Below are 110442 nucleotides of genomic sequence, written 5' to 3' on the forward strand. Positions count from 1 at the left end.
CGGCGGCGAAGGCAGGATCGCTGGCGCTGCCGCCGGGGTCGACGCGGCGCGGCTGGCCCCTGCCGTCGGCACTGCGCACCCACAATGTCGGCGTGCGTTTGTAACTGCCCGGATCGGTGGTGGTGACGATATAGGCCACTGTCTTGCCGTCGGGCGAAACCGCCGTGCCGCCAAGGCGGCTGAGCGTCACCAGATCCTGCGGGGAGAACGGCGCCCCCTGCTGGGCGGAAGCGGGTGCGGCATAGACGACAGCAAGCGGAGCGACCGCCAGCAACAGCGAGTTGGTTTTCATGGAAACCGGATTAGCGCCGTAAGCCTACGGCGCAAACCGCAAAATCAGCCGCGCCTGATTACCCGCGCTTACCCGCGATGCGCGCGATTTCAGCCGCGACCATCTTTTCGACCATGGCGGGCAGGTTCCTGTCGAGCCATTCGGCCAGCATCGGCTTGAGCAGTTCGCGCACCAGCCCTTCGAGCGAGGTCTCGCCCGAGCGCACGATCTGTGGCGCAACACCCGGCTGCGCCAGCATCGAAAGCGCCGCCAGCGATTCGCGCATCGAGGCGGCTGCCGCGTCGGCGATCAGGCCGCCTGCAGGCTCGGCCTCGTCCTCCTCGGCAGGGTCGGTCAGTTCGAGCACGTCCGGGCGCGGGGCGGGCTTGGGCTGCAGGCGCGCCTGCGCCTCGGCCTTGTTGTCGCGCGCGATCACTTTCTTGATCGATTCGAGGATTTCCTCGACGGACGGTTCACCGGCCTGACGCATCGCAACTTTTACCCCCAAATGCCCCTGCTGCACCGATTCTCTCAAGGAAGCGGCGTTTGCGGAATTGTCGCATCCTGCGCGGGCGTGTCAACGGTGCGCGTCGACACCGCCGCAGGCTTGGGATCGCGGTCCCAGTCCCAGAAGCGCCCCTTCACGCGGTCATAGTTGATCTGCGGATCATACAGCGCGCCGCCATCGAGGCCGAGGTCATTGGCATCGGCCTTGCCCATTGCCGACAGCAGGTTGAACCCGGCGACATAGGCATTGCGCCGCGCGGCCACGAGTTGCACCTGCGCGCGCAGCAGTTCCTGCTCGGCATCGAGGATGTTGAGGATAGTGCGATTGCCGACGGTGTTCTCGGCACGGACGCCCTCGAGGCTCAGCGCCGCAGCATCGACTGCGGTCTGGTTCATCGCGATGATCTCGTTGGCGGCAAGCCAGGAAGCGTAGGCCGAGCGAACGGTGGCGATGACCTCGCGCTCGACGCCGATTTCCTGCTCGAGCGTGGCAGTTTCACGCGCCTGCGCCTGACGGGTCTGCGCGGCAGGTCCGCCGCCCTGATAGAGCGGAATCGAGACGCTGACACCGGCCTGGGCGGTGGTGTTCGCCTGCTGCAAGGTCTGGCTCGAACCCTGGAAAGTCCCCTTGAAGGCCTGACGGCTGCCGTTCGTGGAGAGCGATACCGTGGGCAGCTTTGCCGCGTCGGCAACCTTCACGTCAAAGGCAGCGGCCTTGCTCCGCTCGCGCGCGGCCATGAGATCGGGATTGTTTTCGAGTGCGAAGTCGACGGCATCATCCGGATTGGCAGGAAGGCCGGGCAGCGGCGGCGGAGGCTGCAGATCGGTTGGCGCCTTGCCGACAACCTGAATATACCGCTCACGGCTGGCGATCAGGTTGGCCTGTGCGGTGCGCAGATCGCCACGGGCGAGAGCGAGGCGCGAGTTGGACTGGGCAACGTCCGTGCGGGTCACGTCGCCGATCTCGAAGCGGTCGCTGGTGGCCTTGAGGTTCACTTCCAGAACCTCGACGTTGCTCTTGTTGAGCCCGACGATCGCGGAATCCCGGATCACGTCCATGTAGGCCGCCACGACTTGCGAGAACACGCCCGACTCGGTGGCGCGGAGGTCTTCCTGCCCGGCTTCGACGCGCGTCTTGGCGGCACGGATCGAATTCTTGACCGATCCGCCGGAATAGACTGGCACCCCGAGGCTCAGGTCGACGCTGTTCGACCAGTCCGTGATCAGGAACGAATTGGGGTTGGCGCGCAGCACTTTCGTGTAGCTGGCCTGCCCCTGCAAGCTTGGCAAGCCGCGGGCGCGGGCCAGTGGCACGCCTTCGTCGGTCGCCCGCTGCGTCGCGCGTGCGGCCTGAAGCGTGGGATTGGTGTTGTAGGCGCTGGTCAACGCCTCGCGCAGGTCATCGGCCAGAGCGGGAGTAACAGCGAGGCTTGCGGCGCTGGCCGCCAGAATGAGGCGTAGCGCCTTGCCGGTGGCCATGGGGCTCAGAAGCTCCACGTCTTCGGTGCGGCAAACTCTGCCAGAACGGCGAAATCGGCCTCGGCAAGCGGGGTGGCGACCACCTTGCCCAAGGCCTTGCGAGCCATGGCGAGGCGGGTGACGCCACGATCCGCGATGCCGGTGACGATCCGGCCATCCTCGGCCAGCAGGTCAGCGAGCGAGTCCGGCAGCACTTCGGCGGCGCCATCGATCAGGATCAGCGAATACGGCCCGCCCTGAGCCGACGCCAGCGATTCGGCGCGGGTCACGCTGTCGGCAAGCTGCGCGGCCAGGGCCGCGAGGTAGCCGTTCGGAGAGATCACGAGGACGTTATCCTCGCGCCCGGTCTGCGCCGCTTCGAGCATCTGGCCGTAAGTCAGCGCCGGGGAGAGCGAGCGACCACCCCCGAGTGGAACCGCCCGGTCGATGTAGGCAACCGCGCGTCGTTCCGCAGGGACGAAGTCCTCGCGCGGCACGGCGTTGAAAGCATTGAGGATTGCCGGCGAATTGACGCCGCTCACGCGAAGCTGGCTATCGATCATCGCACGACGGGCAACCAGCATTTCATCCGCTGCCGGGCGATCTTCAACCACGGTCATTCGAAACCCTCATATTCGCTAGGGGCTTCCACCCGCACCCGGGGAAGCCTGAATGTTGCCAAGTGCCTGTAGATTATCGATCTGCTGTTTCCAAGGGATTTGCTTGTCGCAAATTGCCGCGTAATGCGCCCCACGAAACCAAGGCCTCTGGAGGGAGTCGGCAACATGGCAGAAATGGTCACGATCCGGGAAGCGGACCTTATCGAGAGCGTCGCAGACGCTCTGCAGTACATCAGCTACTTCCACCCGATGGACTACATCCGCGCGCTGGGCGAGGCCTACAAGGCCGAACAGGGCCCGGCGGCCAAGGACGCGATTGCGCAGATCCTCACCAACAGCCGCATGTGCGCCGAGGGCCACCGGCCGATCTGCCAGGATACCGGCATCGTCAACGTCTTCATCGAATGGGGGCAGGACTGCCGCCTCGAATCCGACATGAGCCTGCAGGACGTGGTCGATGAAGGCGTGCGCCGCGCCTACAACAACCCCGACAACAAGCTGCGCGCCTCGGTGCTGGCAGACCCCGCCTTCACCCGCCGCAACACCCGCGACAACACGCCCTGCGTGCTCCACGTCGAGATGGTCAAGGGCAACAAGGTCACGGTCGACGTCGCGGCCAAGGGCGGCGGCTCGGAAAACAAGTCGAAGTTCAAGATGATGAACCCGAGCGAGAACATCGTCGACTGGGTGATCGAGATGCTGCCGCAGATGGGTGCCGGCTGGTGCCCGCCCGGCATGCTCGGCATCGGCATCGGCGGCACGGCAGAACATTGCGTGCTGCTCGCCAAGAAGGCGCTGATGGAGCCGATCGACATGGCCCAGCTCAAGGAGCGCGGCCCGCAGACCGATATCGAGCGCATGCGCATCGAGATCTTCGACAAGGTCAACGCGCTCGGCATCGGCGCGCAGGGGCTGGGCGGTCTTTCGACGATCCTCGATGTCAAGATCATGGACGCGCCGTGCCATGCTGCGGGCAAGCCGGTGGCGATGATTCCCAACTGCGCCGCCACCCGCCACGCCCACTTCACGCTCGACGGTTCGGGTCCGAGCTATCTTGAACGTCCGAAGCTCGACGAATGGCCCCAGGTCCACTGGGCGCCGGATTCGGCGGCCAAGCGCGTCAATCTCGATACCCTGACCCAGGCCGAAGTCGAAGGCTGGAAGGCGGGCGATCGCCTGCTGCTGAACGGCAAGATGCTGACCGGTCGCGATGCCGCGCACAAGCGCATCAAGGACATGCTGGCCAAGGGTGAGGAACTGCCGGTCGATTTCAAGGGCCGCGTGATCTACTATGTCGGCCCGGTCGATCCGGTGCGCGATGAAGTCGTCGGCCCGGCTGGCCCGACCACTGCCACGCGGATGGACAGCTTCTCGGACACCATGCTCGACCTCGGCCTGCTGGCAAGCGTCGGCAAGGCCGAGCGCGGCCCCGCTGCCACCAAGTCGATCGCCAACCACAAGAGTGCCTATCTGATGGCTGTGGGCGGCGCGGCCTATCTTGTCGCGCGCGCGATCAAGGAAGCCAGGGTGGTCGGGTTCGAGGACCTCGGCATGGAAGCGATCTACGAATTCACCGTCGAGGACATGCCGGTCACCGTTGCGGTCGACAGTTCGGGTGAAAACGTTCACCAGGCCGCACCGCTGGTGTGGAAGAAGAAGATCGCGGACGAAGGCCTGTTGCCTGTTTGAGGGTAGGAAAGCCCATCCGGGCTTTCCTTGACGGCACCGGCCCGCTCCCCCGCCCGGCCACCCGTTCACGGTACTCTCGTGGGTGGCCGGGCGGGGGAGCGGCCCGGTGTCGCAAGCCTTTGACGGATGTCAGAGGCGCACCCGATAAATTCCATGAACGCCTTATGCCGCCCGACCGCCGTTATGGCGTGTCGGGCGGTTCGCGTTTAGGGTCGGCGGGATGACGTCGTCGCAAATCGATCCCGGTATCCCCCGCGTTCCGGCCCGGCAGGTGATCCTGTCGGCCGTGGCGTTGTGGCTGTGCTACTTCCTTCTGATCACGGTCCGCGGGCTGGTGGTGGAGCTGGGTGATTTTACCGATCTGCTCTGGCGCCGTGCGCTGGTAACCTTCGCCGGCATTGTCGTCACGGTTGCCTGCTGGCCACTGCTCCGCCGCTTCGATGCGCGCCCCCTTGCCACGCGCGTTGCCGCAGCCCTGGTCATCATGCTGCCCGCAGCACTCGCTCTGGCAGCGGTAAACCAGTGGGCCTTTGCTCCGGTCGAGAAGCGCATGATCGAACGGATCAGCACCACTCCGGGGCAGCAGGAAAACGGTGAGTCGACGACGACGACCCAGACCACCGTGACCACCGGCCAAGGCAAGCCCGGGGTGAAGATCCGCCACGACATGGCCGGCAATGTCCTGGTCGACGTGCTTGACGAAGGGTTCATCCCTCCGGCGCCACCCGAGCCCGACTTGCCGGAACCGCCGCCACAACCGGAGATCCCCCCCGCTCCCAAGGCCGCTCCGTCGATGGAGCCGTTGCTTAGCGCAGAGGACATTGCCGAGCTGCGCAAGGTCGGCGACGAAGCGACGATCCAGGCGCTCAAGAACTTCGGCATCAAGCAGGACGCCGATGGCAGCATGGTCATTTCCCAGCCCGGCCTGTTTGTCCGCCAATATGCCGATGGACGCTCGGAAGTGCGAACCGGGGGCAAGGTCTACACCGTCGACGAGGACGGTGAGGTCGAGGGCATCAGCGACGCAGTAGAACCGCCGGCCTCGGCAGCTTCGGCGGCGCCCCCGGCGCCACCAGTCCCGCCGATGCTGTCCGCCGCGGAAAGGGAGAAAATCCGCGAAACGGCCCGCCGCGAGGCTGACAAGGCTCTCAGGAGGGCGCAAGCGGCACGAAAGCTGGCGCTGGAGAAGGTACAGGCCGTGCGGGCACGTGAGGTCGCCACAGCCCGGACAGCTGCTGAGCAGCGGAAAGCGGAATCAGCCAGGGCAGGGGATGAAAAGGTGGCAAACGCGCCGCAGCCAAGCCCGTCCGAGACTGTTACTGAAGACCTGCGCGGTCCCGATCATGTCACCATCATTCGCCAGACGGTGGAGAATGAAGGGCTCTGGCGTCAGCTGACCGATGTGGCGCTTGGCCGCTACTTCCTGCTGATTGCCTGGGCTGCGCTCTATCTTGCGCTCGGCAATGGCGAACAGCTGCGCGCCGCGGAGTATCGCGAAGGGCAATATGCGCGGGCTGCGAAAGCTGCCGAGCTGCGGTCGCTGCGTTATCAGGTGAACCCGCACTTCCTGTTCAACACGTTGAATTCCTTGTCGGCTTTGGTCATGGTCGGGCGAACCGAACAGGCCGAGCGGATGATCCAGTCAATCTCGCGTTTCTATCGCCACAGCCTTGCGGGCGACCCCACGGCAGACATGCCGCTGGAAGACGAGATCGCCTTGCAGCGCCATTACCTCGACATCGAAGCGGTGCGTTTTCCAGAGCGTTTGCGCTGCGAGTTCGACATTCCGGACGATCTGATGACCGCCTGCGTACCGGGCATGATCCTGCAGCCGCTGGTCGAAAATTCGATCAAGTATGCTGTCTCGACCACCATCCGACCAGTGACCATCCGCATCACTGCCCGCGAGGCCGGGGGCTTTCTCATCCTGACGGTGGCGGATGACGGACCTGGTGAGGGCTTTGCCAATGGTGGTACCGGCATCGGCATCGCCAATGTCAGAAGCCGGCTTGCTGCCCGTTTCGGTGAGGATGGAGCCGGCGTGGAAAGCGGGCCGCTTCCCGCTGGCGGTTATGCAACGGTGCTGACCATGCCGGTCGTCCGGAACGAGTGCTGAGGGGACTTGAGTTGCGCACGCTGATTGTTGACGACGAACCGCTGGCTGTCGAGCGGATGCAGATCCTGTGCGCGCGTATACCGGCGTTGCAGGTGGTGGGGACGGCCAGCGATGGCGCTGCAGCCCTGCGCCTAATCGAAGCGCTCAATCCCGATCTCGTCCTGCTCGACATGACCATGCCCGAGGTCGATGGGCTCGGCGTCGCCCGGGCGCTGGCGGGACTGGCCAACCGGCCGGCCGTCGTTTTCGTAACGGCGCATGACGATTTTGCGGTCGAGGCATTTGATTGCGATGCCGTGGACTACGTGCTCAAACCTGTCGCGCAGGAGCGGCTGGAGCGGGCGGTAGAGCGCGCGCAGACGCGCCGCAGCACGTCAGCCGAAGCGACTCAGGCACCGGAAAAGACGCCGAGCGAGTGGATCGAGGAGTTCTGGGTGCCGCACCGCTCCGAACTGATCCGCGTCGCCGCGTCGGACCTCGAACGGATCGATGCGGAGCGTGACTATGTCCGGCTCCACGCGGGACAGCGCAGTTACATGATGCTTCATACCATTGCGGGGCTCGAAGCGCGCCTCGATCCCGATCGGTTCATCCGCCTGCACCGTTCAACCATCGTTCGGCGCGACCGTATCGCCGGGCTCAAGCACGATGGCCTTGGCGTGTGGTCCGCCGAGCTGGTCGATGGCTCGGTCCAGCGGATTGGACGTACCTATCTCGCGCGGGTCAAGGCCATGGCGGGGCGCTAAGCGGCTAGCTCTTGTAAAGCGCGTCCACCCGCGCGCCGTAGCGCTCCCGGATCTTGTGGCGGCGGATCTTGAGGCTCGGCGTCATCTCGCCATTGTCGATGCTGAAGGCCTCGTCGGCAAAGGTGAACTGGCGGACCTTCTCGATCACCGACAGGTCCTTGTTCACCCGGTCCACCGCCGCGCGGATCGCATTCCTGAACGCTGGCAGGTCCTGCAATTCCTTGAAGTCGAAATGTTCGCCCTGCGCGCGGGACCACTCCAGCGCCCATTCCGGATCGGGCACGACCAGGCCGACGATGTAGGGCCGCTTGTCGCCAGAAACCATCGCCTGCGCGATCTCCGGCTGCAGCGTCAACATGCCCTCGATCTTTTGCGGAGAGACGTTGTCGCCCTTGTCGTTGACAATCATGTCCTTCTTGCGGTCGGTGATGACGATGCGGCCCTTATCGTCGAGATGGCCGATATCACCGGTGTGCAGCCAGCCCGCATTGGGGCCTTCGGGCGGTATCGCGCGCGCGGTCTCGGCATCGTTGTGCCAGTAGCCGTGCATGACAAGCTCGCCCTTGACGAGGATCTCGCCGTCTTCGGCGATCTTCACCTCGACGCCCTTCATCGGCGGGCCGACGGTGTCCATCTTCAGGCCGACCTTTGGCCGATTGCACGAGATCACCGGCCCCGCTTCGGTCTGGCCGTAGCCCTGCAGCATGGTCAGCCCCATGGCATCGAAAAACACGCCGACGTCAGGGTTGAGCGGCGCGCCGCCCGAAACCATCGCCTTCATCCGCCCGCCAAAGCGCGCGCGGATCTTCGGGCGCAGGGTTCGCTCCAGGATCAGGTTCATCGGAGCATCGATGATCCGCCCCTTGCCGGCCGCCTTGCGTCCGCCGATGGAAAGGGCGCGGTCCATCAGGTAGTTCGCCACCTTCCCCTGCTTCTCCACCTGCTTCATGATCCGCGTGCGCAGCACTTCGAACAGGCGCGGCACCACCACCATTATCGTCGGGCGAACTTCCTCGATGTTCGAGGCGAGCTTTTCGAGGCCTTCGGAATAGTAGATCTGGGCACCCATGCCGATCGGCAGGTACTGGCCGCCGGTATGCTCGTAGGCGTGGCTCAGCGGCAGGAACGAGAGAAACACTTCCTCCCCCCAACCGAAATCGTTGGCGAGAATCTCCGCCGCACCCTCGACATTGCACAGGATCGAACCGTGATGCAGGCGCACGCCGCGCGGGGAACCACCGGTGCCGCTGGTGTAGATGATGCAGGCCAGGTCATCGCGGCCCATGGTCCTGAGCCGCTCGTCCACGGCCGCCCGCGCCGCTGTTCCATCGCCGCTGGTCATCGACTGCCACTCGTGGAATGCCAGTTTGCCGGCCTGCATCTGGCGTAGCGGTTCCATCCCGATCACATGCTCGACGCAAGGCGCGGAAAGAGCCGCCGGCAACAGCGGCTGCGAAAGCTTCGCGGTCGAGACAATCACGGCCCGCGCACCGGAATTCTCGAGGATGTGCAGGTGATCACGCTCGGTATTGGTGATGTAGGTCGGCACGGTGACAAGGCCTGCCGCCATGATCGCATGATCGGCGATGCACCATTCCGGGCGGTTCTCCGATACCAGCGCCACCCGATCGCCCGGATTGAGCCCGAGCCCGCGCAGCGCCTCCGCCAGGACACAGACCTGCCGCGTCGCTTCAGTCCAACTCAGCGAGTTCCAATTGCCCTTGCTCTTGGCCCACAGAAACGGACCGTCCCCGCGCTTTGCCGCACGGTCGAGGAACATCGAAACGAGATTGGGAAACCCTGCGAAATCGGAAAGCAGCACGTCTTGACCCTCGCCCCTTATGGCATGGCGGAGCAATCACCGCCTGCCGGTTAACGGGAACCTAGTGGCCTCGTTCCGTCACGGCAACCGCGCACGCCAGTCTGTTCCCCAATGGTCACGAACGCCCGCATCAAGCCGCTCAAGGGGCGACGGCCGCGCCCTCGCTGCGGGGATCAGCTGCGCCCCGCCAACGGTCGCCAACGCGCTCTATGGCATTGGCCTTGAAAGACGGTGGCCGCGCCAGAACTTGCGCATGGCCAAGCTGCTGCAAGGTCGGGATCATCGCTTCAAGGCTCGTGCCCTTCTCGACGAAGACCATGTCGCCGCCCGGCGCAAAGATCACCGGCAGCGCAATCGCGTCGCGGGCCGAGAGGTTCCAGTCGAGCACGCCAATGATCGCCTTGGCCACTTGCGCGGGGATCGTCACGCCACCGGCCGCGCCGATGGTAAGGCGCAATTTGCCGTCCGGCCCATAGATCAGCGTCGGCGACATCGAACTGCGCGGTCGCTTTCCCGCCTCAATGCGATTGGCGGTCGGCTTGCCGTCCTTGTCCGGCACGATGTTGAAATCGGTCAGCTCGTTGTTGAGATAATAGCCGCCCACCATCAGACCCGACCCGAACGGACCTTCGATGGTCGATGTATAGCTTGCGGCATTGCCCCAGCGATCGACCGCCACGAAGTGCGTCGTGCCGTTCTCTTCCTGCGGATCGGCCTTGGCGAAGGCCAACCTGGCTCCCGGCGGGGTGCCCGGCGTCACGAGTCCGAGCGATGTGGTTTCGGAAATCAGGGCCGAGCGCGAGGCGAGATAGGCAGGATCGGTCAGCCCTGAGACCGGGACCGAAACGAAATCGCTGTCGGCCAGATACTGGTCGCGGTCAGCATAGGCGAGGCGCTGCGACTCCGCGATCAGGTGCCATGAAACCGGGTTGGCTGGCCCGAGCGCCTTCATGTCGAAGCGTTCGAGCTGCTTCAGGATGGCGAAAACGGTGGTCGCGCCCGAGGAAGGCGGCCCCATTCCGCAGATGCGCCAGACGCGATACTGGCCGCAGACAGGCGGCCGGGCGATGGCCCTGTATCCAGCGATGTCGGCTGTCGTCATCGGTGATGGATTGCGCGGCGCCGTGCCCACCTTGGACGCAATCAGGGTGGCGTTCTCGCCTGCATAGAAGCTGTCGGCACCGCGTGCTGCAACCGTTTCGAGTGTGGCGGCCAGCGCAGGGTTGCGCACAAGTGTGCCGACCGCGAGCGGCTGCCCGTCCGAGCCATAGTACAAGGCACTTGCCTCCGGATCGAGCGCGCCCGTGCGGCTGGCCGCAGCCAGGATGGTCCGCAGGCGCGGCGTGATCTCAAACCCTTCGCGGGCCAGGCGGATCGCCGGCTGGAACAGTGTTCGCCACGACAGCCTGCCTTTGCCGTTATGCGCCAGCGCGGCGAGTCGCAAGTTCCCCGGCACGCCGACGCTGCGACCACCCGGTATTGCGTCGCGGTAAGCCAGCGGCTTGCCATCGGCATAGAACCACTGAGGAGTCGCCGCCTTCGGAGCCGTTTCGCGGCCATCGATCGTCTCGACCTGCCCTGCAGCATCGCCCAGCACGAGGAAGCCGCCGCCACCGATGCCGGAACTCTGCGGTTCTACCACGGTCAGCGCCAGCATGGTGGCTATGGCAGCGTCGGTTGCGCTGCCACCAAGGCGGAGCATCTGCACGCCAGCTTCGGCAGCGCGCGGATCTGCAGCGGACACGAGGCCCGCGCTGTCCACCGGGATACCGTCTGCCGCAGCCGCCAGCGGCGCCGTTCGAGGTGGAGCAACTGTCGCGCTGGGTGGCGGAACGCAGCCGCTGACGAGCAATGCAGCGAGCGGCGTGGCCAAGCTGGCGGATTTAAGGAGGCGGGGGACTGACATGCCCCCTTGCTATTCGGTGCCGACCGCCTCGGCAATGGACGTCATGCCGGCTTCGCGGACCTTCCGTTCAAGTCCTGCGACCAGGCGCCTGGCAAGACCGGGGCCCTCGAAGACCATTGCGCTGTAGATCTGGATCAGGCTGGCACCAGCCCGGATGCGGGCCCAGGCATCATCAACCGTTGCAATACCGCCCACGCCGATCAGGGGAATCGCGCCGCCACTTGCCTTGCGGAAATCGCGCAGACGCTGCAGCGCAAGTTCGCGCAGCGGTTCGCCCGAGAGGCCGCCAGCTTCCCCGGCATGGGCCGAGCGCAAGGCCGGCCGGGTGATCGTGGTATTCGAAACGATCAATGCGGCGAGCCGCTTTTCAAGAGCGATGCGGCAGATCGCATCGATGTCCGACGGTTCGAGATCGGGCGCAAGCTTCAGGAAGATCGGCACGTTCATGTTGCCGCGCGCCTCGATCACGCCGTCGAGCAGGGCCGAAAGGGCGCCTTCATCCTGCAGCGCCCGAAGGCCCGGCGTGTTGGGCGACGAGATGTTGACGGTGAGATACGATGCCAGCGGGGCCATCAGCCGGGTCATCTGAGCATAGTCGGCAATGCGGTCGGCCGAGTCCTTGTTCGCGCCGATGTTCACGCCAACGATGCCCGGCAGTCCGTGCTTGCCCGTCTCACGGCGTCGGATCAGGCGGTTGGTCACGGCCTGCGCGCCTTCGTTGTTGAAGCCCATTCGATTGATCACGGCCCGATCCTCGATCAGGCGGAACAGCCGCGGCTTGGGATTGCCTTCCTGCGGCAGGGGCGTGACCGTGCCCACTTCGACAAAGCCAAACCCCAGCCCGAGCATGGCGTCGGGCACTTCGGCATTCTTGTCGAACCCCGGGGCCATGCCCAGCGGGTTGGGGAAGGCGATGCCGGCGATGCGCTGGGCGAGATTGGGCGTGGGGGCCAGTCTGCCCGAAGGCGGATTGATCGCGAGTGCGCGGATGGTCAGGCGATGCGCAGGTTCGGCAGGGATCCGGAAAATCAGGGGGCGCAGCAGCGAATATGGCGTCACGGGCAAACGGTTCCGGGTTCTGCGAATGGTGAAGGTCGAATCGGGGGCAATTCCGATGCGCCATGCCGCCGGACCACCCCGGCGAGTCTTTGCGACGTTATCTTCTGTCGGCCAAGCCTGTTCTTCTCGAATCTGACAGCAATTGTAATTGATTGCGCTTGGTATGTTGCGCATTTGCCACCGGAATTGTCGAATCCATACAATTCTCTGCAAGGGCTTCTGCTTAGTAAGGCGCTGCGACCCGAAGGGCTCGGTGCAGTTATGCAACGAGTTCTCGACTTTGAGGCGGCCGATGACCCATTGGGCTCGGCCGCCCTTTTTTGCCGCCCATTTTTTCCGCTCTCTTTTTGGACGAGCGCCCGCTTGTGCAGGGAAGGCACCGCGCCTAGATAACCGGAGTGATTCGGTCCGATTTGCGCGGGCCGCAACCGGGACCCTTGCAGATGCGCCTTTCGAGCATGGCCGATTACGCCGTTGTCACGATGACCGCCGCTGCGCGCCATTGCGGGCAGAGCCGCGTCTGTGCGCAACAACTCGCCGATGAAACCGGCCTGCCGGCGCCGACCGTGCAGAAGCTGGTCAGCAAGCTTTCGGCCGCAGGGCTGCTGAAGTCTGTCCGTGGAGCGCGTGGCGGGCTCAAGCTGGCGCGCCCGGCAGCAGCTATCACTTTGGCCGATATCGTCGAAGCCGTGGAAGGCCCCATTGCGCTCACGCCCTGCAGCGAGCATGGGCGCCATGATTGCACGCTGGAATCCGCGTGCACCGTCCGTCCGCACTGGCCTGCCGTCGATGCCGCATTGCGCGGCGCGCTGGCGGGCATACCGCTCACCCAATTGTCCCGTCCTGCCGCAGCGGTGACGGAGGTTATGGCATGACCGAGAACGTCGAAATCAAGGATCAGGCCGCGCGCGAGGCCGCTGCAAAGGTCGCCGAGTACGAGCATGGCTGGTCGTCCGATATCGAGCAGGAGTACGGGCCCAAGGGCCTGTCCGAGGACACCGTCCGCTACATCTCGGCCAAGAAGGACGAGCCGGAATGGATGCTCGAATGGCGCCTCAAGGCCTATCGCCACTGGCTGACCATGCCCACGCCCGATTGGGCCAAGCTCAACATCCCGCCGATCGACTATCAGGACGCCTATTACTGGGCCGCGCCCAAGGCCAAGCCCAAGCTCGGCAGCCTTGACGAGGTCGATCCCGAAATCCTGCGCGTCTATGAAAAGCTCGGCATTCCACTGGAGGAGCAGAAGGTGCTCGCCGGCGTCGAGGGGGCGCGCAAGATTGCCGTCGACGCCGTGTTCGATTCCGTCAGTGTCGCGACCACCTTCCGCAAGGAGCTGGAAGCGGCAGGCGTGATCTTCCGCTCGATCTCCGAGGCGATCCGCGAATATCCGGACCTCGTGAAGAAGTGGCTCGGCAAGGTCGTGCCGATGCACGACAACTACTTTGCCACGCTCAATTGCGCGGTCTTTTCTGACGGCACCTTCGTCTACATCCCCGAGGGCGTGCGCTGCCCGATGGAGCTCTCGACCTATTTTCGCATCAACGCGGAGAACACGGGCCAGTTCGAGCGCACCCTGATCGTCGCCGACAAGGGCAGTTACGTCTCCTACCTCGAAGGCTGCACCGCCCCGCAGCGCGATGAAAACCAGCTTCACGCCGCCGTCGTGGAACTCGTCGCGCTCGATGACGCCGAGATCAAATACTCGACCGTCCAGAACTGGTATCCCGGTGACGCGGAAGGCAAGGGCGGCATCTACAACTTCGTCACCAAGCGCGCGCTGTGCCAGGGTGCCCGCTCCAAGGTCTCGTGGACGCAGGTCGAAACCGGCTCGGCGATAACTTGGAAGTATCCGTCCTGCGTCCTGAACGGCGAGGATTCCGTGGGCGAGTTCTACTCGGTTGCCGTCACCAACAACTACCAGCAGGCCGATACCGGCACCAAGATGATCCACAACGGCAAGGGGTCGCGCTCGACGATCGTGTCGAAGGGCATCTCTGCGGGCAAGTCGAACAACACCTATCGCGGCCTCGTCCGCGTGGCCCCGCAGGCCGAAGGTGTGCGCAACTTCACGCAGTGCGACAGCCTGCTGCTCGGCGCAGAATGCGGCGCGCACACCGTGCCCTATATCGAAGTGCGCAACCCCAGCGCCACGATCGAACACGAAGCCACCACCAGCAAGATCAGCGACGACCAGCTGTTCTACGCCATGCAGCGCGGCCTCGATCAGGAAAGCGCCGTCGCCCTGATCGTCAACGGCTTCGCCCGCGAGGTGCTGCAGCAACTGCCGATGGAATTCGCAGTCGAAGCGCAGAAGCTGCTGGGTATCAGCCTTGAAGGATCAGTTGGTTGAAGAAGACTCTTACCCTCCGCCCCGTCGGCGAACGTGCCGAAGCGCCCAAGATCCAGAAGAAGGGTCGCGGCTGGGCCATTTCCGGTTCGCGCCTCGATGCGATCCACGACATGGCGCGCCAGTTGCGCCGCGAACCGGACGAGGCTCACCTCGCGCTGGCCGAGGAACTGGCGAAGGAAGATCTCGGAAAGTACAAGTTCAAGCGCTACGCCGTGATCGGTTCGGCCATCGTCGATTTCGCGAGCCAGTCGCTGAAGCTGGTCGTCGCGCTTGACCGTGGCGATGCGCCGGAGCTTGAGCGCCGCCGCGATGCCAGTCTTGCCGAAGTCGGCATCAAGGTCATCCGCTATGATGCTGCCGAAGTACTCGGCGATCCTGAAGGCGCCTGCGCTGCCGTCCTGCGCGAGATGAAGGCCCGGTACGATGAGTTGCGCGCGGCCTCGCGTCCTTCGCGTCCGTCCTATTCGCGCTCCGGCGCCCGCCCGCAGCGCAGCCCCCACACCCGGGCTCGCGACTGAGAGAGATGACCATGCTCGAAATCCAGAACCTCCAGGCCACCGTTGCCGACAAGCCGATCCTCAAGGGTCTGTCGCTCACCATCAACGCGGGTGAGATCCACGCGATCATGGGGCCGAACGGCGCGGGCAAGTCCACGCTCGGCTACACGCTCGGCGGGCGGCCCGGTTATGAAGTGACCGGCGGCACCGCCACATTGGATGGCACCGACCTGTTCGAACTCGAACCGCATGAACGCGCGGCGGCGGGCCTGTTTCTCGGCTTCCAGTACCCGGTCGAGATCCCCGGCGTGTCCTTCGTGCAGTTCCTGCGCGAATCCGCCAATGCCCAGCGCAAGGCACGCGGCGAGGCACCCCTTTCGGGGGGCGAATTCCTCAAGCTGGCCAAGGAGAAGGCGGGCCTGCTGCGCATGGACATGGACATGCTCAAGCGCCCGGTGAACGTCGGCTTTTCGGGCGGTGAGAAGAAGCGTGCCGAGATGGTCCAGATGGGCATTCTCGATCCCAAGATCGCCATCCTCGATGAAACCGATTCCGGGCTCGACATCGACGCCCTGCGCATCTGCGGCGAAGGCATCAACGCGATCATGCGCAAGCCCGAAAAGGCCGTGCTGCTGATCACCCACTACCAGCGCCTGCTCGATTACGTGAAACCCGACTTTGTCCACGTCCTTGCCGGCGGCCGCATCGTCAAGAGCGGCGGGCCTGAACTGGCGCTCGAACTCGAAGAGCACGGCTACGAGGCCGTCGCGGCATGACCGCGCTGCCCACCCGCAGGCAAGAAGCCTTCCGCTACGCCGATCTTGCGGCGCTGGAAGCGCTCTGGCCGCTGCCGGTGCAGGATATCCGCGTCGCTGCGGGCGAGACGGGCGCAAGCGCTGTCGTGCTCGATGGCGCCAACGACGCCGCGCAGGACATCGCGATCACTCTGGAAGATGGCGCGGAATATGACCTGCGCCTGCTCAACGCCGGGTCCGCCTATGGCCGCATTGCGGTCAAGGTCACGCTTGGCAAGGGCGCGAAGTTCCATCTCGGCGCGGCACAGATCGCCGGCGGCGAACAGACCGCCGAGATCGTCACCGAGGTCGTCCATGCCGAGCCTGACGCGGTTTCGAGCCAGGTCGTCCGTTCGGTCCTCGGCGGCAAGGCCACGGGCACGTATCTCGGCCGCGTCGTTGTGGCGCGCGGGGCGATCGGCACCGACGGCGAACAGTCGATCCGGGCGATGCTGCTGGATCGCACTGCCACTGCCAATGCCCGCCCAGAGCTGGAAATCTACGCCGACGACGTCAAGTGCGCCCACGGCTGCGCAGTCGGTGAACTCGATCCGCAGGGGCTGTTCTACCTCGCCCAGCGCGGCCTTCCACCAGCCGAGGCTAAGAAGCTCATGCTTCATGCCTTCATCGCCGAAGCCTTCGTCGGTGCCGCCGATGAAGAGTCGCTTACCGAAGCCGCGCTCAAGGCGCTGGATGCCGTGCTGTGACCGTCGATGCCCTGACCCGCACCGCTGAATGGCCCGGCCTCGTCAATCCTGACGGCAGCCGCTGGCATTATCTCGATACTGCCGCCACCGCGCAGAAGCCGCAAGTTGTGATCGATGCGATGGTGCGCGCCTTGGGCCGCGACTATGCCACCGTTCATCGCGGCGTCTATGCCCGCTCGGCCGACATGACGCTGGCCTTCGAAGCTGCGCGCCGCAAGGTTGCTGCACTCGTCGGCGGCGCCGAGAACGAGCTGGTCTTCACCCGCGGCGCGACCGAGGCGATCAACCTCGTCGCACAGACCTGGGGTGTAGCCAATCTCAAGGCGGGTGACCGCATCCTCATCTCCACGCTCGAGCACCACGCCAACATCGTGCCCTGGCAGATGCTGCGCGAGCGTACCGGAGTCGAGATCGATGTTTGCCCGCTGACCGAGGACGGGCTGATCGATCTCGATGCCGCCGAACGCATGATCACGCCTGCGCACAAGCTGGTCGCTTTCGCGCACGTGTCCAACGTGCTCGGCTCCACGCTTGATGCAAAGCGCGCAGTAGCCCTTGCCCGCAGCGTCGGCGCGAAGATCCTGCTCGATGGTTGCCAGTCGGTCGCGCGCCTCACCGTCGACGTGAAGGCGCTGGACGCGGACTTCTACGTCTTCTCGGCTCACAAGCTTTATGGCCCCACCGGCATCGGCGCGCTCTGGGCCAAGGGCGAGATTCTCGATGCCATGCCGCCGTGGCAGGGCGGCGGCGCAATGATCGACAGGGTCACTTTCGAGAAGACCACCTATGCCCCCGCACCCCAGCGGTTCGAGGCCGGCACGCCCGCCATTGTCGAGGCTATCGGCTTTGGCGCAGCAGTCGATTTCGTTCAGGCGCAAGGCCTCGCCACCATCCACGCCCACGAATGCGCGCTGGTGGCCAAGGCACGCGAGGCGCTCGGGCGCATGAACTCGGTCAAGCTGTTCGGCCCTGCGGAAAGTGCCGGCATCCTCAGCTTCGCGCTCGAAGGCGTGCACCCGCACGATCTCGGCACGATTCTGGACGAGGAAGGCGTCGCCATCCGCGCCGGGCATCACTGTGCCCAGCCGCTGATGGCGCATCTCGGCGTGCCCGCGACGGCGCGCGCGAGCTTCGGCATCTACAGCGATGAAAGCGATATCGCCGCGCTCGTGCGCGGCATCGAAAGGACCAAGAGGATTTTCGGATGAGCGAGAACGATCCCAAGTTCGCGGTCGAGGAAGTGGAAGCCGTCTCGGCACCGAAGCGCGCGTTCGTGGAGGACGCAGTGGAAGAAACGTCCGCCCAAAAGCTCGAGCGCAAGCGCGACTACCTCGAAGGCTTCCTCGCCGCGAAGCCTGAGGCCGTCTCGCCCGCCGAACCGGGCGGAGATATCTACGAAGGCGTGATTGCCGCGCTGAAGGAAATCTTCGACCCCGAAATTCCGGTCAATATCTATGACCTCGGCCTGATCTACGGCGTCGATGTCTCGGACGATTCCGATGTCACCGTCACCATGACGCTGACCACGCCGCATTGCCCGGTGGCCGAATCGATGCCGGGCGAGGTCGAGCTTCGTGTCTCGGCCGTGCCCGGTGTGCGCGATGCCGAGGTCAATCTTGTCTGGGACCCGGCATGGGACCCCGCCAAGATGAGCGACGAAGCCAAGCTTGAACTGGGAATGCTGTAACGCCTCCCCATATAGGTGTCACCATGACGACCGAAACGCAGACCAAGCCCCGCCGTCCCCGCCCCGCTGCGGTGATCCTCACGCCCTCGGCCGAGGCGCGCGTGGCGCATCTCATGGCCACGGCTCCCGAAGGCGCGATCGGCGTGAAGTTGTCGACGCCCCGTCGCGGCTGCTCAGGGTTGGCCTACTCGGTCGACTACGTGACCGAGGCCAACCCGCTTGATGAAAAGATCGAAACGCCGTGCGGTCTGTTCTTCATCGACAGCGCCTCGGTGCTCTACCTGATCGGCAGCACGATGGACTGGCAGGAAGACGATTTCACCGCCGGATTCGTGTTCCAGAACCCCAACGCCAAAGGCAGTTGCGGCTGCGGTGAAAGCTTTACAGTCTAACCTTCGGCAAGGAACGCCAGCAGCGCCTTTTCCAGCGGATCGACCTGCTCGTCAGCGTCGATGCGCGCCTGCAGCCACAGGTTCTCGGCATCGGTCACGGCATGTTCTCGCGCAGCTTCGCCCGCAACATCGCGGCCCGGTTGCCTGCGCCCGAAGCCGACTTCGCGAACGGCCCGCACGAAGCTGCCAGTATCGACCCTTGCCATGCGACCAAAGAACCGGCCCAGATGGGGCGAGCGGTCGTCCATGAAAGCTTCCAGCTCGCCCGCCCGCTCGCGCGTGATGCCCTTGGCGCCGTTCCAGCCCTGCAGGTAATTGCCCACGCCCTGCACGAACAGTCGCTCCCACGCAGAAGCGTTGTCCGCGCCCAACGTGGCATCCTTCAGGCGGAACAGCATTTCCGCCTCGCGCTGGCTTACCCCGGCAGGGCGATCCCCGCCGGAGGCAAAGATCGTGCGACGGATCAGGCTGCATTCGGCTTCGGTGATGCTGCCTGGAGCAAGCGTGCCGCCACAGCGCGTCGGGCCTTCCCCTGTCAGAACTTCGCGTTCGATCTGATCCAGCACGAACAAGCGCAAGTCATCGGGTGCGGACAGTGCCTTCTCCAGCACCCTGACCAGCAGTTCAAGCTCGGTCGGGCTTTCCACTTTGCCATCGTGCGAGACGCGCTCGATCAGCCAGCGCGCATTTTCGTCCGAGACATAGCCCTTGGGCTCGGTTCCGTTGACCACGAATTCGACCAGCGCCTCGACGAAGAAGTCGGACCATTCGCGCGTGGGCTCGGCGATCTTGTCGTTAAGCAGGAAGATCGCTTCGGCTTCTTCGGGATCGATCCTGCCATCGGGCCATGCCGCGCGCCGCAATTCGAGGATTTCCCCTACGGAGATTGCGCTGTCCTTGGCGGCCTGCTCGGCCAAAGCGCGGAAGTGCAGGGTCATGCGTCTTCGGTCCCTCAACCGTTCAATCGCAGGAGGGCATAAGGGAAAGCGCTTAACTTGGGGTTATCAGCCTGGCCACGGCCATCAGTCCGGACATGGCAAGCAGGAAGCCGACGAAGCCGCGCCATGCCGCATCGCTGACCTTGCCGAAGGCAAGAGACCCCAGGTGGTTGCCGACCAGCACCGGCACGAACAGCAGCAAGGCGAAGAGCACATCGCGCCATGAGGCCAGCTTCAGCGCCAGCGCCGCAGCAGTGCTGGCGATCGACGTCAGCAGGAACACCGTCAGCATCGAGGCGCGGGCCACTTCGCGCGGGATGGGACGACGCAGGTAATAGGGGACGACCGGAGGCCCGGGCATGCCGGCAAACCCGGTGAGCAGGCCCGCTGCCGCTCCGGTAAGGCCCGTCTCTACCTTGCCCGGCGCATGACCGGGCCGGGCAGGAAGAAGCACCATCACGAACGCACCGATCGCCACCACGGCAATGAGCACGCGCGCCACTTCCGGCGGCGTTGCGAACAGGGCGAGCAGGCCGGCTGGCGTCAGCAACATGGCAAGACCGCCAATCGCCCCGGCGCTTTTCTCCCCGGCGGCCCACACCTTGCGCGCGCCGACCAGCCCGATCAGCAGCCCAAGCATGTTGGAAACGACCACCGCTTCGCCCGGCGGGATGACCAGTCCGATCAGCGGCACCAGCAGGATCGCCATGCCAAACCCCGCCAGCCCGCGCACGAAGGCAGCGACGAACGCCGCCAGTGCGCAAAGCCCGAGCGAAAGGATCGGCAGGTCGAGCGTGATCAGCTCCGCAGATCCGGCGGCGTCGCTTCGCTCTTGAGCAGCGCAATCGCCTCATCCAGCGATACCACCTTCTGGTGCTGTTCGCCCAAGGTGCGGATCGCCACGGTGCCTTCCTCGGCCTCGCGCTTGCCCACGACCAGCAGGAAGGGGACCTTCTGCAGCGAGTGTTCACGGACCTTGTAGTTGATCTTCTCGTTGCGCAGGTCCGTGTCGGCCCGGATGCCCGCCGCCTTCAGCTTGGCCAGCGCATCCTTGGCATAGTCGTCAGCATCCGAAACGATCGTCGCGACAACGGCCTGCACTGGTGCCAGCCACGCGGGAAGGCGTCCGGCAAAGTGTTCGATCAGAATGCCGATGAAGCGCTCGTACGATCCGAAGATCGCGCGGTGCAGCATGACCGGGCGGTGCTTCTCGCCATCCTCGCCGATGTAGGTTGCATCAAGCCGCTCGGGCAGGACGCGGTCGGACTGGATCGTGCCGACCTGCCAGGTGCGGCCGATCGCGTCGGTCAGGTGCCATTCCAGCTTGGGCGCATAGAACGCGCCTTCGCCCGGCAGTTCCTCCCAGCCATACTCTTCGGTGGCAAGCCCTGCGCGGACCACGGCGGCGCGCAGCTCTGCCTCGGCCTTGTCCCACATTTCCTCGGTGCCAAAGCGCTTTTCCGGGCGCAGCGCGAGCTTGATCGAGTAGGTGAAGCCGAAGTGCTTGTAGATGCGGTCGGCCAGTTCGCAGAACGCCTGCACTTCGGACACGATCTGGTCCTCGCGGCAGAAGATGTGCGCATCGTCCTGCGTGAACTGGCGCACGCGCATCAGCCCGTGCAGCGCGCCGTGCGGTTCGTTGCGGTGGCAGCAGCCGTTTTCATACAGGCGCAAGGGCAGTTCGCGGTATGACTTGATGCCCTGCCGGAAGATCAGCACATGCGCCGGGCAGTTCATCGGCTTCAGTGCCATCCAGTCGGCATCGTCCGAAACGATCGGGCCTTCGTCCTCGACGTTCGGCACTTCGTCGGGGATGACGAACATGTTCTCGCGGTACTTGCCCCAGTGGCCGGACTGCTCCCACTGGCGCGCATCCATGACCTGCGGCGTCTTGACCTCGCGATAGCCGGCGCCGTCGATGGCGCGGCGCATGTAGGCTTCCAGCTCGCGCCAGATCAGGTAGCCCTTGGGGTGCCAGAACACGCTGCCATGGGCTTCCTGCTGGAGATGGAACAGGTCCATCTCGTTGCCGAGCTTGCGATGGTCGCGCTTCGCCGCTTCTTCCAGCCGCATGAGGTGCGCATCGAGCTGCTTCTTGTTGAGCCAGCCGGTGCCATAGACGCGGGAAAGCATCGCGTTCTTCTGGTCGCCGCGCCAGTAGGCACCCGAAACGCGCGTCAGCTTGAACGCCGCCGGATCGAGCTTGCCGGTCGAGGGCAGGTGCGGGCCCCGGCACATGTCGAGCCAGTCGTCGCCCGACCAGTAGACCGTCAGTTCCTCGCCCTCGGGCAGTTCGGCGGCCCACTCGGCCTTGAAGCTCTCGCCCTGCTGCTTCCAGCGGCTGATCAGCTGTTCGCGGCTCCACACCTCGCGGCGCAGCGGCTTGTTGGCAGCGATGATCTTGCGCATCTCCGCCTCGATGGCAGGCAGGTCTTCATCCGTGAACGGGCGGTCCTTCGGGGCGAAGTCGTAATAGAAGCCGTCGTCGGTGCTCGGCCCGAAGGTGATCTGCGTACCCGGAAACAGCGCCTGCACCGCTTCGGCGAGCACGTGGGCATAGTCATGCCGCGCAAGGTCGAGCGCGTCCGCCTCGTCCTTGGCCGTCACCAGCGCCAGCTGCGCGTCAGCCGTGAAGGGACGCGAAAGGTCCACCAGCTCGCCATCGACCTTCGCCGCCAGCGCCGCCTTGGCGAGGCCGGGGCCAATCGCGGCGGCTATGTCGGCCGGAGTGCTGCCCGGCGCAACCTCGCGCACGGAACCGTCGGGCAGGGTGATCTTCAGCAACTCGGACATGCGGGTCTCTCTGCAATCTGTTGGCAGCGCTTTGGCACAGGTGCGCCGCCACCGGAAGGGCGCGCATCAGGCAAATCGGTCGGTTCGGGAGGCGATGCGCAAAGCCACCCGAACCGGGCGGCGGCATCGCAGCGGGCGCTAGGCCAGCAGCGACCGCCCCCGGCCCGCGGGGGTAGTAGTTGTAGTGCTGGTCGTCAGGCGTGCCATGTCGCCGGGCTTCTAGCGCGGAAAAAGTACCGAGTCATCAGGTCTATCAGGTCAAGTACCATTGCCATGATGACAATGATGCTTGACATCTCCGCGCAAAAGGTCAAGTAACCTTGTCATATGATCAAGGAGGCTTGACCCATGATTCGCTTCGCCCTTCCCGCCGTGACCGCCCTCGTGATGGTCGTGATTGCCCTGCTCGATATCTTCGAAGTTCTGCCGAAGGGCTCCACCACCACTGCCGTGCTGTTCGTGCCGCTCAGCGCTGCGCTTTCGGGCACGCGCTGCCTGCGCCGCCAGCAGGAGGCTTGAACCATGGTCGCCCGGATGACGCCCGAACACCGCCGCTACACGCGCGCCGTTATGTTGCTGATGGGCGGCTACGTCGCCACGCTGGTCGGCGTGAACCTGTTCTTTAAGAACAGCGCCCCCACCGGCCTCAGCGCCTATGCTGCTGCGCTGCTTCCCGCGCTTCCAGTGATCGGCGTATTCGTGGCGATCGGCCGCCTGCTGACCTCGCTGCGCGATGAATACCAGCGCTACCTGATGACCCGGCAGATCCTCATCGCCACCGGCTTCACGTTGAGCGTGGCGACGGCATGGGGCTTCGTCGAAAGCTTCGGCCTGCTCCCTCACGTCCCGGCCTTCTACGCCACGGTCCTGTGGTTCGCCGGCCTGGGCCTTGGCGGCTGCATCAACGCGCTGCTGGAGCGGCACGGAGGTGGCGAATGAAGAACCGCCTCAAGGTCCTGCGCGCCGAGCGGAACTGGAGCCAGGCCGACCTTGCCGAAAAGCTCGAGGTCAGCCGCCAGTCGGTGAACGCGATCGAGACAGGCAAGTACGACCCCTCGCTCCCGCTCGCCTTCCGCATTGCCGATGTCTTCGCCCTTCCGATCGAAGATATCTTCCAGCGCGAAGATTGAACGGTATCCCCCGCCGCACGTCACCCTGATTTTTCCGCTGAACCGAGCTTGCCGCGCCGCCGCTTGCGGGCCATGTCAGGGACATGACTGAAATAGCGCGCTTTACCCTGCCTTCCGGCCAGCAGATGGCTTACCGCCACCTCGCCGGCACTTCTCCGACCATCGTGTTCCTCCCGGGCTACATGTCCGACATGGCCGGCGGCAAGGCGCAGGCCGTCCTCGAATGGGCGCGACAGCGGGGCCATGGCTGCCTGCTGCTCGACTATACCGGCTGCGGGATGAGCGACGGCGATTTCGCCGATGGTCGCCTTTCGAAATGGCGTGACGAGATCGTCGCCCTGATCGATCACCTCGGCATCGACAGCGTGCAACTCGTGGGCTCCAGCATGGGCGGATGGCTGATGCTCCTTCTCGCCGAAGCCTTGGGCGACAGGACCAGGGCGCTTGTCGGCATTGCGCCTGCGCCCGACTTCACCGAATGGGGCCTGTCGCAGTCACAGCGGATCGAGCTCGCCGCCGGGCGTACGATCTATGAAGACAACCCCTATGGCCCCGAGCCTACCCCGACTCACGCGGGGTTCTTTTCAGATGCCGAACGTCACAAGCGCCTGGCCAGCGGCATTGCCTTTGAAGGACCGGTCCGCCTGATCCATGGCCAGGCAGATGCTGACGTGCCGTGGGAAATCTCTATCAACCTTGCCCGCGCCCTGCGTTCAGCCGATGTGCAGGTGCACCTGATCAAGGACGGCGATCACCGGCTGTCGCGCCCCGCCGATATCGCGCTGCTCCTGCGCGAACTCGCCGGGCTCGCTGCCGGACAAGCCGCCTGACGTGCCGAAGGAAAAGCCTGCCATGATCGATCTTCCCGCACCGCTATTCGCCGTGGAGCACCGGATCGAGCAACAGGCCTCCCTGATGCAGATTGGTCCCGCCACCATGCCGATGCGTCCGTCCGATTTGCCGATCCCGCGCCGCCGCGATCCCGAAAAGCAGCGGCAGGCCGAAAAGGAAGCGGGTCTAGAGCGGCCCGACCTGCCCGAACAGGACCGCCTCGCCTACTGCCTGCAAAAAGCGGCGACCGATCCCGATGCGGCGATGGTCGAGGTGCAGACATGGCTGGGCGAAAGCCGCGACTCTGGCCAGCAGGTCCGCGCCAACCAGTGCCTTGGCATGCTGCGCTCCAATGCCGGCGACTTTGATGGCGCGCTCGAAGCTTTCGCACAGGCCGTGTCTGGCGTGCCCAAGGAGCAGGAAGTCGCCGCCGTGCCGCTGATGGCGATGGCCGGCAACGCGGCTCTGGCCGGCGGCAAGGCCGAACAGGCGCTCGGCTGGTTCGACCGCGCTCTGGCGATCAAGGGTTTCGCCGACAACGCCGCGCTCGGCGCGATGCAGAGCGATCGTTCGCGCGCGCTCGTGGCGCTAGGCCGCCTCGCCGAGGCTGGCGGCGCACTCGATGAAGCGCATCGCCTCGCGCCGGAGGAACCTGAGGGCTGGCTGCTGTCTGCCACTCTTGCCCGCCGCAACGGCGAACTCGACCGGGCGCAGCGCGATATCGAAGTGGCAGCGAAATATGGCCCGCGCGATCCGCAGGTCGGCCTGGAAGCTGGCGTCATTGCCGTGCTGTCCGGCCGGGACGACGCCGCGCGCAAGTCGTGGGAATCGGTTGTCTCGGCGGACAAGGACGGCGAAGCGGGCAAGACTGCCCGATCCTACCTTGAACAGCTGGGCCCTGCACCTAAATCGGTTTCACCCGAAACCGCAGGAAAGCCGGCGTCATGAAACTCTCCGTCCTCGATCTGGTCAGTGTGGTCGAGGGCGGGACAGCGCGGGCCGCGCTCGACAACTCCGCCGCCGCCGCGCGCGTGGCGGAGGAATGCGGCTACCAGCGCTATTGGGTTGCCGAACATCACGGCATGGAAGGTCTGGCTGGTGCCGCCACGGCTGTCGCCCTCGCGCACATCGGGCAGGCAACTTCAACGATCCGCATCGGTTCGGGCGGGATCATGCTGCCGAACCACAATCCGCTGGTGATCGCCGAACAGTTCGGCACGCTCGATGCCCTGTTTCCGGGCCGGATCGATCTCGGCCTTGGCCGCGCCCCTGGCGCTGACCAGCGCATCATGCGCGCCCTGCACAAGGACACCAACCGCGCCGCCGAGGACTTTCCGCAGGACGTGGTCGAACTCCAGCTTCAGTTCGCAGGCGATCCGCGCGTGCCGCTGCAGGCCTATCCGGCCAAGGGTGCAAGGCCGCAGCTGTGGATTCTCGGATCCAGCCTGTTCGGCGCGCAACTCGCCGCGATGCTCGGCCTGCCATATGCCTTCGCCTCGCACTTTGCCCCCGATCACCTCGACGCGGCGCTGAAGATCTATCGCGAACGCTTCCAGCCGTCGGCCGCGCTCGATGCACCCTACTGCGCTGCCGCCATCAATGTCGTTGCCGCCGAAAGTGACGAAGAAGGCCAGCTTCTCGCCTCCTCGATGGATCAGGCCTTCGTGGCGCTGCGCACCGGCACGCCGGGCAAGCTCAAGCCGCCCGTGCCCGGTTACCGCGACACGCTGCCACCTTCCGCACTGGCCATGCTGGAACACGTCCGTCAGGTCAGCGCGTGCGGCTCGGTGGCAACGGTGCGCGCCGGGCTGGCGGCATTTGCCGACCGCACCGGGGCCGACGAGATCATCGTCGCAGCCTCGATCTACGATCAGCAGGCGCGCTTGCGATCCTTGCGCCTTACCGCCGAAGCCGCCCGCGAACTAGCCGTCGCTTGACGTAACCAGCGCGCAATCCTGCGGCACGAAAAGGTGCGCAAAGGGTTCACAACAGCGGGTTAAGCCGCCCATGTCGATGAACCGGACTTGAGGTCTCGCCACGGCTGGATTACCCTTTGGAATAATGATACGCTCGCGTATTCAATAATTACACGAGAGAGAAATATCCTCTCGCAAGGAGAGTCGGGAACACGCCATGGCGTCAACGTCCGCAAGCCGTCCGCAAGCCCCTGCCGCTTCCTCTTCGCAGCCCCCCTCCGATCAGCTTTCATTGGCCTTGGCCGAGCGGTTTGCCGGCGCGCTGCTGCCCGACGAAGCGATGGATTTCGATGCTGCGCGCCTCGCCGAAGCGGCCCGTTTTGCCGCCGGCGCTGCTGCACAGCGCCAGGGCAGTGATCCTGCCATCGCCATCGAAAGCGTCAGCGGCTCGGATAGCGACGGTCGGCATCTGCGCCTCGCCGTGATCAACGACGACATGCCGTTTCTGGTCGATTCGATCACCTCGGCCATTACGGCGCAGGGCCTGGCGATCGACCGTCTCGTCCATCCGGTCGTTGCGGTGCGCCGCGACGGCGAAGGCAACCTCACCGAATTTCCGGCGGGCGACGCTTCGGGCGAACGCCGCGAATCCATCGTCTATCTCGAAACCGAACGCGCCGATGCCCGACAACGCCGCGGCCTTGTCGCCGCGCTCGAGGAAACGCTGCGAGACGTGCGCGCTGCGGTTACCGACTGGCCGCTGATGCAAGCGGCCATGCGTGAGGATGCGGCTGGTCTTGCCGATCCCGAAGGCGCCGCACTTCTGCGCTGGCTCGCCGATGGGATGCTCACCCAGCTCGGCAGCGTCACGCGCAATCGCGATGGCAGCGAAGAGAAGGCGCTCGGCATCTGCCGCGCCAGCGACCGCAGCCTGCTTGCCGCAAGTTCCTTTGACCGCGCCTTTCGCTGGTTCGAAAGCGGAAAGGGCCGCGCGCCCCTGATCGTCAAGGCGAACCGTATCGCCAACGTTCACCGCCGCGTGCCGCTTGATCTGTTCATGGTTCCGCGCATTGAAGGTGGCAAGGTCGTGGCCCTGTCTGTCCATGCCGGGGTCTGGACCAGCGCCGCGCTTGCCGCAGCGCCAGATCGCATCCCCCGCCTGCGCACGCAGCTTGCCGAGCTGATGGACAAGTTCGGCTTTGCCGCCAACGGCCACGCCGGCAAGGCGCTGGTCCATGCGCTCACTGCGCTGCCGCACGATCTTCTCGTCAGCTTCGACGATGCCGATCTCGAGCGTGTCTCTACCGCGATGATGAGCCTGGTCGATCGCCCGCGTCCGCGCCTTGCTCTGGTCGAAGCTCCGCTCGCACGGCACCTTTTCGCTTTCGTCTGGCTCCCGCGCGATGTGCTGTCGACCGAGGTTCGCCTCGCCATCCGCGACATGCTCGAAGCGGCCGCCGGTGCGCAGGTGATCGACTGGTCGCTGCAGGTAGAGGGCAGCACCTTGGCCATGCTGCGCTTCGTGCTCGATGTGCGCGATCAGGATGGGCAGGTCGATGAGGCGGCCCTCGATCTGCAATTGCAAGGCATGGTGCGTGGCTGGGCGGGCGCTGTCGAAGCCGAGCTGGCCGCCAGCGAAGAACCTTCGCGCGCTGCCGCGATCGCTGCGCGCTATGCCGATGCCTTCCCCTTGTCCTACCGCAACGCTTCGGGCGCTGCCGAGGCAGCACGCGATATCCGCGTCCTGCGCACGCTGGCGGGCAGCAAGGCCCCGCGCCGTGCCGTTCGCCTGCATCGCAACCCGGGCGAGGCGGTGCTGCGCCTCAAGCTCTATCAGCGCGAGGGTGCGATCGTCCTCTCCGATGCTGTGCCGGTGCTCGAAAACTTCGGTTTTCGCGTGCTCGAGGAAGTGCCCACCCCGCTCGACGGCGGCCGCCTTGGCTATATCCACGATTTCCTCGTCGCTCACCCGGCCGACAGCTCGATCGAAGACCTGCTATCGCGCGCGGCCTCGATCGAAAGCTCGCTCGCGGCCGTGATCAACGGCGCGGCAGAGGATGACGCATTCAACCGCCTGATCGTCGCCACCGGCCTCACCGCGGTCGAGGCGAACTGGCTCCGCGCCTTCTACCGTTACTTGCGCCAGGCCGGCATGACCTTCGGCATCCCCACCGTGGTCGAAGCGCTCAAGAACGCCCCCGCCGTCACCCGTGGCCTCGTCGCCGCCTTCGTCGCCCGCCACGACCCTGCCTTCACCGGCCAGCGCGATCAGGCCTTTGCCCAAGCCGAGGAGCGCATCAAGACCGGCCTCGCCGGCGTCGCGGCCATCAACGACGACCGCCTCCTGCGAAGCTTCCGCGCGCTGGTCGGCGCCATCCTGCGCACCAATGCGTTCGCGCCTGCTGCGGCAGAGGCAATGGCCTTCAAGATCGATTCCGCACTTGTTCCCGGCCTGCCCAAGCCGCTGCCGTGGCGGGAGATCTTCGTCTATTCACCGCGCGTCGAAGGCATCCACCTGCGCGCCGGCCCGGTCGCCCGCGGGGGCCTGCGCTGGTCCGACCGCCGGGACGACTTCCGCACCGAGATCCTCGGCCTGATGAAGGCGCAGCGGGTGAAGAATGCCGTCATCGTGCCCACCGGTGCCAAGGGCGGCTTCTATCCCAAGCAGCTCCCTGATCCTGCGAAGGACCGCGAAGGCTGGCTCGCCGAAGGCAAGGCCTCCTATCAGGTGTTCATCCGCACCCTGCTGTCGATCACCGACAACATCATCGAGGGCAAGGTCGTCCATCCCGCCCACGTCGTGATCCGGGATGGCGAGGACCCCTACTTCGTTGTCGCCGCCGACAAGGGCACTGCCTCCTTCTCCGACGTTGCCAACGCCATCGCCGAATCGAAGGACTTCTGGCTCGACGATGCCTTCGCCAGCGGCGGCTCGAAGGGCTACGATCACAAGGCCATGGGCATCACCGCGCGCGGTGCGTGGCTCTCGGTCCGCCGCCATTTCCTCGAACTGGGCGTCGATGTGCAGAGCGAGCCGATCCGCGTCGCTGGCTGCGGCGACATGTCGGGCGACGTGTTCGGCAACGGCATGCTGCTGTCAAAGGCGCTCAAGGTCGTGGCCGCGTTCGACCACCGCCACATCTTCCTCGATCCCGATCCCGATCCGGCGCGTAGCTGGGAAGAGCGCAACCGCATGTTCGCGCTGCCCCGCTCAAGCTGGGACGACTACGACAAGAGCCTGATCTCGGCAGGCGGCGGTGTCTTCCCGCGCTCGATGAAATCAATCCCGCTTTCAGCCGAAGTCCAGGCCCTGCTCGGGGTCGAATTGCCCGAGATCGATCCGGATTCGCTGATCTCCCTGATCCTGCAGAGCCCCGTGGACCTCCTGTGGTTCGGCGGCATCGGTACCTACGTGAAGGCGAGCACGCAGAACAACGTCGACGTCGGCGATCCTTCCAACGATTCCGTCCGCGTATCTGCCAACGAAGTCCGTGCCAAGGTCATCGGCGAGGGCGCCAATCTCGGCACCACGCAGGCCGCGCGCATCGAATTCTCGCTGCATGGCGGGCGCATCAACACCGACTTCATCGACAATTCCGCCGGCGTCGATTGCTCCGACAACGAGGTCAACATCAAGATCGCGCTCGCCGCAGCCAAGCGATCCGGCAAGTTGACCGAGAACGCCCGCGTCGAGCTGCTGGCGGCGATGACCGACGAGGTTGCGCACCTCGTGCTCGAGGACAACCGCCTGCAGGCGCTGGCCCTCTCCATCGCCGAACGCGGTGGCGCTACTGCCATGCCGGCATGGTCGCGCCTGATCGACGTGCTTGAGGAAGGCGGTGATCTCGATCGCAAGACCGAGGGCCTCGCCGGCGCCGAAGACCTCGCCCGTCGCGCCGCGTCCGGGCAGGGCCTCACTCGCCCCGAACTCGCCGTCCTGCTCTCCAGCAGCAAGCTCGTCCTCCAGCGCGAACTGGAAGAGAGCAAGGTGGTCGATGACCCGGTGCTGGAAGAGGAACTCGTCGCAGCCTTCCCGCCGCAGATGCAGGAACCCTTCGAAAGCGAGATCGTCCACCACCGCCTGCGTCGCGAAATCATCGCCACCAAGCTCGCCAACCGCATCATCAACCGCATGGGGCCGGTCATCCCGTTCGAACTGTGCGAAGAGGAAGGCGTCTCGCTCGCGCAGGTCGCTGCGGCCTTCGTCGCGGCAGAGCGCCTGCTCGACTTGCGCAAGACCTGGGGCCTGCTCGATTCGGCGCAGATGCCCGAAACCCTCCGGCTCGACCTGTTCGACCGCGTGGCGCAAGGCCTGCGCGGCCATGTTGCCGATGTCCTGCGTGCGGGCCGCGGCACGCAATCGCCCGACGACCTGATCGAGGACCTGTTCGGCGGCGTCGCGCTGCTTTCGCATACCACCGCAGAACTGCTGCGCGGTGCCGCGCAGGCGCAAGCTCGCCGCATGGCGGACGACCTTGCCACCAGCGGCGTGCCCGCCGAAATCGCCGCGCGCCTTGTCCACCTCTACGACATGGACGGCGCCATCGGCCTCGCCCACCTTGCAGGCGAACTCAATGTCGATGCCGCAGCCCTGACCGGTGCCTTCGCCGATCTCGGCGCGGCGCTCGGCATCGACTGGGCACAGCAAGCGGCGCGGCGGATGAACCCGTCAGACCCATGGGAGCGTCTGCTTGTCGCCGGCCTCGCCCGCGATTTCCAGCAGATGCGCCTCGATTTCCTCGCGCGCTCGAAGGGCGGTTCACCCGATGCCTTCGTCAGCGACTGGCTTACGGCCAATGCCGCGGCGGTGCGGCAGTTCCGCAGCCTCGTCGCCCGCGCTCAGGCCGCTCCGGTGGTGTCACCGGCCATGCTGGCGCAAGTGGCCAGCCAGGCAAGGACATTGCTCGGCCGGTAAGCTGTCCAAGCAAGACATTGCCGCAGCGGCATCATGGTATATACAGCCGAACATAGCTTGTTCCGGAACCGTGATGTCGCCGATTCTGCTGCGCGCCCTCTTTGCCCTGCTGATCGCGCTTGCGGGCGCCACTCCGGCGCTTGCGCAGGAGAAGGGGCCGCTGGTCCTCGCAGCCGCCAGCCTGCAGGAAGCGATGACCGATGCAGCCGCCGCCTGGGCCAGGAAGGGTCACCCGCGCCCCGTCCTGTCGTTCGCCGCTTCATCGGCCTTGGCGCGTCAGGCCGAAGCGGGCGCCCGCGCCGATCTCTTCGCCTCTGCCGATGAGGAGTGGATGGACTACCTTCAGGGCAAGTCCCTGCTCAAGTCCGGCACCCGCGCCCGCCTGACCGAGAACCGCCTCGTCCTCGTTGCCCCGCTGCCAAGCCGCCTGAACCTGCAGATCACCCGCAACTTTCCGCTGGCCAAGGCGCTTGGGACCCGCCGCCTCGCCATGGCCGATCCGGCCGCCGTCCCCGCCGGACGTTACGGACGCGAAGCGCTCAGCAGGCTGGGCGTCTGGACCGGCGTCGCGGGCAAGGTCGCCGCCGCCGAGAACGTCCGCGCAGCCCTCGCGCTGGTTGAACGTGGCGCCGCCCCCCTCGGTATCGTCTACGCGACCGATGCCATGGCCTCGCGCCGCGTGCGAGTGGTGGGGACTTTCCCCGCAACAAGTCACCAGCCGATCACCTACCCTGTCGCCCTGCTTGCAACCTCGCGCCATGGCGATGCCGAAGCCTTCCGTCGCTTCCTGATCTCGCGCGAAGGTCGCGCCATCTTTCTCCGGCGCGGGTTCGGCCAGCGGCGATGACTCCCGAAGAGTTGGAGATCGTCCGGCTTTCGCTCAGGGTCGGCGCCGTCGCGGTCGCAGCCTGCCTGCCTGTCGCTTTCGCTCTGGCATGGGCTCTGGCGCGAGGGCGATTTCCCGGCAAGGTCATGCTCGATGCGCTGATCCACCTGCCGCTGGTCCTGCCCCCGGTCGTCACCGGCTGGCTGCTCCTGCTCGCCTTCGGACCGCAAGGCCCGATCGGCGCGTGGGTGGAGCAGGCGCTCGGCCTCACCTTCATGTTCCGCTGGACCGGGGCCGCGCTTGCCGCTGCCGTCATGGCGCTGCCTTTGATGGCCCGCGCCATGCGCCTGTCGATCGAAGCCGTCGACCAGCGCCTAGAAGCCGCGGCGATGACACTGGGCGCCTCGCGCTGGCGCGTGTTCCGCACCATCACTGTTCCGCTCGCGCTGCCCGGCGTGATTGCCGGAACCGTGCTCGGCTTTGCCCGCTCGCTCGGGGAATTCGGCGCAACGATCACCTTCGTCAGCAACATTCCCGGCGAAACGCAGACCTTGCCGCTGGCCATCTACAGCGCACTGCAAGTACCCGGCGGTGAAGATGCGGTGACCCGGCTGGCGGCCACGTCCGTGGCGCTGTCGCTGATCGCGCTGGTCGTGTCCGAGATGCTTGCCCGGCGCATGGGGAGAAGCTCCCATGTCCTTTGAGGTGAAGGTATCGCGTCGGCTGGGCAAGGCGATGGTTGCCTGCAATTTCCTTGCCCCCAATGGATTGACCGCACTGTTCGGTCCTTCGGGCGCGGGCAAGAGCTCGGTGCTCAACATGGTTTCCGGTCTGCTGCGGCCCGATCACGGCCGGATCGTAGTCGGCGGCCAAGTCCTGTTCGACAGCGCCGCCGGAATCGACATACCCGTCCAGCAGCGCCACTCGGGCTATGTCTTCCAGGACGCGCGCCTGTTCCCGCACATGCGGGTCCGTGCCAATCTTGCCTATGGCGCGCGTGGCGATGGACCGATGTCACAAGCCGATGTCATCGACTTCCTCGGGCTTGCCCATCTGCTCGATCGCTGGCCACGAAGCCTGTCGGGCGGAGAAGCCCAGCGGGTTGCCATCGGCCGGGCACTGCTGTCCAACCCGCGCTTCCTGCTGATGGACGAACCGTTGGCCTCGCTTGACCGCGCCCGCCGCGAAGAGATCATGCGCACCATCGAGCGCCTGCGCGACGAAGTGGGTTTGCCCATCCTCTACGTCAGCCATGATCGCGCAGAAGTCGAACGGCTCGCCGGGGCGATCGTCGAAATCTGATCCGGGCAATCGGTTGGCTGAAACGGACTTTTCCGCGTCTGTCAGTTGACGAACGCGGGCTTTTGGCCAAACGCCCTCGCAACAGCCGGGAGGATTCGCAATGGAACAGGCAGACGTCATCATCGTGGGTGCCGGGCACGGCGGCGCGCAGGCCGCGATCGCGCTGCGCCAGAACGGCTTTGAAGGCCGCATCCTGGTGATCGGGCGCGAGCCGGAAATTCCCTACGAGCGTCCGCCGCTGTCCAAGGAATACCTCGCGCGCGAAAAGACCTTCGAGCGCATCTGCATCCGCCCGGCACAGTTCTGGGAGGACAAGGCCGTCGAGATGAAGCTCGGCGCCGAAGTCGTCTCGCTCGATCCCGCCGCACACACAGTGAAGCTCGGCGATGGCAGCGAGATCGGCTACGGCAAGCTGATCTGGGCCACTGGCGGCGATCCGCGCCGCCTGTCCTGCATGGGGGCAGACCTCAAGGGCGTCCACGCCGTCCGCACCAAGGAAGATGCCGACCGGCTGATGGCGGAGCTGGACGCCGGAGCCAAGCGCGCCGTGGTCGTCGGCGGAGGCTATATCGGCCTCGAAGCTGCCGCCGTGCTGACCAAGTTCGACGTTTCGGTCACCCTGCTCGAAGCCCTGCCGCGCGTGCTTGCGCGCGTCGCCGGTGAAGCGCTGTCCGAATTCTACCAGGCCGAACACCGCGCCCATGGCGTCGATCTGCGCACCGGCGCGGCGATGGATTGCATCGAAGGCGATGGCGTCAAGGCGACCGGCGTGAAGATGCAGGACGGGTCGGTCATCCCGGCCGATATCGTCATTGTCGGCATCGGCATCGTCCCGTGCGTGGGCCCGCTGCTGGCCGCTGGCGCTTCAGGCGGAAACGGCGTCGATGTCGACGAACTGTGCCGCACCTCGCTGCCCGATGTCTATGCGATCGGCGATTGCGCGGCTCACTCGAACGACTTCGCCGACGGCGCCGTGATCCGCCTCGAATCCGTCCAGAACGCCAACGACATGGCCACCACCGTTGCCAAGTGCATCTGCGGCACCGAAGCGCCCTACAAGGCGACGCCGTGGTTCTGGTCCAACCAGTATGACCTGCGCCTGCAGACGGTCGGCCTCTCCACCGGACATGACAACGCCGTGCTGCGCGGCGATCCGGCCACGCGCTCGTTCTCGGTGGTCTACCTCAAGAACGGCAAGGTCATCGCGCTCGATTGCGTGAACATGGTCAAGGACTACGTGCAGGGCAAGAAGCTGGTCGAAGCCCGCGCCCAGATCGCACCTGAACAGCTCGCCGACGCCAGCGTTCCGCTCAAGGAAATGCTCTAGGCCAAACGGGCCACGGCCCAGCGGGCGGCATCTGCCACCGCCGGGTCGGGATCGTCGGCAAGGGCTGTCACCGCAGGGAGCAATGCCCGCTCGCCGCTGTTGCCCGCCGCATAAAGGCAATTGCGCACCATCCGGTCCCGCCCGATCCGCTTGATCGGACTGCCGCTGAACACCTGCCGGAACGTGGCATCGTCCAGCGCCAGCAGTTCCTTGAGCTTCGGCGCGGTCAGTTCGGCGCGGGGGAGGAACGCCCGGTTGGCCTGCGCGGCCCTCGCAAAGCTGTTCCACGGACAGGCCGCCAGGCAATCGTCACAGCCATAGATGCGGTTGCCCAGCGCCTCGCGGAATTCCTCCGCCACCGGCCCCTTGTGCTCGATCGTCAGGTAGGAAATGCACCGCCGCGCATCCAGTTGATAGGGCTTGGGAAAAGCATTCGTCGGACAGGCTGTCTGGCACGCCGTGCACGATCCGCAGCGGTCGGCATGCGGTGCATCGGGCGTCAGGTCCAGCGTGGTATAGATCGCGCCCAGGAACAGCCACGAACCATGGGTCCGGCTGACGAGGTTGGTATGCTTGCCCTGCCACCCGATCCCCGCTGCCTGCGCCAGCGGCTTTTCCATCACCGGCGCGGTATCGACGAAGACCTTGACCTCGGCCCCCGGCACCTCGGCCACCAGCCAGCGCGCCAGCGCCTTGAGATTGCGCTTCACCACGTCATGATAATCGCCGCCCTGGGCATAGACCGAAATGCGCCCGCGCTCCGGGTGCGCCTCCAGCGCGCGGGGGTCCGCGGCCGGGGCGTAGCTCATCCCCAGCGCGATCACGCTTCTCGCATCGGGCCACAGGGATTGCGGCCCTCGGCGATGATGGAGCCGGGTTTCCATCCACTCCATCGATCCGTGGCATCCCTCGCCCAGCCACTGTTCGAGTCGGGCCGCTCTGAGGGGGTCGTCATGGGCAGGCGCGATGCCGCAGGCGGCAAAGCCCAGGCGCGTGGCTTCTGCTGCCAGTTTGCCCTCGAGAGTCAGGCCTTCGCTGCCAAGAGTTGCCCCTCTGCCCCCGGGAGTTGCCTCTCTGCCTTCGAGAGTTGGACTTGAGTTAACCACACTTGCTGCCCTGCTCGTTCATCGCCTATCGCTAGGGCGATGACCCATGAAGATCGAGCTAGGGGAATGGCCGGTGGCTGGCAACGCGGTTGACAGTGCCGGAGAGGAACTCGCCATCGAGGCGCGGGGTCTTATCAAGCGCTTCGACGGTTTCACGGCTGTCGATGGCGTGGACATATCCGTGCCCAAGGGCGCGATCTATGGCATTCTCGGCCCCAACGGCGCCGGCAAGACCACGACGCTGCGCATGTTGCTGGGCATCATCGATCCGGACGCGGGCTATCGCCGCGTGCTGGGCCACGAACGCCCGACCGAGGTCGCCCGTCGCATCGGATACCTGCCGGAGGAACGCGGCCTCTATCCCGCGATGAAGGCATACGAGGCAATCGGCTTCCTCGCCGCCCTGCGCGGCGTGCCGCTCAAGGAGGGACGCCGCCGCGGGCGCGAATTGCTGGAAGAACATGGTCTTGGCTATGCGGCCGATCGCCAGATCCGGCAGATGTCGAAAGGCATGGCGCAGACCGTCCAGCTGCTCGGCACGCTCGTCCACAAGCCCGATCTCGTCGTGCTGGACGAGCCCTTCTCAGGGCTTGACGCCATCAACCAGGGCAAGCTCGAGCGCATGATCCGTGCGTTGGCAACGGGCGGTACCACGGTGATTTTCTCGACCCACGTCATCGCCCATGCCGAGCGCCTGTGCGACAGGATTGCGATCATCGCCGGCGGCAAGGTGCCCTTCGCAGGACCGGTAGACCTGGCCCGCGACCGCCTGCGCCCGCAGGTCCGGCTCGAAACGCGTGCGCAGGATGGGCCTTGGCGCGCCGCGCTCCCCGTCGACGTGCGGCACGAAGGCGCGTTCTGGTATTTCACACTGCCCGAAACCGGTGTCGAGCCACTGCTGCGCGCGCTGATCGAAGGCGATGCCGGCATTCTCAGCCTGTCGATCGAGCGGGCGGGGCTGCACGATGCCTTCGTTGCCATCGCCGGCGAGGCAGCGGCCAAGGCGCTCGAGGAAAGCGAAGGAGAGGCGCGGTGAGCGGATTTGCCGAAAAGCTGCGCTGCGCGCTGGTCATCGCCCGGCGCGATTTCGTCGCGGTGGTGTTCTCCAAGACCTTCATCTTCTTCCTGATCGGCCCGGCTTTCCCGCTTGTCGTGGGTGGCCTTGCCGGAAACATTGGCGCCAAGGTCCAGCAGAACGTCGAGCGGCCGACCATCGGTCTTGCCATGAGCGCGGAGGACAACAGGCGCATGATGGCCGCGCGCGAAGAACTGGACGGGCGAATGGCCGGTGGCCTGCCCGACATGATCGAACTTGCCGCCGCCGCGCCAGGAAAGGCCTTCGATGCCCGGAGCGCCCTTGCCGATGGCAACCGCGAGGTGACTGCGGTGGTCGGCGGGACGCTCGATGGACCGACCCTGACCGCAACCGCCGACCGTGCACGCCAGTGGGTCGGCCTTGTTTCCAACCTTGCCGCGCGCGCCCGCGCCGAGGCGCCAACGGCCTATCCGGACGTGCAGGTCGAGGAGGTCAACACGTCGATTGCGAAGGTCCGCACCGGCCAGATCTACACGGCACAGGGCGCTCAGGTTCTGCTGTTCCTGCTGACCATGCTGCTGGCGGGCATGGTCCTGTCCAACCTTGTCGAGGAAAAGGGCAACAAGATCATCGAGGTGCTGGCTGCGGCCATCCCGATGGACGCCCTGTTCATGGGCAAGCTCTTTGCCATGCTTGCCGTCAGCCTTGTCGGCATTGCCGTGTGGGGTACGGCCATCGGCGCGATCGTGCTGGCCGGTTCTGAAAGCCTGCCCAGCCTGTCCGCCCCGGCAGTGGGCTGGCCACTGTTCCTGACCCTCGGTTTCCTCTACTTCGCGATGGCCTATCTGCTGATGGGATCCCTGTTCCTGTCGATCGGCGGCATGGCGGCCACGGTGCGGGAGGTGCAGACGCTTTCGATGCCCGTCTCGATGTTCCAGCTGATGGTGTTCTTCTTCTCGAGCTATGCGCTGACGATGCCGGGCACGTGGGTGGAATGGCTTTCGATAATCTTCCCGGTCAGTTCGCCCTACGCCATGCTGGCGCGCGCCGCGCAACAGCCCGAGGTGTGGCCGCACGTCCTTGCGCTGCTGTGGCAGGCGTTCTGGGTTGTCGTGATCGTGCGGGCCGGGGCACAGCTGTTCCGCCGGACGGTGATGAAGTCAGGCCCGGCGCGCGGCAAGGCCAGGGGCGGCGTGTTCGCACGGTTCAGGCGCAAAGCTTATTGACACCCGTGTAGGTTGTGGCAAGCTACCAAAGTGACGAGGACCGTGCGGGCAACGTGCGGCCGTTCCGGAGGATAGCCATGGCCACGCAGCTTGCACCCGAAGCCCAGCAGTTCACCTACCGCAGCTCTCCCACCGCGATCGAGGCGTTCACCGCCTGGCTCAAGGAGAACCCGCAAGGCGCCCCGGTCCACAATCACAAGTGGGATGTCAGCCGATCGGACATCTATGTCGAGGATCGCTGGCAGCCGATCTTTGCAGAGATGCGTGCGCAAGCACCTGTCAACTTCATCCCCGAATCGCCCTACGGTGCCTACTGGAACGTGGTGAACCACAAGGCGATCCAGCACGTCGAATCGCTTCCCGAACTCTATTCCTCGTCATGGAAGCATGGCGGCATCACCATCGGCGATCCCCCGGCAGATACCGATCCTGCGCTGCTGGCCGAACGGCAGCTGCCGATGTTCATCGCCATGGACCGGCCCGAGCATACCGGCCAGCGCCGCACTGTCGCCCCCGCCTTTACCCCGGCCAAGATGGTCGAGATGGAGCGGGAGATCCGCCAGCGCACCGGCGAGGTGCTCGATTCGCTGCCGTGGGGCGAGAAGTTCGACTGGGTCGACAAGGTCTCGATCGAACTCACCACCGGCATGCTGGCGCTGCTGTTCGGCTTCCCGTGGAAGGATCGCCGATTGCTGACGTTCTGGTCGGACTGGGCCGGTGACGTCGAACTGATCCTCGCCCGCGAACTGTCCGACATGCGTTTCGGCTTCCTTGGCGAGATGGCGCACTATTTCCAGCGCCTGTGGGGCGAACGCATGCGCGCCGAGCCCTCTGGCGATCTCATCTCGATGATGATCCATTCCGAGGCAATGAACCACATGAGCCCGCAGGAGTTCATGGGCAACCTCGTGCTGCTGATCGTCGGCGGCAACGATACCACGCGCAACACGATGTCAGGCATCGTCCACGCGCTCGACCAGTTCCCCGACCAGCGTGACCTGCTCGCCCGCGATCCTTCGCTGATCCCCAACGCGGTGCAGGAATGCATCCGCTATGTCACCCCGCTGGCGCACATGCGACGCACGGCGACGGCCGATGCCTACCTGTTTGGCCAGCAGATCAAGGCCGGCGAGAAGCTGATCCTGTGGTACATTTCGGCCAACCGCGACGAGAGCGTGTTCGAGAACGCCGACAAGCTGATCGTCGATCGCGACAATGCGCGGCGGCACCTGTCCTTCGGCTATGGCGTGCACCGCTGCGTCGGCGCGCGTCTGGCGGAATTGCAACTGCGCATCCTGCTCGAGGAAATGCACGAGCGGCGGATGCAGGGGCGCGTGGCTGGCGCAGTGGAGCGCGTTCGCGCCAACTTCGTCCACGGCTTCCGCAAGCTCGAGGTCGTGCTCGAAAAGCGGTAATCGCGGATACAGGTCGTCGTGCTATGACCTGCGTCACGATGGAGCAGGCAGGACCAGGCTAGCATGGCCCAAGTCCTGCCGGTGGGCACTCCGCCCCCGAGGTAACACCCTCTCTCCCATCGGCAGGACACCGGAAGGTTTGCAGATGATCGCCCAGTCAACCTCGCGTCGCAGCTTCATGGCTTTCCTCGCCGCAGGCTCGGTCCTGCCCTTTGCCAGCGCCTGCAGTGCCAAGCCTGCGGCCAAGGGCACGTTCCCGATCATGAAGAGCGAGGCCGAATGGCGCCGTGTCCTGACGGCAGAACAGTTCTACATCCTGCGCGAGGAAGGCACGGAACGCCCCTTTACGTCGCCACTGCTGAAAGAGCATCGCAAGGGCACCTTCGTCTGCGCGGCCGATGGCCATCCGCTGTTCTCGTCCGCCACCAAGTTCGATAGCGGGACCGGCTGGCCCAGCTTCTGGAAGCCCCTGCCCAAGGGCGTGGCGACCAGTTCCGACCGTTCGCTGGGAATGGTCCGTACCGAAGTCCACTGTACGCAATGCGGCGGCCATCTCGGCCATGTCTTTGACGACGGCCCTGCGCCCACGGGGCTGCGCTATTGCATCAACGGCGATGCGCTGAAGTTCCGCCCTGCCTGATTGCAGGACCTGAGCATATTTCGCGATTGACGGTGCCGGGCGCGATGCCCACGGCATGCCGGTGCGTCGCAAACTCTTCACCTTCCTCGTCCTGCTGCCGTTGGCCGTGCTGGTCTGGGCAACGCAGCGCAAGGACCCCTTCACGTTCGACCGACGGGTTGTCGTCACTGACCTCATGCCGGGAATCCCCGCGGCGGAGCGGAAGCAGCTTGGCCCCTTCGTTCTGCAACAGGCCTGGTTGCTGGAAGGGGCGGACCACCGCTTCGGCGGCTATTCGGCGCTGGTGCCGCAAGATGGCGGACTGCTTGCCATCAGCGACCGCAACCGCACGCTTTCGATCCCCTTGTCGCTGACGCCCGGCGCCTTCACCTCATCGATGCCGAACATGGTGGTGCAGCGCTGGCCCGATGGACACACCAGCGTTGGCTTCGATACCGAAAGTGTCGTGCGTGATTCTGCCGATGGCAGCCTCTGGACCGGGCTGGAAGACGATTGGCGCGTGGTCCGGACGGACCCCGGCTCCGGTGCCACCAATCTCATCCCGGTGAACGAAACGCGGGACTGGCCCCGCAATGGCGGGGCCGAGGCGATGGCCGGCCTGCCCGATGGCCGCTGGATCATGCTGTGCGAATCCTGCGGCACCGGTCGGGGCGGGCTTCATCTCGGGCTGTTGTTCAAAGGTCGTCCGGGACTGTCGAAGGCGCAAAAGTTCGGATTCATCGTCCCTGCGGCGTTTGATCCGGTGGACGCTGTGCCGCTGCCGGATGGCAGGCTGCTCATCCTTGTGCGCAAGCTGGGCTTTTCACCACCCGGCTTCTCGGCGCGAATCGTGCTTGCCGATCTCTCGCGCCTCGATCCCCGGCGGCCACTGCCGACCACGGAACTGGCCCGCCTCGAAGGACCAGCCATGCGCGAGAACTGGGAAGGGATGGCGCTGACGCCTGGCACGGACGGGCTGTCACTCTGGCTGGTCTCCGACGCCAACGCCTCGACGTTCCAGCAGACACGGCTGCTGAGGCTCTGGTTCGATCCGGCGACGCTTTCCGCCCGATAGCAGGTACAGCAAAAGCCCCCGATCCGGTTAGGGAAAGGGGGCCTTCGATTTTCAAACCCTTGCGGGCAGAAAGATTAGGCGGCGTTCGCCTTGACCAGCTCGCGCTTCACCTTGAGGGCGCGCGTCGAGAGCTTGGTGTCCGACTGCTTGAGCAGCCAGTTGTCGAGACCGCCGTTGTGTTCGACCGAACGCAGACCATGCGTCGAAACGCGGAACTTGAAGCTGCGCTCCAGCTTCTCGCTCATCAGCGTGACGTTCTGCAGGTTGGGCAGGAACAGACGCTTGGTCTTGTTGTTGGCGTGGCTTACGTTGTGACCGACTTGGCGGCCCTTACCGGTCAGTTCGCAGATACGCGACATGGCTAAAACTCGCTTGTGTTCGATAATACCTATCGGGAAGGCGCGGCTCTTATCGATTCACCGGGCGAAGTCAAGGATTCGGAGTTTGAAAGCAGCAATCTGCTCCTTATACCCCGCACCATGATCCGCTGGCCCCTGCCTGAACCGATGCGACTGGCCCTTGCGGAAGCCCGTATTGCTGCCGATGAGGGCGAAGTGCCGATCGGTGCGGTGGTCGTCAAGGACGGCAAGGTCATCGCTGCGGCCCATAACCAGCCGCGCACACTCTGCGACCCCACCGCCCATGCCGAAGTGCTGGCGATTCGGGCTGCGGCTGCGGCGCTCGGGCAGGAGCGGCTCGAAGGTTGTGACCTGTGGGTGAGCCTCGAGCCCTGCGCGATGTGTGCAGGGGCCATTGCCCACGCCCGCGTCGCACGGGTCTACTACGCCGCCAGCGATCCCAAGGGCGGCGCGGTGGAGCACGGCGCGCGCGTGTTCGAACAGCCCACCTGCCTGCACCGGCCCGAAGTCTATTCCGGCATGGGCGAGGATGAAGCGGCCGAGATGCTGCGCCGGTTCTTCCGCGAGCGGCGCTAGAAAGAGCGCCAGATCTTCACCGGAACCGTGTTTGGCGGCCCGCCGTTGCCGATAGGGCAGCGCATGGGCTTGAGCTTGCGCGAATGGCACAGGTGCACCTCGCGCAGCCAGCCGTCGCGACCCAGCAGCAGGCGGATCATTTCTGGCCGGAGGCGCGGATTGGCGATGACCAGCGCCTGCTTGACCTTGCCCACGTCCAGCCCCTCGGTGCGCGAGAGACGGGCCATGTCGGGAAACTCCAGACCCTGGAACAGCGCGCGGCCCTTGTCGAAGTACTCCGCAGGGGTAATCCCCATGCAGGTACCATGCTTGGCCCACTCGTGCATCATCAGGTCGGCCGAAGGCGTGGTGCAGAAGTTGCGGCGCAGGACCTGCGCATCCGGCCGCAGGCGCGAGGGGCAGTACTGCGGATACTTGCCGCCCTTGCCATCTGGCCACAGTCCGTGGAGCACGAAGCCGAAGCGTCCCTGCCTGCCCGAACACTGGGTGGCATGGGCGGGATCGAGCTTGCGTGTGCGGCAGAACTCGGGCGACCAGCTTATGGCGAGCGTGTAGCCGGTCGTTGGCACGATGCGCGGCGGCGCGTCAGGCTCGGGTAGGGCGGGTACGCTGATCTGCGGTGGCACCTGGCATTGCCAGCCTTGCGCGAGGGCAGGAGTGGCGGTGAGGCCGAAGGCAATCGCCGCGATGCGTGATCGCATCTTCTCAGCCAGCCTTGTCCTGCTTCAGCCACGCCGTCGATGCCGGCAGGAACATCAGCACGCCTGCGGCAATCATCAACAGGATGGCGATGACCGAGAAGATCGCGAAAGGAACGCCGATCATGGTCGCCACGGCCGGAATTCCGCCCAGGCCCAGCACGTCGAGCGCGATCACGGCGGCAAGAAACCAGCGCGCTATCGCAAACCGGCCGCGAGAAACTGCGAGCGCAAGACCGATGGCGACCAGCGCGTTGGCAAACGGCCCGATCAACAACTCATTGCGGCCGACCTCCAGCGCGGCTGCCATCGCACCAGCATTGGCAACGATGTTGACGATACGGATAAGCTGGCTGGCGATCACGCTGATTTCAAAGGCGCGGATGGTGGCGGGGCGCATCTGGGGTTCCGTTCAGGCGATTGGCGTGAAGTCGAGGCCGATGTCGGCTGCGGGCGCGCTCTGCGTTAGGCGGCCGACCGATACGTAATCCACGCCCGAGGCGGCAATCGCGCCGATGGTGTCAAGCCGCACCCCGCCAGAAGCCTCGCATGGGACGCGGCCGGCAACCAGCGCCACGGCTTCGCGCAGGCAGTCTGGTCCCATGTTGTCGAGCAGCAGGCGGGTTGCGCCGGCATCGAGAGCGGGTTCGATCTGGTCGATATGATCGACCTCGCAGATCACGTCCTTGACCCCTGCAGACAGCGCGCGGCGCACGGCTTCGGCCACGCCACCTGCGACGAGTACGTGGTTGTCCTTGATCATCGCCGCGTCCCACAGGCCCATGCGATGATTGGTGCCGCCACCGGTGCGCACGGCGTACTTTTCGAGGAGGCGCAGGCCGGGGATGGTCTTGCGGGTATCGAGCAATTTCGCGTTCGTCTCGCCCATGGCATCAACGTACTGGCGGGTGAGCGTGGCAATGCCCGAAAGGTGCTGGACGGTGTTGAGCGCACTGCGCTCTGCCGTCAGCATCGCACGGGCATTGCCTTCGAGCCGCATCAGGTCGGAGCCGGGCGAAACCTGCGCGCCTTCTGCGACGAGAATTTCGATCTTCATGGCAGGATCGAGCGCGCGGAAGAATGCGGCGGCAATCGGCAAGCCGCACACCGTTATCGCGTCGCGGCTGTCCATCACGCCGGAAAAGCGCGCATCGGCCGGAATCACGCTTTCGCTGGTCACGTCATGCCCGCCGCCAGGCAGGCCTTCGCCAAGATCCTCGGCAACCGTTGCGGTGACGAAGGCTTCAAGATCAAAGCCGGGGATGAGAAATTCTTGCATCAAAGCACTCCGCTCGTCCTGAGCCTGTCGAAGGACGCGAGGCAGGCACGTCCTTCGCAGCTACCGGCTCGGGCATGCTTCGACAAGCTCAGCATGAGCGGAAGTGTGAGGCGAATTTGGTCAGTGAACGAAACGCGCCACCACGTCGCGGTACGAGCGCGATACCTTCACCTCGGCACCACTTTCCAAGACAAGGAAGCATTCGCCGTTGGTATGCGGCTTGACCTGGCGCACCTGATCGAGGTTGACGATCTTGGAGCGGTGCACGCGCTGGAACACGCGGGGATCGAGGCGACGCTCCAAGTCCTTCATCGTCTCGCGCAGGATCAGCGAATTGTCGCCGGTGTAGATGCACATGTAGTCGCCCGCAGCCTCGATGCGCTCGATCGTGTCGACATCGACGCGGAAGATCTTGCCACGGTCCTTGATGTTGATGAGCTTCTCGAAGCGGCCGGCAAGGGGCTCGCCCTCGTCCTCGATCTCCGGCATGGCATCGGGCGCCACTTCGGCGAGCACGGTCTTGAGCTTCTCGGCTTCTTCGCGGCCGCGCTTCTCGGACAGACGCGTGCGCGCGCGGTCCAGTGCGTCGGCAAGACGGTCTTCCTCAACCGGCTTGAGCAGGTAGTCGACGGCATTGGCTTCGAACGCCTTGATCGCGTGCTCGGAATAAGCGGTCACGAACACGAACAGCGGCGGGTCGATTTCCATCACGCCCTTGACCACCGAGAAGCCGTCAAAGCCGGGCATCTGGATGTCGCAGAAGACGAGGTCGGGTTTTTCGGTCTTGATCTTGCGGATGGCCTCGCGGCCGTTCGAACAGGTGTCGATCACTTCGACATCGGGGAAGGCCTGAAGCCGGAGCTGCAGCCCCTGAATGGCCAGTTTCTCGTCGTCGACGAGGATCGTGCGGATCGTCATGCGGTTCCCTTGGGTCTTGTCCAGACTTGGATCACGTTGCGCCCCCGAAACGGTCCCCCGTTGGAGTCTGCCTGATGGCAGGACGGGTAAAGTGGCAGTCGGTTCCCGAGATCATGCACCAACCCCCATGCCGACCCCGATCGGGCGTCGGACGGGCATGGCCTGTACAGGCTCGGCCTTTGCTTCGAACGGCAGTTCGAGCACGACCTGAAAACCCCCTTCCGGGCGGTTTGAGATGTCAAAGCGCTGGTTCTCGCCATAGGCCTGGACCAGACGGTCGCGGATGTTGGCAAGACCGATCCCGGTGCTGTCACTGCTCACGCCGAACACGCTTGAAGGATCGGTGCCCGGTGGCAAGCCCGGCCCGGTGTCCGACACGGTGACCCGCAGCATCGGGCCGACGAGTTGCGCCTCGACGGTGATTTCCGCGCCGTACTCCATCGGGCTGACCGCATACTTGATGGCATTCTCGACCAGCGGTTGCAGCAGCAGCGAAGGCATCAGGCCATTGCGGATGGCATCATCGATGCGGAACTCGGTGCGCAGGCGCTCCTCGAAGCGCATGCGTTCGATATCGAGGTAGAGCTTCAATGTCTCGATTTCCTGGGCAACGGTCACCCGCGCGGTCGGCTCGTTGACCAGCGTGTAGCGCAGGAACGAGGACAGGCGCGAAAGCATCGCGTTTGCCGGTTCGGTCTGCTTGAGCAGGACCAGCGTGGAAATCGAATTGAGCGTGTTGAACAAGAAGTGCGGGTTGAGCTGGTAGCGCAGCATGGCCAGCTGGGCCGAGGTTGCCTGTGCCTCCAGCCGCATCAGCTGGTCGTTCTGCTCTTCCACCTGCAGGAAGAAGTTGATCGCGTAATACAGCCCGGTCCACGAGATCACGAGCGTGAGGTCGAGGTAAAACACCCCGAGGAACAGCTGCGCGAAACTGGCATCGCCGCCTTGCCGGTAGAGGCTGATGACCCACGAATCGATGAAGGCGTAAAGACCGACCGCCACCGACATCGCGATGGCAGTCACGCCCCAGGTGACAATCGGCCGCCGGTTGATCAGCGCGCGGTAGATTACCGACAGGATCAGCGAGATCGAGAAGCCGGTGATCGTGGCGATGACGACGATGACGAGGAACGACCACGGCTGCGCATTGGCGATGGACGACATCGCACGCAGCAGCATCGCGCCGCCCCAGCCCATGAACTGCAGGCGCCAGAAGGCTCTGTTCTTGTTGCCGAAGAACGGCGTCGGTCTGAACGGCAAGGCTGCCATGAAAAGGTTTGTAACCGTTCGGAGCGGGCTAGGCTAGCCCGCCCCTGTTACTTCCGCCTCAGCTCTTGCGTGCCGCATCGATGGCAGCCTGCAGGTCTTCCTGCGGAACTGCGCCGTGAACCAGCTGTTCGCCGATCACCCATGCGGGCGTCCCGTTGATGCCAAGCTGGCGGGCCAGCTGAAGGTTGCGCTTGAGCTCTTCCTCGACATCGGGCCGGGCTGCAAAGGTGCGTGCCGAGGCGAGGTCGAGCCCCGCCGCGGTCGCCGCAGCGGTGATGCTGGCATCCGAAGGCCGGGCGCCCTCGAACATCGCCTTGTGATAGGCGGGATACTTGCCCTGCGCTGCCGCCGCCAGCGCCATGCGCGCGGCGGGCGCGCTTTCGGGTGCGATGATCGGCAGTTCACGCACAACCACGCGCAAGTCGGGGTTCTTCGCGATCAGCGCGTCCAGGGTCTTCACGCTCTGCCGGCAATAGGTGCAGGCAAAGTCGGTGAACTCCACCAGCGTGACCTTGCCGTCGGGATTGCCCATGACCGCACCGGGGAAGGGTGTTTCAAGCGCGCCGCGCATCGGACCGATCTGCGCTGCCGCCTCGCGCTGCTGCAGCCGCTCCATCGCCTCGGGCAGGACTTCGGGGTGTTCAAGGATATAAGACCGCACCAGTCCTTCGATCGCGGCGCGTTCCTTGCCATTGATTCCCGCGCTCGCCAGCGAGGCTTCAAGGTCCGCGTCGTCGCCTGACGCAGTATCGGCGTCGCGGTGGGCGTACCACCATCCTCCAGCTGCCCCGCCTGCGGCAAGGAGCAGGGCGAAGGCGGCGAAGGCGCCTATGCGGCGGGGCTTTGTATCTGACATTGTCTGGTGCCTAGCGGGATTTCTTCTGGCGTTCCATCATTGCCCGCGCCGACATCGCAATGTCCTGCGCGCGTAGCCAGTCGGGCGTGCCCTTGGGCAGTGCGGCCTCGGCGGCCTCGGCGCTGCGTACGGCTTCGGCCAGCCGCATGTTCATAAGCTGCTGTTCGGCACTGGCAAGGCGCGCGCGGGGAATGTCGCCCTTGGCTTCGTAGACCACGCCGAGCTGGTACCAGGTGAAGGGATTGTCCCGGTCGCGCGAGGCCGAAGTCTTCAGCACCTTTTCGGCTTCGGCGAAATTGTCCTTGTCCTCGGTGGCGATCAGGGCGTGGCCAAAGGTGGTGGCGATCAATGGCTCGTTGCCGGTCAGTTGCGTAGCCTTGCGCAGCGGCGCCACGGCATCCGCGGGGCGACCGGATTCGAGCAGGATCTGTCCTTCCAGCTCGAGAAAATAGGGATTGTCCGGATCGCTGGCGATCAGCGCCCTGGTCTCCGCCAAAGCCTTGTCGACATAAGCCTCCTTGTGGAAGGCATAGGCGCGGGCATAGCGCGCGGGAATGTCGGTCATGTAATCGGGGTAGGCGCGCAGCGTGTCCTGCGGTTCGGCCAGATAGCCGTTGAGCTTGGCCTTGACCCGCTGGAACCGCGCCTGCAGCTCGGCCGGGGGCGGGGTGTTCCACGCCGGGTCCTTCTCGTAGACATCCTGGAGCGTGGTCAGGCGGTCGGACGTCATCGGGTGCGTGCTGTAGAACTCCGCGTCCGGATTCTTGCTGGCATTGTAGCCATAGCGGAATTCCTGGTTCTGCAGCTTCTTGAAGAACTCGATCGAACCGCGCCCGGAAATACCGGCGTCGGAAAGGAATTTTGCGCCCGCTGCGTCTGCCGAGCTTTCCTGCGCGCGGCTGAAGGCGAGGAACTTGCCCAGCGCGGCCTGCTGCCCGGCCATGAACACGCCCAGCGCCGCGTCGGGCGAACCTGCCGCAGCGGCCAGACCGCCGAGCAGCAGCGAAAGCACGGTGATGCCGGTGGCCGGCTTGAGCCCCTCGTTGTACCGGATGATGTGGCCGCCGGTGATGTGGCCCAGTTCGTGCGCGATCACGCCCTGCAGTTCGTTGACGTTGTCAGCCGCGCTTATCAGCCCCGAATGGATATAGATCGCCTGTCCTCCGGCAACGAAGGCGTTGATCGACCCGTCGTTAAGCAGGACCAGATCGATCGCCTTGGGGTTGAACCCCGCCGCCTTGAAGATCGGGGCAGAGGCATCGCGGAACAGCGCCTCGGTTTCCGCATCGCGCAGCACCGATTGCGCAGCCGCTGGCTGGATGCAGAGCGACAGCGCGGCGACCAGCGCGAGCAGGCGCGAGAGGAGCAGGGCGGGGATTCGGACCGTCACGACGCCTGGACTATCGACCCGGCGCCTGAACGGCAACTGAAGGTGCCGTGACCTTGGCGAGGAACGGCAGCACTGCGTCAAGCGCGCGGGTATCGCGCGCGAAGGGGCGCGCGAACATCATGATGATGCCTTCATGGGAGACACCCTCGAGCAGGACCGGCTGGTTCGGCGCGCCTGCTTCGGTCAGTCGCTGGGCGAGCGCCTGCGAATTGCGCGGCTTGACCCGGGTATCAGCATCGCCCGTCACCAGCAGGAGCGGCGGGGCGTCCTGGCGCGCGAAGTTGACCGGCTGGGTTCTGGAAAGACCTGGCGCATCGCCGAAGCTGTTGATGGTTGCCGGGGAATCGAGGGGCAGGAAATCGAACGGTCCAGCGAGCGAGACCGTCCCGCGGATCGCCTGCGCGTCCAGCCCCACGCCCTTCAGCCACTGCGGATCAAGCGTGAGCATGACCACGTTGTAGGCCCCGGCCGAATGCCCCATCAGCGCCATGCGCGCCGGATCGCCACGATACCTTGCGGCATTGTCCTGCACCCAGCGCAGCGCCGCCGCGCCGTCCTCCAGCATGCCGGGAAACTTCGCCTGCGGATAGAGCCGGTAACCCGCCAGCACGACCGCAAAGCCCTGCGCGCACAGCGTCCGCGCAATGAAGCGATAGTCGTGGGGATTGCCGCTCGCCCAGCTGCCGCCATGCACGAACACCACGATCGGCAGCGCGCCCTTGGCGCCTTGCGGCACGAACATCTCGAGCTTCTGCGCTGGATCGTTGCCATAGCGCTCGGCCGCGACCAGCTGGATCGCGCCATCGCCACCGTTGAGCAGCTTGTCGGCACCGTCCAGCACGGCAACAGCATTATTCCGCATGGCATGGCTGTAGGCGGCATAGCCGACCAATCCGAGCAGGACGAAGCAAAGCGCCGCCCAGCCGATCCAACCCATGCGTCGCCTGCCCTTCACCGTCCGTGCCATGGAGCACTGGCTAGCAGGCTGCCGCCATTGCGCAAGGCACCTGCAGGGGCAGTCTGTCAGCCGATCAGATGGCGCGCCGCACGTTCGAACAGGGCGGCGTCATCGTGCACCTCGCCAAGAGCGACAATCTCGCCGCTCTCGAGGCGACGCAGCACCACCAGCGCGAATTCCTCGCCTTCGGGTGGCGCGATCTCGGTGACCTTGCGTGCCGGCAGCGCGCGCAGCGACTGCGCCAGCGCTTCAGGGCCGCGCCTGGCCAGCGCCTTGCCGGCTTCCTCGCGGCGCAGGCGGCGCTCGGCATTGATCACGCCCTTGAGGCCACCAGCGGCTTCGGAGAGGTAGGCGCCCAGCTCACCCCGGCCGAGGCCGATGCGCTGCGCATGGGTCAGCGCGGTGGCGTACTCGGTGAGGCGCGTCTTGTCGTAGTCGGCGCCGAACACCAGCTTGACCACCGGCGTCATCGGCGCGCGCTCCTGCATGGTCAGCCCTGCGTCTTCGAGCAGTTCGGCAAACTCTTCCGGTTCTGCCTGCGCTGCAAGGGCGAAGTCCCAGGCCCGCCCGATCGCGGCATAAAGGGCGCTGCGAGTGCGATCTTCGCTTGAATTGGCCACGAGGGCCAGTTCGCGCGCAGAGGCGAGCCAGTCGGCCAAGGCTTCGGGCAGGGCTTCCGGTTCATCGGCAGGCGCGCCTGCGGGCAGTGGCAGGATATCGTCGTCGAGCCCGAAGGCGGGCTCAGGGAAGATAGCGGCATCAAGCGAGGCGGGGCCATCGGCCCAGGCATCGGTCGGCTCGATCAGCGGACGGCGCGGTTGGCTCTTGATCGGCGCCGAATCGAGCGCTTGCCCGATTTCCAGCAGCAACTCGTCGGTCGTCGCCTGGTCGGCCAGTTCCTTCCAGTTGATCGCACCCATGATGTAGTCGATGCGCGTGCCGTCCGACGAGAACGGCAGCAGGATGCCACGGTAGAGGATTGTGCGGCCAAAGTGGTTCACGAACTCGGCCTCGAAGCCGATCGGCGCCTGATTGGCGATGATCTGCATGTAGTGGTCGGTGATGCGTGACAGCAGCGAGCGGCCGGGCACCTGGCTCAGGCGGGTGATCGAGCTTTCCGTGCCGCACTCGTCGGCCAGCCTGGCGCCGAGAAAGGCAATCGCCGGGTCCTCGATCCCCTCGTCGAAGTGCAGCAGCACGAGGTTGTCGGCAAAGTCCGGATAAGTGCCCGAGAGCAGCGGGGTGACCAGCGGGAACGAATGTTCGCCGAGCAGGCCGGCCCAGTAGTTGTAGGCGCGCACCTGCATGCGGCGCTCGTCCTGCCCCACCACCGGCGGCGGCGGCTCGCTCGGAACGTCGTCCTCGAAACCGGAGAGGTCGAGTTCGGCCTCGGCGGCGTCACGATCAAATCCACGCAAAGTATCCATCAGGCTCACCTGGTCCCCTTGATTGAGGACTGGTCTGGCGCAACTTCGTGAAGAAGTGCTTAAGTTGCGCCAGTGGAGCTTATACGGGGTTAACGCGCAGCGATGGCGGCGGCGGTGGCCAATACCTTCTCGGCTTGGGCAAGGTGCAGTAATTCCACCATTTTCCCGTTGAGGCGCAGCGCGCCCTTGCCGACATTTGCCGGGTCGGCAAAGGCCGCGACGATGGACTCCGCTTCGGCGATATCGGCTTCGCTCGGTGCGAACACACGGTTGCACGTGGCAAGTTGCGCAGGGTGAATAAGCGTCTTTCCATCAAATCCCGAATCGCGCGCCTGCACGCATTCGGCTTCGAGCCGCGCGGTATCCTCGATCGCGTTGCACACGCCGTCGAGGATCACGAGGCCATTGGCCCGCGCCGCCAGCACGGCCATGGTCAGCACCGGCAGGAAGGCCATGCGCCCCGGCAACTGGGCAATGCCGCTATCCTTGGCGAGATCGTTGAGCCCCAGCACGAAGCCTGCAAGCCGCGTGTCTCTTGCGCAATCGGCAATCCGCTCCAGCGCCAAAACGGCGCGCGGCGTCTCGACCATTACCCACAGTTTGACATCGGGCGCGAAGCCGACAGCGTCCATCCCGGCCGAAAGTGCCTGCACGTCGGCAGCGTCATCGACCTTCGGAGCGAGCACGGCCTCGACCGGAGCCTGTGCGAGCGCAGCGAGATCGTCATGCCCCCATGGCGTCGACAGGCCGTTGATCCGCGCGATCAGCCGGCGATGACCGAAGCCTCCTGCCTGCAACTCGGCGACCAGCGCCGTGCGTGCTTCGGCCTTGGCTTCGGGCGCCACCGCGTCTTCCAGATCGAGGCACACTGCATCGCAATCGAGGCTGCGCGCTTTGGCCATCGCCCGGGCATTGCTGGCCGGCATGTAGAGAAGCGAGCGCAAGGGGCGGGCGTCGGTCATGGCGAGAACCTTCGAACTTCTAGCGTTTTGGCGCAGGGACAGCGTCCAGCCGCCCCTCTTCGCGCGTCGGCATAGGCGCAAAAAAGTGCATGGCAAGTGAAAGCACCAGCCACGCCGCTGCGGCATGAAGTGCGGTCGGCAAGCTGGCAAGATCGGCCACCGAGCCCCAGCACCATGCGCCCAGCGCCATGCCGCCGAAGGTCACCGCCTGATAGATCGACAGGCAGCGGCCGAGAATGTCTTCCGGACTGCGCAACTGCATCGCCACGTTGAGGCTGGTCATTGCGCTGGCCCAACCCATGCCACCCACGAAGGCGGCGAGCACGGCCATCGGGATGCCCGTGGCCGAAGCCATCAGCAATTGCGCGCAGGCGAATATCAGCGTCGCCCCGGTCACCACGGTCTCGCTGCCAAGCCGTTGCCGCACTTTCGAGACGAACAGTGCCGTCACGATCGAACCGATGCCGAACCCGCCCAGCATCAGGCCGTAATCAAGCTCGCTGCCCTTGAGCATGTCGCGCGCCACGCTCGGCATCAGTGCCTGCAGGCCTGCCGCGCCAAAGCCGATGGCCAGACCGCGCAGCAGTACCTTGCGGATCGGCGAGGACGAGGCGCAGAACCGCACGCCCCGACCGATCGCCGCCAGCATCGGCTCGCGCATCGGCGGCAGCGATTCGGGCCGCCAGCGCGACAGCACCACGATCATGCCGAGATAGCTGATTGCGTTGAGCGCAAAGGCAAGGCTCGTGTCCCACAGCGAGATGAGTATCCCGCCGAGCGCTGGCCCGACGCTCCTTGCCAGATTGAACGAGATCGCATTGAGCGAGATTGCTTGCGGCAGGTCTTGCCGCCCCACCTGCAGCCGCACCGACGCTTGCCATGCGGGGCCGTTCAGCGCCGTACCCATACCCACCATCAACGTGAGCGCCAGCAAGGAGAATGGCCCGACATTGCCGGTATAGGCGAGCACGGCCAGCACCGAGGACACGATCAGCATGCCGGTTTGTGCCGCGAGCATCACCCGGCGGCGATCGTAGTTGTCGGCAATGGCGCCCGCGAATACGCCCAGCAGGAGGATCGGGATCGTTGCCGAGGCCTGAACCAGCGCCACCAGCACGTGGCTGGTGGTCAGCTCGGTCATCAGCCATGCCGCGCCCACCGACTGGATCATCGAGCCGATGTTGGAGAACAGGTTGGCCGTCCAGATTGCCCGGAATGCGGGGTAACGGAACGGTGCTAGGGGACTTCCATGGACAGGCTTGGCAGAAGCGGCTGGCACTACAGGTATCGGACCTTCATCTTCATGCGGACAGGTGCGCCGCCGGTAACGTCAAAGGCCGCCGCCTCGAACTTGGGCGCCGACATCTTGACCGGCGCATCGCGCGAGAAGCCGAAACCTTCCTTCGGCAGGAACAGCGTCTTGTCCATCTTCTTGTTCCCATTCTCGTCATGCAGGAGAACGATGGCATAGCGTCCCGGCATCACGTCGCGGATCACCAGCGGGCCGGGCTGGTCTGCCCGGATCGACGCGGTGCGGCGATTGGGGTCCTTGTCGCATCCTTCCGGGAACAGCTTGGGGTTTGCGCTCATGCACAGCCAGATCATGCCCTTGGCATTGCGCAGGCCATTGATGTCGACCGTGATGCTTGTCGGCGCAGGGGCATTTCCGGCGAGAAGAAATGGCAGAAGGAGTAAGGCGCGCTTCATGGTGCGGACAGTCCCTTGTCTGTGCCGCACAGCCGGTCCCAGAAACGGAAATAGAGACCGTAGTTGCAGCGATAGAGTTCATGATGACGATGGTGATGGCTCGCCGTTATCAGCCAGTTCCCTGCGCCAGAATGAACGAGCCAGCGGGGGAACATCTCCCAGCCCATGTGATTGGTCACGCCCATCACGGTCATCACCAGCAGCACCAGCCCGAGCATCCCGACATGGATCGGGATGACGAAGACCAGCGCCGGAATCAGCAGCGAGACGATCGCCGCCTCGATTGGATGGAAGTTCATGGCGGCCCATGCCGTGGGCGGGCGGCTGGCATGATGGATGGCATGGATGCGCCGGAACACCTGCGGACGATGCATCCAGCGATGCGTCCAGTAGAACCAGGTGTCATGGATGAAGAGGTAAAGCAGCAGCGAGACCGGCATCCACCACAGCGGATAGGCCAGCGGGTCGGCATAGATCCTGGTCCATCCGCGCTGCTGCCAGCCCCACGCGACCACGCCGGCCGGCACGCCGTAAATTGCGGCGGTGGCGAGGCTCCAGGTGATCTCCGAACGGATCTGCTTTTCAAGGCCAGCATAATGCCCCGGCCGCACCTTGTGCGTCGCCCAGGCGAACATTCCGCTGGTGATCAGATAGCGCACCGCGACGATCACGGTCATGGCAATCGCCGAGGCTAGAACGCTGTCCATTGCGCGTCCCTATGCCAAGCTTTTGAGGCGGAGGACAGCCCTGCCTTGGGGCAGGGCCGAGCCTTCCGCAGATCAGCTCGCGCGGCGAACCTTGTGCTTGTGCGCACCGACGCCCGGCGCACCGCGCGGACGGAAGCGACGCGGCTTGCCCGCGTCCTCGCGCTCGCCACCGTTAAGAGTGGCTTCGAGCACCGGATTGCGCACCGGACCACGATCGGCGGCACCGCCGTCACGACGCTCCTGACGCGGCGAGACATCGCGCGGGCGCCCGTCCCGGCCTTGCGCGCGGCCCCCGTGGGCCTGGCTGTTGCGGTTCTGCCCCCCACGACCTTCGCCGCCGCGACCCTGACCGCCGGCACCACGACCGCCATTACCGCGTGCATCGCGCGCGTCACGGCGGGCATCCTGCTCCATTTCCGCAGGCTTGCGGCTCGGTGCAGGCAGCTTGGCGGCTTCGGCCATGAAATTCTCGGGCAGGCCCATGGTGTCGATCTTGACCCGGGTCAGCTTCTCGATGTCCTTGAGGTAGGGCTTCTCGTCCGGCGCACAGAAGCTGATGGCAATGCCATCAGCGCCGGCACGCGCGGTGCGGCCGATGCGGTGGACGTACTGTTCGGGCACATTGGGCAGTTCGAAGTTGAACACGTGGCTCACACCCGAAACGTCGATGCCACGCGCGGCGATGTCGGTAGCGACCAGCACCGGGCACGAACCCTGACGGAAAGCCTCGAGCGCGGCAGTGCGCTGCGCCTGGCTCTTGTTGCCGTGGATGGCACGAGCGTCGATCCCTGCGGACGAAAGGTGGCGCACCACGCGGTCGGCGCCGTGCTTGGTGCGGGTGAACACCAGCGCGCGGTCCAGTTCCTTCGATGCCAGCAGCGCACGGATGCGCAGCGTCAGCAGGGCCTGCTTCTCGGCCTGGTTGATGAAGGTCACGTACTGCTCGACCCGCTCGGCCGTGGTCGAGTTCGGGGCGACTTCGACGCGCACCGGATTGACGATGAACTGCTTGCCCAGATCTTCGATGGCCTTGGGCATCGTGGCCGAGAAGAACAGGCTCTGGCGGGTCTTGGGCAGCAGGTTGGCCACGCGCTTCAGCGCGTGGATGAAGCCGAGGTCCATCATCTGGTCGGCTTCGTCGAGCACGAAGATTTCGGTGCGGCCAAGCGTCAGCGCGCGCTGGTCGATCAGGTCGAGCAGGCGGCCCGGCGTGGCGACCAGAATGTCGACGCCCGGCACGAGGCGGCGGGCCTGCTTGCCGACGGGCACGCCGCCGAACACGCAGTCGACCGACATATTGAGATTGCGGGCATAGCCCTTCATGTTGTCAGCGATCTGTGCGGCCAGTTCGCGCGTCGGCGAAAGCACCAGCATGCGGCACGAGGCCGGCTTGCGCGGCTGCGGATTGGCGGCAAGCCGGTGCAGCGAAGGCAGCGAGAACGCGGCGGTCTTGCCGGTGCCGGTCTGCGCGATGCCAAGCAGGTCACGGCCCTGCAGCAGGGCCGGGATGGCTTGGCGCTGGATTGGCGTGGGATCGTTGTAGCCCTTGGTTTCAAGGGCGCGGAGAATGGGTTCGGCAAGGCCGAGTTCGGCGAAGAATGACATGAATATGCTTTCGTGGGCGCATCGGCGCAGGGCCGACGCGCGAGTTGAATTCGCTGGGCGCACGCGCCTGAAGGGCACGAGCGGGGTCGATCATGCGACCCATGCGTGAAAGGGGAAGCGGGCGGGGCAACAACCGTTCGTCCGGAGCGGATTTCTGCCGTTTCAGCGAAATCTCACGCCAGCATCCGGACTGCAGCGGGTTGCCCGCCACCGGTCTTGCTGCGGTGCACATAGGCAGCACTTCCCGTTAAAGCAAGGAAATTCGGGCAAAAGGCGGTTGCAAGGCTTCGTCCAGCTCGCCAACGTGCCCGCAAAAGGAGTGGGTCGATGCGTTTCACGATTGGTCTGGTTTCTGCCTTCGTCCTTGTCGGCAGCTCTGCGCAGGCCGCGCCCACGGGGGCCGAGGCAAGGATGGTCGCCACCGTCGATGCCGAACAGGCGCGCACCCTCAAGTTCCTTGAAACAATGGTCAACCAGAACTCGGGCAGCCGCAATCTCGAAGGCGTACGAAGGTTGCGCGATATCGTTGCGCCCGAGTTCACGGCTCTGGGATTCACTTCGCGCTGGATTCCGATGGAGCAGACCGGGCGCGCCGGGCATCTCGTGCTCACGCACAAGGGTCGCAAGCGCGGGAAGAAGCTCCTGCTGATCGGCCACCTCGATACCGTGTTCGAGCCAGATTCCCCGTTCCAGACCTATGTGCTGAACGGCGACAAGGCGACCGGTCCCGGCGTGGGTGACGACAAGGGCGGTATCGCCGTGATCCTCGCCGCCGTTCGTGCCATGCAAACGGCAGGCACGCTCAAGAACGCCAACATCGAGGTATTCCTCACCGGTGACGAGGAAGAGGCAGGCTCCCCCACCGAAGTCGCACGCGCAGATCTTGTCACCGCAGCCAAGGCTGCCGATGTCGCGCTCGATTTCGAAGGGCTGAGCCGCGAAAATGGCAAGGACATGGGATCGATCGCCCGCCGCTCCTCGCAAAGCTGGACGCTGACGGTCGAGGCGAAGTCCGGCCACTCCAGCGGTGTCTGGGGGGCGAACGCCGGCGATGGCGCCATCTATGCTGCGTCGAGGATCTTGAGCGCTTTCCGGGAGGAGCTGCCCGAACCCTACCTTACCCTTAACGTGGGCCTGATCGCAGGTGGGGCGGAAGCTGACGTGGCCGATGACAACGCGCATGTTTCGGCGCAGGGCAAGACCAATATTATCCCCGGAAAGGTCGTGGCGCGCGGGGACCTGCGCACACTCAGCCTCGAACAGAACGCTGCCGCGATGCGCAAGATGGAGTGGATCGTGGCGCGCAGTTACCCAGGCGTCACCTCGGCGAAGATCACGTTCAGCGAAGGCTACCCGCCGATGGCGCCGACCGCAGGCAACAAGGCGCTCCTCGCCAAGCTGAATCGGGTCAACGCCACGCTCGATCTGCCTGAGATGCAGCCGCTCGATCCGATGAAGCGCGGCGCGGGCGACATCAGCTTCGTTGCCGAATACATCGACGGTCTCGTCGGCCTCGGCCCCCATTCCACGGGCGACCATGCGCCCGGCGAGACTGTCGATGTCGCCAGCATCTGGACCCAGGCCAAGCGCGCTGCCCTGCTGATGACGCGGCTGGCGGCGGAAAAGTCCGACCGGTGAACGACGATCACCCGCCCAGCCCATGCACCGGTGTCTGCGAAATCGATCCGGTCAGCACGCAGTGCCGCGGTTGCCATCGCACACTGGCTGAAATCACCGCATGGTTCACGGCATCGGCTGCGCACAAGCACGCGATCCTGCGCGACCTCGCTGCGCGTCAGAGCGTCAGCGTGACATCCAAATAGCCGTAGGTCGTATTCCCGGTCGGCGGCGCATTCGGCGCGTCGCGCAGCAGGCTCCGCTTGAACAGCACTGCCGCTCCGCCATCCACCTGCAGCAGCCCCGGCACGATCCAGTGCCGTACGCGCCCTTCGATCTGGTGCCCGCCGAGGCTGCCTGAGGCTCCGCTGGCATCACGCACCCCGGTCGCGGCAAACTGGTCGCGCCGGTTCTCGGCCCAGGCCGTGCGCCACGCCACGAAAGCGTCGGTTCGCTTCGACGGAGTCACTTCCAGACGCAGCGAGGGCGAGACGATGTTGCTCCGCCGAAACGGCCCGTAAAGCCCGTTTGGCCCGAATTCGAAGCGCCGCGCCGAATAGAGCGTGTCGAAACGGGTGAACTTGTGTGCGCTGCCCTTATCGCCACTCGCGGCGTCGAACATCGCCACCACGCGAGGCTTCCAACCACCGGCAAAGGTATAGCCGGCATCGGCGTGGACGAACCAGGCGAACACGTTGAGATCGGTCACATCCGCCGCCCCCGATGTCCGCCGTGCCTTGCCGAACTGGACCGCGCCTTCGACGTCGTGGTCCCAAGCCCCGGCGCTTGCCTTCACGAAGTGGCGCGCGCCCACCGTGCCGATCCGCCGGTTCGCTGTCGCCAGCCCCGCGCCGTCGCGCTCGATCAGTCCGAAGGCATAGGGCTGAAGGGTCCCGCCAAGCACCTGCGGCAGCGTACCATGCGCGCCAAAGAACATGACGTCGAAGTTCTCGCGGTCCCACTTCACCCGGTCCTCGCGAATGCCCGCAACGTCGTCCGGCAGGCGCTGGTGGGGCAGGGCGAACATCAGGTCGAGCCTGCGTCCCTTGCCCCCGTCCAGCTCAAGATGCGCGCCCGTGAAGGCATTGGTCGTATTGCGAAATCGCTGACGCGCCACCATGCGCCGGTTGCCGAGGTCGAGGGTGTAGCGCCCCAGCGTCAGCGTGCTCTTGCCCGCCAGCTTCACCGCCATGTTCGCCTGCACCAGTTCGAGCGCGTTGACCTCGCCAGTGTTCGCTGAAGAGCGCGCGTCCTGTCCCCAAGCCCGCGCGTCCCAGAGCTCGGCATTGAACCGCACCGGCCCGGCATCATAGCCGGCGGCAAGCTCGGTCCTGAGCGAAACCATCGTGTCGGTTGCGGGGGCAGGGGCGGGGCGGAACTGCCCGCCGATCGATTCCACACGCAGCCGCGCCGAGGCTGACAACGTCCACGGGCCTTCCTCGGCCTGCGCGGGCAGCGCAATGCTGCAGGCAAGGACGGCAACGGTAATGCGCTTCACGATCTGACTTTCCCCGGCGCACCCGTGGTCGGATAGCGTTGCTACTGCCCATAGCCTGCACTTGCATGCCACGCCATACGCAGCTAACGGCACCCCACGTCATTTGGGGAGTAGCCACCGCTGGCAGGTTTTCGGGCCTGGCGCGGCCCTCAGCGTCAACATGCTTGGTCGAGAGACCATGGCGCAGGCGGCAGGACTTTTGTCCACCGGGCGAGACCAATGACAGCGAACCCATCGTCCGGGCCGGGCGGAGGGGTAAGCTGTCGTTGGCCTGATCGCTCCGCCCGGCCCCGGAATTGTCGATGCTCGAAGCCTTCAGCACGTCCACCGCGATTGTCGCGCTCGCCGAGATTGGCGACAAGACGCAATTGCTCGCGATCATCCTCGCCGCCCGGTTCAAAAGGCCGCTGCCGATCGTCCTCGGCATCCTTGGCGCAACGCTTGCCAACCACTTCCTCGCTGCCCTGCTCGGTGCGACCGCCGCCTCCTTCCTCGATGGCCAGTGGTTCCGCTTCGCCATTGCCATCGGTTTCGTCGCCATGGGCCTGTGGACCCTGGTGCCGGACAAGATGGACGAGGACGAAGCACCCAAGCCTTCGCGCTACGGCGCATTTCTCACTACGCTGGTGGCATTCTTCATCGTCGAGATGGGCGACAAGACGCAGATCGCCACGATTGCTTTGGGCGCACGCTTCAACGATGCCATCGCGGTCACTGCCGGTACGACGCTTGGCATGATGATTGCCAACGTCCCAGCCGTGATCTTCGGCAACGAATTGATCAAGCGTGTTCCGCTCGACATCGTGCGAATGGTTGCCGCCGCGCTGCTCGTTGCCACCGGCGTGTGGTTGTTCGTTCAGACACTGGGCTTCTTCTAAGCCTTTACGCGTTCGGCATTTGTTCTAAACTGGCGACATGATCGAATCAGCTGCCACTAGTCCCGGCGCAAGCCCGGATGTCGTCGAACGCGAAGCACGCGCCGTCGCGCGCGGCATCTGCCGCCTGTTCGCACGCAACGACATCTGGTGCCTGCCCGAAATGCCGCTTCGTTCCGGCAGGCGCGCCGATCTCATGGGCATCGACGCCAAGGGGCAGGTCGTGATCGTGGAGATCAAGGTCTCCCGGGCCGACCTGCTGGGCGATGGCAAGTGGACCGATTACCTGGATCATTGCGACCGGTTCTACTGGGGACTTGCGCCGCATCTTGACCGTGCCGTGCTCGACACCGACAATTTCCTGCCGCATGCTTGCGGGGTAATCGTCGCCGACGGTTATGATGCCGAGATTCTGCGCCCTGCGCCCACCATTCCGCTGGCTGCTGCACGCCGCAAGGCCGAAGTGGAACGTCTTGCCCGCGCCTCGTTGCGCCGTCAGCTTGTCGGCATTGATCCCCAGTGCGCCGCTTGGGGAAGCTGATCAGGCCCGCCGCTTGATGCCCAATGGCGGTACCAGCGCCAGCAAGGCGGCGCGCGATGCCAGGAATTCATGCCACAGCGCCGTCGCGGCCGGGCCGGGGCTTTGCCCGCGCGCCGAAACCGCAAGCAATGCCGCCAATCCCGGCTCCATGATCGCGGCGAGATCGTCAACGCCCTGCTTCGCCAAGTCATAGCGCCATCCACCGGTATCACGCATGATCGCCGGGAAGTTGCGCACTTCGGGCTTGCGCATTTCCTGCTGCAAACCCGCGAGAGTGCAGACCACGGCAGCGGCATCGTGCAATGCCGACCACTTCATCGACATGGCATTGCCAGCGGCATGGCCGAACTCGGCCCGGCCCGCCTGCGGCAGCGCGGCGCGCGAATCACCTGATGACGTCGAAACCCCGTTCATGGCTCCGGCCTAGCCCGCAACCCGTTCCCAAATTGCTAAACGCGACTGGAACACAAAATCGCTGGCATGCCCGCCAAGCCGCTGCTAGGTGCCGTCTCGGCCCTGCACCCGTAGCTCAGCTGGATAGAGCGTTGCCCTCCGAAGGCAAAGGCCACAGGTTCGAATCCTGTCGGGTGCGCCATTGCCATTCGCTGAGACGCTCGCCAGTTGCGCGCGCCAGTGTCAGGTCCCTGCTCCAACGCCAGAACCCTGTGCCTTGACACACTGTCGCAAGCGCACAAGAGGTCCGCACCCCTTTCGTTGAAGCAGGTCCTTTATATGTTCCGGCGCATCGCCTCCCTGCTCGATCCATTCCTGCTCGCTCTTGTTGCAACGGTCGTCCTCGCCAGCGTGCTGCCGGCGCGCGGCGCATTCGTGCCGCTGGTCGATGGAGCGGCAGATGCGGGGATCGTGCTGCTGTTCTTTCTCCACGGTGCCAAGCTGTCGCGTGAAGCGATCTGGGAGGGGGCCCGCAACTGGAGACTGCACCTGGCCGTGCTGGCGATGACTTTCGCGCTGTTCCCGCTGCTGGGGCTTGCCGCTCGCGCCCTGCCGTTTCTCCCGGTCGAATTCGGTGCGGGCTTGCTCTTCCTTGCTCTGCTGCCCTCCACGGTCCAGTCCTCGATTGCCTTTACCGCCATCGCCCGCGGGAACGTGGCAGCTGCGGTCTGCGCTGCATCGTTCTCGAACTTCGCCGGGATTTTCGTCACGCCGGCGCTTGTTGCGCTGTTGATGGGCGGGGCAACAGGCGGGTCCTCCTGGGCCTCTGCCGAAACGATCGTGCTGCAGTTGCTCCTCCCGTTCGTGGCGGGGCACCTGCTGCGTCCGTGGATCGGCGGCTTCATCGCCCGCCACAAGGCATGGGTGGGCAAGGTCGATCGCGGCTCGATCCTGCTCGTCGTCTATGCCGCGTTCGGCGCCGCCGTGGTCGAGGGACTGTGGCAGCGCGTTGCCCCCTTAAGCCTGCTCGTGCTCACGCTGGTCTGCCTCGTCATGCTGGCGCTGGTCCTTGCTGCAACCTGGCAGACCGCCAAGGCGATGAAGCTACCGCGCGAGGATGCCATTGTCCTGTTGTTCTGCGGCTCGAAGAAGAGCCTGGCCTCGGGTGTGCCAATGGCCGGTGTATTGTTCCCGGCCGCTTCGGTCGGCATCGTGCTCCTGCCGGTGATGGTGTTCCATCAACTCCAGCTCATCGCCTGCGCGTTGATCGCGCCGCGGCTGGGGCAGCGCGATCCCGAACAGGAAACGGCGGCGTAGCCTATCGCTCCGCCGCCGCCCTGCATTGGTTGACCGATCAGAAACGGTCGGCGTTCATCACCTTGGTCCAGGCCGCCACGAAGTCGGCCACGAACTTGTCCTTCGCGTCATCCGAGGCATAGACTTCCGCTACCGCGCGCAGTTCGGAATTCGAACCGAACACGAGGTCGACCGGCGTCGCCGTCCACTTCAGGGCACCGCTTGCACGGTCCTTGCCCTCGTAGAGGCCGGGTGCGGCCGCTTTCGTCCAAACCGTGTCCATCGACAGGAGGTTGACGAAGAAGTCATTGTTCAGCGTGCCGGGACGGTCGGTGAACACGCCCGCCTTCGATCCAGCGGCATTCGCGCCGAGTGCTCGCATTCCGCCCAGCAGCACGGTCGTCTCCGGCACGGTCAGCCCCAGCATGTCTGCCTTGTCGACCAGCGCTTCGGTCGGCCCGTAGAAGGAATCCGCCGCGTAGTAGTTCCGGAAGGCATCGGCCTTTGGCTGGAGGTAATTGAACGATTCGACGTCGGTCTGCGCTTGCGTGGCATCGACCCGGCCCGGCGTGAACGGCACGCTCGCGTCATGCCCTGCGGCCTTGGCTGCCTGCTCGATCGCGGCATTGCCGCCCAGCACGATCAGGTCAGCCAGGCTCACCTGCTTGCCACCCTTGGCCGCCTTGTTGAAGCGGAGGCGGATTGCCTCGAGCTTGGCCGTCACCTTCGCCAGCTCTGCCGGATCGTTGACCGCCCAGTCCTTCTGCGGGGCAAGCCGCACGCGAGCACCGTTGGCCCCGCCGCGCATATCGGTCGCGCGGAAGGTCGAGGCCGAGGCCCAGGCCGTGCGCACCAGCTCGGCCGTGGTCAGGCCGGATGACAGGATGCTGCCTTTCAGTGCGGCAATGTCCGCGGCGTCGACCATGGCGTAGTTCGCCTTGGGCAGCGGGTCCTGCCATGTCATCGTCACCTTCGGCGCATCCTTGCCAAGGTAGCGCGCTTGCGGTCCCATGTCGCGGTGGGTCAGCTTGAACCAGGCCCGGGCAAAGGCGTCGCTGAAGGCTTGCGGGTTCTTCTGCCAGCCCTGCGTGATCTTGCGGAAACCGGGGTCCTCGCGCATCGCGATGTCGGTGGTGAACATGATCGGTGCGTGACGCACATCGGGCCGGTGCGCGTCGGGTACGAGGTTTGCCGCCGCCGGGTCCTTCGGGATCCACTGCGTCGCCCCGGCCGGGCTCTTGGTCTTGACCCATTCGAAACCGTAAAGATTGTCGAGATACTGCGTGGTGAAGGCGATCGGGTTGGCCGACCATGCGCCTTCCAGCCCGCTCGTCACCGTGTCCTCGGCATTGCCCTTGCCGCATTTGTTGGCCCAGCCAAGGCCTTGCTGCTCGATCTTGCCCTGCCCCGGATCGTTGCCGACGCATTCCTCGGGCTTGTGCGCGCCGTGCGCCTTGCCGAAGGTGTGGCCGCCAGCGATCAGCGCCGCGGTTTCTTCATCGGTCATCGCCATTGCGCCGAAGGCGCGGCGGATGTCGGCCGCAGCCGCAAGAGGATCGGGCACGCCGTTCGGGCCTTCCGGGTTCACGTAGATCAGGCCCATCTGCGTCGCGCCCAACGGCCCCTTGAGGTTGCCCTTGCCATCCCGGCGCTTGTCGTCGAGCAGCTTGGTCTCGGGTCCCCAGAACACGAGGTCAGGCTGCCAGGCATCGACGCGGCCACCGGCAAAGCCCAAGGTCTTGAAGCCCATGTCCTCCATGGCAACATTGCCGGTCAGGACCATCAGGTCGCCCCACGAAAGCTTGCGCCCGTACTTCTGCTTGATCGGCCAGACGAGGCGGCGGGCCTTGTCGAGGTTGACGTTGTCCGGCCAGGAATTGAGCGGCTCGAAGCGCAGTTCGCCGCCGTCCGAACCACCGCGCCCGTCGCCGGTGCGATATGTCCCCGCGCTGTGCCAGGCCATGCGGATGAAGAACGGGCCGTAGTGGCCATAGTCGGCCGGCCACCACGGCTGCGGCGTTGTCAGCACCTTGCGGATATCGGCTTTCACCGCATCGAGATCGAGCGAGGCAAATTCCTTGGCATAGTCGAAGTCCGGGCCATAGGGATTGGCTTTGGTCGCCTCGTTCTGGCGCAGCGCGGTCAGGTCGAGCGTCTTGGGATACCATTCCTTCGCGGCGGGTTCGCTCGTCGGCGTAACGGTTTCGGCCATTGCAGCGCTGCCGAGCGGCAAGGCGGCCACAAGCACGGCGGCCAGTGCAATCCTGCTGATCTGCATGAGTTTCTCTCCTCCTGTTGCCCCGCGCGATAGCGGGCTGGCAATCGGATAATTCGCTCAATGTTTGCAGACCAACGGGTTAGTTCTATCACAGTTATCGCGAAGGTCGTTCATCCTGTCGCAATTCAGCAATGGTTCCGATGAGGGAAATGCGCGAACCCAAGTGAATGGATCCCGGCCTTTGCCGGGATGACGCACGAAGTGGGAAGTCGCTTCGCAAGCCGAGAACCTGCGAGCCAGCATCCGGCTAACCAACGATCAGCAAGGATCGTCGCCCCGGCGCAGGCCGGGCCCACAACCTCACGGGCAAGGCACCGCGATTGCAAATCGAGCAGTAAGGTTTCCCCGAAGGGAGAAACCAAGCCCGAATTCAACGATGAGGTGATAGTGGAAACTGGAGCGGGCGAAGGGATTCGAACCCTCGACCCCAACCTTGGCAATTTTGAATAATAATCTAAGTGAAACAGATAGATACAAATATAGTATCACTAGTCAATTGAGGAAAGTACCTATAAATAGCAAGTGGTTCCACCAGTGCGCGTGCGCATGTTACCCAGATTGTTACCCGATACTGCTATGGCCAAGATAAAACTAACGGATCGCTTCATAAATTCTTGCAGATGCCGCAAGGGTGAGCGCCTCGAGGTTTCCGACGCGATCTGCCCCGGTCTCTATCTGCGGGTGTCGGGCACTGGCACCAAGTCGTTCTGTCTCATCGTTCGCCATGGGACTTTGATCCGCAAAACGCTGGGCAGGTATCCTGTCCTTGGCCTTGCAGACGCCCGACGTCTGGCGCTCGAAGCCCTGCGCGATCTAGCAAATGTCGACCGGCAAGAGGTAACGGCGAAGGGCAAAACGGTGGCAGAGCTGGTGGACAGCTACACCAAATTGCACCTGCAACCGAACCTCCGATCTTGGCGCAACATTCGGTCTAAGTTGCTTTGTGCCGAGGCGGCAGGAATTCAGGACCGTCCGGCAGCCGACGTTACGAAGGGGGATATTCTCGCGATCATGGATCGCCTTGTCGAAGACGATAAACCGTTTGCGGCAGAGAACCTACTGAAGGCCTACCGCGCCCTGTTTAACTGGGCCGTGGCTCGCGACGAGATCGCCACGAATCCCTGTACCGGTCTGAAATCGCCTGCGAAGCACGTCCAGCGAGATCGCATCCTGACCGATCGCGAGCTATCCCTGGTCTGGAACGCATGCGACGGAGTGCCGAAAGCGTTCGGCGCCCTAGTGCGCCTGCTCCTGCTTACCGGCGCAAGGCGCAACGAGGTTGCCGAACTGACGTGGGGCGAGATTGATGGCGATGTGTGGCGCTTGCCACCCCATCGCTCGAAAAGCGGCAGAGCAAATGCACGACCATTGGCACCGGCTGCACTGGCGATACTTTCGTCTCTCCCCCGGGGTACGACCGAAGCGTTTGTACTTTCCACGACCGACGGCAAGCGGCCCAGTTCGGCCTTTAACAAGCGGAAGTCCCTGCTTGACGAGGCGAGTGGGGTAACAGGTTGGACGCTGCATGACCTGCGGCGCACGGTCCGCTCGAAACTGTCGGAACTGGGTATCCCCTGGGAAGTGGCACGACGCATTGTTGGCCACCGTGTCGACAGCCTCGATGCAACCTACGACCGGCACGACTACCTTGCCGAAAAGCGCGAGGCCCTAGTGCGGCTGGCCGATCACATTGTGGCATTGGCCGGGGCGCATAAAGTTTAGTTTGCAGATTACACTTTTCTTGGATTCCGCCCATCACGCGCCGTAAACCCGCAGGTGCAGACGCAATTGACGTTGATCTGACGAGAACCACTGGCCTCCAAAGCCCCGACCGGCTTTGATGGACAGCTCGCGAATGCCCAGGTCGTGTGGGCTAATCTTCGGCATCGGCAGACGCAGCAAGAATACCGCATCCGGATGCAACGCTCACCGAGTGTGACGGAACAGGACGACGAACCAAGGCCCGCAAGGCCTTGGCGAGGCTCTTGCCCCGCAAACGCTCCGCGACCTCGCCCCAACGTGACCGACGCGTCTTCTAATGATGCGCCGCGCCATTGCTTGGGGCGGGGCCGCACCCATGTCTGCGGTCCACAGTCGGGAGAAGACGATGCCGCGCTACCTTACGCTCCAATCCGCAATTGCTCTGGCGCGAGCGAATGCGCCACGCCGCAGCGGACTTCGCGATACACTCGAAGACTTCGTCACCTGGGAGGAGGAACCTGCATTCGTGACTGCTATGCGCGAGGTCGAGAGTCTTCTGGGACATTTGAAGGAGCAGGCTACGCGCTTGCTTGCCATTCACGAGACCTTCGACATTTCTCCACTATCTCGCGTTCTGTATTCTGCCCAGCAAGGCAGCGACACGGTGGTCGACGCGCAACAGGAGCAGCGTGTGATCGACGCCCTGAAGGTGTTTGCCGGTGCGCCTTGGGAGGATTTTGTCGCCGCCACGAAAGCAAACAAGCGCGGTAACAAGCCAAGCAGAAGTCCGGAACTTGACGCCGCCGTGATGGCGGTGATGCATTACATGCACGCGAAAGGGCATCCCTATCGGGGTGGCTGGAAGCGTCCGGAGAAAAGGGAGCAGGTGGCTGCCAGCCGGACCACAGATACCGAGTGGACGCTTAGCGAGCCCGCAAAAAGCATTGTCGCCGTTTTGCGCAGGGTGGGCTTCGAATCCGACATTTCCGAGATTAAAGGCAGTTACGACAACTACGTAGGTATCTTGAATGGTAAAATTTCGCCTGAAGGAGAAACCTCGGAAGAGAATTTTCCGCGTCATCCTGAGTTCTCAGACTATCTACCGGACCATGATCGGGTGGAATACCGCTTCAAGTAAGTCTAAAGGGTGATTACAGTTACAGAATACGGCAGCAATCTTTGCACCTATTGTAACTCCATGGCGCACCAAACAACCCGCGCCTAGGAGAAACAATGTCTTATTCTAGCCAGCCGGAAGATTGCCCCTTCCTCGACATCAAGCAGGTGATGAAGGCGACCTCGCTGTCGCGTTCTAGCATCTATCGCGGCGTTAAGGCCGGAACTTTCCCCGTCCCCGTGGCCGTAACTACCGGGCGTGTCGCCTGGCGCGCAGCCGACGTAGCAAAGTGGATTGACGCCCCCCTTGAATGGGGCGCCGAGGCCGAGTTCTGACCAGGCCCACCGGGCCATAACGCGCGGCCCGAGGGCCGCGCCCCCACCGCAGAAACTTTTCCCAACCCCACCGGCAAGCCCGTGCTTGCTGGAACGAACGAGTCTTGCCGAATGAATACTCCTGCTGCCCCCTCGAAGCCGCCGCTGGCTGATCCCCAGCCAAATCTTGCCCACACCCAGGCATTCCTGCGCGCGATCGGCCGCGATGGCGTTCTGCATTTCCGTGCAATTCGCAAAGGCTTGCATGGGAAGGGCGATGTCCGCATCCGCAAAGGCTCGCATGAAGAGCTGCATCGCTCGCTTTTGTCGTTGAATGACGAAGGCTTTTGCGTCTTCGTCCAGGTCAATCCCTCTGACGGTAAGGGGGAATCCGCGGCCAATATCGTTGACGCGCACTGCTTCTTCGCCGACTTCGACGGCACGCCGCACGAAAACGTAAAGCGCTTAGGCCTGCCCCCGCAGATCACTGTTACGACCTCGCCGGGCAAGTTTCACTTCTACTGGCGCGTTGACGGCATCCCTCTGGATCAGTTCAGCAAGGTCCAGCAGCGCCTGATTCGCTTGTTTGGGTCTGATAAGTCGGTGCACGACTTGCCCCGCGTGATGCGTTTGCCCGGATACCTCCATAAGAAGAACCCTGCCACCCCGCATCTTGTTACCTGCGAGGTTGACGAGGAGCGCGAGCCGTACTCCTACGTTGATTTTCTTGCGGCTCTGCAGGCTGCCGAAAGGGCTGCTGGGATCGTCACTCAAGAGCGCAGCGCAGTGCGCCCGCTGCCTACCACACCCGTAGGCACAGGTGACGTTGCTCGTGCGGAGAGCGCTTTGCGCCACCTGGTGGCCCACGATGCGTTGGACCTTGGCGACTACCACGAGTGGATTCGCTTGGGCATTGCTCTGAAGAACAGCTTCCAGGAAGACGGCTGGAGCCTGTTTCTGACCCTGTCGTCTTCAGCCGACGGCTACGAGGGAGAGGACGACGTTCGCAAGCGGTGGGACAGTATTCGCGACGGGCGTAGCGATGGCGAGCGCCTTACTGTGGCAACTTATGTCCGCCGCGCGCAGGAGGCAGGCTGGAAGTTCGCGAGCGGGGCAACGGCACAAGGTGCCGACCCGGAAAGCACTGGCAGCGAAGGTGTTGGCATTGGCGGGCCGGAAAGCGGCAAGGGGCGCAATGTCGATCCGGCAAGCGTTATCATCGCCAGCACCATGAACGCGAACGACGACGTTTTCTTGACGCCTGATGGCAAGCCGCACGTGACGTTCGACCGCCGACTGGGCGGGGGGGCGGTGCGGCGGGTGACCGTCCCGCTGGAAAGTGGTGAATACCAAGACTTGCTTGCACTTCGGTATCACGAGGAAACGGCAACCAAGACTGCGTCGAAGGACAAAATCCAGGCGGCGCTCCGTATCTTGCGCGCCAGGGCAATGAACAAGCCGCGCGTCCCGGTTTACCTGCGCTCTGCTTTCCACGAAGGCAGTGTGTACGTCCTGCTCGACCCAAACGCCGGTCTCGTGGCGAAGATCGATGCGAGCGGCTGGCACATACTTGATGGTTCCCCACCTATCAGGTTCGTGTTGGGCAGTCGCGGCGCACTGCCCGCGCCTGTCTCTGGCGGCGAACTCGGGACTTTTTCCGCGCACTTCAACGTGTCTGGCGAAGACCTTCTGCGGATTGTCGGGTTCATGCTTGCAACCTTCTTCGCCGGAAATGCCAACCCCCTCCTTTTGGTCGAGGGGCAGGCGGGTTCTGCAAAAAGCACCATGGCTGACAAGGTTCTCGCCCTTACCGACCCCCCCAACGGTAATCACGCAGCGGGGCGCTTCAGTATGGCGACCGAAGAGCGGAACCTGCACGTGCAAGCATCGCGGTGCTCGGTCCTGTTGCTTGACAACGTGACGCAGTTCTCCGCCGATGTGGCCGACCAGTTGTGCCGCTTGCTGACCGGAGGGGCGCTCTCCACGCGCAAGCTGCACACCGATGGTGACGAGCATCAATCCTTCATTGCGCGCCCCTGCATCGCGACCTGCATCGGCGCGCCAAGTAACAGAGGTGACTTGCTGGACCGCACCTTGCGCGTAGTGGCGCAGCCAGTGAATCCCCGCCGCACCGAAGCGTCTGTGTGGAACGCCTTCTCGCAAGACGCGGGCAAGATGGTCGGCTTCCTGTTCGACTGTGTTGCCACTGCATTGCGCAATCGCAGCGCCATCGACGCAATGGTGGAATCGCAGCAAGTGCGCCCGCCGCGTTTGGCCGACTTTGCAGCATGGGTCGAGGCTGCTTCTGGCAAGCTTGGGCTTAAGCCTGGCGAGTTCTCCGACCTGTTGTGTGCCGAGCAGGAAGTTCTGCAGCGCAGCGCTGCGGAAGGTGACCCCTTGGTCGAGGCGCTTGTCGGGCACTTTAGCAACGGCGGTGCCGCATTGCGGGGCATCACCGCTAAAGAGGTCCTTTTGGTGCTAGGAAGCTATGCGCCTCCTGGCACTTTGCCGGCGACGAACAAGCTGAAGGATCGCGTGCAGCGGCTTGCCGACGGGCTGCGTGTGTCCGGGTTCGACATTAAGGTGGGCCGCAACCCGCGCGACAAGGTGGCCACGTTCGACATTGCCACGAACGATCACTTTGTGGCCGAGTCGGCGGGGGGCGGAAAGCCCCTGCCCACTGCGTTCTAACGGGCCAGCGTCGCGGGGGCTGTGGCAAGTTGCGGGTGTCGCGCGGGTGTCGCGCCACCCGCCGGTGCTGACCGAGAAGCGGGCAATTCTGCCCACTTGCGGGTGTCGCGGGTGTCGCGGTTATCTATCTCTATTTTCGAGGAAAAACAGGAGACAAGGCCGAGCCGCCACACCCCCGATTTGGGTGCCAAGACCGCAAGAATCGAAGCAGCCCCCGCGACCCCCGCGACGCCCGCGATTCTCTGGACAAGCGGAGAAACTGCTGGTGTCGCGGGGCGCACGTGCTGTCTGGCGACGGCGAAACGAGTCTCTACCCTTGGCACCCCACTGAGGTGACCTGGGTTCCGGCTGCCGACCTGGCCAAGGACTACCGGGCTTTTGCCCGCGCCCACGGGCACAGGGCAGACGACCGCGGCCTTAAGGCCAAGCTGGCCCGGTACATGCCGCCAGGCTTCGAGTCGAAAACGCGCCGCGACGAGGCAGACGTAAACAAGGCCGCCGTGCGCATGTACCCCATCCCGCCCAGAGCGGAGTGCATCCGGTGGTTTGGCCTGGCTACCGGGTACGAGGTTTCCAACGGCGACGAGCGGCCTGGGGCCGAATAGGGCCGCAAAGCGGTTCTGTTACGTTGTTACGTTAGAGACCCCTGTTTTCGATTCTTTCGTAGAGAAATTTACCCTGCAGTGGGGGTGTTTTATGTCTGCGAGGTGTCGAGATCAGTCACTCTAACGTAACAACGTAACGAGCTTTGCTAATTTTGTGACTCAGCACGCCACTTTGCAGTTCTGCCGATGGCTGGTGTACCCAAGCAGGGGAGGTGCTCTGTGGCGCGCCGTGCGATGGCCGGTTTTACCGCGCAACATTGCCCGCATCGCAAGATTTCGACCAGCCTGGCTGTGCAGATTTTTGGCAATCCCGGTGCCTCGATAGCGGCGGCATTTGCAGCGTCGGTTACCGAAAGCGGCCATTCCGGATACGACGCCATTGCTGCCATACGGTCCCGATGGTAACCTTCCGAAGTGAGCCGCAGTAAGCATCAGACCCTCAAGGGTATCATGGACGGGCAGTCCAAACGCGAAATCGACTTGATGTTCACCGAACAAGATCATGACGCAATGGAATGGGTTGCAAAGCGGCAGATCAAGAAAAACACGCTGACACGACGTCACGCATCGAAAATTGACGGTGAACCGCAAGAGAACTGACTTCCATTTCCTACCCCGTTCCCGTCGTTCGCGGGCACAATCAGATGTCCCGGAAGCGGACATTCCGCCCGCCCCTACCCCACCAGCGCGCGCAACTCCGCGATAGTCAGCCAGGGCTTAGCCTTGTGCACCATGCGGTGGCAGTTGGCGCACAGCAGCGCCAGGTCGTCGGGCGTGGTTTCGTCGCCGGGCTGCATAGCGTGCACAAAGCTGGTGTGGTGCGCCTCGATGTAGCCGTAGCCGCGCGGGCCGTAGGTGGCGGCAAAGTCAAAGCCGCACCCCTCGCACTCCAGCTTGCCATGTGCTTGTAAAACGGCGGCCTTCTTTACCGCGACCACCTTGCGGTTGCGCTCCAGGGTCTTGTGCAGCCTGTAGCTAACCTTGCCTTCCTTAACGCTGTACCCTTGCACGGCGTCCAGCGCGGCGGCGTCCATGTTGGCCACAGCGCCCGCGCGAATGGCTTCTGCGGCAACGGCCAACTCCTGCGGCTTGCCGTAGAACTCTGCCCATACTGCCTTGTCCAGCTCGCTCGCGCCCTTAAGGCCCTTGCCGCCCTTGCTGGTAAAGGCAGGGTCCACGCTGCGGAAATTCATCATCTTCATGATGACCCCGCTTGGGTTGCGGTACGTGTCCAGCCCTTCCTCTGTGGCCATCTGCCGCAGCAGGGCGGACACTTCCACAACATCGGGGTGGCCCGCCCCCGGGTCGCGCCCGCCGTGCTTTACGTAAAGGTCCAGCGCCAAGATTATCTGGTCGCGCGTCCACAGGGGGTTGCGCTTTGGCGCTTCGCCCGGCGGCGGCTGGAAAGAGAAGCCCAGCTTCTCCATCACCGGCATCACGTACACCTGCCCGCCAGAGAACTCGTCGTAGCGCAAGGGGGGCGGGTTGCCTGGCAGGTAGCCAAAGGCCGCGCCCGCAATGGCCTTGCTGTCGTAGGCTTTACCGTCGTGCCACAGCCTGTACTTCTGCGCGGGCTTGAACCCGTACTTCTGCAGGAAAGCCGCCTGGCCGATGGCGTCGTACTCGGCAAGGGCGGCCAGTATGGCGGGGCGCGTTAGACTGAATGTAGACCTATCGGCTGGCATGGCGTCCTGTGCGCGCGGTTGCTGGATGCATCCCGGTATGCATGTGCCGCGCCCGCTAGTCCATTACGAGCGGGCGGAAAGATAATCGGGCAACCTGCGCCAGAACGGCCCAAGTCTACTAGATTTCCACAATCTGGTATGCAGTCGCTGGACACAATACGCGGGCCGCAGTTGCCAAATGGGAAGCCGCATCCATAGTTGTGCCATGCGCAGCGGCGCTTTTTGCCGCGATACATATAGAAAGGCGGGTCTGCGATGTCCGAAGCACAGAACGAAATGCGCGAAACCCTTATCACCCTAACATCCGATATCGTGTCCGCGCATGTCGGCAATAACAGCGTTGCGGTTGGCGACCTGCCCACATTGATCGCAAACGTATACAACGCGCTGGCGGGGCTGGATCAACCTGCTCCCGTGGAAGAGGCAGCGCCGGAGCCTGCCGTCTCGATTAGGGCGTCGGTCAAGCACGACTACATTGTCTGCCTGGAAGACGGCAAAAAGCTGAAAATGCTCAAGCGCCACTTGGCCACGCGGTACAACATGACTCCCGACGAGTACCGCGGGCGCTGGAACCTGCCCGCCGACTACCCCATGGTAGCGCCCGCCTACGCGGAAAAGCGGCGGGATCTGGCGAAGAAGATTGGGCTTGGCCGTAAGCCAGGGGCCAGGCTCGTAGTACAGGGCGAGGCCCAGACCGATGCAGAACCCGAAGCTAAGCCCCGCGCAAAGCGGGTCGCTAAGCCTAAGCCATAGTCTCGGCGCGTCGGCAAAGACCGCAAAGAATTGCCTTTGGGGGCATGCGAAAGTTGTCTTCGACCAGGTTTTAATGACCAAAGACTTCTCTGTTGCGTTGTTACGTCAGAGGCCCCCAATTTTATTCTTTCGTGTATAAAAACCCTCCAGGGTAAAGTATATTCTCTAAGTAAAGCAGAATAAGGACCATCTAACGTAACAACGTAACGGAAATGGCGGCGGCATTTGATTTACAGTTAATCGCGCTTGAGGTGCGCGCTAGTGCTTTGCAGCTTTCGGCAACTAATTCACGGTTTTTTAAGACAATCTACGTACGAAACCCGAATGTCAGTGTTAGTCCCGAATGCCTTTTCACCTTGTGGGGAACAGATTTCTCCTGCGTCAAGGCAATGGGGATACCCTTCCGCTGGGATAGTCGATCCGCTTCTCGACCGTGGCATGGCTATAGCGGGAGTCGGCGCATGGTCCTGCAACCTTGCTGATAACAAGCTGAGCTGGACCTTAGGTATCTACAATATCTTCGGATTACCAATCGACACTGTCCCTGATCGGCAACTGGCGGTCGCGATGTATGCCGACGATTCCCGCGAAGAGATGGAAAGGCTCCGTGCCCACGCCATCGACAGAGGGGGCATCTTCACTCTCGATGCGCAAATCAAGCGCGCCGATGGCGAAATCCGGTGGATGCGTATCAGCGGGGAAATGGTACGTCGGGCTGGCGGAAGTCCAATACTGCACGGGTTAAAGCAGGATGTGACTGAGGGAAAGTTGCGCTCACAGGCTTTGCGACGAATGGCAGAGAACGACGCTCTCACAGGTTTGGCTAACCGCGCCGTATATGAAAGCCGATTCCTCAACGCGCGGAGCTCTGCCCCGTCGTTCGCTCCGCTTGGCGCTCTTATCCTTTTCGACCTAGACGGCTTCAAGGGTATCAACGACAGGTTAGGCCATCTGGCGGGAGATGCCTGCCTCAGGGTGTTTGCAGAGCGGTTGTCAGCGAACTTCCCGGAAGCACTTCTGACTGCCCGCATCGGCGGCGACGAGTTCGCTGTAATCGTCAGCAACAGAGAGCCAGAAGCCGCGTTAAATGCGCGTGTAGCCCGCTTCCTAACTCAACTGCGGGCACCCATTTTTTGGCAACAACACATGTTTACAATTGGCGCGGCAAGTGGCGTGGCTGCTCCGAACGATCCATACTTTTATGACCCCGAAGAATTATTCATCCGTGCCGACGCGGCGCTATATGCCGCCAAGAGAGCACCTGGTCGGGCAGGGGCATCAATTTCACTAAAGTAGGGCGGCACCATTAGGCCGTCTGCCGACCACTGCATGTCACAGGGTCAGGTTGGCTTGCCGCGTTTCGCTGTCGTCCGGAACGTCGGCGTGTTGCAAGATAGTGGTGGCCAGCTCGAGCGCGGCGTCCTCGCGCAGCCACGGCTTTGGGTCGGAAATGCCAACGCGCGCCCAGCCTGGGGCTGTTAGCAATGCTTCGGCGATGATGCTTCTATCGATTCGGGACATGGCATATTTGGGACATACAAAGAACAACGATGCAAGGCGGATGCGCGACCATTGACTTGCGGCCCTCTGCACGGGACCTTGGAGGAATGCGCATACGCCTCGAGGCTGCACTTCTCGGAATCCTGATGGCCTTACCCGTGCTGTACTGGATGTATGGCGCAATCAAGGATTGGACTCGTTAGCGTCTTTGTGACACGTTCCCTGCTTGAACAGGGGAAACAAAATGAAATTATTCCAGGTATTTGCTTGCGCTTCGGTTTTCGCTCTTTCAGCCCCGGTAGTGGCCCATGATGAGCCTGCCAAAACCAGCAAAACAACGGTTATCAAATCCACTCAGAAGAGCACAAGCGTGCCTGGGGCTCCCCAACACAGTGGCGGCACCGACGCTAATGGATGCCACAAGAATCATTCCACGGGCGAGTACCACTGCCACAAGCCAAAGTAGGGGCGAGCGGTAAACCGCCCCCCCAACGGCTGCAGGCGGTCGTGTCCCACGGGGTGGTGTAGGAACCGTCGATCCGCAGTAGGATCAGGTTCGGGTCAGGCAGCCAGAGCTGGCAGGCTGACAATGGGGTTATGGCTCACCGAGCCGAGGGTTTCCAGCGTCATGTAACGGCGTGACACCGCCCACTCATCATTCTGTTCCAGCATGAGTGCTCCGACGAGGCGGACGACGGCGGCGTCATTCGGAAAGATCCCGATGACATCGGCCCTTCGCTTAATCTCCTTGTTCACCCTTTCCAGCGGGTTGGTCGAAGCGATCTGCGCCCAGTGCTCCTTCGGGAAGGTCATGTAGGCAAGCACGTCCTCGCGCGATCCGGCCATCATGTCGGCCAGCTTCGGGAACTTCTCGCGCAGGGCATCGGCGACCTGTTCCCATTGCTGGTGAGCCGCTTCAGCCGTTTCCTGCGCAAAGATCGTCTTGATCATGGCGATGACTGCCGGTCGCTGCTTGGGCGCGGCATGTGCCAGCGCATTGCGCATCCAGTGGACCCGGCAGCGTTGCTGGCTCGCGGCGAACACCTTGCTGGCGGCGGCGCGCAACCCCTTGTGGTCGTCCGCGATGACCAGCTTTACCCCGCGAAGTCCCCGGTCGGCGAGCGAGCGCAGGAAGGCTTTCCAGAAGGGTTCCGCTTCTGAAGGGCCGGTGGCAACGCCCAGAACCTCGCGCCGACCATCGGTGTTGACGCCGACGGCGATTATCGCCGCCGTCGAGACGATCCGCCCGCCCTCGCGGACCTTGAGGTAGGTGGCGTCGATCCACAGGTAGGGCCACTCGCCCTCGATCGGCCGCTGCAGGAAGGCGTTCACCCGTTCGTCGATCTCGGCCACCAGACGGCTCACCTGGCTCTTCGAGACGCCGCTGGCGCCCATCGCCTTGACCAGATCGTCGACCGAGCGAGTCGAGACACCGTGGACGTAGGCTTCCTGGATCACCGCCGCCAACGCCTTCTCAGCCGTGCGGCGTGGCTCAAGGAAGCTCGGGAAGTAACTGCCCTTCCTGAGCTTGGGGATCGCCAGCTCGATCCGGCCGGCCCGAGTGTCCCAGCCCCGTTCGCGATAGCCGTTGCGGTGGTTGAGCCGCGCCGGGCTGCGACTGCCCGCAGCCGCACCCGTTCTGGCCTCAATCTCCAGATCCATCATGCGCTCGGCGGCAAATGCCAGCATATCGCGCACCAAATCGCTGTCTGCCCCTTGCTCAATCAGCTCAACAAGGGCCATTCTGTCGTCGGTCATCGTCTTCTTCTCCAGGTTCGAGTTCGCATCCGAACCCTACCAGAAGATCGACGGTGGCCACCCTCTCAGAGAAACCTTCCTACACCACCCCGTGGGACACGACCCTGCAGGCCAACGCGCGGTTCGTGGGTTCCCTGCAAGAACCAGGATGCATAAGTCCAAATGTCCGTTTGGGTTCGTGCCTCTGGCTAATACCCATGGCTGCGACTTTTCTTAAAAATGCTCCATCCTCACGTTTAGGAGGTCATTGGCAAAGGCTCGAATTATAAGCGCTTCCATCTTGCTAATCAGATCGCCATGGACCTCATATGCGCTGACGTAGGCCGCCATTTCCCATAGACAGATTTCGCGCCTCTTAATCTGAACTGCTGTTGCGCCAAATTTACCTTTGATTCTAGGGTGATCCGCACGCTTAATAGATTGAACTTCGCCCCGTCTCCGATTGTAGGCGCTGGTCATTTCAGCCCACAATGATTGTTGCACTGCTTTACCCGCATAGATGGCTCTGCCTCTGCTATCGTGAAAAACGTAAATGCCTTTCGCTTCTTTTAGGCGATCACATAGCGCCACAAGGTATGGATAAGGCTTTCCATCCTCGTCTTTGAGCGGGAAAAGGCGTGCGGAAGCACCTTGCGTGGTCCATTCGTACTCAAGCTCAAAAAACTCAACAATCGGCTCGATAGCAGAATCACAGATTGCTCCTTCAGCAACCTGCGACCGCCGTGCAACTATTCGGGAAACATCACGGGCAGTTATTTCCCGACTCTCAAGCTCCTTAAGTTCTTTCAAGCTAATTCCCAGCGACCTAGATAAGGCCATATTCGAGAGCTTCTTTCCCCCTGGTTTGTCCGACATACTTTGCGCCAGTTCGTCGAAAAGCTCTGACCCAAGCATATTTCATGCCTCCACAACGCATATTCCATATATCTGGACTAGTCCTGAATAAATAACAATTTCTCTCTGATCAATCATTATTTCATTGATTCTAAATTCTTACAGAGCATTCTGCTAAAAGGACGGAACGTTTAAGAGTTCTCCTAAGCTGTGCAGAGCTCCAGCATCCACCGCTCGGCGCTGGCACCCCCCGTAGATTAAGCTCTTTGGCTTGGGCTGTTAATCCAATGACGCCTCGACCTTCCAACTCTTCCGTCAGCTCTGCAATCTGCCGCGCATATGCGTCTGCCCTTTTACGTTTAGCCTGGCCGCCGACAAATGCCGCTGCCCGCGCACCTTCACGCAAGTGCGTCGCGCCGTTCGGGTTGCCCAGCTTTACGCCCCGCGCCTTGGCCGCCGCGAGCGCTGCCTTGGTGCGCTCCGAAATGGCCATGGCTTCGTGCTCTGCCATGGCCGCCATTAAGTGCAGCGTTAGGCGGTTAGCGTGCGGCATGTCGCAGGCAACGAAATCAACTCCGCTGTCCATTATGCCCGCGATAAAGCGGACGTTGCGCGCAAGCCGGTCAAGCTTGGCAATGACCAACGTTGCGCGGTGCAGGCGGCAAGCCGCTAGTGCAGCGGCAAGCTGGGGCCTGTTGTCCCGCTTCCCACTCTCCACTTCCACAAACTCTGCCGCCAACTGGTGCCCGCCGCTGGCCAGGTAGGCCTGCACCGCAGAGCGCTGGGCCTCAAGACCGAGACCGCTAGCGCCCTGCCTTGCCGTGCTAACCCGCAAGTAGGCGACAAACCTTGCTTGGCGAAAACTCACTGCTCTGCCGCCCGCGTCTGGTCGGCCAGCGCGAGGAAGCCGTCGCGCATGGCCCCCGCAATGTAGCCCTGGCACCAGGCGGCGTCCTGCGGCTTAGCCTTGGGGTGCGCAAAAGCGGCCTTGCCCATGGCCGCAACCAGGCCCGCGCGGGTTACAGTGCCAAGCTCTGCAACCAGCGACACTATAGTGGCGACCACAGTGCCGGGGTTCGGCGCAATGTCGCCAGGGCGGATCACTTGCCCGCCAACGTCGCGGCCACGACGCCCGGCGCGCGCGGCCTTGCGCCTGGCGGCAAGCGCGTTGAACAGCTTCTCGTCCTCGTCGGACCACTCTGCGGGCCGCGCTGGTGGCGTGGAGGCAGGCGGGACTTGCGCTTGTTGTACGAGCGCTGCGGGAGCTGTGGCCGCTTGGGGCTCGGCCTTTGCGGCCAGCTTTACGGACAGTGTTTTGCGAGGGCGCGCGGCGTCTACGGTCGCGCCGGTTTCGGTTGCCATGGTCTGCTTTCCTTCTCTGGACCAAGGCAGTCTGGGCCTTGGCAACGACTCGATGCCAAGAGCGTAGAGAAGGTAAAGTGATCGCGGTCGGTGGCCGGAACGGTCTACCGCAAAAGTCCCTGGGGACCCATGGCGGGGTATAGGGGGCGGGGTGGGGCCGCCCCTCAGTGACCGCGATCCCAATTTCGATTATTTTTTCGCCTGTGCTTGATCAGCCAGACGCTTGATCCTGAGGTGTGTCGAGTTCTTGGGGTTGCGAAGATAATCAACCATATATGTCTGGCACTGATACATTGCCGCTTCTTCGAAAGGTGTCGATTCGATCATCATCCTCGCAATCTTCTTTGCGTCGTCTGCTTTGCCGACATCCTGAGCCTGTCGGCCGAGTTCGCACATCGTTAGCAACCTGTCCCTTTCCGCTGGGCCAAAGGGCAGTTTGGGTTGCTGCGCAATGGCAGGAGACTGGATGAGTAACGCCACCCATGCAAAATGAATGCTGGCGCTTCTGTTGAATGGCTTAAATCGTTGCATGCTGTGCTCCATTTAGGAGCGTCGCCGCTTGGCCACGTTCGCCGCCCCTATGTTCCTCTCGGGGCGGCGGCCAAAGCCGGATGTTGGAAACCCGCTGAAGCAACGAGCGCATGCGCCTTTACCGGCGGACCGGCTGGACATGCGCGCATGCCACCCGGCCTCCAGAATCTGGTGACCGAGTCGCTTCAAGAGGGGTTTCCACGCCCCACCTTCCGGCTTTCTCGGAAGGCCTGGGCACATTGGGGCGAAGGGCTGGGAAAGGCAAGTGACCGCGCCTGTCCTGCATGCGGGTATGCAGCAAACGACTCGGACGCCAGGCTGGCCGGACTGGGTACTTATCTTTAAGATTTCAATGCGATGCAGAGGCCGAAGGAGAATCCCCCGCCCATGCGCAAACTACTCGCAACTGCGTTGCTTTCGGTATCCGCCCCCGTCCTCGCGCAGGAGGCGGGCAACCGCCTCAATCTGGTGTGCGACGGTGCGGGCGCTGCCAACAAGCAGACCAACACTTTTGCGCAGGGGTGGGACAGCGACGGCAACAGCGCTAGCGCCACAATTACCGGTCAGCGCTCGGTCGGCTTCGAGGACCAGCTACAGCTCTGGATAGAGGGCGGCGAGGGCAAGGCGCGCCTGCCCCGCGCAATGCTTCCGGTGATTCGCGGTGGCGCGGATGGCTGGTTCGAGATTAAGGGCATCAAGGTGTCGGACAACGAGATTACCGGCACAGTTGGCGTAAACGTGATCAACCACCCCAAACTGGTGCTGGACCGGCTTACGGGCACTGTGAGCCTGGCGGGTAAGGCTGGGCAGTTTAATGGCCGTTGCCGGAAGTTTGACCCGGCTACGGTAAAGCGGGCATTTTAGGGCCACGCATGCCAGCGCGCGCCGCCAAGGTATGCTTTCTGCTGTTGTTGGCGTGGCCAGCGAATTTGGGCGCGCACGGCGGCGGCCTTAACGCGGACGGCTGCCACAACAACAGGCAGACCGGCGAATACCACTGCCACAGGGGCAACGGGTCGGGCGGTGCACCGGTCCCTCGCCCCCCGCAGCGCGCGCTTGGCGGCACCGCATACTTCCCCAACTGCGCGGCGGCGCGCGCGGCTGGCGCAGTGCCCTTGCGGCGGGGCGACCCAGGTTACCGGGCAGGTTTAGATCGAGATGGCGACGGCGTGGCTTGTGAGTAGGCAAGGTGTGTGCCCCCGCACTGGCGTTGCAGAGCGCGGGGGCGGGTAGTGTTAAAAGTTAGCCAGCAGACCAACAGCGTAGTATTCAGGGCCACCGTTCGCCTTGAGCTTGAGTTTGGGCATTAGGCTGAACGCGGCAGTGCCGTAGGGCCGAACCTTATCGCTGCTGAATCTTGCGCCGCCGCCGATCTCGGCAACTCCAGTGATTGATACCGTGGCCTCGACCTTGCCGTACGCCTTTGCAGCCGTGTCATCGCAACGTTCCGATGCGGCGAACTGCCCATTCGTCGTGTCCCGGCAAACGGTCTGGCCATTGTTGAAGGTCTGACGGCTGTAGCGGTCGTTGTCGCCTTGATAGACAAAAGCGCCGACCATGGGCCGGAGCGTGAATGGCCCTTTGGTAAGGCTGTACCCAACCCCAATCTCGCCGCCCCAAACGTCGTGCGCCCTTGCGCCGTTCGCTTCCAACGCCACGGAGTTGGCGTGCGCGGCGGCAGGAATGAGTAGGCTTGCAGCGGCGATAGCGGTGAACACGTTGAATTTCATATATATTCCCCCATAGGACGAGGGTGGCCCAATGACGTGTCCACAGTCATCCGGCAAGCCAAGATCGTACCGATCTTGCGGCTCTTGAACTGACGATGGGTCTTTGCACGAAGGGCGTCGGGTAAAAGCGCTATCGTCGGCGTGCTTTTGCCTGCCTCGTCGCTCATCGCTAGCGCAGAGGGCTATATTCCTCTCGGGGCGGCTGCCAAAGTCGGATGTTGGAAACCCGCTGAAGCAACGAGCGCATGCGCCTTTACCGGCGAACCGGCTGGACATGCGCGCATGCTACCCGGCCTCCATAATTTGGTGACTGAGTCGCATCGCTCGAGGGGTTTCCACGCCCCAGCTTCCGGCTTTCTCTGTAGGGGGTGTGCACATTGGGGCGAAGGCTGGGAAAGGCAAGTGACGCGGTGGACGCGATCTTAGGTGCTTCCGCGCTTCATCAAGCCGTGCATGCTGTGTGATGCCTAATCCACTCATCGGTCTGGAAAAGACATTTACAGACCGCCCTGAAAACTCGCTTTCTGGCCTCGCTCGGTCTAGGTTGCCATTGCTTGATCATCGCGCTGCAATAGGAGCACAGGGCCAAAAATGAACATGCTTACCCTGCCAGCCAATGCGACTGAAGGTGATGTCGAAACCCAAGTAGTACTCCCACTGCTCACCAGAGCCGAAATGCTCGGGATTGAGCTTGAGGCAGTCAAAAGTAAGGAATTCCTGGCCGCGTTTGATATCGGAAAAGGCTCGAAATCTCGCAAAGGCTTCGTGCCGGATTTTTGTGTCTACATGTTGTCGATTCCCGTGGCAGTTGTAGAAGTGAAAGCACCTTCCGTGCCCGTTCAGGAAGCATGGGAGGAAGCGTCGCTTTACGCACACGCGCTCAACAAGCGCTTCCCACCAAAGACTAACCCATGCGAAGTCGTTTTTGCTTGTAATGGGTCGCAATTTGCAGCGGGAAAGTGGGATAACGAAATACCGGAGATTAGCGGCACTGTTTCAGAACTCGCCGTTGGAAGCTCGCTGCTAACTAGACTGCAAGCGCTCATGGGCCGCATGGAGCTTGAAGCGATGGGGGCGGCGGCAAGTGCATCAATGAAGCTTGTCGGCTTTCGGAGGCCCTTTAATCAAGGCAGTGGCCCGGCCATGATCGCTTCAAAACTTGAAGCCAATACTTTCGCTGCAGATTTATCTCCAATACTTCGCAGGTATTTTTCGTCGAGGGATCAAAATAGCGATCCAGAAATATATAAAAACGCTTATGTATCATCTAATGAGGTGACAAGTTACGACAAAATTCTTGAGTCATTTTTAATTGATAGACTCTCTCGGAGTCGATCTAGGATTGAAATTCAAACCACAAAGAAAAGGGCGGACGAACTGACAAATCGTCTTAGTGCCATGACATCTCAGAGATCGCCCTCAGGTGAACTCCAATTAGTCACGGGCGGAGTTGGCTCAGGTAAGTCTCTGTTTGCCAGGAGGTACAAGGAGTATCTACAGCCGTCTGATATGAGGGAAATTAGTCATTGGGCATTTCTGGATTTTAATTTTGCGCCGGAGAATCTGTCCGATGCGAAAGACTGGGTGTGCTCAAGCTTTGCAAAGAGCATTATAGAGGAGGGCGCGCCTCTCAATCTAAGAGATCCTGATGATCAAGAGCGAGTATTTTCGAACGATCTAGCCGACAAAGACGCTTTCTATCGCCGGGTCGATGCTGCAACACCGGGAAGAGGGCTTCTGGAAAAGGCCCGTGACATTGAAGGTTGGCGTCAGGACCCGGAAAAGTTGGCTTCCGGACTTGCTCGCCATTTACAAGGTGACAGGGGCGATGTTGTAATTGCCGTTTTTGATAACGTCGATAGGCGCGACGTTAAAAACCAATTGTCTGCCTTTCAGTTGGCACTCTGGTTCATGAATCAGATGAGATGTCTCGTATTGCTGCAAATGCGAGATACAACCTTTGAGGCGCATAAAAATGAACGCCCTCTTGATACCTACAAAACCGGACAGGTATTTCACATTAGCCCGCCACGCTTTGTGGATGTCGTAAAGCGCAGGCTCGAGTTAAGCCTAAAAGCGCTGGAAGACGAAGCTCCAAAAGTCATAAAGTACAGCACTCCTTCTGGGGCTAACATTTCATACTCAAAGGATAAAGCCGGCGATTTCTTGCGAGCCGTGTATTTGGAGTTATTTCAGCGTACATCAAATATATCTAGGGTTATGGAGGCGCTTGCAGGGAGAAATGTTCGAAAAGCTCTTGATATGTTTATGGCAATTATAAATTCTGGCCATATGCCAGAAAATATAATTGCAACTGTTGCATCTGGCGGGCAGGCTAAAAAGTTTCCCGAGTACCTGATACTTCGTATTCTCATGAGGCAAGATTACAGATTTTTCAGTGACGCGTCTGGATTTGTCGCAAACATATTTTATTGTGATTCAAACTGGGTTAGACCGAACAATTTTTTAATAATAGAATGTCTCTTTTTTCTTATCGGTCAGCGAAAGGTGCCTGGCGATAATGGGCAAATGGGCTTCGTTGCAGTTGAGAGGCTCAGAAATCATCTTGAAAAGTATGGGTATGTGTCAAAGGATATCAGCGATGCTGCTCAATTTCTTTTAAAGAAGGAACTAATTGAGGCAGATTCGGCAAACGTCTCTACACTTAGCTCCGGCGAGTGCGTTAAGGCGACGGCTAGTGGGTGGGCACATCTGAGACTGCTTGCAGGGCGCTCTGAATATCTCGTCTCAACGTTGCCAACAATGCCAATGAATGACCAAACTTTAGAAGCGCGCGTGTTTGATCTGATGCAAGTTGAAAATCGTGTTGGACGTCTGACTTTCGCTCAGAATGTTGGCCTGCTCCAGAATCTCAAGGCGTACCTTACTGCTCAGTTTCAATCTCTGAGTGTCCACCCGGGTTACGCGCAGGGTCAAGTAAACGGAGCGCGGTATGTTCTAGAGAAGATTGATGAGGCAATCAGATTCTCGAATAAGTCGGCTGTACAAGGGCCAACGCAAATTGATTGGTTGGACTCATAGCGGAACGCGAAGAAATTTCGTTACCTTCTGATAGAGGTTTGGAAACTTGAGTTGGTCATTCGCACCGTGTGAATTGCGGTATCAGATTTAGTCCGCCAACAAGCTCAGCCTGGCCCCGAACCGGATGCTCTTCGACATCGGGCTGGTCCCAGTCAACCGCACAACGTTGTTGGTTTCGTCCACCAGCCCGGCAAGCTGCACCTGCACGTTGTTAAAGCCCAGGGCGCTTACAGCCCCCGGCACGTGTCTGTGCTGCGTAACCGAGAGGTCAGCCGTAAGTAGGTCGCCATCCATCTGGTAGCTCCCCACGTAGGCCATGCCGCTGTCGCCGCCGCGCAGCTTGCCGTCCTGGAGGTAAGCAACCCCGTATTCGGCCCCAGAGGCTGTCTCGAAGGCTATCTTGTATAGGCCATTGGGTAGGGTGGCGGGCACGGCGGTTTCTCCTCTGTAGCGGCCCTGTGGGCGGGCGGCTGTCTGGGAGAATCGATACTTGGACTGGTCCGGCTGGACCAGTGATGGGGATTGCGGCGATCTTGCTGCAAGACTCCGCTGGTCGGGCGGTACGAAGCCACGAAGGCTCCCAATTCCGCCGAAAGATCAGTCCTGAGGTAGGCGTAACGCTGCCTAGCGAAGTGGGGTAAGTTACCCCATCGTTACCCGAGGGTCCCAGGTCGCTGACCCGGGTGTTAATAAGTGCTTGTTTTTGCTGGAGAAACTGGAGCGGGCGAAGGGATTCGAACCCTCGACCCCAACCTTGGCAAGGTTGTGCTCTACCCCTGAGCTACGCCCGCTCGTGCGTTTCTGGCCGGTGGGAAGTGCCCCGTCCGGCTGGGGTGTGGGGGCCTCTAACGGCGACTCGGAAAGAGCGCAACACCAAAAATGCATCGAAGGCGAAGTCTTTCGCAAAACCCCCGATTCCCCTTGCCGAAGCGCGAAGCGTTCCCACATTGTGCGGCAAACCTGAAAACATCGACCGGAGACGCATCTTGGCCAGCATGGGGCTCAATCTCGACGAACAGAAGGCAGTGGACCGCTTCCGCAAGAACGTGGTCGAGCCGTCGATGACCAAGCTCGTCATCCTGGATTTCTGGGCGGAGTGGTGCGGGCCGTGCAAGGCGCTCACGCCAGTGCTCGAAAAGGTCGCCGCAGAATATGCCGACAAGGGCGTGGTCCTCGCCAAGGTCAACGTCGACGAGGAACAGTTCATCGCCGCGCAGTTCCAGGTACGCTCGATCCCCACGGTCTATGCGATGTTTCAGGGCCAGCCGGTGGCGGACCTGACACCTGCGCGCACCGAATCACAGCTGAAGCAGTACCTCGACCAGATCCTCGCCAAGCTGCCGGTGCAGGCGGGCGAGCCCGAGCAGGACGTGACGCCGCTGCTTGCCATGGGCGAGGAAGTGCTGGCGGAAGGCGATGGCGAACGCGCGGCCAGCATCTTTGCCCAGATCGTCGAGATCGCGCCCGATAATGCTCAGGCCCACGCCGGCCTCGTGCGCGCATTGATCGCGGCAGGCCAGAAGGACGAAGCACAGGCCGTACTCGATTCGCTCGACCCCAAGCTCGCTGCGGATCCGGCCCTCGCTCAAGCGCGCTCCGCGCTGGCACTGGCCGAGGATGCGCCGGAAGAGGGCGAACTCGCTGCCCTGCGCGCTGCGGCGGCAGAACGCCCGGCCGACATGGACGCCCAGCTTGCCTTCGCCAACGGACTCTATGCCGCCGGCCAGCGAGACGAGGCTGCCGCCAAGCTCCTTGCCATGATCGCCGCCGACCGCGAGTGGAACGAGGGCGCGGCCAAGGCCCGCCTGCTGCAGATTTTCGAAGCGATCGGGCTGGAGGATCCCTGGGTTGCGGCCACGCGGCGCAAGCTCTCCGCCGTGCTGTTCGGTTGAGCGCGATGGGCGCGAGCGCAAACACGACGCGCCTGTCGATCTTCCCGCTGACAGGCGCGGTGCTCTATCCTGGCCTGCAACTGCCGCTGCATATCTTCGAACCCCGCTACCGTGCGATGGTCAGCGATTCACTGGCGCGTGATCGGCGCATCGCGATGATCCAGCCGCAATCGCCGGTCGATGGCGCGCCGCTGTTCAGCGTGGGCTGTGTCGGCAAGATCGCCGACGTCGAGGCGCTGGAGGACGGGCGGTTCAATCTCGTGCTTGAAGGCATCGCCAGGTTCCGCATGATCCGCGAACTGGACGTGACCACCCCGTTCCGCCAGATCGAAGCCGAACTCCTCGCCGACGACATGGCAGAAGCGCTAAGCGCGGTCGAGCGCGCTTCCTTCGAACAGGAAGCCCGCCGCTTCGCCGATGCACAGGGCTATGCGGTCGATTGGGATTCGGTCGGTCGGCTGGATGACATGTCGCTCATCAACGGCGTCTCCCAGATCGCTCCGTTCGATGCCGCCGCCAAGCAGGCCTTGCTCGAAGCCGACTCGCTCGCCGCCCGCTGCGAGTTGCTGGTCCAGCTCATGCAGTTCTTCGGAAAGCGCGACAGCGACGATGGCGGGCGGGTGACGCTGCAGTAGTTGCAACGAACTTCAGAACTGGGCCTGAATTCCGTCAATCACGAACTGCGCTGCCAGAGCCGCCAGCAGCACGCCGAGCAGGCGGGTGATCACCGCCTCCACCTGCGAACCCAGCGCCCGGATCAGTGGCCGCGCCGCGACCAGCGCGATGAAGCTCAGCACCATCACCACGGCGAGCGCCCCAAGGATCACGGCGGTTTCCTCCAGCCCGTTGGCCCGTGCCGTCAGCAGCATCACCGATGCGATCGAGCCGGGGCCGGCAAGCATCGGCATGGCCATCGGGAAGACCGAGACGTCCTCCACCTGCGGCTGGGCGGACCGTACCTTCTCGGCCCGCTCCTCACGCCGTTCGGTGCGCTTCTCGAACACCATGTCGAGCGCGATCAGGAAGAGCATGATGCCGCCGGCAATGCGGAAGCTGTCGAGTTCGATGTGCAATGCGCCCAGCAGATCCTCGCCGAACAATGCAAAGACCAGCAGGATGCCGGTGGCGATCAGGCAGGCGCGCAAGGCCATGGAGAACGCCTGTTTCGCCGTCGCGTTGGCGGTGAGGCCCGCATAGATCGGCGCACAGCCGGGCGGGTCGATCACCACGAACAGCGTGACGAAGGCGGAGAGGAATAGCTGCAGCATCGCCTCAGGCTCCGTTCGCTTTGAAGTTGCGCGCGATCGCTTCGCGCATCGCGCCGTCTTTCCAGATCCAAGCAGTGAAGCGACGGTTGCCGTCAGGCAGAACGGTCGAACGCCAGGCCAGGCTGCCGTCGCGCGATTGGCCGTCCTTGCTGTCGCCGCCTTCGGCTGCCGGAATGGCTCCGGCAAGCGGACGCATGGGCGGCAGCTTGCTGTCCTCCTTGCGCTCGCGCTTGCTGCCGGGCTGCGGCGCTGGGTCTCCCGGCGGACGAGGACGGGCCGGGCAATCGGCAACCTTGCCCTCGGCCCAGTCCACCTCGCGCAAGGGCGAGGCGAGGTCCTGCCCGTCATCGAGCACCCATTTCCAATCGACCTTGCCCTTGAACTGGCGCTGCCACACGGTGACGTATTCGCCGTCCCCTCCCGACGGTCCCTGCCATGCGCCATAGGTCAGCCCTGCGGTGCCGTCACAGCTGATCCATGCAAGGTGCGGAGCCCACTTTACCGTCGCGGGCGGGTCCTTGCGGTCCTTGAGCAATGTCCTGGCCAGCTGGCGTCCGTCTTCGAACATCTCGGCGGTCTCGTCCGCCGTCTCGCGGAAGGCGGTCCATTGTCCCCTCTCCCGCGCCAGCCGGGCAAAGCCGATGTCCGCGGCGATCAGCGCAGAAGGATTGGCATAGGCGCGCTGCGGGCGGCCAGGCCCTTGCGAATCCGGGGCCGATTGAGAGAGTGCGGGCGTGTCTGCAAGGAGGAATGCGAGGGGGATCAGGCGCTTCATCACACCAGCCTAGCCGATGCGCTGCAGCCTGCCCACCCCGCCAAACCTATCCCGCCAAGGGGCAGATCAGATTGCGTCCGCCGCCAGATCCAGACCTTCGTTGCGATAGGCCGCGACGAGCGCGTTGCGCAGCAGCACCGCGATTGTCATCGGGCCGACGCCACCGGGCACCGGCGTGATGGCCGAGGCGACTTGCGCGGCGCTTTCATAGTCGACATCGCCCACCAGCTTGGTCTTGCCTGCTTCGGCGCCGGGCACGCGGTTGATGCCTACGTCGATCACGGTCGCGCCGGGCTTGATCCAGTCTCCCTTGACCATCTCTGGTCGGCCAACGGCAGCCACGACGATATCAGCCCGCTTCACCACGTCTGCGAGGTTCTTCGTGCGGCTGTGCGCCACCGTCACCGTGCAGCTTTCCGCGATCAGCAACTGCGCCATCGGCTTGCCGACAATGTTGGACCGGCCGATCACCACCGCGTCGAGGCCCGATAGATTGCCGAGTTTGTCCTTGAGCAGCATCAGGCAGCCAAGCGGCGTGCAGGGCACGAAACCCGGCTGGCCCACGGCAAGGCGGCCGGCGTTGGTGACGTGGAAGCCGTCGACGTCCTTGTCGGGGTTGATCGCGGCGATCACCTTCTGCTCGTCGATGTGCTTCGGGAGCGGCAGCTGCACGAGGATGCCGTCGACCGCTGGATCGGCGTTGAGCTGCTCGACCATCGCCAGCAGATCGGCCTCGGACGTTTCGGCTGGCAGCTTGTGCTCGAAGCTGTTCATGCCCGCTTCCACCGTGCTCTTGCCCTTGGAGCGGACATAGACCTGGCTTGCCGGGTCCTCGCCCACCAGCACCACGGCCAGGCCAGCCTTGCGCCCGGCCTGGGCCTCGAACGCAGCGGCAAGATCGCCCACGCGGGCGCGCAGGGTGGCGGCGAAGGCCTTTCCGTCGATCACGGCAGCAGTCATCGTCTATAATCCAGCGAGTTTGTGTGTCACATTCCCGCCGAGGATGCGGCAATGCCGCTCAGCAGGATCGTCAGCAGGTTAAGGCCGATGATCAGTACCATCGGCGAGAAATCGAGCGCGCCGGTATCGGGCAGGATCTTGCGGATCGGGCGCAGCATCGGCTCAAGGATAGCGTTCAGGGCCTTCCACACCGCGGCAACCGCGTTGTTGTGCATGTTGACGACATTGAACGAGATGAGCAGGCTCAGCACGAACTGCACGATGACGACTACGACAAGGATGTTCACGAGGTAGTTGATCATGGCGATCAGCGTGTAAAGCAGCATCGGTGCATATCCTCGTCGGTAGATTGAGAGCGAGCCATGCTCCTAGCCGACCCTCTTGCCGGGCCACAAGTGCCCGCAGTTTCGCTACGGGGCGACACTTGCGCGGCTCTGTATGTGCTACTTACAATTTAGGCAAGCTTCGCCGCTGTTGTCCTCAGGGCTTGCCTGGGTTGAGCGTCGTGCTGTCGATATGCCAGCGCAGCTGCTCCGCCGACGCTCCGGGCACGTTGTTGACCCTTCGCAAGATCACGTCGCCCGTTATCGTGCGGTCACCATCGGTTATGACCACCGGGGCGGTATAATAGATCGAACCCGCCGCGCCTTCCTGCTGGCCTTCGCCGATCACTACCGAAGGAGCCTTGAGCCTGCCCCAAGTCTCGGCGAAAAGCCTCGCGTCCATGCCGCTGCGATCCCCCTTGTCTGCCCAGAAAGCGCGGACACTGCGCCAGTCGCGGGCTTCGATGGCGGCGGCAAAGGCATCGAGCACGTCCTCGGGCCGCTTGGCAAGAGAGGGCTGAGCCACTTTTCCGGATGCTGCAGGCTCCAATCGCTGTGCAGGACCGGCTGTCGGCTGAGCAGCGGGCGCAGCCATCGCGGTGCTGTCTTCTGCAGGCGACGCCGGTCCCCGCTGACAACCGCCAAGGTGAAAGACCAGCGCCGACATGGCGGCCGTGACAAGAGCGGTGCGGATCATGCCGCAGGGACGAACGCGGGCCGATCCGGTTCCGCGCTTAATGGAAACATAATCTCCGGTCGGATCGGCGCCTCAGGCGCGGATCAGCGTCCCCGCACCGCGCGCGGTGAAGATCTCCAGCAGCATGGCATGGGGCACGCGGCCATCAAGCACGACCGTCGCCTCGCAGCCCGCCTCGACGGCGTGGACGCATGTCTCGAGCTTGGGGATCATGCCGCCGCTGATGGTGCCGTCTTCGGCCAGTCGCGCGATGTCGGCGGGCCTGAGGTCGGTCAGCAGGTTCTTGTCCTTGTCGAGCACGCCCGGAACGTCGGTCAGCAGGAACAGGCGTGAGGCACCGAGTGCGGCGGCAATCGCACCTGCCATGGTGTCGGCATTGATGTTGTAGGTCTCGCCATCCTCGCCGACGCCGATCGGCGCGATCACGGGAATCATCCCGGCGTTTACGATGGTGTCGATCACGGTCGTGTCGATGCGGTCGGGCTCGCCCACGAAGCCGAGGTCGACCACGATCGGATCGCCATCCTCGCCCTCGATGGCCTTGGGCGACTTCTTCGACTGGACCTTGCGGGCGACCACCATGCCGCCATCCTTGCCGGAAATGCCGATGGCCTTGCCGCCCGCGCGGGCGATCCAGCTGACCAGTTCCTTGTTGATGGCGCCGGCCAGGACCATTTCAGCCACTTCGGCGGTCTGCTTGTCGGTTACGCGCAGGCCGTCGACGAACTGCGATTCGATGCCCAGCGCCTTTAGCATCCGCCCGATCTGCGGCCCGCCGCCGTGGACGACGACCGGGTTGATGCCCACGGCCTTCAACAGCACGATGTCCTCGGCAAAGTCCTGCGCCAGTTCGGGATCGCCCATCGCGTGGCCGCCATACTTCACCACGAAAGTCTTGCCGGCATAGCGCTGGAGATAGGGCAGCGCCTCGGTCAGGGTCTCTGCCTTGGCAAGCATCGCGGGGTCGTGGTTCTGGCTCATGCGCGCGCCCTTACGCGCAATGCTTGCAGAATCCAATATTGGCGTTGCGCGCGTGACGGCAGCTTATGCCGTCCAATCAGGATGGGCTGTCGAGCCTGCGACCGATCTTCATCACCAGCGCAATGATCAGCGGCACCAGCACTGTCGACAGCACGACCTTGGCCAGCATCTGGCCCGCCATCAGGCTGGCAATAGGCCGTACGCCATAGAACGAAACCGAAATGAAGATCAGGGTATCGACAACCTGCGAAAGTGCCGCGGCAATGAAACCACGCACAGCAAGAAACCGCCCTGCCGCACCGCGCAGGCGGTTGAAGATCCACACGTTGAGCGTCACCGACACGCCATAGGCCATGATCCCGGCTAGCATCATGCGCCACGATTGGCCAAGGATGATCGGGAAGGCTTCCTTGGCCGGTTCGTACATGCCCGGGTCAGTCGGCAGGTTCAGCACGAACAACGTCAGCGCGATGGCAAAGGCCAGCGGCAGGAAGCCATAGCGGACAAGGCGGTCTGCGGCGTCCTTGCCATGAAGCTCGGCTATCCCGCTGGAAATGGCGACGAGAGTGAGGAAGGGAAATATCCCGGCCTCCACCGCCAGCGGACCAAGCGCAACCTGCTTTGCTCCCAGCACACCGCCCAACGTCACCATGCCGCCATAGAACAGCGCGAAGAGGAACAGCGAACGGGGGATTGCGAAGGCTGGCGCGGTGGTATCGTGCATTTCGGGCCGATAGCGCGCTTTTAACCTCCCGCCAATTCGCTATTAGATTCGGCTGAAACCAATTTGCGTGCGGAGCAGATCCTTCCCGATGCGTGTCGCTTCAAGTCTTCTCGGGATGGTGCTCATCCTTGCCCTCGCCTTCCTGCTCTCGTCGAACCGCCGGGCGATCCGCCTGCGCGTGGTAGCCGCGGCCTTTGCCCTGCAGGCGGGTTTCGCCGCGCTGGTGCTGTACGTGCCGGTCGGCAATCGCCTGCTGCAGGGCGCAGCGGGCGGGGTCGAAAGCCTGCTAGGCTTCGCCCGCGCCGGTGTGGCCTTCCTTTTCGGCCCCTTGGCGGACCCGGCGATCGGCGGCACCAGCTTTGCCATCTCGGCCTTGCCGGTGATCGTGTTCTTCGCCGCGCTGATCTCGATCCTCTACTACCTTGGCGTGATGCAGCTGGTGATCCGCTGGATCGGTGGCGCGCTCGAGAAAGTGACCGGCATCAGCAAGGTCGAATCGCTCTGCGCCGCCAGCAACATCTTCGTCGGCCAGAGCGAATCACCGCTGGTGATCAGGCCCTATCTTGCCGCGCTCAACCCCAGCCAGCTGTTCACCGTGATGACGGTGGGCATGGCGGGCGTCGCAGGCACGATCCTTGCGGCATACGCCAGCATGGGCATCCGCATCGACTATCTGGTCGCCGCGGCCTTCATGTCGGCGCCGGGCGGGATTCTGATGGCCAAGCTGATGATGCCCGACGAGCCGCCGGTGCCCGCCGAAGTTGCCGACGAAGCCTTGCCCAACCCGCACGTGAAACCCAGCCTCGCCTCGGACGAGGAAGAGCGCCCCGCCAATATCATCATGGCGGCAAGCCAAGGGGCGCAGACCGGGGTGAAGCTCGCCGTCGCCGTGGGCGCCATGGTGCTGGCGTTCGTCGCGCTGGTCGCGCTCGCCAACGGCGTGCTCGGCTGGATCGGCGGCTGGTTCGGCACGCCCGACCTCTCGTTCCAGATGGTGCTGGGCTATGTCTTCGCGCCGGTGTTCTACCTGCTGGGTGCCGATGGCTGGACCGAGGCGATGCAGGCTGGTGGCCTGTTCGGCAGCAAGATCGTGCTCAACGAATTTGTCGCCTTCATCGAACTCGGCAAGGACACCGCGCTGTCGGCCCACACCGTTGCCATCGTCACCTTCGCGCTCTGCGGCTTTGCCAACTTCAGCTCGATCGCGATCCAGATGGCGGTAACTGGCGGCCTTGCCCCCAACCAGCGCCCGGTCATCGCCAAGCTCGGCATCCACGCGCTGGTGGCAGGCGCGCTCAGCAACCTGATGAGCGCCGCGCTGGCGGGGCTGTTCCTGTCTCTGTGACGGACAGCTTCCCTTTCCATCTGCGCGACGCCGATGCCGCTGTTGCCGAATCTCCCTATACCTTCTTCATCCCGCTGCTTGAGGAGCGGGTGCAGGTGTCGGTCGGCGATCTGGTGAAGCTTGGTTTCGAGTATGAGTGGGAGACGCAGCAGTACAGTGGAGAGCGCATGTGGGCGAAAGTCACCCGCAAGTCTGGGCTCGATTTCACAGGAACATTGGACAATCAGCCGTGGGAGCCGGGACTGGAGATCGGCTTGGAGGTGGCGTTCGGTGTCGGGCACATCCTCGATATCGAATGGGACAATCCTGAAGCACATCCGCCATTCCATCGGCATCAGAGCTACTGGGAACGCTGCCTCGTCGACGATTGCGTGCTGGATGGAAGCGTGCCGGTCGAATACATCTATCGCGAAGAGCCGGACATGGCTGGCGAGGACGACAAAGACCCCGACAGCGGTTGGCGAATACGGGGGATGGATGGCCATCCTGATGCCGATCCTCTCGATGACCGCACAGCCAGCTACGTCGCGTTGGGCGCCGTGCTGAACAGGGATGACAGCTTCCTTGCCCTGCTGGATGCGCCAATCGGCAGCGCTTTCATGCGCGATTTTGAAACCGGCAAGTACAACCGGGCCGAGTAGATCAGCAGTAATGCGCTGCCAGAAGGTCCACCGCCTTGGCGAGTTCGCCGTCGAGGTAGCCCAGCAGCTTGTGCCAGTCGTGCGCGCCGGCCAGTTCGCCGGGGCCGTCTGACACGCCGCGCAGGCCCACCAGCGGCACGCCAAAGGTGCGGGCGGCGCGGGCGACGGCGTAGGTTTCCATGTCGACCATGTCGGCGCTCACCCGGTTCCAGTGATCGCCGCTGACAACGTCGCCGCCGCTCGATAGCGTGGCGATGGGCAGGTCCAGCGGCGTGTCCAGCGGCAGGTCCTTGGGCTCATCGAGATAGGGCACCACGCCCGGCTCCACGCCCAGCGCCGAGGCGTCCATGTCGCGCCACGAAACGCTGCCGATCTGGTGGATCGAGCCCAGAGCGCAGCGCCGCGATCCGGCCGAGCCGAGGCAGACGATCAGGTCGGGCAGTGTGCCTGCCGCCTCCAGTCGCGCCAGCGCAATTCCTGCGTGCAGCGCCGCCTCGACCGGGCCGATTCCCGTAATCAGCGGCACGAACCGCGCGCGCAGGTGCGGGCCATATTCAGGCTCTGCTGCCATCACGAACAGCGCACGCTTGGTCCCGAGCTGCGTCAGTTCAACCATTGGCTTGGGCTTTCAGCTGATAGAGCAGATCCAAAGCCTCGCGGGGCGACAGCGCATCGATGTCGAGGCCGTTGAGGCGCTCGCGCAGGGCGTCGACCTTTTCCTCTGCCGCTTCGATCGCGGCGGCGAACAGAGGCAGGTCGTCGAGCCCTGCGGCAAGGCCGCCGGTGGCGGCGCGGCCTTTCTCGAGCTTTTCCAGCACCGACTTGGCGCGCTTGATCACAGGCGCCGGCACGCCTGCCAGCCGCGCCACGGCAAGGCCATAGGACTTGTCTGCCGGCCCTTCCGCCAGTTCGTGCAGCAGCACCAGATCGCCCTTCCATTCCCGCGCGCGGACGTGGTGGAGCGAGAGCGAATCGTAAGCTTCGGCAAGACGCGAGAGCTCGTGGTAGTGCGTGGCGAACAGGCAGCGGCAGCGGTTGATCGAATGGATTGCCTCTGCCACCGCCCAGGCCAACGACAGGCCATCGTAGGTCGATGTGCCCCGGCCAACCTCGTCGAGGATGACGAAACTGCGCTCGGTCGCCTGAGACAGGATCGCCGCCGTCTCGACCATTTCGACCATGAACGTCGAGCGGCCGCGCGCCAGATTGTCCGATGCGCCGACGCGGCTGAACAGGCGATCGACCAGGCCGATCGTCGCGGCTTGCGCGGGCACGAAGCCGCCGGCCTGTGCCAGCAGCACGATCAGCGCGTTCTGGCGCAGGAAGGTGGATTTACCGCCCATGTTCGGCCCGCCGACCAGCCAGAGCCGATCCTGCGGATGCAGGCAGCAGTCGTTGGCGACAAAACGCTCGCCCTTGGCCGCCAGCGCTGCCTCGACAACCGGATGCCGCCCGCCGGTGATCTCAAGACAGGGCTCGTCCACCACGCGGGGGAGCGCCCAGCCGCCTTCGGCCGCTCGCTCGGCCTGTCCCGCAGCCACGTCGATGCGGGCAAGTGCTGCCGCCGTGGCAGCGATCGCTTCCCTGGCGCGCACGGCGTGACAGACGAGATCCTCGAAATGCGCTTCTTCCGCTGCCAGCGCATGGCCACCGCTTTCTGCAATCCGGCTGGCTTCCTCGTGCAGGGCCAGCGCATTGAAGCGCACTGCGCCCGCCATGGTCTGGCGGTGGGTAAAGCCTGATTCGGGCGCCATCAGCCGGTCGGCGTGGCGCGCCGGAACCTCGATGAAGTAGCCCAGCACGCCGTTGTGGCGGATCTTCAGCGCGGTGACCCCGGTATCGTCGCGGTACTTCGCCTCCAGCGCCGCAATGGCTCGGCGGGCGTTGCCGGAAACCCGGCGCAACTCGTCGAGCGCGGCGTCGTAGCCCTCGGCGATATAGCCACCCTGCGACCGTTCGGTCGGCGGCGCTGGCACCAGCGCACGGGCGTAGAGATCGCACAACGCGCCATGGCCCGATAGCGAGGGCAGCATCTCGTCGAGCGGGCCGGGCCGGTCGGAGCGCGCGCGCAGCACGTCGTGCAGGCGGCGTGCCTCGGAAAGCCCGTCGCGCAACTGGCCAAGATCGCGTGGAGAGCCACGCCCGGCCACGACCCGGCCCAGCGCACGGCCGACGTCGGGCAAACTGCGCAGGATGCCGCGGATGTCGCCCCGCAGCAGCGGATCGTCGTGGAGCCAGCTGACCAGTTCCAGCCGCCGGTTGATCGCGCGCGTATCGGTGAGCGGAGCTGACAGGTCCTCGGCCAGGAGTCGCGCCCCGGCCCCGGTTACGCAGCGATCAATCGCCTCGACCAGCGAGCCTCGCCGGGTACCGCTCGAACTGACCAGTATCTCAAGGCTGCTGCGCGTGGCTTCGTCCATCGCCATGTGCGTGCCGGCCTCGCGCGCCACCGGCGGCAGGATCAGGGGCAGCGCGCCACGGCCGACATGATCGAGGTAGGCGACGAGACCGCCCGCCGCAGCCAGCATGGCGCGGCTGAACTGCCCGAATCCGTCGAGTGTGGAGACCCCATGCACGGCCTTCAGCCGCGTCTCGCCTTCGTCGCTGCCGAACGACCGATTCGGACGAGGAACGCAATCAATCGGCGCGTTCTCCCATGATTCTGGCGCGACCACCTCGCTCGCGCCAAGCCGGGCCAGCGCCGCGCCCATCTCATCGGGCGCGCATTCCTCAAGCTCCATGCGGCCCGTGGAGATGTCACAGGCGGCAATGCCGATCGCGCCGCGCACCTCGCACACCGCGGCCAGCACGTTCGCCCGGCGCGGTTCGAGCAGTGCTTCCTCGGTCAACGTGCCCGCTGTCACGAATCGGACGATGTCGCGCGCCACCAGCGCCTTCGAACCACCGCGTTTCTTCGCTTCCTCGGGCGTTTCGACCTGTTCGGCGATGGCCACGCGGCAGCCCGCCTTGATCAGCCGGGCAAGGTAGCCCTCGGCGGAATGGACCGGCACGCCGCACATCGGAATCGGCGCGCCGCCGTGTTCGCCGCGGCTGGTCAGCGCGATGTCGAGGACTTGCGCGGCGATCTTGGCGTCGTCGAAGAACAGCTCGAAGAAGTCGCCCATGCGGTAGAACAGCAGGCAGTCGCCAGCCTGCTGTTTAAGCGCAAGATATTGCGCCATCATCGGAGTTGGGGCATTAGGCGTCACGCGCACGTGGCTAGACGAGCGCGACGTGTTTCTCAAACCATCGACACCGGGATATCCGCAACTCCAGCGCACAGCCTGTGCAGAGCAGGCAGCATGGGGACGGTTCCGGTCTTGTGGGGGTACTTACGGTTTGACGCAAGTCCGCGAAAAGGATTGGCTCCAGGGTCTGAAGGCCGCTTGGGCGCGCGCAGGAGCGCTGCCGTGGCTTTCGGGCCCCGGCATCCTCATTGCAGTGCTGCTCGTTTGCGCCCCCTTCGCGCTGGTCGAAGTGCCGCCACTGATCGACGTGCCCGGCCACATGGGCGCCGCCGCGATCGAGGCTGCCGGCCCCGGCAACCCGCTCGAACAGTACTTCACCTGGAAGTGGGTGTTCACCCTGAACATCGGCGGCGGCGTGCTGATGAAGGTGCTCGGAGCGCAGTTCGGCATCCTCGCTGCAGGCTGGTGGAGCACGGTGCTTGCCACGGGCCTGTTTGCAGGCGGCTGCTTGTGGACCATCCGCATGCTCAATCCCAAGGGTGGGCACGCCGCGGCATGGTCGCTGATGTTCGTGTTCAGTTTCCCGCTGCTGACGGGCTTCCTCAACTACATCCTTGCCACCGGCCTTTCGCTGACCGCGTTCGGCGCCTCGCTCTGGCTTGAACAGCGCAACCCAAAGGCGCGCGCCGCGATGCTCGTGGTTGCGCAGCCGGTGGCAATGCTCTGCCACGCGATCGGCGGCCTGCTGCTGGCGTTGCTGGTAGGCGCCCATGCTTTCGGCCGCGCGATGGACGAACTGCCCGAAGGCTGGCGCTGGCGCGACCTGACCAACCGCCAGTGGCTGCGCACGCTTGACTGGAAGGCGATTGGCTTGCGCCTCTGGCAAGCTTGCTGGCCGCTGCTGGCCACGGTGATCACGATCGTGCTGTGGAAGGCGTTTTCGCCGCCCGTCCAGTCGATGAACATCTGGCGCTGGGACCAGAAGGCGTGGTCCTTCGTGCTGACCTTGCGCGACCAGTCCAAGCTGCTCGATGCCGGGACCACGATCATCGCCTGCCTGCTGGTGCTGGTCGGGCCGTTCCTCGGCGCAAAGTGGCGCTTCCGGCAGGGCATGCCCGCGCTGATGGTGTTCCTGCTTTTCCTTGCGATCCCGAGCGACATCAACGGTTCGGCCTTCGTCGACATCCGCATCCTTCCGGTCGCGGCCATGCTCGGCCTCGGCCTGCAGGACTGGAGCGGCGCCCGCCGCCCGCAGTGGGCGCGCGCGGTCGCTTATGCCGGCATGGCCCTGCTCGCCGTGCGCCTCACCGTGACGGCATGGAGCTTCAACGGCTATGCCGAAGACTACAACAAGCAGCTTTCCGCGCTGACCCATGTCGAACCCGGCAGCCGCGTCCTCGCTTTCGTGGAGCATTCGTGCCTCGACGAATCCTGGCGCAACACCCGCCGCGATCACCTCGCCAGCCTCGCGAGCCTCTACCGGCAGGCCTGGGTCAACGACAACTGGGCGGTCCCCGGCCTGCACATGGTCGTGCCGCGCTTTCGTCCGGGTCGCAACTTCACGGCGGACCCTTCAGAGTTCGTCTGGTCGCGCGGTTGCGCCGGTGGCTGGCGTCGCAGCGTCGATACCGCGCTGAAGTACGCCCCGATCGAGCGCGTGGACTATGTCTGGCTGATCGACACTGGCCTGCCGCGACGCGCCGATCCTCGCTTGCAACTGGTCTGGCAGGAGGGCCGCAGCCTGTTGTTCAAGGTAAGGCGGCTCGGCATCCCGACGTGGCAGCCGAAGGACCTCTAAACCGGCAGTCCGATTCCGCATCCGGCATTTTCGATTGATTTGCATCGACTCTGCAGTGTCCGCGCGCCTTGACGTAACGTCAAAGGTCGGACACTGCCATCACAACAAGTCCGGTCAGATACGGGGGAACCATGTCCGAGGAAAGCAACGTCCGCTTCACCGAACGCGAGGCGCTTTTCTACCACAACACGATTCGCCCCGGTAAGATCGAGATCATCGCCAGCAAGCCGATGGCGACCCAGCGTGATCTGTCGCTGGCTTATTCTCCCGGCGTCGCGGTCCCGGTCCGCGCGATCGCCGAAGATCCCGCCACCGCCTATGACTACACCGCCAAGGGCAACCTTGTTGCCGTGATTTCCAATGGCACTGCCATCCTTGGGCTTGGCAACCTTGGCGCGCTGGCCTCCAAGCCAGTGATGGAAGGCAAGGCCGTGCTTTTCAAGCGCTTTGCCGACGTCGATTCGATCGACATCGAGCTCGCCACCGAAGATCCCGACGCTTTCATCGAAGCTGTTGCGCTGATGGAGCCCTCGTTCGGTGGCATCAACCTTGAAGATATCAAGGCGCCCGAATGCTTCATCATCGAACAGGCCCTGAAGGACCGCCTGAAGATACCGGTGATGCACGACGACCAGCACGGCACGGCAATCATTTCCGCCGCAGGTCTGCTCAATGCCTGCCACCTGACCGGACGCAAGCTCGAGGACGTCAAGGTTGTCGTCAACGGCGCGGGCGCTGCGGCCATTGCCTGTACCGCGTTGATCAAGGCGATGGGCGTGCGCCACAACAACGTCATCATGTGCGACCGTTCTGGCGTGATCTACCGCGGCCGCGAGAACAGCATGGACCAGTGGAAGAGCGCGCACGCGGTCGATACTTCGGCCCGGAGCCTCGAGGATGCTCTGGTCGGCGCAGACATCTTCCTTGGCCTTTCGGCAGCCGGGGCCTTGAAATCGGACTGGATGGCCAAGATGGCGCCGCAGCCGATCATCTTCGCAATGGCCAACCCGGACCCGGAAATCACTCCGCCCGAAGCAAAGGCGGTGCGCCCGGATTGCATCATCGCCACGGGCCGGTCGGACTATCCGAACCAGGTCAACAACGTCCTTGGCTTCCCCTTCATCTTCCGCGGCGCGCTCGACGTTCAGGCGACCGCGATCAACGAAGAAATGAAGATCGCGGCAGCCGAGGCGATTGCCCAGCTCGCTCGCGAGCCTGTCCCCGAGGAAGTCGCTGCCGCCTACGGCATCAACCACACCTTCGGTCTCGACTACATCATTCCCGCACCGTTCGATCCGCGCCTCATGGAAGTCGTGTCGTCGGCAGTGGCGCAGGCAGCGATGGATTCGGGCGTGGCGCAGAAGCCGATCGAGGACATGGACGCCTATCGCACCAGTCTCAAGGCGCGCCTCAACCCGACAACCTCGGTCCTGACCAACGTGTTCGCCCAGGCTAAGGACAATCCCAAGCGCGTCGTCTTTGCCGAGGCAGAGAACGAGGTGGTGCTGCGTGCCGCGATCCAGTTCAAGGACTTCGGCTATGGCACCCCGGTGCTGGTCGGACGCACCCAGGGCGTGCTCGATCTGCTGACCGAACTCGGCGTCAGCGATCCTTCGTCCTATGAAATCCACAATTCCGCGGTCTCGCCGCTGGTGCCCGAGATGGTTGCCTACCTCTATGAACGCCTCAAGCGCCGCGGCTATCTTGAGCGTGACGTCAAGCGCATGGTCAACCAGGACCGCAACGTCTTTGCCTCGCTGCTCGTCGCGCTCGGCCATGGCGATGCACTGATCACCGGCATGACGCGTACTTTCGCGCAGTCGATGAAGGAAGTGCGCCGCGTTCTTGATCCCAAGCCCGGCCACCTGCCCTTTGGCATCCATCTCATGGTCGCCAAGAACTATACGGTGTTCCTGGCAGATACGACCGTGAACGAGCGTCCTTCGGCCGAGGACCTGGCGCATATCGCCAAGGAAACGGCCGCCGTCGCACGGCGCATGGGCCACGAACCGCGCGTTGCGTTCCTGTCGTACTCGACCTTCGGCAATCCCTATGGCCGCTGGCTGGAATCGATCCGCGGTGCGGTGGCCATTCTCGATGCCGAAGACCCGGGCTTCGAATACGAAGGCGAAATGGCCCCGGATGCTGCCTTGAACCCCAAGGTCATGGCCAACTATCCGTTCAGCCGCCTTTCCGCTCCGGCCAACGTGCTGATCATGCCGGGCCTGCAATCGGCCAACATCTCGGCCAAGCTGCTGCGCGAACTGGCTGGCAATGCCGTGATCGGCCCGATGCTGCTGGGCATGGAGAAGCCCGTCCAGATCGCACCGATGACCTCGCTGGCGCCCGATATCCTGACGCTGGCCGTGCTGGCGGCTGCAGGGGTTGTGGGTTAAGTTTTCGGACTTGCGCCCCCGCGAAGGCTGGGGGGCAGTGCCTCGGAACCTAGATCAATCCCGCCAGCGGACTGCTTGGATCGGCATACTTGCGCGTTGGCATGCGTCCGGCAAGATAGGCATCGCGCCCGGCCTGCACTGCCAGCTTCATCGCCCGGGCCATGCGGATCGGGTCCTTGGCTTCGGCAATCGCGGTGTTCATCAGCACGCCGTCGCAGCCGAGTTCCATCGCCACGGCCGCTTCCGAAGCCGTGCCCACGCCGGCATCGACCAGCACCGGCACCTTGGCCCCTTCGACGATCAGCCGCACCGTCACCTTGTTCTGGATGCCGAGGCCTGAACCGATCGGCGCGCCCAGCGGCATGACCGCCACGGCGCCCGCATCCTCGAGCTGCTTGGCCGCAATCGGATCGTCCACGCAGTAGACCATCGGCAGGAAGCCTTCCTTGGCCAGCACTTCGGTGGCGCGGATCGTCTCGATCATGTTGGGATAGAGCGTGCGTGCCTCGCCCAGCACTTCGAGCTTCACCAGATCCCAGCCACCCGCCTCGCGCGCCAGGCGCAGCGTGCGGATCGCACTTTCGGCATCGAAGCACCCGGCAGTGTTGGGGAGGTAGGTGATCTTCTTGGGATCGATATAGTCTGTCAGCATCGGCGCCTTGGGGTCCGACACGTTGACGCGGCGCACCGCCACGGTGACGATCTCCGCGCCCGAGGCCTCGACTGCGGCGGCGTTCTGCTCGAAGTCCTTGTACTTGCCGGTGCCGACAATCAGGCGCGAGCGGAAGGTGCGGCCGGCAACGGTCCAGGTATCGCTTGAATCCGTCACGTCGCTTTGTCCTCCACCTACGAAATGCACGATTTCCAGAACGTCGCCCTCGGCAATCGCCACGTCGCCCAGCGTGGAGCGAGGCACGATCTCACCATTGCGCTCGACCGCAACCTTGGTCGGCTCGAGTTCGAGGCTGCGCACCAGATCGGCGATCGATCCGGGCGCGGCCCGGCGGGGTTCGCCGTTGACGACAAGGGAGAGCATTCCAGTCATGCGGCCCGCTTTAGCGGCGCGGGGGCAGGGTGCAAGTATGGCCTTAGTGAGAGGCGCGCATGTTGATCACGTGCGCCACTGCCACGAGGATCACGCCGCCCACCGTCAGCGCCACTTCGGCATCGCCATGGCCAACTGCAACGGCTGCGCCCATCAGCGCCAGCCCCGACCCGCCAATGGCCAATGGCAGCAAGCGTCCATGACGCAGCGCGCCGATCCCGATCGTCGCCGCGCCGATGACCAGCGCGAAGGCGAGGCCCCAGCGGTGTATGTCCGGGTTCAGCAGCACACCGCCGCCGATGCCCAGCATCCCGACCAGGAACAGCCCCGCCACGCAGTGAATCAGGCACAGCCCCGAAAGGAGCACGCCGATCCGGTCAAGCCGGGCACGCAAGGCAAGCAGGGCATCACTCATGCAGGCTCATATATGTTACAACGTTACATCACACAAGGCGATGTGGCGAAATTCTCTCCTGTCCGAATGTCCACGGTACTGCCCGACAATCGCTATTGCGATTCGAGGAGGGCGGGAGCAGGGGCGGGAGCCATGACTAACAGCGTCACGCCCAAGCTGCGAAACGATGCCACTGCCCTTGCGCGCTGGCTGTGCATTGTCGCCTTCATGGTCCTCGCCATCGTCGTGGTCGGCGGAATCACTCGCCTCACCGAATCGGGTGTCTCGATCACCGAGTGGAAGCCGGTCAGCGGCACCCTGCCGCCGATTACCGAGGCGCAATGGCAGGCCGAATTCGACGCCTATCGCGCCACGCCGCAGTACCAGCTGGTCAACGGTCCGGCGGGCATGACGCTCGAGACCTACAAGTTCATCTTCTTCTGGGAATGGGTCCACCGCCTGCTCGCCCGCACCATCGGCCTCGTGTTTGCAGCGCCGCTCGCGTGGTTCTGGATCAAGCGGCGCATCCCTGAAGGCTACAAGCCCCGCCTGCTCGCGCTGCTGGCACTGGGCGCACTGCAGGGTGCGGTCGGCTGGTGGATGGTCAAGTCGGGCATCGTCAACGACGTCAAGGTTAGCCACTTCCGCCTCGCCACGCACCTGCTGGTCGCGCTGTTCACGCTTGCAGGCCTCGTGTGGACCGCGCTTGATCTGATCGCGCTCGGCAAGGGCGAGGGTCGCTCACGCCTGCACGGCATAGGTCTGCTCGCGCTCATCATGCTGGTGCTGCAACTGTTCTACGGCGCGCTGGTAGCGGGCCTGCGCGCAGGCACTTCGGCCGGCGGCGGCTGGTTCAACTGGGACGCCTGGCCGCTGATGCAGGGCAAGGTCTATCCCGATGGCATCGACTGGGCACTGGGCGCAGGCCACGCGCTGTTGTCCGATCCGTTCCTCGTCCACTTCATCCACCGCTGGTGGGCTTGGGGCCTGGTCGCCGTGCTGGTCGTTGTCGCCCGGAAGCTGCGCAAAACGGACCGCAAGGCTTCTGTCGTCCTCCACTCGGTCTTTGGCACACAGGTCCTGCTCGGCATCTTCACCGTATGGAGCGGCGTCGCCCTGTGGCTCGGTGTGCTGCACCAGCTGGTCGGCGCGCTGCTCGTCGCCACCACAGTATGGTGCGCCCACATCCTCGGCCGCCCGAAACAAGGTGCGCAATGACCGCCGCGCTGATCTGGTGCCCCTTCGGCGACGTCGAGAGCGCCGAGGCGGCGGCAGGTCAGTTACTCGAAGAGCGCCTGATCGCCTGCGCCAACATCCTCCCCGCCGTCCGCTCGCTCTACCGTTGGAATGGCGAGCGCGGCGAGGGCAGCGAAGTCGCCGTCCTGCTCAAGACCCGCGCCGATTTGCTGGATGCCGCCGTCGCGCGCCTCGAAGCTCTACATCCCTACGATGCGCCCGCCATTTCAGGCTGGCGCTGCAATGCGGCGGGAGTGGCGACGCTGGGCTGGCTGGAGGCAGAGTGCGGGCCTACTCTGCCATGAATATTCGTTGTGTCGTCGCGGCAAGACGATGTTATCTGCGACAAAGCGCAATCGAGTTCTCGTCTTGCTCGCTGTGATGGCCGCATATGCAGCTGCGTTTCTTCCAATCCTTGTCACGGGTCGGGAAGGACTTTGGGTCGCCAAGCTTCTGTTTCTCTCGGGTTTGCCTTTTCTCGCATTGGCGACGGTGTTCGGGGTAGTATTTGCAGATCCAATCCGGGTGCATCCTTGGCCATGGAGCGTAAGTGCTTCGGCCATTGCCGTACTGGCGAGCACCCTTGCACTCTGGTTCCTAACAAGCAGCGCCATCGGACTGCTGAGCGTCATTCCTGCGATCTTTGCGCCGCTTGCCTTCAGGTTGGCACTAAAGTTTGGTGATCAATAAGGCGCGTCGCAAAGCAGCAGATTGGAAGAGGTATTATTTTACCTCTCGGAAAACCCGCAGTTTGCTTGACTCTCGCGGGCATTTGCAACAAAGGCGCGCTTCCTTCGTCGTGAAGTAGCGGATTCCCGCTTGGATCGACGCACCGAATATCCAGGGAACCCGTAGCCATGAAGGCTCTCAGCAAGGTCACCCGGTCGATCAAGCCGGCCGAGGTGGAGAAGAACTGGCATCTGATCGATGCTGAAGGCATGGTTGTCGGCCGTCTCGCCGTCGTCATCGCCAACCATCTGCGCGGCAAGCACAAGCCGAGCTACACCCCGCACGTCGATTGCGGCGATCACGTTGTCGTGATCAACGCCGACAAGGTCAAGTTCACCGGCAACAAGCTGAAGAACAAGACCTACTACAAGCACACCGGCTATGCCGGCGGCATCAAGGAAGTCACCGCGGACAAGGTCCTCGGTGGTCGCTTCCCCGAGCGTGTGCTTGAAAAGGCGGTTGAGCGCATGATCCCCCGCGGCCCGCTCGGCCGTGCGCAGATGCGCGCCCTTCACCTCTATGCCGGTGCCGAGCACCCGCATGGCGGCACCCAGCCGGTGGCGCTCGACGTCGCCTCGATGAACCGCAAGAACAAGGTGGGTGCATAATCATGGCCGAAACCGAAAACACCGTGTCGAGCCTCGCCGACCTCAAGGACCTAACCGCTGCCGCTCCCGTGGCTGCCGCTCCGGCCGATGCTGGTGAAGCCGCTCCTGTCCGCACCGGCCCCGCTGCCGTGATCCGCGCTCGCGAAGTCGATGCGCAGGGCCGTTCGTATGCCACCGGCCGCCGCAAGGACGCCGTGGCCCGCGTGTGGCTCAAGCCCGGCTCGGGCAAGGTCACTGTCAACGGCCGTGACCAGGAAGTTTACTTCGCCCGTCCGACCCTGCGTCTGGTGATCAACCAGCCCTTCGAAGTCGCCGGTCGCGAAGGCCAGTACGACATCGTCTGCACCGTCAAGGGCGGTGGCCTCTCGGGCCAGGCCGGCGCGGTCAAGCACGGCATCGCCCAGGCGCTGTCGAAGTTCGAACCCGAACTGCGCAGCGCCGTGAAGGCTGCCGGCTTCCTGACCCGCGACCCGCGCGTCGTCGAGCGTAAGAAGTACGGCAAGGCCAAGGCCCGCCGCAGCTTCCAGTTCTCGAAGCGCTAATCGCGCTTCGGCGGGCAGTTCTCGAAGCGCCGATCGCGCTTCGGCTGCAAGGCAGAACAGAAACAAGGGGTTGGCTTCCGGGCCAGCCCCTTTTTTCTTGCCTGCAGCATTCCACCGTCGCATCGCATGCGCGGACGAGAGGAGACCTTGCGCGATGATCAGGCTGCCGCGCCCCGCAGCATGGGGGCAGTTGCGCTTCGGCGGACGCCTCGGCTGGGCGCGTGGCGCTGTGGGTGCGCTCTTCGGCGTGGCGCTGGCAGCAGTGGCCGGCAAACTTCTCCCCGGCACTCCGCAGTCGCCATGGATCGTCGCGCCTGTCGGTGCATCCGCGGTGCTGGTCTTCGCGGTTCCTGCCAGCCCTCTCGCGCAGCCATGGTCAGTCCTCGGCGGAAGCATGGTTGCTGTGCTAACCGGCCTTGCCGCAGGCCATCTGGTCGGCGATCCGCTGACTGCGGTAGGCCTCGCGGTGGGCATGGCGATCGCCACGATGACACTGGCCCGTTGCCTTCATCCACCCGGCGGCGCCTGTGCCATCCTCGGCGCGCTTGCGGCAACTAACCCTGCCAGTAGCGCAATCGGGCTTCTTCTGCCGCTCCTCGCCAATCTGCTGGGACTGGTCTTCGCAGGGTGGCTCTATAACAACTTCACTGGCCACCCCTGGCCGCACATTCCGCTTCAGGCCCCACCCATGCCAAAGGGCACATGGGCAGGCACATACGAGCGTGCCGACCTCGATGCCGTCCTGGAAGATTGGGACGAAGTGCTCGACGTCGCACCGGAAGATCTCGACGCGCTGTTCCGCGCGGTCGAACGCCGCGTGCTGCGACGCTGGGAGGACGATCACAAGTAGGCGTCAGAACAGGCTGGGCTGCTCCGGCTTGCGCGGCGCCGGCGGAGCGGGCGCGTTCTCCTCTAACTCAATTTCCACCATCGCCGCGTCGGCATAGGGCCGCTGCATCGCCACCGCCGCATCGCCTTGGGCGGTCAGCCACTGGTGCGCGGCTTCCGCCGTGCCGAGGATGACGGGCATCGCCTTGGGATGGACCCGCCCGACCACGGCATTGGCCTCGCAGGTAAGGAAGGCAAAGCGCGGCCCCTCCGCTGTCGGACGCCACAGCCCTGCGAAGGCGAACAACTCCTGCTCCTTCAGGGCGAACCAGTGCTTGCGCTTGCGTCCCGTGTCCGGGCCCGGCGTCTGCGACCACTCCGAGAAGGCCGTGACGGGTACGAGGCAGCGCCGGTTCGGGTCCTCCAGCGCTGCCCGCCACATTGGCGAAGCGAGGTTGCGGATATTGGTCACCGGGCGCTTCACTTCGCCGAACGGCGGCCAGCCCCAGCGCATCGTGCCCAGCCTGCGCGTCGGCCCCCGCGCAATCAGCACGGGCGCTTCGGCATCGGGGTAGATTTCGGAAAAGGCGGGCAGATTGACCTGCGCATTGGCCACCGGCGCGAACATCTGCGCGATGGCTTGCACGTTGCTGGTCATGCGATACAAGTTGCACATAACAACCAGATATGTGCGGGAGAGCGCCATGGCCACCCATTTGCGGCCGAATATCGAATGCAGCGACGCTGAATGGCATGCCCGGCAGGAACTCGCCGCCTGCTATCGCATCTACGACCACCTGGGCTGGTCCGAATCGATCTACAACCACATCTCGCTGAAAGTGCCTGATCAGGAAGGCGCGTTCCTGATCAACCCGTTCGGCCTGCTCTACAGCGAGGTCACTGCCTCGAACCTCGTCAAGATCGACATCGACGGCAACAAGCTGGATGATAGTCCCTACCCGGTCAACCAGGCGGGCTTCACCCAGCACGCCTACTTCCACCGCCACCTGCCCTGGGCCCACGCGATCAGCCACGTCCACACGACCGAGACGATGGCGGTGTGCAGCCTCGAAGAAGGGCTGATGCCGATCAACTTCTACGCCTGCAACTTCATTGGGCAGCTTGCCTACCACGATTTCGAGGGCGTCACCGTCCGCGCCGAGGAGGGCGAACGCCTGCTGGCCAACCTTGGCGACAAGCGCGTGCTGATGCTGCGCAACCACGGCCCGGTGGTGCTGGCCCAGACACTGCAGCAGATGTTCATCACGCAGTGGAGCCTGCAGCGCGCCTGCGAGATCCAGAGGGCGACGCTTTCGATGGGCCGCCCGCCGATGCACGTCGGTGAGGACGTGATCAAGGTCCACCAGCGCGATCTCGGCCAGGTCAATGCCGGCGGCCGCGTCGGCGAGGCGGACTTCGCCGCATGGACCCGCCGCATCGACAGGATCGACCGCAGCTGGCGGGATTGATTGAAGCGGTGGCGGCGCGCTAAGCGGAGGCCATGGCCCGCCTCACCGTCAACAACCAGCCCGTGCAGTACCGTCTCGAGGACGATACCCCGCTGCTCTGGGCGCTGCGTGATGCGGCCAATCTCACTGGCACCAAGTACGGCTGCGGCACCGGCGAATGCGGCGCCTGCATGGTCATCGTCGATGGACAGGCAATGCCCAGCTGCACCCTCTCGCTGGGCGAGGCCGAGGGCCGCAGCGTCACCACCATCGAAGGCCTGTCGGGTGACCGCTCGCACCCGGTGCAGCAGGCGCTGGTGGCCGAGCAGGCAATCCAGTGCGGCTTCTGCACGCCGGGCATCGTCATGGCTGCGGCCGCGCTGCTCACCACCAGCGCCAGCCCGACCGACGAGGATATCGGCCGCGCCATCACCAACATCTGCCGCTGCGGCGTCTATCCGCGCTTGACCCGCGCGATCCAGCGCGCCGCCCGCGTGATGCGCGGCGAGGAGACGATCAGCGCCGCTCCGCCACCGGCGATCGTTGCGCCCGGCGCAGGCTGAACGGGTGGCGCCCTCCCCTCGCGAGGGGGGAAGGGGAGAGCGCCTGGGGTGTTTCAGAACTTCGCGCGCACCGTCAGGCGGGCATTGATCGGCTCGCCGGTGGAGATGTTGTTGTCGGTATGCGCCGAGGGGAAATAGTCAGTGTCGGTGAGGTTCTCGACATTGAGCTGGACCGACAGGTTCTCCGACAGGTCATAGAATAACGCGGCATCGATCCGCGTGAACGCCGGCAGCGTTACCGCGTTGCTGATCGTCGTGAAGCTCTTCGACTGGTGCGTCAGACCCACGCCAAGGCCCAGCTTGTCGCTCACGTCGTAGCGGGCCCACGCCGAAGCCTGGTGGCGCGGCAGCTGTGCCAGCCGCGTGCCGGGCAGAGCTGCCGTGGTCCGCGAACGCACTTCGCCGTCCTGCAGCGTATAGCCCAGGCTCACCTGCAGCTGCGGCAGCACGCGGCCGGCGAGCGAAAGCTCCACACCCTTGGCGCGGGTCTTGCCCGACAGCTCGGGGAAGCCGGTGGCCGGGTTGTTGAAGCGCGAATTTTCGCGGTCAAGCTGGTAGGCCGCCGCTGTGAAGGCGAGGTTCGGGTTCACGTCCCACTTCACGCCTGCCTCGAGGTTCTCGAACTCCTCCGGTGCCAGCGTCGCCTGCGTGGCGTCCAGCGAGCCGAACTGGTCGCCCGACTGTGGCAGGAAGGTGCGGGTAAAGCTGCCATAGAAGCTTACGTTCTCCTGCGGCTTGACGATCACGCCGAAGCGCGGCGACCACTTGCGGTCGGTGCGGCTGTTCGTCGACACCGGCGGGATGCGGTTGTCAGCGCTGATCCTGAATTCGTCGAAGCGCACCCCCGCCACGACCTGCAGGAACGAGGCCAGCTCGATCTGGTCTTGGAAGTAGGCTGACCAGGTATCGACCCGGCTGAAGGTCGAACGGCTGGGCGCGGCGAAAGTCACCGCCGGGATGGTCAGGCGCTTGGCCAGTGTCACGGTGGTGGAGCCGCTGAAGATCGGGTCGGAACGCAGGCTCGAGGTGTCCTGGCTCGAAACCTCGAGACCGGCCAGAACGGTATGGCCGATGCCGCCAGTCCGGCCTTCCCAGACAAGGTTGGTCTGCCCGACCCAGCTTTCGCGCACGTTGGCGCTGGAATAGCCCGAGAGCGTCAGCTGGTTCGAAGCGTTCACCGCATTGCCGGCGAAGACGTTGCCGTAATACTTGTCGGTGTGGGTGTACTGGCCCAGCACGTTGAAGCTGAGGCCATCGGCCAGTTCGTGATCGAGGCGGGCCTGCGCGATGTGCGCGACAACCGTCGCAATGTTGACGTCTGAGCGGCCGAAGAAGGTATCGTCATAGCCGGTCAGCGGCTTGCCGTTCACCGAGGGCACGCCACGGTCGGTGGTACGGCGGTCGTCGTCATAGTTGTAGGACAGCTCGATGCGGGTCTTCTCGCCGGGCTGGAAGGCCATGGTCGGGTTCACGCCGATGAAGCGGCCCTCGAAGTCCTGGCGGTGGTTGTCGAATTCCTCGTAGGTGCCGTTGAAGCGCGCGCCGATAGTCTCGGTGAGGGGCTGGTTCCAGTCGGCGGCCAGCGCAAAGGCGCCGAAGCTGTCGACATTGGCGCTGGCCTCGCCCTTGGTTCGGTCAAGGTCGGGCGTCTTGCTGACGCGATTGACCACGCCGCCACCGCCGCCACGGCCAAACAGGAGCGCATTGGCGCCCTTCAGCACTTCGACCCGCTCGATGTTGTAGAGCGAGCGGTAATACTGCGTGTCGTCGCGCAGGCCGTCGAGGTAGAAGTCGGCAGTGGTGTTCTGGCCGCGCAGGTTGATCTGGTCGCGATGGCCCTCGCCCTGGCCGAGCACCACGCCCGGAACATAGCGCAGTGCATCGCCCAGTTGGGTGATGCCCTGGTCGTCAAGCTGCTCGCGGGTAAGCACGGTGATGGTCTGCGGCACGTTGACCAGCGGGGTCGGCGTCTTCACCGCATTGGCATCGACCGGGCGATAGCCGTCGGCGGTGCCGGTCACGACGATCACGGTGTTGGTTCCATCGGCCTCCAGCGCGGCATCTGCGGGCACCAGATCTTCCGCAAAGGCGGCAGAAGGCATCAGCATGGTTCCGGCGAGCAGCAGGCTGGAAAGACGGTTCACGGTAGT

The 110442-nt window shown here is 63.9% G+C and carries 109 protein-coding genes, 2 tRNA genes and 1 riboswitch (1 of these 112 running past the window's edge); of the genes, 59 read left to right on the forward strand and 52 right to left on the reverse strand.

What is annotated here, in order from left to right:
* The 4 genes in view from AC3WLM_RS08920 to AC3WLM_RS08935 are tightly spaced (at most 58 nt apart) and all read right to left on the reverse strand, a layout consistent with a single transcriptional unit that may run on beyond the window.
* Nucleotides 1-292: the 5' end (the start) of a S9 family peptidase gene (locus AC3WLM_RS08920; protein WP_492477160.1), read on the reverse strand. 1817 nt of this gene lie to the left of the window's left edge; 292 of the gene's 2109 nt are visible here — the first part of the coding sequence; its start codon is at nucleotides 290-292; the stop codon falls past the left edge of the window.
* Nucleotides 293-350: 58 nt separating this feature from the next.
* Nucleotides 351-761, reverse strand: coding sequence for a DUF2497 domain-containing protein (locus AC3WLM_RS08925; RefSeq protein ID WP_039333087.1), 411 nt, complete (start codon nucleotides 759-761; stop codon nucleotides 351-353).
* Between the two features lie 41 nt (nucleotides 762-802).
* Complete coding sequence (locus tag AC3WLM_RS08930; protein ID WP_062342365.1) at nucleotides 803-2257, reverse strand: TolC family outer membrane protein; 1455 nt, start codon at nucleotides 2255-2257, stop codon at nucleotides 803-805.
* Nucleotides 2258-2262: 5 nt separating this feature from the next.
* Nucleotides 2263-2856 carry a protein-L-isoaspartate O-methyltransferase family protein gene (locus tag AC3WLM_RS08935; RefSeq protein ID WP_492477161.1) on the reverse strand — a complete coding sequence of 198 codons (594 nt, stop codon included), beginning with the start codon at nucleotides 2854-2856 and terminating at the stop codon, nucleotides 2263-2265.
* 165 nt (nucleotides 2857-3021) lie between these two features.
* On the opposite strand from AC3WLM_RS08935, the gene AC3WLM_RS08940 reads away from it, so the two are divergent.
* The 3 genes from AC3WLM_RS08940 (at nucleotide 3022) to AC3WLM_RS08950 (ending at nucleotide 7407) form a co-directional block, all read left to right on the forward strand.
* Nucleotides 3022-4545 carry a fumarate hydratase gene (locus AC3WLM_RS08940; protein WP_369820979.1) on the forward strand — a complete coding sequence of 508 codons (1524 nt, stop codon included), beginning with the start codon at nucleotides 3022-3024 and terminating at the stop codon, nucleotides 4543-4545.
* 220 nt (nucleotides 4546-4765) lie between these two features.
* Nucleotides 4766-6661 carry a histidine kinase gene (locus AC3WLM_RS08945; protein WP_492477162.1) on the forward strand — a complete coding sequence of 632 codons (1896 nt, stop codon included), beginning with the start codon at nucleotides 4766-4768 and terminating at the stop codon, nucleotides 6659-6661.
* Between the two features lie 56 nt (nucleotides 6662-6717).
* A complete protein-coding gene (locus AC3WLM_RS08950; protein ID WP_230487868.1) occupies nucleotides 6718-7407 on the forward strand; it encodes a LytR/AlgR family response regulator transcription factor in 690 nt (229 codons plus the stop codon).
* Nucleotides 7408-7411: 4 nt separating this feature from the next.
* Here AC3WLM_RS08950 and AC3WLM_RS08955 read toward each other — a convergent pair whose 3' ends face one another.
* The 3 genes from AC3WLM_RS08955 to AC3WLM_RS08965 all read right to left on the reverse strand — a co-directional run bounded on the left by AC3WLM_RS08955 (nucleotide 7412) and on the right by AC3WLM_RS08965 (nucleotide 12194).
* Nucleotides 7412-9229 (reverse strand): AMP-dependent synthetase/ligase, encoded by a 1818-nt coding sequence (locus AC3WLM_RS08955; RefSeq protein WP_039333081.1) that lies wholly within the window; start codon nucleotides 9227-9229, stop codon nucleotides 7412-7414.
* Between the two features lie 139 nt (nucleotides 9230-9368).
* Nucleotides 9369-11135, reverse strand: a complete 1767-nt coding sequence (ggt, locus tag AC3WLM_RS08960; protein ID WP_492477163.1) for a gamma-glutamyltransferase — start codon at nucleotides 11133-11135, stop codon at nucleotides 9369-9371.
* 9 nt (nucleotides 11136-11144) lie between these two features.
* Entirely contained in the window at nucleotides 11145-12194 is a 1050-nt protein-coding gene (locus AC3WLM_RS08965; protein ID WP_039333077.1) for a quinone-dependent dihydroorotate dehydrogenase, read from the reverse strand.
* 443 nt (nucleotides 12195-12637) lie between these two features.
* On the opposite strand from AC3WLM_RS08965, the gene AC3WLM_RS08970 reads away from it, so the two are divergent.
* Genes AC3WLM_RS08970 through AC3WLM_RS09005 form a run of 8 tightly spaced genes read left to right on the forward strand, consistent with a single transcriptional unit; the run spans nucleotide 12638 to nucleotide 18624 of the window.
* Nucleotides 12638-13069 (forward strand): SUF system Fe-S cluster assembly regulator, encoded by a 432-nt coding sequence (locus AC3WLM_RS08970; protein WP_039333076.1) that lies wholly within the window; start codon nucleotides 12638-12640, stop codon nucleotides 13067-13069.
* A complete protein-coding gene (sufB, locus tag AC3WLM_RS08975) occupies nucleotides 13066-14547 on the forward strand; it encodes a Fe-S cluster assembly protein SufB (protein ID WP_039333074.1) in 1482 nt (493 codons plus the stop codon). Before AC3WLM_RS08970 ends, sufB begins: the two co-directional genes overlap by 4 nt.
* Nucleotides 14544-15065 (forward strand): endonuclease domain-containing protein, encoded by a 522-nt coding sequence (locus AC3WLM_RS08980; protein WP_039333072.1) that lies wholly within the window; start codon nucleotides 14544-14546, stop codon nucleotides 15063-15065. Before sufB ends, AC3WLM_RS08980 begins: the two co-directional genes overlap by 4 nt.
* Before the next feature lie 11 nt (nucleotides 15066-15076).
* Nucleotides 15077-15820 carry a Fe-S cluster assembly ATPase SufC gene (sufC, locus tag AC3WLM_RS08985; protein WP_039333070.1) on the forward strand — a complete coding sequence of 248 codons (744 nt, stop codon included), beginning with the start codon at nucleotides 15077-15079 and terminating at the stop codon, nucleotides 15818-15820.
* Nucleotides 15817-16545, forward strand: coding sequence for a SufD family Fe-S cluster assembly protein (locus AC3WLM_RS08990; RefSeq protein ID WP_062342373.1), 729 nt, complete (start codon nucleotides 15817-15819; stop codon nucleotides 16543-16545). Before sufC ends, AC3WLM_RS08990 begins: the two co-directional genes overlap by 4 nt.
* On the forward strand, nucleotides 16542-17753 hold the full coding sequence (locus AC3WLM_RS08995) for a cysteine desulfurase (protein WP_492477164.1): 1212 nt from the start codon (nucleotides 16542-16544) through the stop codon (nucleotides 17751-17753). The genes AC3WLM_RS08990 and AC3WLM_RS08995 overlap by 4 nt, the downstream gene beginning before the upstream one ends.
* Nucleotides 17750-18232, forward strand: a complete 483-nt coding sequence (locus AC3WLM_RS09000; protein WP_039333064.1) for an SUF system Fe-S cluster assembly protein — start codon at nucleotides 17750-17752, stop codon at nucleotides 18230-18232. The genes AC3WLM_RS08995 and AC3WLM_RS09000 overlap by 4 nt, the downstream gene beginning before the upstream one ends.
* Nucleotides 18233-18255: 23 nt before the next feature.
* Nucleotides 18256-18624, forward strand: coding sequence for a HesB/IscA family protein (locus AC3WLM_RS09005; protein ID WP_492477165.1), 369 nt, complete (start codon nucleotides 18256-18258; stop codon nucleotides 18622-18624).
* Here the strand turns inward: AC3WLM_RS09005 and AC3WLM_RS09010 are convergent.
* From AC3WLM_RS09010 to thrS, 3 genes are read right to left on the reverse strand one after another with little or no spacing between them, the layout of a single operon-like run.
* Nucleotides 18621-19562 carry a hypothetical protein gene (locus AC3WLM_RS09010; protein WP_492477166.1) on the reverse strand — a complete coding sequence of 314 codons (942 nt, stop codon included), beginning with the start codon at nucleotides 19560-19562 and terminating at the stop codon, nucleotides 18621-18623. The genes AC3WLM_RS09005 and AC3WLM_RS09010 overlap by 4 nt on opposite strands.
* 52 nt (nucleotides 19563-19614) lie before the next feature.
* A complete protein-coding gene (locus tag AC3WLM_RS09015; protein ID WP_039333060.1) occupies nucleotides 19615-20364 on the reverse strand; it encodes a TSUP family transporter in 750 nt (249 codons plus the stop codon).
* Nucleotides 20361-22355: a threonine--tRNA ligase gene (thrS, locus tag AC3WLM_RS09020; protein ID WP_039333058.1), complete on the reverse strand. Its 1995-nt coding sequence runs from the start codon at nucleotides 22353-22355 to the stop codon at nucleotides 20361-20363. Before thrS ends, AC3WLM_RS09015 begins: the two co-directional genes overlap by 4 nt.
* Nucleotides 22356-22703: 348 nt before the next feature.
* On the opposite strand from thrS, the gene AC3WLM_RS09025 reads away from it, so the two are divergent.
* From AC3WLM_RS09025 to AC3WLM_RS09075, 11 genes are all read left to right on the forward strand, one after another.
* Nucleotides 22704-22874: a hypothetical protein gene (locus AC3WLM_RS09025; RefSeq protein WP_156135734.1), complete on the forward strand. Its 171-nt coding sequence runs from the start codon at nucleotides 22704-22706 to the stop codon at nucleotides 22872-22874.
* A 3-nt stretch (nucleotides 22875-22877) separates the two neighbouring features.
* Entirely contained in the window at nucleotides 22878-23294 is a 417-nt protein-coding gene (locus tag AC3WLM_RS09030; protein WP_492477167.1) for a hypothetical protein, read from the forward strand.
* Nucleotides 23291-23485: a helix-turn-helix transcriptional regulator gene (locus AC3WLM_RS09035; protein WP_039333055.1), complete on the forward strand. Its 195-nt coding sequence runs from the start codon at nucleotides 23291-23293 to the stop codon at nucleotides 23483-23485. The genes AC3WLM_RS09030 and AC3WLM_RS09035 overlap by 4 nt, the downstream gene beginning before the upstream one ends.
* Before the next feature lie 83 nt (nucleotides 23486-23568).
* Nucleotides 23569-24315 (forward strand): alpha/beta fold hydrolase, encoded by a 747-nt coding sequence (locus AC3WLM_RS09040; RefSeq protein WP_039333053.1) that lies wholly within the window; start codon nucleotides 23569-23571, stop codon nucleotides 24313-24315.
* A 22-nt stretch (nucleotides 24316-24337) separates the two neighbouring features.
* Nucleotides 24338-25264: a tetratricopeptide repeat protein gene (locus AC3WLM_RS09045; RefSeq protein WP_492477168.1), complete on the forward strand. Its 927-nt coding sequence runs from the start codon at nucleotides 24338-24340 to the stop codon at nucleotides 25262-25264.
* On the forward strand, nucleotides 25261-26253 hold the full coding sequence (locus AC3WLM_RS09050) for an LLM class flavin-dependent oxidoreductase (RefSeq protein ID WP_492477169.1): 993 nt from the start codon (nucleotides 25261-25263) through the stop codon (nucleotides 26251-26253). The genes AC3WLM_RS09045 and AC3WLM_RS09050 overlap by 4 nt, the downstream gene beginning before the upstream one ends.
* 196 nt (nucleotides 26254-26449) lie before the next feature.
* A complete protein-coding gene (locus AC3WLM_RS09055; protein WP_492477170.1) occupies nucleotides 26450-31147 on the forward strand; it encodes an NAD-glutamate dehydrogenase in 4698 nt (1565 codons plus the stop codon).
* Between the two features lie 73 nt (nucleotides 31148-31220).
* Nucleotides 31221-31994, forward strand: coding sequence for a molybdate ABC transporter substrate-binding protein (gene modA / locus AC3WLM_RS09060; RefSeq protein WP_492477171.1), 774 nt, complete (start codon nucleotides 31221-31223; stop codon nucleotides 31992-31994).
* Nucleotides 31991-32677, forward strand: a complete 687-nt coding sequence (gene modB, locus AC3WLM_RS09065; protein WP_492477172.1) for a molybdate ABC transporter permease subunit — start codon at nucleotides 31991-31993, stop codon at nucleotides 32675-32677. The genes modA and modB overlap by 4 nt, the downstream gene beginning before the upstream one ends.
* Nucleotides 32667-33275 (forward strand): molybdenum ABC transporter ATP-binding protein, encoded by a 609-nt coding sequence (locus AC3WLM_RS09070; protein WP_039333043.1) that lies wholly within the window; start codon nucleotides 32667-32669, stop codon nucleotides 33273-33275. The genes modB and AC3WLM_RS09070 overlap by 11 nt, the downstream gene beginning before the upstream one ends.
* Nucleotides 33276-33375: 100 nt before the next feature.
* Nucleotides 33376-34602 (forward strand): NAD(P)/FAD-dependent oxidoreductase, encoded by a 1227-nt coding sequence (locus tag AC3WLM_RS09075; protein ID WP_039333041.1) that lies wholly within the window; start codon nucleotides 33376-33378, stop codon nucleotides 34600-34602.
* Here the strand turns inward: AC3WLM_RS09075 and queG are convergent.
* Nucleotides 34599-35630 (reverse strand): tRNA epoxyqueuosine(34) reductase QueG, encoded by a 1032-nt coding sequence (queG, locus tag AC3WLM_RS09080; RefSeq protein ID WP_492478108.1) that lies wholly within the window; start codon nucleotides 35628-35630, stop codon nucleotides 34599-34601. The genes AC3WLM_RS09075 and queG overlap by 4 nt on opposite strands.
* A 124-nt stretch (nucleotides 35631-35754) precedes the next feature.
* On the opposite strand from queG, the gene AC3WLM_RS09085 reads away from it, so the two are divergent.
* The 5 genes from AC3WLM_RS09085 (at nucleotide 35755) to AC3WLM_RS09105 (ending at nucleotide 41079) form a co-directional block, all read left to right on the forward strand.
* Complete coding sequence (locus AC3WLM_RS09085; protein ID WP_492477173.1) at nucleotides 35755-36744, forward strand: ABC transporter ATP-binding protein; 990 nt, start codon at nucleotides 35755-35757, stop codon at nucleotides 36742-36744.
* The gene (locus AC3WLM_RS09090) at nucleotides 36741-37970 is read left to right on the forward strand and encodes an ABC transporter permease (RefSeq protein ID WP_492477174.1); all 1230 of its coding nucleotides are present in this window, start codon (nucleotides 36741-36743) and stop codon (nucleotides 37968-37970) included. The genes AC3WLM_RS09085 and AC3WLM_RS09090 overlap by 4 nt, the downstream gene beginning before the upstream one ends.
* Before the next feature lie 77 nt (nucleotides 37971-38047).
* Complete coding sequence (locus AC3WLM_RS09095; RefSeq protein WP_492477175.1) at nucleotides 38048-39385, forward strand: cytochrome P450; 1338 nt, start codon at nucleotides 38048-38050, stop codon at nucleotides 39383-39385.
* 145 nt (nucleotides 39386-39530) lie between these two features.
* On the forward strand, nucleotides 39531-40025 hold the full coding sequence (gene msrB / locus AC3WLM_RS09100; RefSeq protein WP_039333031.1) for a peptide-methionine (R)-S-oxide reductase MsrB: 495 nt from the start codon (nucleotides 39531-39533) through the stop codon (nucleotides 40023-40025).
* 61 nt (nucleotides 40026-40086) lie between these two features.
* Nucleotides 40087-41079 (forward strand): esterase-like activity of phytase family protein, encoded by a 993-nt coding sequence (locus tag AC3WLM_RS09105; protein WP_492477176.1) that lies wholly within the window; start codon nucleotides 40087-40089, stop codon nucleotides 41077-41079.
* 74 nt (nucleotides 41080-41153) lie between these two features.
* On the opposite strand, the gene rpmB is transcribed toward AC3WLM_RS09105, so the two are convergent.
* Complete coding sequence (rpmB, locus tag AC3WLM_RS09110; protein WP_039333029.1) at nucleotides 41154-41438, reverse strand: 50S ribosomal protein L28; 285 nt, start codon at nucleotides 41436-41438, stop codon at nucleotides 41154-41156.
* A 120-nt stretch (nucleotides 41439-41558) separates the two neighbouring features.
* Between rpmB and AC3WLM_RS09115 the strand changes: the two genes are divergently transcribed.
* Complete coding sequence (locus tag AC3WLM_RS09115; RefSeq protein WP_492477177.1) at nucleotides 41559-42014, forward strand: nucleoside deaminase; 456 nt, start codon at nucleotides 41559-41561, stop codon at nucleotides 42012-42014.
* On the opposite strand, the gene AC3WLM_RS09120 is transcribed toward AC3WLM_RS09115, so the two are convergent.
* From AC3WLM_RS09120 to AC3WLM_RS09185, 14 genes are all read right to left on the reverse strand, one after another.
* Nucleotides 42011-42715 (reverse strand): ribonuclease T2, encoded by a 705-nt coding sequence (locus AC3WLM_RS09120; protein ID WP_492477178.1) that lies wholly within the window; start codon nucleotides 42713-42715, stop codon nucleotides 42011-42013. The two genes, AC3WLM_RS09115 and AC3WLM_RS09120, sit on opposite strands and share 4 nt — an antisense overlap.
* 4 nt (nucleotides 42716-42719) lie before the next feature.
* Nucleotides 42720-43112: a hypothetical protein gene (locus AC3WLM_RS09125; protein ID WP_039333027.1), complete on the reverse strand. Its 393-nt coding sequence runs from the start codon at nucleotides 43110-43112 to the stop codon at nucleotides 42720-42722.
* Between the two features lie 12 nt (nucleotides 43113-43124).
* Nucleotides 43125-43991, reverse strand: a complete 867-nt coding sequence (gene nadC / locus AC3WLM_RS09130; RefSeq protein ID WP_492477179.1) for a carboxylating nicotinate-nucleotide diphosphorylase — start codon at nucleotides 43989-43991, stop codon at nucleotides 43125-43127.
* Between the two features lie 120 nt (nucleotides 43992-44111).
* Nucleotides 44112-44909: a LytR/AlgR family response regulator transcription factor gene (locus AC3WLM_RS09135; RefSeq protein WP_492477180.1), complete on the reverse strand. Its 798-nt coding sequence runs from the start codon at nucleotides 44907-44909 to the stop codon at nucleotides 44112-44114.
* 111 nt (nucleotides 44910-45020) lie between these two features.
* Entirely contained in the window at nucleotides 45021-46178 is a 1158-nt protein-coding gene (locus tag AC3WLM_RS09140) for a sensor histidine kinase (RefSeq protein ID WP_492477181.1), read from the reverse strand.
* Nucleotides 46179-46236: 58 nt separating this feature from the next.
* Complete coding sequence (locus AC3WLM_RS09145) at nucleotides 46237-47034, reverse strand: DsbA family protein (RefSeq protein ID WP_039333023.1); 798 nt, start codon at nucleotides 47032-47034, stop codon at nucleotides 46237-46239.
* A 10-nt stretch (nucleotides 47035-47044) separates the two neighbouring features.
* A complete protein-coding gene (locus tag AC3WLM_RS09150) occupies nucleotides 47045-48424 on the reverse strand; it encodes a M48 family metalloprotease (RefSeq protein ID WP_039333022.1) in 1380 nt (459 codons plus the stop codon).
* A 10-nt stretch (nucleotides 48425-48434) separates the two neighbouring features.
* The gene (locus AC3WLM_RS09155; RefSeq protein WP_492477182.1) at nucleotides 48435-49391 is read right to left on the reverse strand and encodes an alpha/beta hydrolase; all 957 of its coding nucleotides are present in this window, start codon (nucleotides 49389-49391) and stop codon (nucleotides 48435-48437) included.
* A gap of 56 nt (nucleotides 49392-49447) precedes the next feature.
* Entirely contained in the window at nucleotides 49448-50809 is a 1362-nt protein-coding gene (locus AC3WLM_RS09160) for a PAS domain-containing protein (RefSeq protein WP_492477183.1), read from the reverse strand.
* 89 nt (nucleotides 50810-50898) lie between these two features.
* A complete protein-coding gene (locus tag AC3WLM_RS09165; RefSeq protein WP_492477184.1) occupies nucleotides 50899-51771 on the reverse strand; it encodes an HpcH/HpaI aldolase/citrate lyase family protein in 873 nt (290 codons plus the stop codon).
* A gap of 19 nt (nucleotides 51772-51790) precedes the next feature.
* A complete protein-coding gene (locus tag AC3WLM_RS09170; RefSeq protein WP_039333016.1) occupies nucleotides 51791-53050 on the reverse strand; it encodes an MFS transporter in 1260 nt (419 codons plus the stop codon).
* Entirely contained in the window at nucleotides 53050-53478 is a 429-nt protein-coding gene (locus AC3WLM_RS09175; RefSeq protein ID WP_039333014.1) for a DUF2141 domain-containing protein, read from the reverse strand. Before AC3WLM_RS09175 ends, AC3WLM_RS09170 begins: the two co-directional genes overlap by 1 nt.
* On the reverse strand, nucleotides 53475-54185 hold the full coding sequence (locus AC3WLM_RS09180) for a sterol desaturase family protein (protein WP_062342427.1): 711 nt from the start codon (nucleotides 54183-54185) through the stop codon (nucleotides 53475-53477). The genes AC3WLM_RS09175 and AC3WLM_RS09180 overlap by 4 nt, the downstream gene beginning before the upstream one ends.
* Before the next feature lie 72 nt (nucleotides 54186-54257).
* Entirely contained in the window at nucleotides 54258-55790 is a 1533-nt protein-coding gene (locus AC3WLM_RS09185) for a DEAD/DEAH box helicase (protein WP_492477185.1), read from the reverse strand.
* A 327-nt stretch (nucleotides 55791-56117) separates the two neighbouring features.
* Between AC3WLM_RS09185 and AC3WLM_RS09190 the strand changes: the two genes are divergently transcribed.
* Both AC3WLM_RS09190 and AC3WLM_RS09195 read left to right on the forward strand, forming a co-directional pair.
* Nucleotides 56118-57428, forward strand: a complete 1311-nt coding sequence (locus AC3WLM_RS09190) for a M20/M25/M40 family metallo-hydrolase (RefSeq protein WP_492477186.1) — start codon at nucleotides 56118-56120, stop codon at nucleotides 57426-57428.
* Entirely contained in the window at nucleotides 57425-57613 is a 189-nt protein-coding gene (locus AC3WLM_RS09195) for a DUF1289 domain-containing protein (protein WP_039333007.1), read from the forward strand. The genes AC3WLM_RS09190 and AC3WLM_RS09195 overlap by 4 nt, the downstream gene beginning before the upstream one ends.
* On the opposite strand, the gene AC3WLM_RS09200 is transcribed toward AC3WLM_RS09195, so the two are convergent.
* Complete coding sequence (locus AC3WLM_RS09200) at nucleotides 57586-58905, reverse strand: alginate export family protein (protein WP_492477187.1); 1320 nt, start codon at nucleotides 58903-58905, stop codon at nucleotides 57586-57588. The genes AC3WLM_RS09195 and AC3WLM_RS09200 overlap by 28 nt on opposite strands.
* A 92-nt stretch (nucleotides 58906-58997) precedes the next feature.
* Nucleotides 58998-59182, forward strand: a riboswitch (yybP-ykoY riboswitch).
* A gap of 25 nt (nucleotides 59183-59207) precedes the next feature.
* Here AC3WLM_RS09200 and AC3WLM_RS09205 point away from each other — a divergent pair.
* Together AC3WLM_RS09205 and AC3WLM_RS09210 are read left to right on the forward strand one after the other, a co-directional pair.
* A complete protein-coding gene (locus AC3WLM_RS09205) occupies nucleotides 59208-59783 on the forward strand; it encodes a TMEM165/GDT1 family protein (protein ID WP_492477188.1) in 576 nt (191 codons plus the stop codon).
* A 37-nt stretch (nucleotides 59784-59820) separates the two neighbouring features.
* Complete coding sequence (locus AC3WLM_RS09210; RefSeq protein WP_492477189.1) at nucleotides 59821-60321, forward strand: MmcB family DNA repair protein; 501 nt, start codon at nucleotides 59821-59823, stop codon at nucleotides 60319-60321.
* On the opposite strand, the gene AC3WLM_RS09215 is transcribed toward AC3WLM_RS09210, so the two are convergent.
* On the reverse strand, nucleotides 60322-60735 hold the full coding sequence (locus tag AC3WLM_RS09215; protein WP_039332999.1) for a hypothetical protein: 414 nt from the start codon (nucleotides 60733-60735) through the stop codon (nucleotides 60322-60324).
* 104 nt (nucleotides 60736-60839) lie between these two features.
* On the opposite strand from AC3WLM_RS09215, the gene AC3WLM_RS09220 reads away from it, so the two are divergent.
* Together AC3WLM_RS09220 and AC3WLM_RS09225 are read left to right on the forward strand one after the other, a co-directional pair.
* Nucleotides 60840-60916 (forward strand) — tRNA-Arg (locus tag AC3WLM_RS09220).
* A gap of 137 nt (nucleotides 60917-61053) precedes the next feature.
* The gene (locus AC3WLM_RS09225) at nucleotides 61054-62031 is read left to right on the forward strand and encodes a bile acid:sodium symporter family protein (RefSeq protein ID WP_492478109.1); all 978 of its coding nucleotides are present in this window, start codon (nucleotides 61054-61056) and stop codon (nucleotides 62029-62031) included.
* Nucleotides 62032-62068: 37 nt separating this feature from the next.
* Here AC3WLM_RS09225 and katG read toward each other — a convergent pair whose 3' ends face one another.
* Nucleotides 62069-64288: a catalase/peroxidase HPI gene (katG, locus tag AC3WLM_RS09230; RefSeq protein ID WP_492477190.1), complete on the reverse strand. Its 2220-nt coding sequence runs from the start codon at nucleotides 64286-64288 to the stop codon at nucleotides 62069-62071.
* 534 nt (nucleotides 64289-64822) lie between these two features.
* Here katG and AC3WLM_RS09235 point away from each other — a divergent pair.
* The 5 genes from AC3WLM_RS09235 (at nucleotide 64823) to AC3WLM_RS09255 (ending at nucleotide 71316) form a co-directional block, all read left to right on the forward strand.
* Complete coding sequence (locus tag AC3WLM_RS09235) at nucleotides 64823-66010, forward strand: tyrosine-type recombinase/integrase (RefSeq protein WP_492477191.1); 1188 nt, start codon at nucleotides 64823-64825, stop codon at nucleotides 66008-66010.
* 385 nt (nucleotides 66011-66395) lie between these two features.
* Nucleotides 66396-67127, forward strand: a complete 732-nt coding sequence (locus tag AC3WLM_RS09240) for a hypothetical protein (protein WP_492477192.1) — start codon at nucleotides 66396-66398, stop codon at nucleotides 67125-67127.
* 95 nt (nucleotides 67128-67222) lie between these two features.
* On the forward strand, nucleotides 67223-67441 hold the full coding sequence (locus tag AC3WLM_RS09245; protein WP_492477193.1) for a helix-turn-helix transcriptional regulator: 219 nt from the start codon (nucleotides 67223-67225) through the stop codon (nucleotides 67439-67441).
* 111 nt (nucleotides 67442-67552) lie between these two features.
* Nucleotides 67553-70111, forward strand: coding sequence for an AICE element replication initiation protein (locus AC3WLM_RS09250; RefSeq protein ID WP_492477194.1), 2559 nt, complete (start codon nucleotides 67553-67555; stop codon nucleotides 70109-70111).
* A gap of 1019 nt (nucleotides 70112-71130) precedes the next feature.
* Nucleotides 71131-71316 (forward strand): hypothetical protein, encoded by a 186-nt coding sequence (locus AC3WLM_RS09255; protein WP_492477195.1) that lies wholly within the window; start codon nucleotides 71131-71133, stop codon nucleotides 71314-71316.
* Nucleotides 71317-71390: 74 nt separating this feature from the next.
* On the opposite strand, the gene AC3WLM_RS09260 is transcribed toward AC3WLM_RS09255, so the two are convergent.
* Nucleotides 71391-72401 (reverse strand): HNH endonuclease, encoded by a 1011-nt coding sequence (locus AC3WLM_RS09260; protein WP_492477196.1) that lies wholly within the window; start codon nucleotides 72399-72401, stop codon nucleotides 71391-71393.
* Nucleotides 72402-72656: 255 nt separating this feature from the next.
* On the opposite strand from AC3WLM_RS09260, the gene AC3WLM_RS09265 reads away from it, so the two are divergent.
* Both AC3WLM_RS09265 and AC3WLM_RS09270 read left to right on the forward strand, forming a co-directional pair.
* Complete coding sequence (locus AC3WLM_RS09265) at nucleotides 72657-73154, forward strand: Ros/MucR family transcriptional regulator (RefSeq protein WP_492477197.1); 498 nt, start codon at nucleotides 72657-72659, stop codon at nucleotides 73152-73154.
* 438 nt (nucleotides 73155-73592) lie between these two features.
* The gene (locus AC3WLM_RS09270; protein ID WP_492477198.1) at nucleotides 73593-74450 is read left to right on the forward strand and encodes a diguanylate cyclase domain-containing protein; all 858 of its coding nucleotides are present in this window, start codon (nucleotides 73593-73595) and stop codon (nucleotides 74448-74450) included.
* 36 nt (nucleotides 74451-74486) lie between these two features.
* Here the strand turns inward: AC3WLM_RS09270 and AC3WLM_RS09275 are convergent, their stop codons facing one another.
* Nucleotides 74487-74675 carry a DUF6771 family protein gene (locus AC3WLM_RS09275; RefSeq protein WP_472835575.1) on the reverse strand — a complete coding sequence of 63 codons (189 nt, stop codon included), beginning with the start codon at nucleotides 74673-74675 and terminating at the stop codon, nucleotides 74487-74489.
* Nucleotides 74676-74898: 223 nt separating this feature from the next.
* Here AC3WLM_RS09275 and AC3WLM_RS09280 point away from each other — a divergent pair, with 223 nt between their 5' ends.
* Complete coding sequence (locus AC3WLM_RS09280) at nucleotides 74899-75120, forward strand: YHYH domain-containing protein (RefSeq protein WP_472835574.1); 222 nt, start codon at nucleotides 74899-74901, stop codon at nucleotides 75118-75120.
* A gap of 95 nt (nucleotides 75121-75215) precedes the next feature.
* Here the strand turns inward: AC3WLM_RS09280 and AC3WLM_RS09285 are convergent, their stop codons facing one another.
* From AC3WLM_RS09285 to AC3WLM_RS09305, 5 genes are all read right to left on the reverse strand, one after another.
* Entirely contained in the window at nucleotides 75216-76412 is a 1197-nt protein-coding gene (locus AC3WLM_RS09285) for an IS256 family transposase (protein WP_004207098.1), read from the reverse strand.
* A 213-nt stretch (nucleotides 76413-76625) separates the two neighbouring features.
* On the reverse strand, nucleotides 76626-77306 hold the full coding sequence (locus tag AC3WLM_RS09290; protein ID WP_492477199.1) for a hypothetical protein: 681 nt from the start codon (nucleotides 77304-77306) through the stop codon (nucleotides 76626-76628).
* Nucleotides 77307-77397: 91 nt separating this feature from the next.
* Nucleotides 77398-78189, reverse strand: a complete 792-nt coding sequence (locus tag AC3WLM_RS09295; protein ID WP_492477200.1) for a recombinase family protein — start codon at nucleotides 78187-78189, stop codon at nucleotides 77398-77400.
* Nucleotides 78111-78608, reverse strand: coding sequence for a hypothetical protein (locus tag AC3WLM_RS09300; RefSeq protein ID WP_492477201.1), 498 nt, complete (start codon nucleotides 78606-78608; stop codon nucleotides 78111-78113). Before AC3WLM_RS09300 ends, AC3WLM_RS09295 begins: the two co-directional genes overlap by 79 nt.
* Nucleotides 78609-78797: 189 nt before the next feature.
* Nucleotides 78798-79139 (reverse strand): hypothetical protein, encoded by a 342-nt coding sequence (locus tag AC3WLM_RS09305; RefSeq protein WP_492477202.1) that lies wholly within the window; start codon nucleotides 79137-79139, stop codon nucleotides 78798-78800.
* Nucleotides 79140-79526: 387 nt separating this feature from the next.
* On the opposite strand from AC3WLM_RS09305, the gene AC3WLM_RS09310 reads away from it, so the two are divergent.
* Nucleotides 79527-80003 (forward strand): hypothetical protein, encoded by a 477-nt coding sequence (locus AC3WLM_RS09310; RefSeq protein WP_492477203.1) that lies wholly within the window; start codon nucleotides 79527-79529, stop codon nucleotides 80001-80003.
* Between the two features lie 8 nt (nucleotides 80004-80011).
* Nucleotides 80012-80323 carry an excalibur calcium-binding domain-containing protein gene (locus tag AC3WLM_RS09315; protein ID WP_492477204.1) on the forward strand — a complete coding sequence of 104 codons (312 nt, stop codon included), beginning with the start codon at nucleotides 80012-80014 and terminating at the stop codon, nucleotides 80321-80323.
* 51 nt (nucleotides 80324-80374) lie between these two features.
* Here AC3WLM_RS09315 and AC3WLM_RS09320 read toward each other — a convergent pair whose 3' ends face one another.
* A complete protein-coding gene (locus tag AC3WLM_RS09320; RefSeq protein ID WP_492477205.1) occupies nucleotides 80375-80869 on the reverse strand; it encodes a hypothetical protein in 495 nt (164 codons plus the stop codon).
* Between the two features lie 591 nt (nucleotides 80870-81460).
* On the opposite strand from AC3WLM_RS09320, the gene AC3WLM_RS09325 reads away from it, so the two are divergent.
* Nucleotides 81461-83911 carry a hypothetical protein gene (locus AC3WLM_RS09325; protein ID WP_492477206.1) on the forward strand — a complete coding sequence of 817 codons (2451 nt, stop codon included), beginning with the start codon at nucleotides 81461-81463 and terminating at the stop codon, nucleotides 83909-83911.
* 87 nt (nucleotides 83912-83998) lie between these two features.
* Here the strand turns inward: AC3WLM_RS09325 and AC3WLM_RS09330 are convergent, their stop codons facing one another.
* Together AC3WLM_RS09330 and AC3WLM_RS09335 are read right to left on the reverse strand one after the other, a co-directional pair.
* Nucleotides 83999-84343, reverse strand: a complete 345-nt coding sequence (locus AC3WLM_RS09330) for a hypothetical protein (protein WP_492477207.1) — start codon at nucleotides 84341-84343, stop codon at nucleotides 83999-84001.
* Between the two features lie 284 nt (nucleotides 84344-84627).
* Nucleotides 84628-84702: transfer RNA gene (locus tag AC3WLM_RS09335), tRNA-Gly, on the reverse strand.
* Between the two features lie 204 nt (nucleotides 84703-84906).
* Between AC3WLM_RS09335 and AC3WLM_RS09340 the strand changes: the two genes are divergently transcribed.
* Together AC3WLM_RS09340 and AC3WLM_RS09345 are read left to right on the forward strand one after the other, a co-directional pair.
* Nucleotides 84907-85803 carry a tetratricopeptide repeat protein gene (locus AC3WLM_RS09340; RefSeq protein WP_039332994.1) on the forward strand — a complete coding sequence of 299 codons (897 nt, stop codon included), beginning with the start codon at nucleotides 84907-84909 and terminating at the stop codon, nucleotides 85801-85803.
* Between the two features lie 5 nt (nucleotides 85804-85808).
* Complete coding sequence (locus AC3WLM_RS09345) at nucleotides 85809-86438, forward strand: LON peptidase substrate-binding domain-containing protein (protein ID WP_039332993.1); 630 nt, start codon at nucleotides 85809-85811, stop codon at nucleotides 86436-86438.
* Between the two features lie 12 nt (nucleotides 86439-86450).
* Here AC3WLM_RS09345 and AC3WLM_RS09350 read toward each other — a convergent pair whose 3' ends face one another.
* The 7 genes from AC3WLM_RS09350 to AC3WLM_RS09380 all read right to left on the reverse strand — a co-directional run bounded on the left by AC3WLM_RS09350 (nucleotide 86451) and on the right by AC3WLM_RS09380 (nucleotide 91531).
* A complete protein-coding gene (locus AC3WLM_RS09350) occupies nucleotides 86451-87071 on the reverse strand; it encodes a MarC family protein (RefSeq protein ID WP_039332992.1) in 621 nt (206 codons plus the stop codon).
* Nucleotides 87072-87075: 4 nt separating this feature from the next.
* On the reverse strand, nucleotides 87076-87846 hold the full coding sequence (locus tag AC3WLM_RS09355) for a hypothetical protein (RefSeq protein WP_492477208.1): 771 nt from the start codon (nucleotides 87844-87846) through the stop codon (nucleotides 87076-87078).
* A gap of 66 nt (nucleotides 87847-87912) precedes the next feature.
* A complete protein-coding gene (gene folD, locus AC3WLM_RS09360) occupies nucleotides 87913-88806 on the reverse strand; it encodes a bifunctional methylenetetrahydrofolate dehydrogenase/methenyltetrahydrofolate cyclohydrolase FolD (RefSeq protein ID WP_062348090.1) in 894 nt (297 codons plus the stop codon).
* A 26-nt stretch (nucleotides 88807-88832) separates the two neighbouring features.
* On the reverse strand, nucleotides 88833-89132 hold the full coding sequence (locus AC3WLM_RS09365) for a YggT family protein (RefSeq protein ID WP_039332988.1): 300 nt from the start codon (nucleotides 89130-89132) through the stop codon (nucleotides 88833-88835).
* A gap of 154 nt (nucleotides 89133-89286) precedes the next feature.
* Nucleotides 89287-89655, reverse strand: a complete 369-nt coding sequence (locus tag AC3WLM_RS09370; protein ID WP_156135732.1) for a hypothetical protein — start codon at nucleotides 89653-89655, stop codon at nucleotides 89287-89289.
* 243 nt (nucleotides 89656-89898) lie between these two features.
* Nucleotides 89899-90807 carry an acetylglutamate kinase gene (argB, locus tag AC3WLM_RS09375; protein WP_039332987.1) on the reverse strand — a complete coding sequence of 303 codons (909 nt, stop codon included), beginning with the start codon at nucleotides 90805-90807 and terminating at the stop codon, nucleotides 89899-89901.
* Nucleotides 90808-90883: 76 nt separating this feature from the next.
* Nucleotides 90884-91531: a queuosine precursor transporter gene (locus tag AC3WLM_RS09380; protein ID WP_492477209.1), complete on the reverse strand. Its 648-nt coding sequence runs from the start codon at nucleotides 91529-91531 to the stop codon at nucleotides 90884-90886.
* 88 nt (nucleotides 91532-91619) lie between these two features.
* Between AC3WLM_RS09380 and AC3WLM_RS09385 the strand changes: the two genes are divergently transcribed.
* Together AC3WLM_RS09385 and AC3WLM_RS09390 are read left to right on the forward strand one after the other, a co-directional pair.
* Nucleotides 91620-92876: a NupC/NupG family nucleoside CNT transporter gene (locus AC3WLM_RS09385; protein ID WP_492477210.1), complete on the forward strand. Its 1257-nt coding sequence runs from the start codon at nucleotides 91620-91622 to the stop codon at nucleotides 92874-92876.
* Nucleotides 92873-93517, forward strand: a complete 645-nt coding sequence (locus tag AC3WLM_RS09390; RefSeq protein ID WP_492477211.1) for an immunity protein Imm33 domain-containing protein — start codon at nucleotides 92873-92875, stop codon at nucleotides 93515-93517. Before AC3WLM_RS09385 ends, AC3WLM_RS09390 begins: the two co-directional genes overlap by 4 nt.
* Nucleotide 93518: 1 nt before the next feature.
* Here AC3WLM_RS09390 and AC3WLM_RS09395 read toward each other — a convergent pair whose 3' ends face one another.
* Both AC3WLM_RS09395 and mutS read right to left on the reverse strand, forming a co-directional pair.
* Nucleotides 93519-94133, reverse strand: coding sequence for a 5'-methylthioadenosine/S-adenosylhomocysteine nucleosidase (locus AC3WLM_RS09395; protein ID WP_492477212.1), 615 nt, complete (start codon nucleotides 94131-94133; stop codon nucleotides 93519-93521).
* Nucleotides 94126-96702 carry a DNA mismatch repair protein MutS gene (mutS, locus tag AC3WLM_RS09400; RefSeq protein ID WP_492478110.1) on the reverse strand — a complete coding sequence of 859 codons (2577 nt, stop codon included), beginning with the start codon at nucleotides 96700-96702 and terminating at the stop codon, nucleotides 94126-94128. Before mutS ends, AC3WLM_RS09395 begins: the two co-directional genes overlap by 8 nt.
* Nucleotides 96703-96856: 154 nt before the next feature.
* Here mutS and AC3WLM_RS09405 point away from each other — a divergent pair, with 154 nt between their 5' ends.
* Entirely contained in the window at nucleotides 96857-98503 is a 1647-nt protein-coding gene (locus AC3WLM_RS09405; protein ID WP_236727088.1) for a hypothetical protein, read from the forward strand.
* 131 nt (nucleotides 98504-98634) lie between these two features.
* Nucleotides 98635-100899 (forward strand): NADP-dependent malic enzyme, encoded by a 2265-nt coding sequence (locus AC3WLM_RS09410; RefSeq protein WP_039332981.1) that lies wholly within the window; start codon nucleotides 98635-98637, stop codon nucleotides 100897-100899.
* A gap of 49 nt (nucleotides 100900-100948) precedes the next feature.
* On the opposite strand, the gene thiS is transcribed toward AC3WLM_RS09410, so the two are convergent.
* Both thiS and AC3WLM_RS09420 read right to left on the reverse strand, forming a co-directional pair.
* A complete protein-coding gene (thiS, locus tag AC3WLM_RS09415) occupies nucleotides 100949-101944 on the reverse strand; it encodes a sulfur carrier protein ThiS (protein WP_082013311.1) in 996 nt (331 codons plus the stop codon).
* 43 nt (nucleotides 101945-101987) lie between these two features.
* On the reverse strand, nucleotides 101988-102359 hold the full coding sequence (locus AC3WLM_RS09420) for a MerC domain-containing protein (protein WP_039332980.1): 372 nt from the start codon (nucleotides 102357-102359) through the stop codon (nucleotides 101988-101990).
* Nucleotides 102360-102491: 132 nt separating this feature from the next.
* On the opposite strand from AC3WLM_RS09420, the gene AC3WLM_RS09425 reads away from it, so the two are divergent.
* From AC3WLM_RS09425 to AC3WLM_RS09450, 6 genes are all read left to right on the forward strand, one after another.
* Nucleotides 102492-103556: a COX15/CtaA family protein gene (locus AC3WLM_RS09425; protein ID WP_492477213.1), complete on the forward strand. Its 1065-nt coding sequence runs from the start codon at nucleotides 102492-102494 to the stop codon at nucleotides 103554-103556.
* Nucleotides 103553-103879 carry a divalent-cation tolerance protein CutA gene (gene cutA / locus AC3WLM_RS09430; RefSeq protein WP_193827465.1) on the forward strand — a complete coding sequence of 109 codons (327 nt, stop codon included), beginning with the start codon at nucleotides 103553-103555 and terminating at the stop codon, nucleotides 103877-103879. The genes AC3WLM_RS09425 and cutA overlap by 4 nt, the downstream gene beginning before the upstream one ends.
* A gap of 76 nt (nucleotides 103880-103955) precedes the next feature.
* Nucleotides 103956-104264: a hypothetical protein gene (locus AC3WLM_RS09435; RefSeq protein WP_492477214.1), complete on the forward strand. Its 309-nt coding sequence runs from the start codon at nucleotides 103956-103958 to the stop codon at nucleotides 104262-104264.
* A 167-nt stretch (nucleotides 104265-104431) separates the two neighbouring features.
* Complete coding sequence (gene rplM, locus AC3WLM_RS09440) at nucleotides 104432-104911, forward strand: 50S ribosomal protein L13 (protein ID WP_039332974.1); 480 nt, start codon at nucleotides 104432-104434, stop codon at nucleotides 104909-104911.
* 2 nt (nucleotides 104912-104913) lie between these two features.
* On the forward strand, nucleotides 104914-105453 hold the full coding sequence (gene rpsI / locus AC3WLM_RS09445) for a 30S ribosomal protein S9 (protein WP_492477215.1): 540 nt from the start codon (nucleotides 104914-104916) through the stop codon (nucleotides 105451-105453).
* Between the two features lie 154 nt (nucleotides 105454-105607).
* Nucleotides 105608-106303, forward strand: coding sequence for an HPP family protein (locus tag AC3WLM_RS09450; protein WP_062346961.1), 696 nt, complete (start codon nucleotides 105608-105610; stop codon nucleotides 106301-106303).
* A 3-nt stretch (nucleotides 106304-106306) separates the two neighbouring features.
* On the opposite strand, the gene AC3WLM_RS09455 is transcribed toward AC3WLM_RS09450, so the two are convergent.
* Nucleotides 106307-106987 carry an SOS response-associated peptidase gene (locus AC3WLM_RS09455; protein ID WP_492477216.1) on the reverse strand — a complete coding sequence of 227 codons (681 nt, stop codon included), beginning with the start codon at nucleotides 106985-106987 and terminating at the stop codon, nucleotides 106307-106309.
* Between AC3WLM_RS09455 and AC3WLM_RS09460 the strand changes: the two genes are divergently transcribed.
* On the forward strand, nucleotides 106986-107750 hold the full coding sequence (locus AC3WLM_RS09460; RefSeq protein WP_492477217.1) for a class II aldolase/adducin family protein: 765 nt from the start codon (nucleotides 106986-106988) through the stop codon (nucleotides 107748-107750). The two genes, AC3WLM_RS09455 and AC3WLM_RS09460, sit on opposite strands and share 2 nt — an antisense overlap.
* 32 nt (nucleotides 107751-107782) lie before the next feature.
* A complete protein-coding gene (locus tag AC3WLM_RS09465) occupies nucleotides 107783-108292 on the forward strand; it encodes a (2Fe-2S)-binding protein (protein WP_039332965.1) in 510 nt (169 codons plus the stop codon).
* A gap of 53 nt (nucleotides 108293-108345) precedes the next feature.
* Here AC3WLM_RS09465 and AC3WLM_RS09470 read toward each other — a convergent pair whose 3' ends face one another.
* Nucleotides 108346-110436: a TonB-dependent receptor gene (locus tag AC3WLM_RS09470; RefSeq protein WP_492477218.1), complete on the reverse strand. Its 2091-nt coding sequence runs from the start codon at nucleotides 110434-110436 to the stop codon at nucleotides 108346-108348.
* Nucleotides 110437-110442: the final 6 nt, after the last annotated feature.

This window comes from Novosphingobium sp. FW305-C-30-35 (genome assembly GCF_058783135.1).

Bases quoted from the DNA above. Each gene is read 5' to 3' on its own strand.
- AC3WLM_RS08925 (WP_039333087.1), bottom strand. From the start codon at position 761: ATGCGTCAGGCCGGTGAACCGTCCGTCGAGGAAATCCTCGAATCGATC.
- AC3WLM_RS08930 (WP_062342365.1), bottom strand. From the start codon at position 2,257: ATGGCCACCGGCAAGGCGCTACGCCTCATTCTGGCGGCCAGCGCCGCA.
- AC3WLM_RS08935 (WP_492477161.1), bottom strand. From the start codon at position 2,856: ATGACCGTGGTTGAAGATCGCCCGGCAGCGGATGAAATGCTGGTTGCC.
- AC3WLM_RS08940 (WP_369820979.1), top strand. From the start codon at position 3,022: ATGGCAGAAATGGTCACGATCCGGGAAGCGGACCTTATCGAGAGCGTC.
- AC3WLM_RS08945 (WP_492477162.1), top strand. From the start codon at position 4,766: ATGACGTCGTCGCAAATCGATCCCGGTATCCCCCGCGTTCCGGCCCGG.
- AC3WLM_RS08950 (WP_230487868.1), top strand. From the start codon at position 6,718: ATGCAGATCCTGTGCGCGCGTATACCGGCGTTGCAGGTGGTGGGGACG.
- ggt (WP_492477163.1), bottom strand. From the start codon at position 11,135: ATGTCAGTCCCCCGCCTCCTTAAATCCGCCAGCTTGGCCACGCCGCTC.
- AC3WLM_RS08970 (WP_039333076.1), top strand. From the start codon at position 12,638: ATGCGCCTTTCGAGCATGGCCGATTACGCCGTTGTCACGATGACCGCC.
- sufB (WP_039333074.1), top strand. From the start codon at position 13,066: ATGACCGAGAACGTCGAAATCAAGGATCAGGCCGCGCGCGAGGCCGCT.
- sufC (WP_039333070.1), top strand. From the start codon at position 15,077: ATGCTCGAAATCCAGAACCTCCAGGCCACCGTTGCCGACAAGCCGATC.
- AC3WLM_RS08990 (WP_062342373.1), top strand. From the start codon at position 15,817: ATGACCGCGCTGCCCACCCGCAGGCAAGAAGCCTTCCGCTACGCCGAT.
- AC3WLM_RS09000 (WP_039333064.1), top strand. From the start codon at position 17,750: ATGAGCGAGAACGATCCCAAGTTCGCGGTCGAGGAAGTGGAAGCCGTC.
- AC3WLM_RS09005 (WP_492477165.1), top strand. From the start codon at position 18,256: ATGACGACCGAAACGCAGACCAAGCCCCGCCGTCCCCGCCCCGCTGCG.
- AC3WLM_RS09010 (WP_492477166.1), bottom strand. From the start codon at position 19,562: ATGACCCTGCACTTCCGCGCTTTGGCCGAGCAGGCCGCCAAGGACAGC.
- thrS (WP_039333058.1), bottom strand. From the start codon at position 22,355: ATGTCCGAGTTGCTGAAGATCACCCTGCCCGACGGTTCCGTGCGCGAG.
- AC3WLM_RS09025 (WP_156135734.1), top strand. From the start codon at position 22,704: ATGATTCGCTTCGCCCTTCCCGCCGTGACCGCCCTCGTGATGGTCGTG.
- AC3WLM_RS09030 (WP_492477167.1), top strand. From the start codon at position 22,878: ATGGTCGCCCGGATGACGCCCGAACACCGCCGCTACACGCGCGCCGTT.
- AC3WLM_RS09035 (WP_039333055.1), top strand. From the start codon at position 23,291: ATGAAGAACCGCCTCAAGGTCCTGCGCGCCGAGCGGAACTGGAGCCAG.
- AC3WLM_RS09040 (WP_039333053.1), top strand. From the start codon at position 23,569: ATGACTGAAATAGCGCGCTTTACCCTGCCTTCCGGCCAGCAGATGGCT.
- AC3WLM_RS09045 (WP_492477168.1), top strand. From the start codon at position 24,338: ATGATCGATCTTCCCGCACCGCTATTCGCCGTGGAGCACCGGATCGAG.
- AC3WLM_RS09050 (WP_492477169.1), top strand. From the start codon at position 25,261: ATGAAACTCTCCGTCCTCGATCTGGTCAGTGTGGTCGAGGGCGGGACA.
- AC3WLM_RS09055 (WP_492477170.1), top strand. From the start codon at position 26,450: ATGGCGTCAACGTCCGCAAGCCGTCCGCAAGCCCCTGCCGCTTCCTCT.
- modA (WP_492477171.1), top strand. From the start codon at position 31,221: ATGTCGCCGATTCTGCTGCGCGCCCTCTTTGCCCTGCTGATCGCGCTT.
- modB (WP_492477172.1), top strand. From the start codon at position 31,991: ATGACTCCCGAAGAGTTGGAGATCGTCCGGCTTTCGCTCAGGGTCGGC.
- AC3WLM_RS09070 (WP_039333043.1), top strand. From the start codon at position 32,667: ATGTCCTTTGAGGTGAAGGTATCGCGTCGGCTGGGCAAGGCGATGGTT.
- AC3WLM_RS09075 (WP_039333041.1), top strand. From the start codon at position 33,376: ATGGAACAGGCAGACGTCATCATCGTGGGTGCCGGGCACGGCGGCGCG.
- AC3WLM_RS09085 (WP_492477173.1), top strand. From the start codon at position 35,755: ATGAAGATCGAGCTAGGGGAATGGCCGGTGGCTGGCAACGCGGTTGAC.
- AC3WLM_RS09095 (WP_492477175.1), top strand. From the start codon at position 38,048: ATGGCCACGCAGCTTGCACCCGAAGCCCAGCAGTTCACCTACCGCAGC.
- msrB (WP_039333031.1), top strand. From the start codon at position 39,531: ATGATCGCCCAGTCAACCTCGCGTCGCAGCTTCATGGCTTTCCTCGCC.
- rpmB (WP_039333029.1), bottom strand. From the start codon at position 41,438: ATGTCGCGTATCTGCGAACTGACCGGTAAGGGCCGCCAAGTCGGTCAC.
- AC3WLM_RS09115 (WP_492477177.1), top strand. From the start codon at position 41,559: ATGATCCGCTGGCCCCTGCCTGAACCGATGCGACTGGCCCTTGCGGAA.
- AC3WLM_RS09120 (WP_492477178.1), bottom strand. From the start codon at position 42,715: ATGCGATCACGCATCGCGGCGATTGCCTTCGGCCTCACCGCCACTCCT.
- AC3WLM_RS09125 (WP_039333027.1), bottom strand. From the start codon at position 43,112: ATGCGCCCCGCCACCATCCGCGCCTTTGAAATCAGCGTGATCGCCAGC.
- nadC (WP_492477179.1), bottom strand. From the start codon at position 43,991: ATGCAAGAATTTCTCATCCCCGGCTTTGATCTTGAAGCCTTCGTCACC.
- AC3WLM_RS09135 (WP_492477180.1), bottom strand. From the start codon at position 44,909: ATGACGATCCGCACGATCCTCGTCGACGACGAGAAACTGGCCATTCAG.
- AC3WLM_RS09140 (WP_492477181.1), bottom strand. From the start codon at position 46,178: ATGGCAGCCTTGCCGTTCAGACCGACGCCGTTCTTCGGCAACAAGAAC.
- AC3WLM_RS09145 (WP_039333023.1), bottom strand. From the start codon at position 47,034: ATGTCAGATACAAAGCCCCGCCGCATAGGCGCCTTCGCCGCCTTCGCC.
- AC3WLM_RS09155 (WP_492477182.1), bottom strand. From the start codon at position 49,391: ATGGCACGGACGGTGAAGGGCAGGCGACGCATGGGTTGGATCGGCTGG.
- AC3WLM_RS09160 (WP_492477183.1), bottom strand. From the start codon at position 50,809: ATGGATACTTTGCGTGGATTTGATCGTGACGCCGCCGAGGCCGAACTC.
- AC3WLM_RS09165 (WP_492477184.1), bottom strand. From the start codon at position 51,771: ATGACCGACGCCCGCCCCTTGCGCTCGCTTCTCTACATGCCGGCCAGC.
- AC3WLM_RS09175 (WP_039333014.1), bottom strand. From the start codon at position 53,478: ATGAAGCGCGCCTTACTCCTTCTGCCATTTCTTCTCGCCGGAAATGCC.
- AC3WLM_RS09180 (WP_062342427.1), bottom strand. From the start codon at position 54,185: ATGGACAGCGTTCTAGCCTCGGCGATTGCCATGACCGTGATCGTCGCG.
- AC3WLM_RS09185 (WP_492477185.1), bottom strand. From the start codon at position 55,790: ATGTCATTCTTCGCCGAACTCGGCCTTGCCGAACCCATTCTCCGCGCC.
- AC3WLM_RS09190 (WP_492477186.1), top strand. From the start codon at position 56,118: ATGCGTTTCACGATTGGTCTGGTTTCTGCCTTCGTCCTTGTCGGCAGC.
- AC3WLM_RS09205 (WP_492477188.1), top strand. From the start codon at position 59,208: ATGCTCGAAGCCTTCAGCACGTCCACCGCGATTGTCGCGCTCGCCGAG.
- AC3WLM_RS09210 (WP_492477189.1), top strand. From the start codon at position 59,821: ATGATCGAATCAGCTGCCACTAGTCCCGGCGCAAGCCCGGATGTCGTC.
- AC3WLM_RS09215 (WP_039332999.1), bottom strand. From the start codon at position 60,735: ATGAACGGGGTTTCGACGTCATCAGGTGATTCGCGCGCCGCGCTGCCG.
- AC3WLM_RS09225 (WP_492478109.1), top strand. From the start codon at position 61,054: ATGTTCCGGCGCATCGCCTCCCTGCTCGATCCATTCCTGCTCGCTCTT.
- katG (WP_492477190.1), bottom strand. From the start codon at position 64,288: ATGCAGATCAGCAGGATTGCACTGGCCGCCGTGCTTGTGGCCGCCTTG.
- AC3WLM_RS09240 (WP_492477192.1), top strand. From the start codon at position 66,396: ATGCCGCGCTACCTTACGCTCCAATCCGCAATTGCTCTGGCGCGAGCG.
- AC3WLM_RS09245 (WP_492477193.1), top strand. From the start codon at position 67,223: ATGTCTTATTCTAGCCAGCCGGAAGATTGCCCCTTCCTCGACATCAAG.
- AC3WLM_RS09250 (WP_492477194.1), top strand. From the start codon at position 67,553: ATGAATACTCCTGCTGCCCCCTCGAAGCCGCCGCTGGCTGATCCCCAG.
- AC3WLM_RS09260 (WP_492477196.1), bottom strand. From the start codon at position 72,401: ATGCCAGCCGATAGGTCTACATTCAGTCTAACGCGCCCCGCCATACTG.
- AC3WLM_RS09265 (WP_492477197.1), top strand. From the start codon at position 72,657: ATGTCCGAAGCACAGAACGAAATGCGCGAAACCCTTATCACCCTAACA.
- AC3WLM_RS09270 (WP_492477198.1), top strand. From the start codon at position 73,593: ATGGCTATAGCGGGAGTCGGCGCATGGTCCTGCAACCTTGCTGATAAC.
- AC3WLM_RS09275 (WP_472835575.1), bottom strand. From the start codon at position 74,675: ATGTCCCGAATCGATAGAAGCATCATCGCCGAAGCATTGCTAACAGCC.
- AC3WLM_RS09280 (WP_472835574.1), top strand. From the start codon at position 74,899: ATGAAATTATTCCAGGTATTTGCTTGCGCTTCGGTTTTCGCTCTTTCA.
- AC3WLM_RS09285 (WP_004207098.1), bottom strand. From the start codon at position 76,412: ATGACCGACGACAGAATGGCCCTTGTTGAGCTGATTGAGCAAGGGGCA.
- AC3WLM_RS09290 (WP_492477199.1), bottom strand. From the start codon at position 77,306: ATGCTTGGGTCAGAGCTTTTCGACGAACTGGCGCAAAGTATGTCGGAC.
- AC3WLM_RS09300 (WP_492477201.1), bottom strand. From the start codon at position 78,608: ATGGCAACCGAAACCGGCGCGACCGTAGACGCCGCGCGCCCTCGCAAA.
- AC3WLM_RS09305 (WP_492477202.1), bottom strand. From the start codon at position 79,139: ATGCAACGATTTAAGCCATTCAACAGAAGCGCCAGCATTCATTTTGCA.
- AC3WLM_RS09310 (WP_492477203.1), top strand. From the start codon at position 79,527: ATGCGCAAACTACTCGCAACTGCGTTGCTTTCGGTATCCGCCCCCGTC.
- AC3WLM_RS09315 (WP_492477204.1), top strand. From the start codon at position 80,012: ATGCCAGCGCGCGCCGCCAAGGTATGCTTTCTGCTGTTGTTGGCGTGG.
- AC3WLM_RS09320 (WP_492477205.1), bottom strand. From the start codon at position 80,869: ATGAAATTCAACGTGTTCACCGCTATCGCCGCTGCAAGCCTACTCATT.
- AC3WLM_RS09325 (WP_492477206.1), top strand. From the start codon at position 81,461: ATGAACATGCTTACCCTGCCAGCCAATGCGACTGAAGGTGATGTCGAA.
- AC3WLM_RS09340 (WP_039332994.1), top strand. From the start codon at position 84,907: ATGGGGCTCAATCTCGACGAACAGAAGGCAGTGGACCGCTTCCGCAAG.
- AC3WLM_RS09345 (WP_039332993.1), top strand. From the start codon at position 85,809: ATGGGCGCGAGCGCAAACACGACGCGCCTGTCGATCTTCCCGCTGACA.
- AC3WLM_RS09350 (WP_039332992.1), bottom strand. From the start codon at position 87,071: ATGCTGCAGCTATTCCTCTCCGCCTTCGTCACGCTGTTCGTGGTGATC.
- AC3WLM_RS09355 (WP_492477208.1), bottom strand. From the start codon at position 87,846: ATGAAGCGCCTGATCCCCCTCGCATTCCTCCTTGCAGACACGCCCGCA.
- folD (WP_062348090.1), bottom strand. From the start codon at position 88,806: ATGACTGCTGCCGTGATCGACGGAAAGGCCTTCGCCGCCACCCTGCGC.
- AC3WLM_RS09365 (WP_039332988.1), bottom strand. From the start codon at position 89,132: ATGCTGCTTTACACGCTGATCGCCATGATCAACTACCTCGTGAACATC.
- argB (WP_039332987.1), bottom strand. From the start codon at position 90,807: ATGAGCCAGAACCACGACCCCGCGATGCTTGCCAAGGCAGAGACCCTG.
- AC3WLM_RS09380 (WP_492477209.1), bottom strand. From the start codon at position 91,531: ATGCACGATACCACCGCGCCAGCCTTCGCAATCCCCCGTTCGCTGTTC.
- AC3WLM_RS09385 (WP_492477210.1), top strand. From the start codon at position 91,620: ATGCGTGTCGCTTCAAGTCTTCTCGGGATGGTGCTCATCCTTGCCCTC.
- AC3WLM_RS09395 (WP_492477212.1), bottom strand. From the start codon at position 94,133: ATGGTTGAACTGACGCAGCTCGGGACCAAGCGTGCGCTGTTCGTGATG.
- mutS (WP_492478110.1), bottom strand. From the start codon at position 96,702: ATGATGGCGCAATATCTTGCGCTTAAACAGCAGGCTGGCGACTGCCTG.
- AC3WLM_RS09410 (WP_039332981.1), top strand. From the start codon at position 98,635: ATGTCCGAGGAAAGCAACGTCCGCTTCACCGAACGCGAGGCGCTTTTC.
- thiS (WP_082013311.1), bottom strand. From the start codon at position 101,944: ATGACTGGAATGCTCTCCCTTGTCGTCAACGGCGAACCCCGCCGGGCC.
- AC3WLM_RS09420 (WP_039332980.1), bottom strand. From the start codon at position 102,359: ATGAGTGATGCCCTGCTTGCCTTGCGTGCCCGGCTTGACCGGATCGGC.
- AC3WLM_RS09425 (WP_492477213.1), top strand. From the start codon at position 102,492: ATGACTAACAGCGTCACGCCCAAGCTGCGAAACGATGCCACTGCCCTT.
- cutA (WP_193827465.1), top strand. From the start codon at position 103,553: ATGACCGCCGCGCTGATCTGGTGCCCCTTCGGCGACGTCGAGAGCGCC.
- AC3WLM_RS09435 (WP_492477214.1), top strand. From the start codon at position 103,956: ATGGCCGCATATGCAGCTGCGTTTCTTCCAATCCTTGTCACGGGTCGG.
- rplM (WP_039332974.1), top strand. From the start codon at position 104,432: ATGAAGGCTCTCAGCAAGGTCACCCGGTCGATCAAGCCGGCCGAGGTG.
- rpsI (WP_492477215.1), top strand. From the start codon at position 104,914: ATGGCCGAAACCGAAAACACCGTGTCGAGCCTCGCCGACCTCAAGGAC.
- AC3WLM_RS09450 (WP_062346961.1), top strand. From the start codon at position 105,608: ATGATCAGGCTGCCGCGCCCCGCAGCATGGGGGCAGTTGCGCTTCGGC.
- AC3WLM_RS09460 (WP_492477217.1), top strand. From the start codon at position 106,986: ATGGCCACCCATTTGCGGCCGAATATCGAATGCAGCGACGCTGAATGG.
- AC3WLM_RS09455 (WP_492477216.1), bottom strand. From the start codon at position 106,987: ATGGCGCTCTCCCGCACATATCTGGTTGTTATGTGCAACTTGTATCGC.
- AC3WLM_RS09465 (WP_039332965.1), top strand. From the start codon at position 107,783: ATGGCCCGCCTCACCGTCAACAACCAGCCCGTGCAGTACCGTCTCGAG.